General features: G+C 43.0%; 107 protein-coding genes, 9 tRNA genes, 1 rRNA gene and 1 riboswitch (1 of these 118 running past the window's edge). Of the genes, 17 read left to right on the top strand and 100 right to left on the bottom strand.

Annotated elements, in window-relative coordinates; genetic code table 11:
- The 22 genes from BUA79_RS03270 to ygiD form a co-directional block, all read right to left on the bottom strand.
- Nucleotides 1-522, bottom strand: the 5' end (the start) of a protein-coding gene (locus tag BUA79_RS03270) for a cation-translocating P-type ATPase (RefSeq protein ID WP_073992925.1). The gene continues 2,016 nt to the left of window position 1, outside the view; 522 of the gene's 2,538 nt are visible here — the first part of the coding sequence; its start codon is at nt 520-522; its stop codon lies beyond the left edge, outside the window.
- A gap of 102 nt (nt 523-624) precedes the next feature.
- A riboswitch (NiCo riboswitch) is annotated at nt 625-715 on the bottom strand.
- A gap of 34 nt (nt 716-749) precedes the next feature.
- Nucleotides 750-1,427 (bottom strand): lysophospholipid acyltransferase family protein, encoded by a 678-nt coding sequence (locus BUA79_RS03265; protein ID WP_073992924.1) that lies wholly within the window; start codon nt 1,425-1,427, stop codon nt 750-752.
- A complete protein-coding gene (locus BUA79_RS03260; protein ID WP_094757276.1) occupies nt 1,420-3,633 on the bottom strand; it encodes a glycosyltransferase in 2,214 nt (737 codons plus the stop codon). Before BUA79_RS03260 ends, BUA79_RS03265 begins: the two co-directional genes overlap by 8 nt.
- A 26-nt stretch (nt 3,634-3,659) precedes the next feature.
- Nucleotides 3,660-4,259, bottom strand: coding sequence for a TVP38/TMEM64 family protein (locus BUA79_RS03255; protein ID WP_073992923.1), 600 nt, complete (start codon nt 4,257-4,259; stop codon nt 3,660-3,662).
- A gap of 42 nt (nt 4,260-4,301) precedes the next feature.
- Nucleotides 4,302-5,783, bottom strand: a complete 1,482-nt coding sequence (locus BUA79_RS03250; RefSeq protein WP_073992922.1) for a metallophosphoesterase family protein — start codon at nt 5,781-5,783, stop codon at nt 4,302-4,304.
- A gap of 9 nt (nt 5,784-5,792) precedes the next feature.
- Nucleotides 5,793-6,284: a DUF2127 domain-containing protein gene (locus tag BUA79_RS03245; protein ID WP_073992921.1), complete on the bottom strand. Its 492-nt coding sequence runs from the start codon at nt 6,282-6,284 to the stop codon at nt 5,793-5,795.
- A 21-nt stretch (nt 6,285-6,305) separates the two neighbouring features.
- Nucleotides 6,306-7,706 (bottom strand): MFS transporter, encoded by a 1,401-nt coding sequence (locus BUA79_RS03240; RefSeq protein WP_178138522.1) that lies wholly within the window; start codon nt 7,704-7,706, stop codon nt 6,306-6,308.
- Nucleotides 7,707-7,728: 22 nt separating this feature from the next.
- The gene (locus BUA79_RS03235) at nt 7,729-8,841 is read right to left on the bottom strand and encodes an MGDG synthase family glycosyltransferase (RefSeq protein ID WP_073992920.1); all 1,113 of its coding nucleotides are present in this window, start codon (nt 8,839-8,841) and stop codon (nt 7,729-7,731) included.
- Between the two features lie 287 nt (nt 8,842-9,128).
- Complete coding sequence (locus tag BUA79_RS03230) at nt 9,129-10,493, bottom strand: sensor histidine kinase (protein WP_073992919.1); 1,365 nt, start codon at nt 10,491-10,493, stop codon at nt 9,129-9,131.
- A gap of 7 nt (nt 10,494-10,500) precedes the next feature.
- On the bottom strand, nt 10,501-11,181 hold the full coding sequence (locus BUA79_RS03225) for a response regulator transcription factor (protein WP_073992918.1): 681 nt from the start codon (nt 11,179-11,181) through the stop codon (nt 10,501-10,503).
- 126 nt (nt 11,182-11,307) lie between these two features.
- Nucleotides 11,308-12,003 carry a thrombospondin type 3 repeat-containing protein gene (locus tag BUA79_RS03220; protein ID WP_073992917.1) on the bottom strand — a complete coding sequence of 232 codons (696 nt, stop codon included), beginning with the start codon at nt 12,001-12,003 and terminating at the stop codon, nt 11,308-11,310.
- 29 nt (nt 12,004-12,032) lie between these two features.
- Nucleotides 12,033-12,998: an ABC transporter permease gene (locus tag BUA79_RS03215; protein ID WP_073992916.1), complete on the bottom strand. Its 966-nt coding sequence runs from the start codon at nt 12,996-12,998 to the stop codon at nt 12,033-12,035.
- Between the two features lie 6 nt (nt 12,999-13,004).
- Complete coding sequence (locus BUA79_RS03210; protein WP_073992915.1) at nt 13,005-13,826, bottom strand: COG1470 family protein; 822 nt, start codon at nt 13,824-13,826, stop codon at nt 13,005-13,007.
- Entirely contained in the window at nt 13,823-14,749 is a 927-nt protein-coding gene (locus BUA79_RS03205) for an ABC transporter permease (protein ID WP_073992914.1), read from the bottom strand. The genes BUA79_RS03210 and BUA79_RS03205 overlap by 4 nt, the downstream gene beginning before the upstream one ends.
- The gene (locus BUA79_RS03200) at nt 14,749-15,468 is read right to left on the bottom strand and encodes an ABC transporter ATP-binding protein (RefSeq protein WP_073992913.1); all 720 of its coding nucleotides are present in this window, start codon (nt 15,466-15,468) and stop codon (nt 14,749-14,751) included. The genes BUA79_RS03205 and BUA79_RS03200 overlap by 1 nt, the downstream gene beginning before the upstream one ends.
- Nucleotides 15,469-15,486: 18 nt before the next feature.
- Nucleotides 15,487-16,290, bottom strand: a complete 804-nt coding sequence (locus BUA79_RS03195) for a COG4705 family protein (RefSeq protein ID WP_073992912.1) — start codon at nt 16,288-16,290, stop codon at nt 15,487-15,489.
- Between the two features lie 248 nt (nt 16,291-16,538).
- Nucleotides 16,539-18,338, bottom strand: a complete 1,800-nt coding sequence (locus BUA79_RS03190) for a PIG-L family deacetylase (protein ID WP_073992911.1) — start codon at nt 18,336-18,338, stop codon at nt 16,539-16,541.
- Between the two features lie 39 nt (nt 18,339-18,377).
- Nucleotides 18,378-20,846 (bottom strand): YfhO family protein, encoded by a 2,469-nt coding sequence (locus tag BUA79_RS03185; protein WP_073992910.1) that lies wholly within the window; start codon nt 20,844-20,846, stop codon nt 18,378-18,380.
- Nucleotides 20,812-21,345, bottom strand: a complete 534-nt coding sequence (locus tag BUA79_RS03180) for a lipocalin family protein (RefSeq protein WP_073992909.1) — start codon at nt 21,343-21,345, stop codon at nt 20,812-20,814. The genes BUA79_RS03185 and BUA79_RS03180 overlap by 35 nt, the downstream gene beginning before the upstream one ends.
- 41 nt (nt 21,346-21,386) lie before the next feature.
- Nucleotides 21,387-22,277, bottom strand: a complete 891-nt coding sequence (locus BUA79_RS03175) for a cation diffusion facilitator family transporter (RefSeq protein WP_073992908.1) — start codon at nt 22,275-22,277, stop codon at nt 21,387-21,389.
- Between the two features lie 131 nt (nt 22,278-22,408).
- Nucleotides 22,409-22,834, bottom strand: a complete 426-nt coding sequence (locus BUA79_RS03170) for a hypothetical protein (RefSeq protein WP_094757273.1) — start codon at nt 22,832-22,834, stop codon at nt 22,409-22,411.
- Between the two features lie 123 nt (nt 22,835-22,957).
- The gene (gene ygiD / locus BUA79_RS03165; RefSeq protein ID WP_073992907.1) at nt 22,958-23,737 is read right to left on the bottom strand and encodes a 4,5-DOPA-extradiol-dioxygenase; all 780 of its coding nucleotides are present in this window, start codon (nt 23,735-23,737) and stop codon (nt 22,958-22,960) included.
- Nucleotides 23,738-23,844: 107 nt separating this feature from the next.
- On the opposite strand from ygiD, the gene BUA79_RS03160 reads away from it, so the two are divergent.
- The 4 genes from BUA79_RS03160 to BUA79_RS03145 all read left to right on the top strand — a co-directional run bounded on the left by BUA79_RS03160 (nt 23,845) and on the right by BUA79_RS03145 (nt 26,372).
- On the top strand, nt 23,845-24,288 hold the full coding sequence (locus BUA79_RS03160; RefSeq protein ID WP_073992906.1) for a MarR family winged helix-turn-helix transcriptional regulator: 444 nt from the start codon (nt 23,845-23,847) through the stop codon (nt 24,286-24,288).
- 4 nt (nt 24,289-24,292) lie between these two features.
- Nucleotides 24,293-25,216: a DsbA family oxidoreductase gene (locus BUA79_RS03155; protein WP_242941630.1), complete on the top strand. Its 924-nt coding sequence runs from the start codon at nt 24,293-24,295 to the stop codon at nt 25,214-25,216.
- 36 nt (nt 25,217-25,252) lie between these two features.
- Nucleotides 25,253-25,858, top strand: coding sequence for an FMN-dependent NADH-azoreductase (locus BUA79_RS03150; protein ID WP_073992905.1), 606 nt, complete (start codon nt 25,253-25,255; stop codon nt 25,856-25,858).
- 124 nt (nt 25,859-25,982) lie between these two features.
- Nucleotides 25,983-26,372 carry a hypothetical protein gene (locus tag BUA79_RS03145; protein ID WP_073992904.1) on the top strand — a complete coding sequence of 130 codons (390 nt, stop codon included), beginning with the start codon at nt 25,983-25,985 and terminating at the stop codon, nt 26,370-26,372.
- Between the two features lie 93 nt (nt 26,373-26,465).
- Here BUA79_RS03145 and BUA79_RS03140 read toward each other — a convergent pair whose 3' ends face one another.
- The 7 genes from BUA79_RS03140 to BUA79_RS03110 all read right to left on the bottom strand — a co-directional run bounded on the left by BUA79_RS03140 (nt 26,466) and on the right by BUA79_RS03110 (nt 33,246).
- Nucleotides 26,466-26,732 (bottom strand): DUF1905 domain-containing protein, encoded by a 267-nt coding sequence (locus BUA79_RS03140; protein WP_073992903.1) that lies wholly within the window; start codon nt 26,730-26,732, stop codon nt 26,466-26,468.
- 122 nt (nt 26,733-26,854) lie between these two features.
- Nucleotides 26,855-27,751, bottom strand: coding sequence for a methylenetetrahydrofolate reductase (locus BUA79_RS03135; RefSeq protein ID WP_073992902.1), 897 nt, complete (start codon nt 27,749-27,751; stop codon nt 26,855-26,857).
- A gap of 49 nt (nt 27,752-27,800) precedes the next feature.
- Nucleotides 27,801-28,415 carry a methylenetetrahydrofolate reductase C-terminal domain-containing protein gene (locus BUA79_RS03130; RefSeq protein ID WP_073992901.1) on the bottom strand — a complete coding sequence of 205 codons (615 nt, stop codon included), beginning with the start codon at nt 28,413-28,415 and terminating at the stop codon, nt 27,801-27,803.
- A 1-nt stretch (nt 28,416) separates the two neighbouring features.
- Nucleotides 28,417-30,387 carry an electron transport complex subunit RsxC gene (gene rsxC / locus BUA79_RS03125; RefSeq protein WP_242941629.1) on the bottom strand — a complete coding sequence of 657 codons (1,971 nt, stop codon included), beginning with the start codon at nt 30,385-30,387 and terminating at the stop codon, nt 28,417-28,419.
- Between the two features lie 189 nt (nt 30,388-30,576).
- Entirely contained in the window at nt 30,577-31,401 is an 825-nt protein-coding gene (locus BUA79_RS03120; RefSeq protein ID WP_073992899.1) for an MBL fold metallo-hydrolase, read from the bottom strand.
- Between the two features lie 34 nt (nt 31,402-31,435).
- Entirely contained in the window at nt 31,436-32,947 is a 1,512-nt protein-coding gene (locus BUA79_RS03115) for a 4Fe-4S dicluster domain-containing protein (protein ID WP_073992898.1), read from the bottom strand.
- Between the two features lie 26 nt (nt 32,948-32,973).
- On the bottom strand, nt 32,974-33,246 hold the full coding sequence (locus BUA79_RS03110; RefSeq protein ID WP_073992897.1) for an NAD(P)H-dependent oxidoreductase subunit E: 273 nt from the start codon (nt 33,244-33,246) through the stop codon (nt 32,974-32,976).
- Nucleotides 33,247-33,464: 218 nt separating this feature from the next.
- On the opposite strand from BUA79_RS03110, the gene BUA79_RS03105 reads away from it, so the two are divergent.
- Nucleotides 33,465-34,691: a PucR family transcriptional regulator gene (locus BUA79_RS03105; protein ID WP_073992896.1), complete on the top strand. Its 1,227-nt coding sequence runs from the start codon at nt 33,465-33,467 to the stop codon at nt 34,689-34,691.
- 46 nt (nt 34,692-34,737) lie between these two features.
- On the opposite strand, the gene BUA79_RS03100 is transcribed toward BUA79_RS03105, so the two are convergent.
- Complete coding sequence (locus BUA79_RS03100; protein ID WP_073992895.1) at nt 34,738-36,684, bottom strand: NAD(P)/FAD-dependent oxidoreductase; 1,947 nt, start codon at nt 36,682-36,684, stop codon at nt 34,738-34,740.
- Nucleotides 36,685-37,008: 324 nt separating this feature from the next.
- Between BUA79_RS03100 and mgtA the strand changes: the two genes are divergently transcribed.
- Complete coding sequence (mgtA, locus tag BUA79_RS03095; RefSeq protein WP_073992894.1) at nt 37,009-39,633, top strand: magnesium-translocating P-type ATPase; 2,625 nt, start codon at nt 37,009-37,011, stop codon at nt 39,631-39,633.
- A gap of 42 nt (nt 39,634-39,675) precedes the next feature.
- Here mgtA and BUA79_RS03090 read toward each other — a convergent pair whose 3' ends face one another.
- From BUA79_RS03090 to BUA79_RS03000, 19 genes are all read right to left on the bottom strand, one after another.
- The gene (locus BUA79_RS03090; RefSeq protein ID WP_330389173.1) at nt 39,676-40,947 is read right to left on the bottom strand and encodes an MFS transporter; all 1,272 of its coding nucleotides are present in this window, start codon (nt 40,945-40,947) and stop codon (nt 39,676-39,678) included.
- A gap of 27 nt (nt 40,948-40,974) precedes the next feature.
- On the bottom strand, nt 40,975-41,919 hold the full coding sequence (locus BUA79_RS03085) for a glycosyltransferase family 2 protein (RefSeq protein ID WP_073992892.1): 945 nt from the start codon (nt 41,917-41,919) through the stop codon (nt 40,975-40,977).
- Nucleotide 41,920: 1 nt separating this feature from the next.
- A complete protein-coding gene (locus BUA79_RS03080; protein WP_073992891.1) occupies nt 41,921-43,453 on the bottom strand; it encodes a glycosyltransferase family 39 protein in 1,533 nt (510 codons plus the stop codon).
- A 48-nt stretch (nt 43,454-43,501) separates the two neighbouring features.
- A complete protein-coding gene (locus BUA79_RS03075) occupies nt 43,502-44,182 on the bottom strand; it encodes a putative ABC transporter permease (RefSeq protein WP_073992890.1) in 681 nt (226 codons plus the stop codon).
- A gap of 212 nt (nt 44,183-44,394) precedes the next feature.
- Nucleotides 44,395-45,030 (bottom strand): DedA family protein, encoded by a 636-nt coding sequence (locus BUA79_RS03070; protein WP_073992889.1) that lies wholly within the window; start codon nt 45,028-45,030, stop codon nt 44,395-44,397.
- A 126-nt stretch (nt 45,031-45,156) separates the two neighbouring features.
- Nucleotides 45,157-45,522, bottom strand: a complete 366-nt coding sequence (locus tag BUA79_RS03065; protein ID WP_073992888.1) for a YkvA family protein — start codon at nt 45,520-45,522, stop codon at nt 45,157-45,159.
- A gap of 68 nt (nt 45,523-45,590) precedes the next feature.
- Complete coding sequence (locus tag BUA79_RS03060; RefSeq protein WP_073992887.1) at nt 45,591-46,229, bottom strand: DUF4389 domain-containing protein; 639 nt, start codon at nt 46,227-46,229, stop codon at nt 45,591-45,593.
- Between the two features lie 14 nt (nt 46,230-46,243).
- The gene (tkt, locus tag BUA79_RS03055; protein ID WP_073992886.1) at nt 46,244-48,232 is read right to left on the bottom strand and encodes a transketolase; all 1,989 of its coding nucleotides are present in this window, start codon (nt 48,230-48,232) and stop codon (nt 46,244-46,246) included.
- Between the two features lie 231 nt (nt 48,233-48,463).
- Entirely contained in the window at nt 48,464-50,845 is a 2,382-nt protein-coding gene (lon, locus tag BUA79_RS03050) for an endopeptidase La (protein WP_073992885.1), read from the bottom strand.
- A 116-nt stretch (nt 50,846-50,961) separates the two neighbouring features.
- On the bottom strand, nt 50,962-51,528 hold the full coding sequence (locus BUA79_RS03045; protein WP_073992884.1) for a TetR/AcrR family transcriptional regulator: 567 nt from the start codon (nt 51,526-51,528) through the stop codon (nt 50,962-50,964).
- Nucleotides 51,529-51,641: 113 nt separating this feature from the next.
- Complete coding sequence (locus tag BUA79_RS03040) at nt 51,642-52,022, bottom strand: MerR family transcriptional regulator (RefSeq protein WP_073992968.1); 381 nt, start codon at nt 52,020-52,022, stop codon at nt 51,642-51,644.
- Between the two features lie 99 nt (nt 52,023-52,121).
- Nucleotides 52,122-52,736 carry a GNAT family N-acetyltransferase gene (locus BUA79_RS03035; RefSeq protein ID WP_330389166.1) on the bottom strand — a complete coding sequence of 205 codons (615 nt, stop codon included), beginning with the start codon at nt 52,734-52,736 and terminating at the stop codon, nt 52,122-52,124.
- 150 nt (nt 52,737-52,886) lie between these two features.
- Nucleotides 52,887-53,375 (bottom strand): DUF4825 domain-containing protein, encoded by a 489-nt coding sequence (locus BUA79_RS03030; RefSeq protein WP_073992883.1) that lies wholly within the window; start codon nt 53,373-53,375, stop codon nt 52,887-52,889.
- Between the two features lie 141 nt (nt 53,376-53,516).
- A complete protein-coding gene (locus BUA79_RS12960; protein ID WP_408633821.1) occupies nt 53,517-53,657 on the bottom strand; it encodes a diguanylate cyclase domain-containing protein in 141 nt (46 codons plus the stop codon).
- Nucleotides 53,658-53,742: 85 nt separating this feature from the next.
- Complete coding sequence (locus BUA79_RS03020) at nt 53,743-54,093, bottom strand: DUF2200 domain-containing protein (RefSeq protein WP_073992882.1); 351 nt, start codon at nt 54,091-54,093, stop codon at nt 53,743-53,745.
- Nucleotides 54,094-54,532: 439 nt separating this feature from the next.
- Nucleotides 54,533-55,048: an AAA family ATPase gene (locus tag BUA79_RS03015; protein ID WP_073992881.1), complete on the bottom strand. Its 516-nt coding sequence runs from the start codon at nt 55,046-55,048 to the stop codon at nt 54,533-54,535.
- Between the two features lie 193 nt (nt 55,049-55,241).
- Nucleotides 55,242-56,621: a 23S rRNA (uracil(1939)-C(5))-methyltransferase RlmD gene (gene rlmD / locus BUA79_RS03010; RefSeq protein WP_073992880.1), complete on the bottom strand. Its 1,380-nt coding sequence runs from the start codon at nt 56,619-56,621 to the stop codon at nt 55,242-55,244.
- Between the two features lie 2 nt (nt 56,622-56,623).
- Nucleotides 56,624-57,574: a 3'-5' exoribonuclease YhaM family protein gene (locus BUA79_RS03005; protein WP_073992879.1), complete on the bottom strand. Its 951-nt coding sequence runs from the start codon at nt 57,572-57,574 to the stop codon at nt 56,624-56,626.
- A gap of 24 nt (nt 57,575-57,598) precedes the next feature.
- Nucleotides 57,599-58,807, bottom strand: a complete 1,209-nt coding sequence (locus BUA79_RS03000; RefSeq protein ID WP_073992878.1) for a S1C family serine protease — start codon at nt 58,805-58,807, stop codon at nt 57,599-57,601.
- Nucleotides 58,808-58,908: 101 nt separating this feature from the next.
- Here BUA79_RS03000 and BUA79_RS02995 point away from each other — a divergent pair, with 101 nt between their 5' ends.
- The 3 genes from BUA79_RS02995 to BUA79_RS02985 are packed head-to-tail and all read left to right on the top strand — an operon-like array spanning nt 58,909 to nt 63,438.
- On the top strand, nt 58,909-61,284 hold the full coding sequence (locus BUA79_RS02995; protein ID WP_073992877.1) for an endonuclease MutS2: 2,376 nt from the start codon (nt 58,909-58,911) through the stop codon (nt 61,282-61,284).
- A 39-nt stretch (nt 61,285-61,323) separates the two neighbouring features.
- Nucleotides 61,324-62,004 (top strand): response regulator, encoded by a 681-nt coding sequence (locus BUA79_RS02990; RefSeq protein WP_073992966.1) that lies wholly within the window; start codon nt 61,324-61,326, stop codon nt 62,002-62,004.
- Nucleotides 62,005-62,025: 21 nt separating this feature from the next.
- The gene (locus tag BUA79_RS02985; protein ID WP_073992876.1) at nt 62,026-63,438 is read left to right on the top strand and encodes a HAMP domain-containing histidine kinase; all 1,413 of its coding nucleotides are present in this window, start codon (nt 62,026-62,028) and stop codon (nt 63,436-63,438) included.
- A gap of 4 nt (nt 63,439-63,442) precedes the next feature.
- On the opposite strand, the gene BUA79_RS02980 is transcribed toward BUA79_RS02985, so the two are convergent.
- The 10 genes from BUA79_RS02980 to BUA79_RS02935 all read right to left on the bottom strand — a co-directional run bounded on the left by BUA79_RS02980 (nt 63,443) and on the right by BUA79_RS02935 (nt 72,414).
- The gene (locus BUA79_RS02980) at nt 63,443-63,937 is read right to left on the bottom strand and encodes a tRNA (cytidine(34)-2'-O)-methyltransferase (protein ID WP_073992875.1); all 495 of its coding nucleotides are present in this window, start codon (nt 63,935-63,937) and stop codon (nt 63,443-63,445) included.
- Nucleotides 63,934-65,106 (bottom strand): aminotransferase class I/II-fold pyridoxal phosphate-dependent enzyme, encoded by a 1,173-nt coding sequence (locus BUA79_RS02975; RefSeq protein WP_073992874.1) that lies wholly within the window; start codon nt 65,104-65,106, stop codon nt 63,934-63,936. The genes BUA79_RS02980 and BUA79_RS02975 overlap by 4 nt, the downstream gene beginning before the upstream one ends.
- Nucleotides 65,103-65,585 carry an Lrp/AsnC family transcriptional regulator gene (locus tag BUA79_RS02970; RefSeq protein ID WP_073992873.1) on the bottom strand — a complete coding sequence of 161 codons (483 nt, stop codon included), beginning with the start codon at nt 65,583-65,585 and terminating at the stop codon, nt 65,103-65,105. The genes BUA79_RS02975 and BUA79_RS02970 overlap by 4 nt, the downstream gene beginning before the upstream one ends.
- A 20-nt stretch (nt 65,586-65,605) precedes the next feature.
- On the bottom strand, nt 65,606-66,592 hold the full coding sequence (locus BUA79_RS02965) for an AIR synthase-related protein (RefSeq protein WP_073992872.1): 987 nt from the start codon (nt 66,590-66,592) through the stop codon (nt 65,606-65,608).
- Between the two features lie 27 nt (nt 66,593-66,619).
- A complete protein-coding gene (locus BUA79_RS02960; protein WP_073992871.1) occupies nt 66,620-68,110 on the bottom strand; it encodes a VanW family protein in 1,491 nt (496 codons plus the stop codon).
- A 210-nt stretch (nt 68,111-68,320) separates the two neighbouring features.
- A complete protein-coding gene (locus tag BUA79_RS02955; protein WP_094757271.1) occupies nt 68,321-69,031 on the bottom strand; it encodes a 3'-5' exonuclease in 711 nt (236 codons plus the stop codon).
- Nucleotides 69,021-69,671 (bottom strand): endonuclease III, encoded by a 651-nt coding sequence (gene nth, locus BUA79_RS02950; RefSeq protein ID WP_073992870.1) that lies wholly within the window; start codon nt 69,669-69,671, stop codon nt 69,021-69,023. The genes BUA79_RS02955 and nth overlap by 11 nt, the downstream gene beginning before the upstream one ends.
- Before the next feature lie 16 nt (nt 69,672-69,687).
- The gene (locus BUA79_RS02945; protein ID WP_073992869.1) at nt 69,688-71,415 is read right to left on the bottom strand and encodes a B12-binding domain-containing radical SAM protein; all 1,728 of its coding nucleotides are present in this window, start codon (nt 71,413-71,415) and stop codon (nt 69,688-69,690) included.
- Nucleotides 71,416-71,445: 30 nt separating this feature from the next.
- Nucleotides 71,446-71,518 (bottom strand) — tRNA-Phe (locus tag BUA79_RS02940).
- A 110-nt stretch (nt 71,519-71,628) separates the two neighbouring features.
- Nucleotides 71,629-72,414, bottom strand: coding sequence for a DAPG hydrolase family protein (locus BUA79_RS02935; RefSeq protein ID WP_073992868.1), 786 nt, complete (start codon nt 72,412-72,414; stop codon nt 71,629-71,631).
- A 148-nt stretch (nt 72,415-72,562) separates the two neighbouring features.
- Between BUA79_RS02935 and BUA79_RS02930 the strand changes: the two genes are divergently transcribed.
- Nucleotides 72,563-73,447, top strand: coding sequence for a LysR family transcriptional regulator (locus BUA79_RS02930; protein WP_073992867.1), 885 nt, complete (start codon nt 72,563-72,565; stop codon nt 73,445-73,447).
- 37 nt (nt 73,448-73,484) lie between these two features.
- On the opposite strand, the gene ftsH is transcribed toward BUA79_RS02930, so the two are convergent.
- The 9 genes from ftsH to spoVG all read right to left on the bottom strand — a co-directional run bounded on the left by ftsH (nt 73,485) and on the right by spoVG (nt 82,989).
- Entirely contained in the window at nt 73,485-75,281 is a 1,797-nt protein-coding gene (ftsH, locus tag BUA79_RS02925; protein WP_073992964.1) for an ATP-dependent zinc metalloprotease FtsH, read from the bottom strand.
- Nucleotides 75,282-75,319: 38 nt separating this feature from the next.
- Nucleotides 75,320-75,841: a hypoxanthine phosphoribosyltransferase gene (gene hpt / locus BUA79_RS02920; protein WP_073992866.1), complete on the bottom strand. Its 522-nt coding sequence runs from the start codon at nt 75,839-75,841 to the stop codon at nt 75,320-75,322.
- Entirely contained in the window at nt 75,831-77,240 is a 1,410-nt protein-coding gene (tilS, locus tag BUA79_RS02915; protein ID WP_073992865.1) for a tRNA lysidine(34) synthetase TilS, read from the bottom strand. The genes hpt and tilS overlap by 11 nt, the downstream gene beginning before the upstream one ends.
- A 59-nt stretch (nt 77,241-77,299) precedes the next feature.
- Nucleotides 77,300-77,599 (bottom strand): FtsB family cell division protein, encoded by a 300-nt coding sequence (locus BUA79_RS02910; RefSeq protein ID WP_073992864.1) that lies wholly within the window; start codon nt 77,597-77,599, stop codon nt 77,300-77,302.
- Nucleotides 77,600-77,684: 85 nt separating this feature from the next.
- Nucleotides 77,685-77,924 carry an RNA-binding S4 domain-containing protein gene (locus tag BUA79_RS02905; protein WP_073992863.1) on the bottom strand — a complete coding sequence of 80 codons (240 nt, stop codon included), beginning with the start codon at nt 77,922-77,924 and terminating at the stop codon, nt 77,685-77,687.
- 73 nt (nt 77,925-77,997) lie between these two features.
- Nucleotides 77,998-78,300, bottom strand: a complete 303-nt coding sequence (locus BUA79_RS02900; protein ID WP_073992862.1) for an HU family DNA-binding protein — start codon at nt 78,298-78,300, stop codon at nt 77,998-78,000.
- A 219-nt stretch (nt 78,301-78,519) separates the two neighbouring features.
- Complete coding sequence (gene mfd, locus BUA79_RS02895) at nt 78,520-82,041, bottom strand: transcription-repair coupling factor (RefSeq protein ID WP_073992861.1); 3,522 nt, start codon at nt 82,039-82,041, stop codon at nt 78,520-78,522.
- Between the two features lie 19 nt (nt 82,042-82,060).
- Nucleotides 82,061-82,633, bottom strand: coding sequence for an aminoacyl-tRNA hydrolase (pth, locus tag BUA79_RS02890; protein WP_073992860.1), 573 nt, complete (start codon nt 82,631-82,633; stop codon nt 82,061-82,063).
- Nucleotides 82,634-82,701: 68 nt separating this feature from the next.
- A complete protein-coding gene (gene spoVG, locus BUA79_RS02885; protein WP_073992859.1) occupies nt 82,702-82,989 on the bottom strand; it encodes a septation regulator SpoVG in 288 nt (95 codons plus the stop codon).
- A gap of 245 nt (nt 82,990-83,234) precedes the next feature.
- Between spoVG and BUA79_RS02880 the strand changes: the two genes are divergently transcribed.
- From BUA79_RS02880 to BUA79_RS02860, 5 genes are all read left to right on the top strand, one after another.
- Nucleotides 83,235-84,503, top strand: coding sequence for an amidohydrolase (locus BUA79_RS02880; RefSeq protein ID WP_073992858.1), 1,269 nt, complete (start codon nt 83,235-83,237; stop codon nt 84,501-84,503).
- Nucleotides 84,504-84,591: 88 nt separating this feature from the next.
- Nucleotides 84,592-85,974 carry a UDP-N-acetylmuramate--L-alanine ligase gene (murC, locus tag BUA79_RS02875; protein ID WP_073992857.1) on the top strand — a complete coding sequence of 461 codons (1,383 nt, stop codon included), beginning with the start codon at nt 84,592-84,594 and terminating at the stop codon, nt 85,972-85,974.
- Nucleotides 85,975-86,104: 130 nt separating this feature from the next.
- On the top strand, nt 86,105-87,139 hold the full coding sequence (locus BUA79_RS02870; protein ID WP_073992856.1) for a DnaD domain protein: 1,035 nt from the start codon (nt 86,105-86,107) through the stop codon (nt 87,137-87,139).
- A gap of 12 nt (nt 87,140-87,151) precedes the next feature.
- Entirely contained in the window at nt 87,152-88,144 is a 993-nt protein-coding gene (locus BUA79_RS02865; protein WP_073992855.1) for an ATP-binding protein, read from the top strand.
- Nucleotides 88,145-88,146: 2 nt separating this feature from the next.
- Nucleotides 88,147-89,334: a ribose-phosphate pyrophosphokinase gene (locus BUA79_RS02860; protein WP_073992854.1), complete on the top strand. Its 1,188-nt coding sequence runs from the start codon at nt 88,147-88,149 to the stop codon at nt 89,332-89,334.
- Nucleotides 89,335-89,374: 40 nt separating this feature from the next.
- On the opposite strand, the gene asnS is transcribed toward BUA79_RS02860, so the two are convergent.
- On the bottom strand, nt 89,375-90,766 hold the full coding sequence (gene asnS, locus BUA79_RS02855) for an asparagine--tRNA ligase (RefSeq protein WP_073992853.1): 1,392 nt from the start codon (nt 90,764-90,766) through the stop codon (nt 89,375-89,377).
- A 139-nt stretch (nt 90,767-90,905) separates the two neighbouring features.
- Between asnS and BUA79_RS02850 the strand changes: the two genes are divergently transcribed.
- Nucleotides 90,906-92,021, top strand: a complete 1,116-nt coding sequence (locus tag BUA79_RS02850; protein ID WP_073992852.1) for an aminopeptidase — start codon at nt 90,906-90,908, stop codon at nt 92,019-92,021.
- 49 nt (nt 92,022-92,070) lie between these two features.
- On the opposite strand, the gene BUA79_RS02845 is transcribed toward BUA79_RS02850, so the two are convergent.
- The 20 genes from BUA79_RS02845 to BUA79_RS02750 form a co-directional block, all read right to left on the bottom strand.
- Nucleotides 92,071-92,802 (bottom strand): amino acid ABC transporter ATP-binding protein, encoded by a 732-nt coding sequence (locus tag BUA79_RS02845; RefSeq protein ID WP_073992963.1) that lies wholly within the window; start codon nt 92,800-92,802, stop codon nt 92,071-92,073.
- Between the two features lie 14 nt (nt 92,803-92,816).
- Nucleotides 92,817-93,482 carry an amino acid ABC transporter permease gene (locus BUA79_RS02840; RefSeq protein WP_073992851.1) on the bottom strand — a complete coding sequence of 222 codons (666 nt, stop codon included), beginning with the start codon at nt 93,480-93,482 and terminating at the stop codon, nt 92,817-92,819.
- A gap of 12 nt (nt 93,483-93,494) precedes the next feature.
- Nucleotides 93,495-94,211 carry a transporter substrate-binding domain-containing protein gene (locus BUA79_RS02835; protein WP_408633820.1) on the bottom strand — a complete coding sequence of 239 codons (717 nt, stop codon included), beginning with the start codon at nt 94,209-94,211 and terminating at the stop codon, nt 93,495-93,497.
- Nucleotides 94,212-94,321: 110 nt separating this feature from the next.
- On the bottom strand, nt 94,322-95,074 hold the full coding sequence (xth, locus tag BUA79_RS02830; protein ID WP_073992849.1) for an exodeoxyribonuclease III: 753 nt from the start codon (nt 95,072-95,074) through the stop codon (nt 94,322-94,324).
- 13 nt (nt 95,075-95,087) lie between these two features.
- Nucleotides 95,088-97,523, bottom strand: a complete 2,436-nt coding sequence (locus BUA79_RS02825; RefSeq protein WP_073992848.1) for a hypothetical protein — start codon at nt 97,521-97,523, stop codon at nt 95,088-95,090.
- A 106-nt stretch (nt 97,524-97,629) separates the two neighbouring features.
- The gene (locus tag BUA79_RS02820) at nt 97,630-98,310 is read right to left on the bottom strand and encodes a V-type ATP synthase subunit D (protein WP_073992847.1); all 681 of its coding nucleotides are present in this window, start codon (nt 98,308-98,310) and stop codon (nt 97,630-97,632) included.
- A gap of 53 nt (nt 98,311-98,363) precedes the next feature.
- Nucleotides 98,364-99,734 carry a V-type ATP synthase subunit B gene (locus BUA79_RS02815; protein WP_073992846.1) on the bottom strand — a complete coding sequence of 457 codons (1,371 nt, stop codon included), beginning with the start codon at nt 99,732-99,734 and terminating at the stop codon, nt 98,364-98,366.
- Nucleotides 99,734-101,503, bottom strand: coding sequence for a V-type ATP synthase subunit A (locus tag BUA79_RS02810; RefSeq protein WP_073992845.1), 1,770 nt, complete (start codon nt 101,501-101,503; stop codon nt 99,734-99,736). The genes BUA79_RS02815 and BUA79_RS02810 overlap by 1 nt, the downstream gene beginning before the upstream one ends.
- Before the next feature lie 18 nt (nt 101,504-101,521).
- Nucleotides 101,522-101,845, bottom strand: coding sequence for a V-type ATP synthase subunit F (locus tag BUA79_RS02805; protein WP_073992844.1), 324 nt, complete (start codon nt 101,843-101,845; stop codon nt 101,522-101,524).
- A complete protein-coding gene (locus BUA79_RS02800) occupies nt 101,838-102,812 on the bottom strand; it encodes a V-type ATPase subunit (RefSeq protein ID WP_073992843.1) in 975 nt (324 codons plus the stop codon). Before BUA79_RS02800 ends, BUA79_RS02805 begins: the two co-directional genes overlap by 8 nt.
- Before the next feature lie 25 nt (nt 102,813-102,837).
- Nucleotides 102,838-103,434: a V-type ATP synthase subunit E gene (locus BUA79_RS02795; RefSeq protein ID WP_073992842.1), complete on the bottom strand. Its 597-nt coding sequence runs from the start codon at nt 103,432-103,434 to the stop codon at nt 102,838-102,840.
- A 24-nt stretch (nt 103,435-103,458) separates the two neighbouring features.
- Entirely contained in the window at nt 103,459-103,956 is a 498-nt protein-coding gene (locus BUA79_RS02790) for a V-type ATP synthase subunit K (protein ID WP_073992841.1), read from the bottom strand.
- A gap of 4 nt (nt 103,957-103,960) precedes the next feature.
- A complete protein-coding gene (locus tag BUA79_RS02785) occupies nt 103,961-105,961 on the bottom strand; it encodes a V-type ATP synthase subunit I (RefSeq protein WP_073992840.1) in 2,001 nt (666 codons plus the stop codon).
- 31 nt (nt 105,962-105,992) lie between these two features.
- Nucleotides 105,993-106,301 (bottom strand): hypothetical protein, encoded by a 309-nt coding sequence (locus BUA79_RS02780; protein WP_073992839.1) that lies wholly within the window; start codon nt 106,299-106,301, stop codon nt 105,993-105,995.
- Nucleotides 106,302-106,535: 234 nt separating this feature from the next.
- Nucleotides 106,536-107,021 (bottom strand): deoxycytidylate deaminase, encoded by a 486-nt coding sequence (locus tag BUA79_RS02775; protein WP_073992838.1) that lies wholly within the window; start codon nt 107,019-107,021, stop codon nt 106,536-106,538.
- Between the two features lie 14 nt (nt 107,022-107,035).
- Nucleotides 107,036-107,470 (bottom strand): ribose 5-phosphate isomerase B, encoded by a 435-nt coding sequence (rpiB, locus tag BUA79_RS02770; RefSeq protein WP_073992837.1) that lies wholly within the window; start codon nt 107,468-107,470, stop codon nt 107,036-107,038.
- The gene (locus BUA79_RS02765) at nt 107,467-107,925 is read right to left on the bottom strand and encodes an arsenate reductase/protein-tyrosine-phosphatase family protein (protein ID WP_073992836.1); all 459 of its coding nucleotides are present in this window, start codon (nt 107,923-107,925) and stop codon (nt 107,467-107,469) included. The genes rpiB and BUA79_RS02765 overlap by 4 nt, the downstream gene beginning before the upstream one ends.
- Nucleotides 107,919-109,001 (bottom strand): L-threonylcarbamoyladenylate synthase, encoded by a 1,083-nt coding sequence (locus tag BUA79_RS02760; protein WP_073992835.1) that lies wholly within the window; start codon nt 108,999-109,001, stop codon nt 107,919-107,921. Before BUA79_RS02760 ends, BUA79_RS02765 begins: the two co-directional genes overlap by 7 nt.
- A gap of 28 nt (nt 109,002-109,029) precedes the next feature.
- A complete protein-coding gene (locus BUA79_RS02755; protein WP_094757270.1) occupies nt 109,030-110,730 on the bottom strand; it encodes a glycosyl hydrolase family 18 protein in 1,701 nt (566 codons plus the stop codon).
- 157 nt (nt 110,731-110,887) lie between these two features.
- Nucleotides 110,888-111,115: a hypothetical protein gene (locus BUA79_RS02750; protein WP_073992834.1), complete on the bottom strand. Its 228-nt coding sequence runs from the start codon at nt 111,113-111,115 to the stop codon at nt 110,888-110,890.
- Between the two features lie 476 nt (nt 111,116-111,591).
- Here BUA79_RS02750 and BUA79_RS02745 point away from each other — a divergent pair, with 476 nt between their 5' ends.
- Entirely contained in the window at nt 111,592-112,407 is an 816-nt protein-coding gene (locus tag BUA79_RS02745) for an adaptor protein MecA (protein WP_073992833.1), read from the top strand.
- 50 nt (nt 112,408-112,457) lie between these two features.
- On the opposite strand, the gene BUA79_RS02740 is transcribed toward BUA79_RS02745, so the two are convergent.
- From BUA79_RS02740 to BUA79_RS02685, 11 genes are all read right to left on the bottom strand, one after another.
- On the bottom strand, nt 112,458-112,664 hold the full coding sequence (locus BUA79_RS02740) for a DUF1858 domain-containing protein (protein WP_073992832.1): 207 nt from the start codon (nt 112,662-112,664) through the stop codon (nt 112,458-112,460).
- A 644-nt stretch (nt 112,665-113,308) separates the two neighbouring features.
- Entirely contained in the window at nt 113,309-114,004 is a 696-nt protein-coding gene (locus tag BUA79_RS02730; RefSeq protein ID WP_178138521.1) for a hypothetical protein, read from the bottom strand.
- Between the two features lie 265 nt (nt 114,005-114,269).
- Nucleotides 114,270-114,343: transfer RNA gene (locus BUA79_RS02725), tRNA-Arg, on the bottom strand.
- A 16-nt stretch (nt 114,344-114,359) separates the two neighbouring features.
- Nucleotides 114,360-114,445 (bottom strand) — tRNA-Leu (locus BUA79_RS02720).
- A gap of 24 nt (nt 114,446-114,469) precedes the next feature.
- Nucleotides 114,470-114,542 (bottom strand) — tRNA-Val (locus BUA79_RS02715).
- Nucleotides 114,543-114,566: 24 nt separating this feature from the next.
- Nucleotides 114,567-114,640, bottom strand: a tRNA-Asp gene (locus tag BUA79_RS02710).
- Between the two features lie 37 nt (nt 114,641-114,677).
- Nucleotides 114,678-114,751, bottom strand: a tRNA-Ile gene (locus BUA79_RS02705).
- Nucleotides 114,752-114,756: 5 nt separating this feature from the next.
- Nucleotides 114,757-114,829, bottom strand: a tRNA-Thr gene (locus BUA79_RS02700).
- 62 nt (nt 114,830-114,891) lie between these two features.
- A tRNA-Glu gene (locus BUA79_RS02695) sits at nt 114,892-114,963 on the bottom strand.
- Between the two features lie 4 nt (nt 114,964-114,967).
- Nucleotides 114,968-115,039, bottom strand: a tRNA-Asn gene (locus BUA79_RS02690).
- A 69-nt stretch (nt 115,040-115,108) separates the two neighbouring features.
- Nucleotides 115,109-115,343: ribosomal RNA gene (locus tag BUA79_RS02685) — 23S ribosomal RNA — on the bottom strand; the annotation flags it as partial.

Here is a 115,343-nt window from a genome sequence, read left to right as displayed (position 1 = left end):
AGCTGCTTCATCAGTATTTTTGTCCCGGGTAACCTTCCAGACTCCCTGTGACTCCCCCGTAAGCGACGATTCATCCACGCATAATGTGCTGGCTCTTAAAACAAATCCGTCGGCAGGAATTTTGACTCCCTCCGCAATGTACATAATATCTCCAGGGACCAGGTCTGAACTGTCGATTGTCTTTTCCTCTCCATCACGAAGGACTCTGATTCGGGGAGCCGACAAATCCCTCAGTGCCTTTAATGTCCGGTCCGTTTTCCATTCCTGGATTGTTTCAATGCCGATAATCCCTACAACGAATACGAACATAATGGCTCCGTCTCTGGGTTCCCCTAAGATGAAATAGATTGCAGCCGCGATGATCAGCAGTAAGAACATCGGCTCGGATACAACTTTAAGGATTTTATGGAGGATATTCTCTTTCTTTTCTGTTGCCAGCTCATTCTTGCCATACTGTTGCTGAAGACTGGCCGCCTCTGAAGTTGTCAGTCCCTTCAGTCCACTTGTCTGTTGTTCTGTCATACTGGTTTTCTCCCATTCCATTCACTTTTAATGATTTCACTATGGCATTGCATTATCCATCTATGTCCAAAAAATAGGTATAAAAAAACCCGTGGAACATATTACTGTCCCACAGGTTTTATGCACCTGCTGCCTTGTCGGCCCAGCCCCACGAACTTATACAAAAGTTCATCGCCTGCTCAGTTTGTACTGTAGATTTATATGCAGTGCAACTAGATGCGTAAATGTTACCATTTCGATTGCTGTTTTGTCAAGTAAATCAGATCTTGAACAGTCTCCCTTTTGGTTTCCATAATTATTCTGATGTTTTTTTTCAGCGTTGAAAATTTTTCTTTCCGGTCTTCCCTGGTAACTTCAATTGGTTCGTTAAGATGAATTGTTATTTCATTGAACGGCAAGGGAATCTTAAAATCATCCCACCTTTTCTTCAGCTCAATTTTTCTTCTCACATCTATTGTTATGGGGAGCAGCTTTCTTTTTGTCAGAGCCGCCGTGGCAATTGCAAAGTCTTTCGGCACATGATATGGGCCAAGCGGCCCGTCAGCCGATATGGCAATGTTAGAAACATCTCCTTCTGCGATAGTTTTTCCAATTTTGAATATATATTGTCCTCCATCGGATGCATCGGGCACCTTTATCGTCTTGTAGCCAAAATAGCTGCATATGTCTGAGATGTAGTCTCCTCTTCTATCTTTTGTTGTAATAATGTACATGTCGGATCCTCTCAGTGCGGGGTAAAGGCAGTAACTGTCGCCATGCCAAAATAGAGCTACCACCCTTTCCTCTGAATTTTTTTTGAAAATGTCTTTATTCCCACATATCCTTACATTACTTGTATTATATACGAATTCAATATACTTTTTCATAACCGTAACCGCGGTTTTTTCAAATATATCATTAAACATTTTCGTTCTCCCTGGTCTCATTTTCATGTACACTTATCAGTTTTTTATAAAACATAGAAACATTCTCTGCCATTTTGTCCAGCGTAAATTCCTTTGAGTATTTGAATGCATTCATGCTCATTTTTTCAAGAATTTCTCTATTTTCGATCAGGTACATTACCTTTTCTGCCCATTCCGTTATATCAGGGGATGTCTTATAGCCATTGAACCCATTTCTGACCATATCATCCGTTCCGCTTGACCGTACACAGACAACGGGACATTTTCCTGACATTGCTTCCAGAAGCACCATTCCCTGGGTTTCAGACTGGGAACTGAAGACGAATAAATCCGATGCCAGATAATATCGCGGTATTTCATTCTGATTGACCGTTCCAATCAAAAGAACGTAATCCTTTAACGAATATTCATCTATAAGACTCTGTAAATCTCCACGATCCGGCCCGTCTCCGATAATAATGCACTTAAACTTTAAGGGAGTGTTTTCTTTTATATATTTCAATCCGTTTATAAGAAACCTGATATTCTTTTCAGAGGACAGCCTTGATACAGAACATAGAAGCATTTCACCATTTGGCGCATATGTTTTTTTTATGCTTTTTATTGTGCATTCGTCTATGTTTTCATAATATTCAGAATCCACACCCGTCGGCATCACAAGTTTCTCCCTGCTTACACCAATATTTTCCAGGTATTCTTTGGCCGATTCGGTAGGTGCTATGATGCCATCACATTTTTGGGCAAATTTTTTGATCATGCCATGTGAAAGTATATTTTTAAATGTCAATTTAAAAATAGGCATGTTCTGCGCATACATCTCCAGACGCGTATGGTATGTCAGAATTACTGGAATATTTTTTTTGATTCCTAATTTCAGGCCTTTTTTACCCATCCAAAATGGATGGTGGACATGAATGACATCAAAATCATATTTGTCGAATTCTTTACTGATTTGTTTCGAATAAATATTCGCAATTGCAAAGCTGAATTTGTCCGTTTTTTTATAGCGAAGAAGCTTACAGCGAACAACATCATCGTTGCTGTCATCTGCACCGGGGTAATAGGGGGCAAATATAACCACCCTGTTTCCTTTTTTACGCAATGCTGTGGCAAGTCTGTTGACAGAGACAGGCACACCTCCGACAAAAGGCAGATAGTTATTTGTAAACATAGCAATGTTTAATTTTCTGTTCAAATCAATGCTTTTATGAGTACGGTTGAAATCCCTGTAGTAATTCACGTCTTTTGAAACTTTTCTGTACATAATCAAAAAGATAAGCCAGACTGCAAAAATCCCCAGCGATAAATTCACAAATTGTGCATAGAAAACAGAATGAATATAAATCCAAATACCCTCTATCATTTTTATGAAGGGATTTTTGGAAACAGTGAGAATATCAACAGGTTTTACGACTGCTCCACCCGGTGTGACATCCACCTTCAGATAATGATAATCACCTGTTGCCGAAGCATTCAGCATCAGTCCGCCGGCTCCGCCACTGGAATAATACGTTACACCCTTCTCGATATTTTCCTCGAATGCATTTCCATTCGTAAACACACCAGTCACTTTATGCTCTGAAAATTTATCGACAAGAAATGTTCTAAAGTCTTTATTTTTTATTGCATCCTGTTTCAAAGGAGATTTGTCCATAATCACGAAAATATGACTGTAATCATCTGCTTTTATCAATTCATCAGATAGCCAGGATTCCTGCAGATCAAACGCGGTCGTCCCGGTTGTATCAATGAAAATAAAATAACTGCCTCCATAAACAAAGGAAAAGTAATAGGGTCCGAAATGTTTATAAAACAGCCTTGCTCCTCCATCCGATATTTCGGAATTCCCTATACCGATGACGGATGGCACGTTAAGTCCTTTTAAGGCAGTATTCAATATCCTGTATTTATCTTCGGAACCGTCAAGCACCGCATCACCGGTCGAAATATTAAAGGCAATATCCTTGTGCGAATTGATATTTTGTATGATTTCATTTTGAAATACATCTATTGAATTCTCAATCGATCCCTCTACTGCAAAAGAAAATACACCTGCCTCTTCACCGCTGTTTATCATTTTAATATTTTCATAATTTCTGTTTTTAAAATCCGATTCATGAAATGACAGATATACTTTATAGGATATGATGATGATAAGAATTACCGATGCACTGTATATCAGATTTTTCAACATATTTCTGCTCAATGTCCATACCTCTTCCACATTTTCATTTATTTAAACAACGAAAAGATATAATGGGCAGCCGTGGTGAGTCCCAGGCTATATACGGCTATTGACATCGGCTTTCCAAGTACAATTATTGAAATAAATTTTTTGAGGTGCATTTCCGTCAGGCCTGCAATATAGCATAACAGATCATCCGGGGCTCCGGGAAAGAAAATAGCCAGAGCAAACATTCTGTCAAACTTCTTTCCCCTCCCGGCCCAGCTTATATATTTGTCATAGGCTTTCCCACCAGCCATGCCTTTCACGAATTTCTGCCCAAATCTCTTTGAAAGCATAAACGCAAAAACGGAGCCGATGCAGATACCGATATAACTATATAAAAATCCCAACCACGGTCCGAAAGCAATAATACCGGCAATACCTCCGATTGATGTGGGCAACGGGGGGACAACAACTGAAATAATCTGGATTATTACAAACACTAAGGCTGACCACACACCAAAACCGACGATAAATTTGTGGAAATTTTCAGCCGAAGAAAACATTCCCGTCCGAAAACCGTAAAACACAAAGATACCGACTGCTGCCAAGCCTATATATGAACTGAATTTCATAAAATTATATTTCGGTTTTTTCGTCTCCATCTTTTCTCACATCCTTTTTTATTCAGCTTTCATTGCAATCTGTTATTTTTTATTTCCAAACAGCTCCTTAAACCGTTTCACTGCATATTTTCCGATATCAAGCAGCCATCTTCCCAGGGTGTTAAATGGTTTTCTTTTCCACAGATAGATTTTAACGATCAATAAAAGCAGGATTATAACAGTGCCTGCAATTATCAGAACAACAGCAGCCGGATTCTCTTCGTACATCGCATTTGCAAACAGCTGTACTGTTGCCACATACCTCGCAAGATAGGTGTTCGCCGGTGAAGGAAGCTCCACGATTGTCGCAGCCTTGGAATCACCAAGATTTTCGATAATATAATGGTAATAGCTGTTTTCCGTTAAAAGCTCTGCCCCTGCACCTCCAGTTATAAGATAACGCACGCCGTCCCTGGTGTACTCCATATAGCTGTGGATATGTGACAGATACACCGTATCCACGTGATAGGTGCTCATCAGGTTTTCAAACTTAGCCGCCTCCACCGGATCCTGAAACCCGTGATTCATGCTTTTGCTTATACTGTAGTTATTTAATTTCTGCTCCAGCCAGCTCGCATTATTTTTAATCTCATTTACGTAATTTGGAATTTCATTTTTTGTCACGCCGCTTCGCGGATCCTTTGGCGGTATATGACTGATAACAAAAATACGTTTACCCTGTGCCCTTTTCAAATCGTTTTCCAGCCAGGTATATTGTTTGTCTGATATCGCCTGTTTTTGGGCCCATCCCGGTGATGAATCCAAAAACACAAAATGACTGTCTGCGAAATCAAAAGAATAATAGGCAGGACCATACAACATGGTATAGGTGTTACGCCCATTTCCTCGGATGTCGTGGTTGCCCAGAGTCGTGCAAAGCGTTGTGGAGAGGTTTCCCACCGTTTTATTGAACAATCGGTACTGGTTTGCTTTCCCGCTGAATACAAGATCGCCATTATCGATAACAAATACAGGCTCTAATGCATTTGACTGCTGAATAATCTGTGCAAATATGTCATATCCATCCCGGTTATCCCCAAGTATCAGATATTTATGTTTTCCCGCCGGCTCTACCGGTTCGATGTCGATACTCTCACCGGCATGCAATGCTACACTTAGCTGCAAGGTATTGACCGTCACCTTTGCAGTCGGCAGATTGTTCGCAATGATGCTGCCTGCATAATAATCAGGGTTTATGTTTTCAAGTCTCAATGAGATATTTTGCGCTGTCTTTCCCTTGATTTTCAAAGACGGCAAAGGTGACAGCGCCCTAATGACAAGGCTTTCTGATCCATTTTTTTCCTTTTGGATTCCTTTGATAAAACCGCCATAAACGGTGACTTCTGCATTTCCCATTTGATAGGTTGATGAAGAATCGTCCGGATTAAATTGAAGCGGGATGCTTGCAAAGTCGTTGTTTATTTTATACGAACTCACAGTATTGTATATAAAGGAACCTATCCCGGCCGCAAGGCATACGCATAAGGTAATTATAGCTATGTTGATGATTTTTTTCATTTTCATAGTCACACCTCACTTTTTTTCTTTTCCTGCTTTCAACCGTATGTATTCTAAAATTATCAAAACAATTATCGCCACATCGATAATGATGATTGGAACCATAATTGGTGACTGGGTATGTACATAGCTGTATATTTCGTAAGCAATAAAAAGTCCGAATACGGCCACCGCCGGAAGGTATGCCCACGTTTTTTTCTTCCACAGAAACCATATTACTATCAGCTTGGTTATTCCATGCAGCAGCATGTATATGGCAACGGAATGCTGTGAGTTGATTGAAAGGTTTTGTCCTAACCTTACGAGGTAATTCATTATAAAATCATTTGGATCTTCTCTTAATTCAGGAATGGCGACAAGCCGTATAAGCCTGTTGAGCCAATCATGATTCAGAACAATCATCATTAAACCGCCGACAAATTCAATCAGCGCATTTATAGCTTTGATGGCCAATCCTGCATAGAAGCCGATATCCAGACCATTTATCTTTTCAGGCGATCTATTCACAATCTCCGCCACCCTTCATTATTAAGATCTACCCCTTCGTCGCAGCGTAAACCTGACCCTTTTTATATCAATCACATTGAACCTGGCCATTTTTAGATAGCACAGCGCTGCCGGGACGAAAATTACCTGGAATAAGACTAATGTAATTATATAATTATTTGGTTCATTTGTAAAACCGGACACATATGCCAGAACAATGCCTACCCCTGCGTTTCCAATTGTCCTCCCAATACCGCCTATGAGATTAGCCAGGCTGAAAACCGTGGCTCTGTGTTCCGGAAGGTTTACTTCCGTTATGAGCGCCATCCAATTAGGGGTATTGGCCGACTGGGCTGCCGCTGCGACAAAGGATAGTACGAACATCAGCATAAGCCACGGATTCAGGATTATTTCCTTCAAAAGCTGCAACAATACCATGATTTGATTGCCATTATCAGGCAGTGATAAATTCTTCATCGGAATCATAAACATCGCTATATATGCAGGTGCGGCCAGAAAAACAGCGATTGCAGCCAGATATGCTCTTCCCTTATACGTTCTGCGCTGGAAAACATCGCCCAGATGTCCGAAATACGAAGATGTAAGGCCTCCAAGCTGGAACATGGCAAAAAGATATCCTGAGGCAATAACAGCGGTTTGGACACTGAATCCGGCATGCTCTATTTTAGATATATATAATGTAGGAAGCCAGATCAGAGTACCCGTTGCAATGTTCATGAAAAAACCCTGAAAAAGGAGCCAGATATTACTAGGCTTTGAAATGATTCCATTCAGCTGTTTAATTTCAATTTTGTAGTTATAATTAAGTCCTTTTTCCTTGAGTTCTTTCAATTCAGGTTCCGATTCACCCATATCCGGTTCTCTTACAAACAAATATAAGGGTAAAAGAAGAAAACCGATCACACCTACGATTTCAAAAGGAATTCTCCAGCTTGTCGAAGAAGCTATCAACGATGCCATCAATGCTCCTGCAATCCCGCCAAAACCCTGCGACATGCCCCAAAGACTTAAAAGCATTCCTCTGTACCTGTTAGGTATATAATCGGTTAATATGCTGTATCCTATGGACGCTATACACCCCAAGCCTACCCCGGTAAATATCTGTAAAACAAGAAGCTGTGCATAGTTTCTGGAAAACGATGTCAGAAAGACCGATACTGCCCAAATGACCGTACCAATTATTATATATTTTTTACGGTTTCCTTTCCCAGCCAGATATCCCCAGTAGACAGACGATACACAGGTAACCAGTATATTGGCTGCTGATACATATCCTAAAGCCGAAACATGCACATCGAAATCTTTTGCAATCAGTGAAAACAACGGCGGAAAAAGTCCGATAACAATATTGTCGAAGGCTGCCAAGCCTATAAACACACTTATGGTGTATATTATTCTAATTTTTTTTCTATTGAATGCCATTACACCTCCATAGTTTTTCCCTTTATATTTCCAACCCCAGAATAAACTCAACTATGTTCTTGGCTGTATCAGGATTAGAATACTGTCTTTGAGATTTTTTTATTAGATTCAATTTCCTGGCATTATCAGAAAGCAAATCACTGATCACTTTTTGCAGATTTCCCTCATCTTTGCAAACCACTCCAAGATCATTTTTCAAAGCATAATCTGGATTTCCTTCCTCCTGTCCAGGTAACGCACCTACAATTACAAGTGGGACGTTGCAGGATACTGCCTCCATCATGACATTAGGACTTCCTCTTGTAATGGCAATATCTGAATCCATCATTAGGTCTTGAATATGATTGATAAACCCATATATCTCAACCCTTTTCCCATATTTCCCCAGCAAAGCACTCTCCAGTCTCCTTCTTGCTGCAATATTCTTACCAGCGACAATCTTTACTGTACAATTAAAATTATCTAGGAGAATCGAAGCTATTCTGCTCATATTTCCAGAGCCTTCACCCCCGCTCATGACCAGGCATTTCAAAGGTCTGTCCGATTTATATTCCTTTTCTTCCTGTGATCCCGCCTCATCCTTATAAAACCTCGATCGCACCGGGAATCCCAAAACCTTTATCTTTTCCTCTTCCACATTTAATCGCATGCATACTTCTTTGGCTTCAAAGGTAGGGCAAATAACATAATCCGCTCTGGGATCAGCCCATAATGGTGTTATATTTACCAAATCCGCCAGGAGGGTGATGAACGGAATCTTGAGGTTGTTGTGTTCCAGCACATTCAGTACAGAACCATTGAAATTCGGATGAACCGTTAGAATCATGTCGGGTTTTACCTTCTCCAGCACCTCTAACAGATTTTCCTTTATGATTATTTCTATGGCATCGTTAATTAATGAAGGCTGCGCCAGAGTTATTTTCCAGATTATTTTCCATAGATCTTTGGCGTTTCTGGTAATTGGCCCATATGATTTTGCCACTTGGAGCAAAGGCTTCCCTCCGAATGAAAACCCATCAAAAATATGAACTTTCAAATCTTCATATTGTGCAAATTCTTCACACAATGCCTCCGTTATGCTTTTATGTCCATGTCCGGTATGGTCTGAGGAAATAATCAATAAATTTTTTATCATGTTATGACTCCTATAAATTTATTTTTTCTATGATTCGTTTATCCTAAATTTTGCGCTAATATAAATATGAGATGGCCTTACCACAAACATCTGCATTACCTGGATAATGCACATGGTGTTATTATACCAATATTTCTCGTCTTTTTGTTAAGCAAATACAAAAAAAAGAGAGTAATCTCCAAATCAGCCTTTCGTAAATATTATTTAATGATTATAATCGTCTTAAATGAGATTTTAATGAGAACGAGACTGCAATAAAAGGACCATGGGAATCATCTGATAAAATGTTATGCTTCTATCGGCAGCTCAACCATCATTTTCGTCCCTTTTCCAATCTCACTTTCTGCCTCAATTCTTCCATTATGTATATCCACTATCCATTTCACAAGCGACAAACCAAGTCCTGAACCTCCAATTGACCTTGACCTGGCTTTGTCCACCCTGTAAAAGCGGTCGAAAACCTGAGCGAGGTCTTCTTCCGGTATTCCGATGCCTTCGTCGGATATCTCAATAACAACCTTTTTATCTAATGCCCAGTATTCTATTTCGATTTTTGTATCCTGAGGCGAATACTTTATGCTATTGTCCATGATCGCCCTGAGCATCTGTTTGATCAGCCTTCGGTCCCCTTCCATTTGAAGTTGCGGATAGGCGCTGCAAAAGATATGATGTTTTTCATCTACGAGAGTGCTCTCCTTAACAAGCTCTTTTATCAGATCATTCACCCAGAATTTTGTTTTTTCCACTTTATAAATTTCATTGTCGCCTTTTGACAGAAAAAGCAGCATGTCCAGAAGACCGGTCATATTTGCCAGTTCAACCTTTATGGACGAGATACTTTCATTTAGTACTTCTCTATCCCCCTTGCCCCAGCGGTCGAGGACATCAATATAGCCTTTGATAACCGCCAACGGCGTAGCTAATTCATGAGAGGCATCCAATGTAAATCGATTCTGTTTTTCGTAGGAATGCTGGATTCTGCCAATGAGGTCATTAAAAGTATCCGAAAGCCTTTTCAGCTCATCATCCGGCCCATCTATATGGATTCTGGCAGAAAGGTCGCTGGCACTGATCTTTTTCGCCTGGTTTGTAATCTTGTCAATAGGGCTTAACGCTCTTCTGCTGATGATGTAGCCGACTATTATTGCCAACAGCAATACTACGACATCCATTATGAGCATGATTACGGCAAGTACACGGAGAAAATCCTCTTCATTGTCCATATCCTTTACGATTTGAACAGTGATTGTCTCGCCACCGTCCAAGATAAGGATATTATTCAGATACATGATTTTATTATTTCCTGATTCGCCTTTCAGGGTTCTGCCAATCGTGGATGTATCTACAGCAGGCAAATTATAAAGCTCGCCCGTGTTATAGAGGCTCCTGTCGTTGTATATAAGATTAATATCTGTGTTTTCGGCAATCTGTGAGAGATTTTTCAAATCAATATTGGGGATGTCATTTAATGTTTTTACATCGGTCGCTATAGCCTGATCGACTCGCCAAAGCTGTTGGGCCGAGGTCTGGTTTATATAGTAATTAATACTGAACAGGGTTGCGAAATTCACCAATGCGAGTGCCGTAAAAAAAAGCACTGCATAAGTAAGCGTCAATCTATGCGATATTTTAGTCGGCCTGAATTTAAACATATTTTCTCTACTCCTTAAGTGAATAACCCACACCCCGGACTGTGTGAATAAATTTTGTCTCGTAAGGATAGTCGATTTTATTCCTCAGATATCTGATATAGACATCCAGGACATTGCTGTCCCCTACAAAATCATAGCCCCAGACATGTTCAAGAATCTGATCCCTGGTTAGTACAAGACCTTTATTCCGAAGCAAATACTCGAGCAGATCATACTCGGTTTTAGTAAGTTCAATGCAATCCCCCTGTTTTATAACCTCTCTGGTCAAAAGATTTATGCTCAAATCAGCCAGCTCCAATATTTTCTGTTCTCCAGTTTTGGCCTTGCTTCTCCTGAGACCTACCCTGATTCTCGCCAGCAGCTCTTCCATTTCAAATGGCTTGGTGACGTAATCATCGGCCCCAAGATCCAACCCAATCACTTTATCTGTGATGTCTCTTCTTGCTGTCATCATGATAATCGGTATGTCCGAGCCTTTGCGTACCTTTCTGCATACTTCCATGCCGCTGATTTCAGGAAGCATTAAATCAAGCAAAATGATTCCATACTGACCGGTCTGAAACTTTTCAAGTCCTTCCTTCCCGTCAAAGGCTATGTCATAGGTGTATCCTTCATGCATAAATTCAAGTTCCAATATTCTTGTAATCGCCTTATCATCTTCAATTATCAGAATGTCTTTGTTCTTCAACAATTACCACCTCACTGGCAAAGGAATCAGAACAATAAATGCCCTAATTCCAACCTTTGGATTTCGTTTATGTATGCTGCATATATATAATCTACTATACACTTTTTAACAACTTTTTCAAAGCTTTTAATCTGCCACTTCGGCAGTACCTTTTGCTTTTTCAATCTGGAACGTCATCGGCTGGAAATCTTTTGCGTGGAGCTGGATATCAAAGGTCAATCCATTTTTAGAATTTCCGTAAAGTCCGTTCATGTTCATGTAATAATGTCCTGCTTCTGAAACCTTATTGTCAAAGTGGATAGTCTTCGTTTCTCCTGCATTCAGGGTTAATCCATTCAGTACCTGGTAATAGGACTCCAGTGTTTTATCAACCTTATCGGTCATCGTATAATAGATATCAAAATTGTTTAAATCCGTGTTTCCGTTGTTTGTCATCGTAATTTCCAGATGATCCGCCGTTGCATTGTCTTCTACCTTGGCATCTGTAACTGTCACTTCCAGCGGTGCGGTGCTTGTCTCTTTCATTAAGTTTTCCGTTTTTAATGGTTCCTTATCCTGCTTGTCGTTGACTCCGTCACCGTCTGAATCGGAAGTGTATGGATTGGTTCCATATGTTTTCTCCACTGAATCCGGCATGCCATCCCCGTCGGTGTCCGTTGAACTTTTCGTGTTTGTGCCTGAAGTGACTGCCGGTAAAGTGGCAGCCGTACTGGAGCTGTTTCCTGATGAGCATCCGGCAAGCGCAAATGCCGAGAGTGAAAGGATAAACGCAACCGTAAAGGTTGTCTTCCATGTTTTGCCCGTATTGATTTTTTTATTCATTTTTATTTCCTCCAAATTACTTATTGTTTTCAGTTTGATTGATATATATTTTCACGCCTTAAAAAAGCGATATAGGTAAGCAGCCAAATGGCAACGCTCGGTGCAAGCAGCCCCAGCAGATTGATCCATTTCAAGCCAACAACCTCCCAGGGTGTATTGGTTTCAAAACCTGGCTTCACGTTTAAAAGTGCATAGCTTATTCTTTCATAATGTTTGGTTGGCGACATCTCTTCCACCCCGTCTCTGAGCGTTTCATAGAATTTGAATTTCTGAAGCACCTGATGCTCCTGATCTCTGGACATTCCCATCGTGCTGAAGAAGCCTCCCGGTATTTGATTGTCCATGTCCATAGTATCGCCTATCTGGGGTAAAACAAAGGACAGTACAAGCCATACGATTACGGTTATAAGGAGCGCCCGGCTTCCTTTCGTGGAGACCGTCGCGATCCCCATGCTTAATACGGTAAAAAAGGTCATATACAGGAAAGACATTCCAAAAAACAACAACATCCTCGCCACTTCACTGGCCGTAAGAGCGGCGCCTCCGATGGCTATAAGCGATACAAAAGTAATGATTCCTGTTAAAACTGTGATTCCAGCCAATATGGAAAGGTTTCCCAGAAGTTTCCCGTTGAGAAAGGTATCCCTGAACACACCCCTTGATAAAATCAACCGCAATGTTCCATTTTTATGCTCCTTCGAGATGGAGGTGTTGCCCAGCACAATGGCCAGCAGTGCACCAATCATTCCGATATAATTAACAAACCCTTTTGAGGCGGAAATCGGATTCAGATTCGGCATGGGCGGCAGCTGGGCCTTCCCAAGTGACTGCAGAAAGCTTATAGAATTGTTGTAATTGTCCATTGCGGCCTTTACCTGGCAGGATCCAAGCACGATTGAAACGCCTGTCAGAACCAGAAGCATAGCGAGAATGCTGAGAAACAATTTATTTCTGAAAGCATCTCGCATTTCTTTCTTCGCAATTTCGATAATCATTTCTCACTACCTCCTTCCATGCCTTTTGAATTGAAAAACAGTAAATGCTGCAATCAGGACCAGAATTCCAATCGCCCAGTAGGCAATATTTGAACTGGTTTTCACGGTTGCCGGAATGCTGACCTGGATGCTGCTTGTTTCATCGCTCGCTGCAGTGAAACTGGCCGTAAAATTCCCGGCTGCCTGTGAGCTTGGTACATCGATTTTCATCGTAGCAGTACCTGTTTCTCCAGGCTTTAAATTCATTGTGGTTTCAGCACCCTGGCTGACAACCCATTTATATGGCAGCTCCGGTTTAATCTTAATGTTGTTCAGATCCTTTGATCCGTTATTCGTTACTGAAAAGGTGAATTCACCAGACTTTCCACTCAAAATATCAATTTTATCCAGCATGCTTTTAACAGAAAGTGCATAATCTTTGTTAATCATTATGGAAAGATTAATCACATTTTCTTTCCCATCATCCCGGACAGCTTTCACAGACAGCTTGTCTTCAATGACCGACACATTCCCATTCAGGGTTATGTTCACATCGACCTGGCTGCTCGTACCGGCTGGAACCGTCACGTTTTTTATTGCAGCTCCATTCGAAGAAAAATACAATTCATAACTGTTTGCAGAACCTTCTGTGGTCAGTTTATAGACATGTGGGGCTGCATCGTCATTTCGTATGAAAAGTGCTACCGCTTTGCTTTCTCCAAGTGTCAGATTGCAGCCGGTTAAAAACTCCGTTCCGCTCGCATCTGCTGCAAACACTGTCGAAACGGAGGACACAAGCATAAGTGCCAGCACACTCAAAACCAGCATTGCATTTCTTATCCTGTTCATATCACTTCCTCCTTTTGGGCAGCTTTGTAGGAGAGAAGCAGCACCGCCAATCCAGGTATCAATATTTCTACGATGGCCCCTATCTGCTTAAGAAGCAACGCCCCGATACCGATGTCCGATGTTTCAGGAATCACTTGAAGAAGATCCTTGCCAATATTCTGGAACTGTACGGCTGGCGAAAACAGTTCTATCATTTTTGAAACGGACGTGTCAGATGGAACCTGTGTTACTGTCTGAGAAGCAGCATTTAAAGCATAGGCGAAGTTCCTCTGACTCTCCGCAAGCTGAGGCAGAACGAACGAAATTGCGAGCCATATGATCATCATCAGCATGAACCCGAAAGCGCTGTCATTTGTCTTAATTGAAACATACATTGTTGCTGTATAAAAAACCATCATATAGACAGATGCGAGCAAAAAGAAACCCAGCAATCTTATGATCTCATCTGCACCTGGAGTCATACCTGACACAAAAGTAAACAGCACAAGGTTAAAAATCAGGATGATACCAAGAAGAACGCCAATAACCATCCCCCCGCCCAGAAGTTTTCCTGTCACGATCTGATCCCTGTATACCGGTCGTGCTGCAATTAATTTCAAAGTGCCGTTGTTGCGCTCTCCGCTGAAGGATTCGAAACCGAGAAAAATCGCCACAACCGCTCCAATCATACTTACATAGCTTACGATGTTGCCTAACACGGACAGCGGATAAATCGCTGGCGGGGACGGCAGGGTTGCTGCGCCCTGGCCTTTTAACAGCTGCACAATATCCTGGTATGCCTGCAATTCTTCATTTTTCGTGCTGGATCCTATATAGACTGAGATAACAGACAGCAAGATGAACAGTCCTGTGACAATCAGGAATATATTATCCCGAAATGCGGTTTTCACTTCCTTTCGGGCCAGTGTCATGATACCATTCATCATTTTCCCCCCTCAATTTTAAAGTATATCTCTTCAAGAGATTTTTCTTCCGGGAACTCCTTTTCGATATTTTTGATGGAATCGGCCAGGAGAAGCCTCCCCTTGCTTATAATGCCGATATCCGTACACAGCTTTGTCACTTCTGACAAAAGGTGTGTATTCATGAAAATCGTCGTTCCCCGTTCCTGATTCAGCATAAGCAGTATATCCCTCAATTCTTTTGTTCCCTGAGGATCAAGGCCGGACGTCGGCTCATCCAGAAACAGGATTTTAGGGCTGTGTAAAATTGCCTGTGCTATGCCGATTCTTTGTCTCATGCCCTTGGAATATGTTTTTACTTTGCGGTTTTTCCAATCGGTAAAATCAAGCAGCTTTAAGGTATCTTCAATCCTTGCATCCACGTTCTCCACTCCGGAAAGCCTGCCAAAAAACCTCAGATTCTCCACCGCGGTAAGGTCTCCATACAATGTCACGTTTTCAGGAAGATATCCTATCAGATTTCTTACCTTCAGATTGTCTTTTACCACATCGTAACCGCCAATGGCTGCTTTCCCCGAGGTGGGTAGGATTAATGTTGTCAGCATCGATATTGTGGTTGTTTTTCCTGCTCCGTTATGACCAAGAAATCCAAATACCGAACCTTCCTTTACCTCTAAATTCAGGTTTTCGACCGCTGAAAAATCCCCGTATTTTTTTCCTAAATTTTCTGTCTTCAGCATTACCGTTCCCCCTTAAATTCATTCTACGACTATCGATGAATCTTTCTTGGTTTTCGTCAAATAGACGACAACGCTCAAAATTGTAAGAAGAAAAATAGCCGTCGTTCCTACTGTTCCAAGCCCCAGACCCCCAGCCTTATGTGGCTGCGATAGCAAATCACCGAGAGAGGCGCCTAACGGACGTGTCAGAATATATGCAATCCAAAAAGCAAGCACGGTGTCCAGTTTCAAAAAATAACGCGAAAGTGCTACAATCCCAATCAGTGCTGCAAATATTAGAGCGGATACTCCATATCCCAAGGCAAGCCCTTCTGCGATAAGATCTCCGGCAGCAGTACCTAATGCAAATGTGAACAAAATGGTTATCCAGTAGAATGCTTCTCTTTTTGCCGTTAAAATCGAGTGGATCGACAGGGTTTTTTCATTTGCATACCATATGAAAAATGTGGCTGCTAAGGCGACGGCAAAAAAGACTGTTGTTGTTTCAAGCGGAACTCCAAGATTATCCACCAGATTATCTGTAACCAGCGTGCCCACGATACTGATAAGCACGACTACCAGCCAATAGAGGCCGGGAACATATTTCTTTGATCTGAACTGAAAAAACAATGAAAAAGCCAATAGGCAGGCCATAATCACACTTGTGACTGCAAGTCCAAGGTTTAGGTTTTCACTTAAAAAATCGGCGGCCGTTTCACCCACCGTTGTTGCCAGTATCTTAATTATCCAAAAGAAAATGGTTATTTCAGGCACTTTATTCAACAATTGGCGTACTACGGGTGTATCAATACTGTCTTGCATATTCCTGTTTCTCTCTTTCATCTTGAATCTCCCTTTCGCAATCTATATTAGTTGTCCTGCGGTTTTTGGTACTGCAGTTTATATTGACAAGTCTAAATAGGCAATCTAATAGAGTTATGAACTCAATCTGAGAAATTTCTTATTTGCCAGTTTTCATTGTGTTTTCTTTTGAATCTTTTTCATAAAAAAAACGGTCAAGAGCCTCCTCTCAACCGTTACCTTTTAATAAGTTCTTTGTTCCCGTCTCAATCCCAAAGCATGACTTGTATTTAATGGTCAGCTTGTCGCTGTACACTTCGCCATTTCTCCTGAACAAAATCTATGAACATTTCATATTTCATTAGCCCTTTGATTTTTAATAATTCTAACCTTGTCGGTACGACAAATTCGACTTGATCGAAAATTTCAGGATTATTAATTAATTCAACTCTTACTTTATATTTTCCTGCCCTAATATTGTCAGAAATTTCCAACGTATTCCCATCTATAGTAATTCCTTGACCGTTATTGCCAATTACAGAAAACTTGTATACACCTGACGAATCACCATGTTCAATCGCTGGATATGAATATACGCGTAACTGAATTTTTTTCTCATTCGTCAAAATATACTTATATATAAATGTTTGCGCTGTATTATCAAGCATGATTTTTATGAAAGAAGGGGTAGTTGCTCTGCTGTTTTCAAATACCTCAAGCTCACATAACCCTGGTTGGCTGCCTTCATATTCATTTATTTTGAACTGAACATATTCTATATCTTTCTTGGTTGGAAAGTCTATCCTGGTAGGCTCTCCATTTTTCTTAAGCGGACCAGTATCTATTTGGCTTCCATCGCTAAAAACCAATTGACCTTTTAGTATATTATCTTCCGGGCCAAAATTATCATATAACACCACTGATGAAATATCTTCTGGCCTATCAAATATTACTTTTGCTGATTTTTCCGTATCACTTTTTTCAGGAAGCCAGATGCAATGGTCAAACTCGGCATTTCTCTCCGTAATGTCCGAGCAATCGATCAGCTTAAAATCATTTAAGTACTTGGATTCACCTGACGATGTAATAATCTTTGAATTATACGTGATGCTTTTTGTATCTCTTTCCCAAAAGACCTGATCCGAATTAATAATTTTACCTGCTTTTGCCTTTGCATTTTGGGACTTATGTTTTGTAAGTGCTTCAAATATCAAGTTGCTTCTTTTTGTATAGCTGAGCATTTCGTTTGGTACAGGAAATCTTACTCTATTCTCCCACTCATAGCTTGGTATGTCCAATCTGTAAATCGAGTTCAATACCTTGGCTTTATCTGGCAAAACAGTAGATTCCATATTAATATTATAAAAATCGTCTTTTGCTTTCCATGACGTATTATATGCAAATCCCTTATAAACCAGGGGTGTGTATTGTTCATTTTCTTTTAATATTTCACACATGACTTCCTCAAAAAACAGAGAGGCCGCCCTATGGTCTGGATGCGAATCAAAATCTACTGATATCAATATGTCCGGATGGGTTCTCAGTATTGCATCCTTCAAATTTTTCTTATAATTATTACGGGTATATAAAGAATGGCTGCCATAAAAATCAAAACTGAAATCATTATATGACGCCGTTCCATAAGTTGCATTTTTCCCGATATATGACGTGATTACTTCATTTTCAGGAGCGTTATATATATGCTTATAAATAGTATCCCAAGTGTCACCGTAACCTAAAAAAATCACATTTTCTTCTTTTACACCCAGTGTTTTCAACGAGCTGACCGCCTCGTTTATTCTCACTTCGCTTAAACCATGTTTATCGCCGTTTGTAGTATATAGTACCACGACTTCATTCCCTGCATCAATCAGCGTCCTGATCAATGCGCCTGTCACCATAATTTCGTCATCCTCATGAGGAACTATAACCATTGCCCTTTTTTCTTTCAAAAATTGTAATCCGTAAATGCTATTTGAAAAATCGTTTCCATAACTGCAGTCATCCAGGAAAAGATATGGAATTGATACTGCTATACACAAAATAAATATAAACAGTTTTTCGATACGTCTATTTTTGTGTTTTTTCATGATTCCCCTTCCAGGTTCTAAAGAGCAAATATGATATAGTTAAAGCTTCCTGCTATTAATTCTGTATTTTCGGTCAGAAATACAGCTTAATGCAAACATGATAAAACCGATTACAGACACTGCCATCCCTGCCCTTTTATACGGGGAATTATATCTAATTTCGATATGATGCTCACCCTTATCAATTGGAAATCCAATAAAGGCAGTATTCACTTTTTCATAATTTTGTTTTTTACCGTCCACGATGACATCAAATCCTTTATCAAATGGTATTGTAATTGCAAAATACCCATTTTCCCTTACTTTAATATCCCCAGTTATTTGATTTTCCCCTGTGTTCTTCATATCGACAAGAAAAGGATCCTTTTTTTTGATTGCCTCTCCAACAGCCGCCGCTGATAAAACGTATGCTTCCAAGTCAGATATTTCATATTTGCCCGGGGAAAATTCAACGGTCAGACGATCCGACTTTTTGTTTGATGAAAGAATGTAAACAAACTCACGGTTGCCATTTGGGTACGCAGCCAACCTGCTTGACAGTTTATTTTTTAGTCCATTAATAGTAACAGAGGTATCGACATCCTCTTGATTTTCTTTGTCTGACACCTTGAATTTGACAACCAGAACAGTATCCCTAAGGTTTATATCCAAAGGTATTTCAATGGATGCACCCTGCTTTGCCTTAATATTAAAATGCCCTTCTTCATTTTGTATCAGTACATTTTTTTGATTCTCTATTAACGGCATATTTTCCTTTAAATCAATCCTCTTAAAATCAAAACCGGATGGACTCATTTCTGCATTCACAGCTTTAATTTCTTTGCTTACGATAATATTCTCAAACACTGCTCCCATACCTTGAGGAAAAGATATTTGGTCGAAATTCTTCTGGCTTATTGTCCTGCTTGTTGCAAAGCCAAGCGGCATGGTATTCTGATTTTCATACAATTTATACTCTCCCTTTTGATCAATCAACTTGTACCCTGCTGTGGCGTTCCCTTTTGCGATTACATATTTTACATTCATAAAATTCTGAAAGAAGATATTTTTTGACGAAACACTTATAACCCGATTTCTAGCTACGAACGGGTTATTCATAACATCATAAAAAAATACGTTGTAATCCTTATTATAAGTTGAGGAGTAGATAGAGGTCTGATTATAATGTGCCCCATATACGTAATTGCTGGTAACATTACCATCTGCAATTTCATTTATTCTAAAAAAAGAACTGTCATTTTTTAAAACTTTCTGAATCAGCGAAAGTTTCTCCGGGTTGTTATAATTCATGTATTCATCAACCTTTACCAGTTCATCCTTTGCATTCACAAGTAAGCAATTTAGTGTCGCATAGGAAATGACCAGTAAAAGCAATCCGACAACAAGTATTCCTTTCCTGCAAAACTTTTTTATTTCGAACCTGTTGACTGTCTTTTCGACCTTCCTCAAAAATACTGCCGTTACAAGAATATAAAGGGGCAATAAAGGAATCAGCGCCTTTTCACGAATATAAATGGTTCCGTTAAGCAGATACAAAAAAAGAGGGGATATCAAAAATAAGGTTAAAATAAGTGCTATAATCTTCTCATTTCTTTTCTTGCCAAGCAATGCCGATATCAACGCAATAAGGGAGATGGCAGTCAATCCCAGTGAATATTCCCCCTGCATTAATGCTTTGAAAGGTAATGTTGGAATAATTAACGACAGCCACGAAACGGAACCTCCACCCCTCCCGTTCACGACTACATAAAGTGTGGGCAGCCAAAGCACTCCTGCCATAAAAACCGCGATAGCAATTCCTTTAATAAAAGGAATCAGCCCTTTCGATAATTCCCGCAGACTGGAATCTGGCCTGCTCTTTAAATTTACAAAAGCAGCATAAATCAATAGAGTCAAAATACATCCCACACTAAAAAAGTAGCTTGTCATGATACAGCAGAACGCACCCAAAATAAACATCCCTTTTTTATGAATTCTGCGGTACTGATCCACACCAAAAAGTCCCAAAAATAAAAACGGGAAGTAGTCCACGAACATTATCTGCCGATGTGACTGAAAAATGAGCGGTCCTGCACAAATAAAGCAGATTGCAGCCGTAAATGCTATTTTACGAGGTATTTCATTAGCTGTCAGCCATTTGTAGCATAAGCAGCCGCTTGAAATAACAATGATAATACTCGTTGCCGAAATATAGGCTGTCATAGATACCCATGGAAGTAAATAAGAGAAAAGGACAATTGGACTCAACAGTCCATAGTAGGAGAAATTGTAAATATTTTGCCCGCCACCCAGATTCATTGCAAAATCCGGGAAAAGATTCCCCGTTTCATAGAATTTCTGTCGAAAGTAATCTGGTATAACGCTATGCTGAGAAATCCAGTCTACCCTGGATCCATACAAAAACCCATCTTTTTTAATTATAAGGATTAGTATTGCCGCAAAAATAATCAGCAGTAAATACGCTATTGTATCCTTACCGTTTTTGGTGCTCGGCATTGGTTTTTTCACAAGGTTGCCTCCGAATGTCACTTTGATTTACTTTAATAATTTTTGAAGTATCAAATCCCTTGGAAGCTGCAAATGAAATCAAATCGTTATATAATTCTTCGCTGATCCTGGGTTCCCGGCTCAGAATCCACAGGTAATTCTTTGAACTGCTTGTAACTATGGCAAAACTGTAGTCTTCATTGAGTTTGATAATATTATACTCACTTTTAAACGGTCTGAAGAAACTCACAAGCAATTTCCCCGTACAGTTTTTATCAGGTATCCAGGCGGTCGCCTTCGCAGCTTTTTTTTCGCCGTTTTTCATCCCAGCGTTTACAACCTCGATATTTCCATCCGTTTTAAGATTGTACGTAGCTGTTACATTATCAAGTCCTTTTTCAAATGAATGGGGCAGTCTGGCAATCTCATACCACGTCCCCAGATAACGTTCAAGATTCACATTGCATATTGCAGGGATCTCACTCGTACTGTGTTTTGATCTTCTTCTGAATATTCCCATTTATGCCATCCTCTCTGACCACGGTAACTGGAGGAAAACAATTATTGTTCTTCCTCTTTATATGGATCAATATGAACGTTTACCCTGGTATTATTGAATTTTTCACCAATCTCTTTTTTGAAGCACCCGACAATATCATGGGACTCTCCCACTGTAAGCCTGGAATCAAGGACAATATGAAAATCTATATGTCTTTTGTTCCCTGACTTTCTCGTTTTGAGTTTATGATAATCCATAACCTGGTTGCCCTGATCGGCAATAACCTTCTGAATAATGCTTTCTATTTCCTGTTCCTCTTCATCTGTCAGCCTGACATCGATCAGATATTCGACACCTCTATAGCATAGCTCCCACGCCTCCCTGATAATCAGGAGGGCTACCAGTATGGCTACAATTGAATCCAGAATGTGAAAGCCCGTCACTTTAATAAGCAGTATGCCGACACCTACGCCCAGCGATGTGTATACGTCTGTTTTCAGGTGAAGAGAGTCCGCTTCAAGCGCCATGGAATCTTCTTCTTTTGCAACCTTGTGCAATTGTCTCGAGACGAAAAAATTAACGATTGCGGCAACGACCATTACCCCGATGGCTACATATGCCTGCTCGATCTCTACCGGTTTGGATATCTTTTTTATCGCTTCAAAGATAATCATACCGGAAGCTACAAAAATCAAAAGCCCCTCCGCTACACCTGAGAGATTTTCAATTTTTCCATGTCCATAAGGATGCTCTTTATCGGCAGGCTTTGAAGAACTCCTGACAGAAAAGAATGCCACAATCGATGCCACAAGATCCATTGCCGAATGGATCGCCTCCGAAATAATGCTGACAGAACCGCTCAAAATTCCTGCCACTATTTTAAAGATTATTAATATTGTATTTGAACCTACTGACAGCAGAGCGAACCTACTTTTTTTATCCAATTTTACCATGATAATTTTTCTCCCGGTATAAAGTATTTGCTTGTGTTTTATACAATATACATCGTTTTTAATGACATCACAAGCACAACATGGCATAAAAAAGCACCTATATTAACAGATGCTGATTTCTGACTGACCGGCTATTTATTTTTTGTAAGTTCTTCGAGTTTAATCAGCATTTCGGTCTGGTTTTTAAGTTCCCGCATCTGCTCATCCTGTAAAGTGGCAAGATACGTTAATGTCTTATGGTCTGAATCGGCTTTCGCTTCATTTTGAGATTGGATAACGTTCTGACCAACCATAATTATCGGCAGAAGCACCAGCTGAAGAACCGTTTGCGCGATATATGTCACCCAAATCATTACACTGTTGGATTTAATAACCGGTGGCAGCATAAAAAGATCAAGTATGAAGAACACATATGCGCACCACATGGTACCAACACCATTGGTAATCCTGACCGCAAGCCAGTAATTAAACTTGTATATACCCTTAAACTCTTTATTTATGAGTTCTTCAGGGTGTGTGACATTAGGATGTGTTTTTTCGTCGTTCACTGAATTCATGCAAGCAATCACTCCTCTACATTTTATAGTTTGAATAATCATACCATATCTGTAACTTTCCTGAAATCGAAGAATGTTACCACCTCCCATTTTTATATGGGTGCAGAATTATTTCATATGCTTTCACTCAAACAAATAGCATGTCATGGACATTGACCCCATCGTACATGTGTCATTGAAAATGGAAATCTGGTCATCTTCCCTTGACGCCCCCAACACATAAAGCAGAGGATAAAAATGTTCCGGAGTATAAAATGCCAACTCAGAAGATTTTCCGGCTGACTTATAATCTATTACATCCCGGTATTGCCTTTGTATTATCTTTTGTTTGATATACTCATCAAAATCTTCCGCCCACAGATAACCGTCCTCCATGTTCCAATTTATTTCCGAAAGATTGTGGACCACATTTCCGCTGCCCAAAATCAGAACGCCTCTTTCCCGCAGAGCGCTTATTTCCTGCCCTATTTGGAAATGCATCTCGGCACTGGAATTCCTGTCTATGCTAAGCTGATACACAGGAATGTCCGCCTCAGGGTACATCCTCCTAAGAACGGACCATGTACCGTGATCATAGCCCCAGCTGTTGTCAATCCGCACATCCTTCTTGATCAAATCCCTTGTTATGTGTGAGAGTTCGGGCGATCCCTTGGCTTTGTATTCAACCCTGTATAGTTCATCTGGAAACCCAAACATATCATACACCATTTTGGGGTGAGTCTCATCCATTATTCTGCTTCCATCTGTATACCAATGGGCTGAAACCGAAAGAATTGCCTCCGGTTTTGGGATTCTTCCAGCTATCTTCTGCCAGTTCCTTGTATATACATTATCTTCTACTGCATTCATGGGTGATCCATGTCCAATAAATAATGCCGGCATTTTTTTTCCAGTATTTGCCATATTCATGCCTCCTTTAAATAGTTGAGCAACTAATTTGATTATACAACTATTTCCAGCGCCAATCAATTCCATTGACATATATCACTAGTTAGTAATATACTAAAAATATGAAGAAAAATGAAATATCCTACGGTGCATTAAATGACTCGAATCTAAAGGTGTTTATCTGTTTAAGCAGAGCTACACAGGCGCTTCACAAAAGAGCTGGCAAAATATTTGGCGAAGGAGGTCTGACTACTTCACAATTTGCTGTTCTGGAAGTCTTATACCATAAGGGCGAGCTTACAATCAACGAGATAATTGAGAAAATACTCTCCTCTTCCGGAAACGTGACCGTTGTGATCAATAATCTTGAAAAAGATGCATTGATAGTAAGGCGCATCAATCCTGCAGACAAAAGATCCTGGATGATTTCCATCACGGAAAAGGGGAAACAGCAAATTGAAGAGATCTTCCCTAGCCATCTTAAGGATTTAGGAATAAGTTTTCAGAACCTGACAGAAGAAGAAAAATTAACATTAATTAGTATTGCCAGAAAAATTGAGGTATAATTATATGGAAAGAAGAGATGAAATGAAAAGCAATAAAAAAATTGACATAATCGAATTCACAGATCCTGTCTGTACCTGGTGCTGGGGCAGTGAACCATTTTTACGTAAGCTGGAAACCTGGTATGGAGACCAGCTGGAAGTTAAATATGTGATGGGAGGTCTGGTAAAGGATATAAGAGACTTCTATGACAGCTACAATGACATCGGGAGAGACCCTGAACGGTCAAACAAACAGATCGTAAAACATTGGGTTGAAGCTTCCGAGAGGCATGGAATGCCGGTTGAAAGCGAAGGATTTCATTTGTTTTCGAACGAATATCCATCCACCTATCCTCAGAACATCGCTTACAAAGCAGCCCAGATGGAAAACCAGGTGCTGGCTGACAAGTTTTTAAGGCGGATGCGGGAAGCTTCCTCCGCAGAAGCAAAGCAAACAAGCAGGCCGGAGGTGCAGATCGAATTAGCCTCCGAGGTGGGCTTGGATATATCGAAATTTTTAGAGAGATTATCTGATGGTTCCGCAGAGGCAGCATTCCAGGAAGATTTAAAGATAACTCAGAAATATGGTGTCCGGGGTTTTCCAACCTTTTTAGTAAGGTATGGTGATAAAGAGATTCTGCTGCACAGCTATCAAAGCTTTGAATCCTTTCAGGCTGTAATCAATTCCCTGACTGCGGGATCGGTTACCGGTTCCAGGCCTGAAAAGACTGAAGAAAATGTATTGGGTTTCATATCTAAATATGAGAGAGTGGCACCAATTGAATTGCAAATGTGCTTTGATATGACAACGAGGGAATATACTGAAATGATTGATAAACTTTTGAAAAAGAATCAATGCAGGACAATTCGCGCCGGAAACGGAGTTTTTATAGAGGCGGTTACCAGCCCGCTGTCCTGCGATACCATTTCTGGAGTATGCAGCTTATAGGAATATAAAACCAAGCAAGAAAAGGAGAAAAACACTATGAGTAAAGTATTGTACATTAAAGCAAACGCCAAAGAAAAGGGCCAGTCAAGGACCTTCAAGATTTCAGACAGCTTCATCGAGGAGTACAAAAAACTAAATCCCGACGATGAAATTATCACATTGGATTTGTACAAAGAAGGAGTTACCCTGCTTCCAGTCGGACAGCTTCAGGAACTGCACATTCCCGCTCCAGGATTTGGCAGAGACCATCCAATCCTGAAATATGCATATCAGTTTTTAGAGGCAGACAAATATGTAATCGCAGAACCATTATGGAACCTGAGCATTCCGGCTATCCTCAAAGCTTATATCGATTATATTTCCGTTACCGGAATCACCTTTAAGTATACGGCGACAGGTTCAGTGGGATTATGCACAGGCAAAAAAGCCGTTAACATTTCTGGCAGAGGAGGCGATTATTCAGCAGGTCCCGCCGCAACCTTTGAAATGGGTGACAGATATCTACGGACAATACTTGGCTTCCTGGGAATTATTGATTTCACAACTATCGCAGCAGATGGTTTAGACGTCATTGGAAATGATGTTGATGCTATCGTTGGAGCGGCTATAGAGAAAGCGAAGGAATTTGCAAAAACGTTTTAAGACTTTTTTTCTGAATGCTGTTCTGCCTGCATTCGGTCATGATGTGTGGAATTCCTTTTGCACGAATGTATGCCTGAATATATAATTGAAATGAATCAGAATATTGTGAAAAGGTGGTGGCGTAATGGACTTTATAACGGAATCAGCTGACATTTTTGAGAACATACTTACTTTTGATGACTATCTTCAGGATCCAGCCAAGCAAGACTTCGCGATAGGCTTAATTACAGAAGGCATAAATTTTGTAGCTGTGAAGAAAGAACAGGGATATAGTTTTTACCCAAGCAGATTTATAGGTTATAAAAACAACAGCTATGATGCCCATACAAAATACAATCGTGAGGCAAGGGATACGGGCCCGGCTATAAGCCAGATATTAAAACACAATCCCAATCCCTCACAAGATTTGGAAACAGAATACATGAATTTTTGCAAAGAGTTAGGATTCACTGCAAAGAGCAAGGGAGCCGGCGGGGTTGAACGAAAATTTTGGATTACCCGCATCGAAACATGACACTTTAGGATTTACCAATCCAAAAGGACCGGAGACTTTTAAACAGAAAAGTCTCCGGCTCTTTTTCCACCAAATATTCACCTGACATGTTCCTCACCTCTCCCGAATTGTCACCTTGACCACATCTCCTGGATGCTTTCCGATTTTCGCCCTGATTTCCTTTCTGATTCCGATAATGTGGCAAGGCGTTTTCATTTTCACAAGACTGCCGGTGTATGGTTCCCCATCGAAAGTAGCCCTTACGGGCACTCTGCCCTTTCCAAACTCTGCCTTCACGTCAAAAGGGATCTCTATGTAGGCGCCATCCATATCCGGCACTTTTTTGATTTCAGCTTCAAACTCATAAACCCTATCATTCATCTGGAATTCACCTCTCCTTACTCATAATTCATATTATATTCATATATCGAAATAAAAACAATGCCCGGTTAAAGCAATGCGCTCTACCCGGGCAGTATCTATCTGGTATGTTCAATTTCTGATTATTTTGATACAGGTGCAATTCCAGCCAAATCAAGAATGTCCGGAACCTTGCTTTCCCAGCCTAATGCCATGATGTGTACGCCCTGGCAATAGTCCTTGCATTCTCTAATGATCCGGGCGGAGATTTCAACTCCGGTGATGCCTGCTTTCGTTTTCTCTTTGTCCTGCTGCAATTCCGCAATCATTTCATCGGGAACATGAACGCCTGCTACGTTTGCATTCATATATCTGCACATGCCTACATTTTTCGGGATGATGATGCCCAATTGAACCGGCACGCCAAACTGTTTTGCTTTTTCCATGAACTGGATGAATTTTTCCGGCTCATATACACCCTGGGTCTGGAAATATTCAGCTCCGGCTTTCACCTTCTGCTCCATTTTCGCCAGCTGTATATCCACAGAGTCGCTGCATGGAGACACGACTGCACCTTTGGCGAACTTGGGAGGTTCTCCATCGAGAGGATTGCCTGCCAGATCGAAGCCTTCTTCCAATCTTTTCACCGTGTGGAGCAAAGATACAGAGTCCAGGTCGAAAACTGGTTTCGCCTGCGGATTATCCCCAAAAGTGGTGTAATCTCCTGTCAACAACAACAGATTATCGATGCCAAGCAGGGCAGCACTCAAGATATCGGACTGCAGGGCAATACGGTTTCTGTCCCGGCAGGTTATCTGAAAGATTGAGTTATGTCCCTGATCCTTCAATACTTTACAGGTAGCCAATGAGCCAAGTCGCATTACGGAGGACTGATTGTCCGTCACGTTCACCGCATGAACCCGGTCCTTTAAATATGTATTCGCTTCTTCAATCAAATGTTCTATATGAAACCCTTTTGGTGGTCCCACTTCTGCCGTTACTACAAATTCGCCACGTTGAAACAATTCGGTTATTCTCATTTATTATCACTCCTACTCATCATATTCTTAAATAAACACCAGCAGATGTCTATTCTGCATCAGGATTTCCGTATTTACGCACTTTGGGGGCATATTTCAGGGTATCCAGTTTATCCAGTTTCTCCAGTTTTCTGTAGATACGTTCCCATCCGCATTCCATGTTCTTGTCGACTTCACACATGCCATTTTTGGCACCCCCGCATTGGCCGTTGACCAGACTTTTCGAGCATGCAGTAATCGGACAGATTCCTCCAGTGTAATTCAGATAGCATTCCCCACACTGTGCGCAATCCACATTCAGCGCAGTCACACCCTGAAATCCAGGTAATGGATAGGTATCGCAGCCGGCGCATACTCTTTTCTCTGTGAATTGATCCGCAACGGTCTGAACACCCACACCACAGGAAAATACCAGTATGGTGTCTGCCGCATTAAGATCGGCCATATACTTCTCCAGCTGCAGCTTCAGATTATCCGGATTGCAGATGTAATCCCTTGTCATGATCCGGGTCACTTCTTTACTGTCCGAAAGTTCCTTCTGCAGTTCATCCGCCTGGTGTTCCGGAAAATAAATCTCCTTACATCCATGGCAATTAATGACCACAGTTTTTCCCTTAGCCAGCGATTCGATTATTTCTTTTGGTTTTAGTTGGGTAATCAGCATATTATTTACCCTCCCTTATGGCAGTTTTTCCAATTTTGATTCTCTCAACAATTGGGATTTTTGAGGAACAAATATATTCGCAGCATCCACATTCAATACAATCCATCACGTTCTGTGTTTTCATGCCTTCCCAGTCTTCTGACAGCGCATATTTTGTGTAGTACAATGGGCGAAGCTCCATCGGGCAGACGTCAACACAACGTCCGCACTTGATGCATTCCACCGCTTCTTTGCAAATAGTTTCGACAGCGACGATTCCGTTAGAGCACTTCAATGCCGGGACATTCAGATTTTCTATTTTGATTCCCATCATTGGACCGCCTATTTTAATGGTAACGTCATCACCTTCCACACCGCCGCAATAGTTGATGATTTCTTTGACTGATGTACCATTTTTTACGATATAGTTGCCAGGATTGATCATTCGCTCACCGCTGACGCTTACAGCACGTTCAATGAGCGGCATGCCTTTTTGAATGGCATCAGAAACGGCTTTGGCTGTACTCACGTTGGCTACGACAGCTCCGACATCCATCGGAAGTCCTCCTCGTGGCACCTCTCGACCCATTACACGTTTGATCAGCATCTTTTCTGCACCCTGTGGGTATTTCGTTTTCGCAGTAACGATCTCGATGTTTGGCATATCTGCCGTTTTTTCCTGCAGCAATTCGACTGCATCCGGTTTGTTGTCTTCTATGGCTATCACGCCTTTTTCCGCTCCCGACGCTTTCATCATAGCTTTCAAGCCATAAATCACTTCATCTGCATACTCTAGCAGAACCCTGTGGTCCGCCGTTAAAACCGGCTCGCATTCGCAGCCGTTGAGTAAAACCAAATCAATAGGTTTAGGTGCTTTGAGTTTGACGGCAGTAGGAAACCCTGCGCCACCCATTCCGACAATACCCTTGTCCCGTACAATTTCGATGATTTCATCCGGAGTAAGACTTTCAAGCTCTCCAGCCGGCTTTACGGACTCGTGGAGCGTGTTCATTCCGTCTGACTGGATGATGATGGACAACGTTTCCGTTCCATTAACCGTATGCGGCCGCATTTCTATGGCTACGACGGTACCGCTGACGCTGGCGTGAATCGGACTGCTCACAAAGCCTTGGGCTTCGGCAATTTTCTGACCCATCTTTACATGCTGTCCGATTTCTACGATGGGCTGAGCCGGTGCACCAGTATGCTGCGCCATCGGAACGACTAATGTAAGCGGATCCGGAAAACGCACTAATGCCAGATGGTCACTTAATTCCTTGTGTTCGACCGGATGTATTCCACCATAATATCCTTCGTACCGATTTTCACGGACCGATTTCACGTATTCGCTGACGAACTTGAAATTCACCTTGGAATAATCACGGATTTCCACAGGCTGGTTCAACAGTTCATCAAGTCTTCCCTGTTTTTCCAGTCTTTCATAGATGAGCTGCCATCCGCAATCCATCTCTTTGTCCACTTCACATTTTCCGTTTTTGGCACCTCCGCATTGTCCGTTCAACAAGCTCTTTGAACAGTCCACGATAGGGCAGATTCCTCCGGTCATGTTCAGATAGCACTGACCGCATGCTCCGCATAACGTGGTTGTCAATGCCATTCCGTGATGTCCATCCACGGCAATGGTGTCGCTTGCAGCATAAACCGGAATTTCCGCCAACCCTGTAATCGTCTGAATTCCCAGACCGCATGAACTAACAAACACATTTTTGGTTCCTTCTGGAAGAAGCCCTTGAAAACTTTTTGTTGTCAACGGTTCGTTGCACAGAAAATCAATCTTTGCACGGCCGACGACGTTTTTGCCCTGTTCCCTGGCAATGTCTTCAAACAGACCACAGTCCGGCTCATCAAAACTGACGAGTTCCTTAAAGCACTTGTTGCAGGCCACAACAAACAAGTCATCCTTGTCTGCCAGAACCGCATCCAGCTCTTCCCTTCTCTTTAACTTAAATTTCGTGTAATCCTCCAATTGCATGCCTCCTTAAACTTAGACTAACCAAATACCTATACACTCAAATCATACTATACTTGTACTAATTTTAATACTAAAACTATTATGAATTTTATCACAATATTATGTCATTTTCCAGTATTGTTTAATAATTATCTATCATCCAATGCATCCTGCTTCTTATTCTCCACTTTCAACCTTCCGTCCGTCGCTTTATATTATTAGGCGGCTGCCCGTTGAAAGATAATTCACACTCTCTCCCATCATTGATTTTAAACGTTCATATGCCGGGATTCCCGTGCAGTGGCAGGTGTAGAACATGGCGCCGGTACTTAACAGATATGATCCAATTTCTGCCATCGCGTCAGAATTCTCATATTGTTCCGCGCCCCGGTTATAAAGATGAAACCCGCCGATAACATGACTTGGCTTCCCGTTTTTATCTGCACGGAAGTGCTCCAGTATATTTACAATCCCGGCATGAGCACATCCAGCAACCAGAACCGTATTTCCATTTTCTTTGATTACAAGGTTCTGTTCGTGAGAAAAATCATCCAGTTTATACGATTCGCCCTCCCTCATAAATAAATCCTGATTGCCTGGCGGTTTCAGCCTGTTGCCCTTTACGCCCGAAAACAGCTCCAGCTCCTCATCGATGACAATCTGCCCTTCCCCAAAAACAAAACGATCATCTGACATCAGGGTTTTGTCCAGACCAATGTATTTCTTTTCACCATTGGATCGATTTGCATAGTAGTCGCCAAACGCCTTTTTGCCGAAATAGATTTTTGCACTGCTATTCATTTCCAGGAAAGTCCTGAGTCCCCCGCCATGATCATAATGTCCATGAGAAATAACCGCCAAATCCACCTTTGATAAATCAATCTGCATTTTTTCTGCATTTTCAGCGAACAGCCCACTGGCTCCTGTATCAAATAAGATCTTATGATGATCAGTCTCTATATATACGCTTAATCCATGCTCGCTGCCTAAAGATTCAGCTGTTGAGGTGTTTTCCACCAGCATTCTTATTATCATATCTCCACCAACTCCCCGCTTCGTTAATCACACATCAGATTCCTTTGTTGCGTAATTCTTCATTAATAATAACATTATCAAAGGGAGTTTTATATTCTGACTGATTTTCAAAATCCATTACTGCCTTTTTAACTCTGTTCAGGGATGCGATTGTTCCCGGTCCAGCAATGCAGCCACCAGGGCAGGCCATGCCTTCGAGCAAATAGCCGTTCTTTTTACCGGCTTTTGCCATTTTCATAAGCTTTACACATTCCTCCAGAGTCGATGCACCTTCCACATTGATTTCTCTTAAAGGATCCATAATCATAGCCGTCCTTTTTACTGCATCAGCCACTCCGCCTGCTATTGCATATCCCCGCCCCAGCGTAGAAGCATCCTGTATTTCTCTGGATACCTCAATTTCCGATAATTCTATTCCTTTGGCAACAATCATGCCCATAAGTTCTTCAAAGGTAATCACAAAATGAACATAATCCTTAACATCTTCTCTCAATGCCTCTAATTTCTTTGAAATACATGGCCCTATAAATGTTATCTTTGCATGTGGATCTTTTTTCATAATATGCTTTGCAGTCTCGACCATCGGAGAAGCAGAGTCCGATATATACTCGTACTGGTCGGGAAATAACTTTTCAACCATTAATGTCCAGGAATTGCAGCAGCTTGTTCCCATATAGGGAATTTCACCAGGTACTTTTTTGAGGAATTCTTTTGCTTCATGAAGAGTTGTGATGTCTGCACCCAGACTGACTTCTATCACGTCCTCAAATCCCAGCTGTTTTATTCCTTCAAATATTTGAACCGGAGATGCCAAAGGTCCAAACTGCCCCAAAAATGAAGGGGCTATTATGGCGTACATGTGAACATTGGTCTTCAGTGATTTGATCAGCTGATATATCTGAGATTTATCTGCAATTGCTCCATATGGACAAAGAGTTACGCAGCTGCCGCATGATACGCACCTGTCTCTGTTTATCTGGGCCCTCCCTAAATAATCACTGTCTATTGCGTTAACGCCACAGGCAGCGGCGCATGGCCTTTCATATTTTACAATTGCACTGAATGGGCAGGTTTCTTTGCATCTGCCGCATTTAATACATTTTTCATAATCGATAACCGCCCTGTTCTTTCCCATAGAAATCGCATTTGTTGGACATACATTCGTACATGGATGGGCCAGGCACTTTCTGCAATTGTCCGTCACATAAAAAGCTTTCGTCGGGCATGCCTCACATGCATGAGTGATGACATTTACCAATGGCTCAATAAATTGCGTTTTATCCACATCCACTTCAGAAATCCCATCCGTAATGCGGTGGTATTCTGTTGGCTTTCTTGCGTCCAGGCCCATTGTCAACCTCAGGCGTTCTTCCACTATTGCTCTTTCTCTGAATATGCTGTCTCTATACCTGCCAACCTCACCAGGCAAAAGATCAAACGATGATTTCTCTAATTCACTCAAATCAGAACCGTCATATGCCATCTTTGCAATTGTTGCAAAAACTTCTCTTCTGATATTAATCAGATTAACATAGCTTTCTTTCATTGAAATATTTCCTCCGAGGTTTCCGATTACTGGGTTCTCATTTTATTGATGATTTTTTCCATTACAGTCTGGCCGGTAGCATTGAATATCGGCTCGTCATCAATTACTACTACGGGAGCAATCTTTTTATTCGTTTTTTTGCAGAATCCTAAGCACTTGACCACCTCAATATCCAGCCCTTCCATATCGAATTCGTCCATATCCTCATTCACGATGTCCTTCAATCCCTCTATCTGATCCAAAATCCCCATTGCTCCCAGCAATGTGCAATTTGAACCTACGCAAACCTTCACCTTCATGTTGTTCCTCCCATTTTCATTTTCCTGTGTCGCTTATACCGAGCACCTCTTAGCACATTATATCTCTGTTCATTAACATTTACAATAAAAGCAAAATATCGGATATTTCGTCTGAGAGCATTGATACGTTTTACGCATTAGACATTCTGGATTAATTTGATATAGTGTATTTATTAGAGCTGTTAAATATTATACAAATCGTGAAGGAGCCTGTCATCTTGGATAAACAAAAACATGATTTGCTTGAGATTTATGAAGAGTTTCATGCGAATATGGACAAACCTGGTTTTCGTCCGCTTATTCGATGTGCAAGTAAAATATTTGATGCTCCTGTTTTGTTTACAGATAATCAGTACCGGCTTATTTCTTTATTCCCAGCTAAAAAAATTGGTGATTTCGTCTATGACACACTGCTGAAAACCGGCTGCCTGCCCGATGAAACCATCAAAGCTTTCCATGAAGAGTATCTTAAAAAACCTGGCACAAGGTATCAGCCATTTTTTGAAAAAGATGGTCTTGTCAAAAACTTTCCGAGAATTTTTGCAGAAGTATACAATGATGCGACCGTTATTGGCCATATCGCTGTTTTTCTTGAGGAAAAGGATTTTAAGCCATGGCACCTGGAGGCAGCGTCAATCCTGACCAGTACTCTGAGGATTAAAATAAACCTGACGAGTCAGGTTCCCTTAGTTCATTCCTACAGTTTGCAAAGTTTATTAAATAGAAATACAACAAAACAGGAAAAAGCTCGTGCCATTGTTCAACTGTCCAAAATAAACAAGGAACCTGCGTTGCTTCTGGTAGCACCTCTCGACCAGATAAAATCACAGCATGCCTTCGCTTCTGTTGCGATAAATTATTGTTTGCATAATTTCCCTAGCTCCCTGCCAATAATATATAACGACGACCTGGTGATCCTGCTTACAAACGAAAACGAACAGACCCTTCTGACAGCCGTTGCTGAAAAAATTTCAGAATACCTGATGCAATATAAAATTCTTTGTGGCGCCGTCAATCCTGTGACCGATATATATTCTCTTCCCGATTATTATCTTCAGGCAAGGCTGACTGCTATCTTCCGTTACAGAGACGAGGTCACAAACAACAATTTGCATACACCTTTATACTATTATCACGAAATTGCTCCGTCTCCCTTGTTTTTGTATCTGAGCCAGCATGAAGAATATGCGTGTTTCATTCACCCGGCTCTTGAGAAAATCAAGAAATACGATTCAGAAAACAACACCGAATTTTACATGACTTTGGAATGTTTCTGCAAGAATTTGTTTCAGAAAAATGAATCCTCGGAACATCTGCATATTCACAGGAACACACTCAATTATCGACTGAACAGAATTGAAGTACTGTTCGGATTAGACCTTAATGATTACAAAACATTATTGTCCCTCTTAATAAGCTTAGAAATGATAACATATCAAAAATAAGATGGAGCTCCTGAAAAAATGGAGCTCCATCTTAAATACCGGTTCTTTAAATGGACATACCTACTCTGGCACCTTCATATATTGCTTCCAAAGCGCTTCTTGCCTGTTTTGCATCGCCGATAACATACACTTCTTTTGCAAGTTTTTCTACATTGTCAAATTGTGCCTCTGGCTTGGATCCCACAGCAAAAATGATGTTGTCGAAGCCTTCTAATGCGATTTGCTTGCCATCTTGTTCTGCAAATACTGTTTTACCCTCAATCTTTAAGACCGTAGTATTTTTATATACCTCAACGCCTTCATTCTTAAAGCGTTTAAGAAGATCGTCGCGAACGGTCATATATAAATCCATGGCAATATCTTCTTTCATTTCAACCACGGCAACTCGCGCGCAATAGTCTTTACAGAATTCAGCCGTTTCAACCCCAACCATTCCGCCGCCAATCACCAAAGCGCTGTTTCCAAGTATTTTATTTCCAACAAGTACATCATTGGCCATAAACACATTCTCTGCATCATTTCCAGGGATATTCAATTTGAATGGTTTTGCTCCCGTGGCAACAATGAGCACATCTGGTTTTTCGGATTGTATGAATTCTGCATCAACGGTTTTATTATAAACCATATTTACGCCGTTCTTTTCACACATATGTTTGTAAAATTTGATTGGTCTGGTCAATTCCTGTTTGTACGGAGGATAGGAGGCAATTAAGAACTGACCGCCCACTTTATTCTGTCCATTCTTTTCATACAAGGTCACATCATGTCCGCGTTCCGCCGCTATCCATGCAGCTTCCATGCCGGCAACACCTGCACCGATTACTATTACTTTTTTAGGAGTTTCGGTCGGATCATACTGGACATCTTTACGGTTGTTGCTCATTGGATTGAATATACAGGAAACCCCCCAGTCGCCCTCCTGCAAAGAGTCATGGTCATTAAAGGACATACATCTTTGAGTGCATCCCACGCAAGGTACGATATCAGCAAGATCCCCACCCGCCATTTTGTTTGCGAATTCCGGATCAGCAATGGATTGACGTCCCAAACAGACAAAATCCGTGTCACCGCGTTCAATGGATTGTTCTATGACAAAAGGATCGGAAAATCTACCTGCAAGCATAACCGGAACATGGACAGATTCCTTTATCCTTCTGCAAATTCTCCAGTTCCAGCCCTGTGGCCAGGCTGTTGGAGGAACAATTACATCCCATGCGGCGTATGTACCAGCAGAAATATTCAATGCATCTGCACCATATGACTCCAATAATCTGGCAAATACAACTGCCTCTTCTTCCTCGAGACCGCCTGCTCTTCCCTCAATGGAATCCATTCTCACGATAATGGCAAAATCTTCACCACACTCTTTGCGGATTCCTTCAATTATTAATTTGTGAAAATATGATCTCTCTGAAACTCCACCGCCAAATTCATCAATTCTTTTATTTGTGCGTGGACTCATAAATTGAAGTCCCATATAACCATGAGCGCTATGGAATTCAATTCCGTCAAAGCCTGCTTTTTTACATCGAACGGAAGATTGTATGTAAGAATCAATCAGCTCATATACTTGTTCCGTAGTATACTCATTAACCGGTTCTCTATAAACAACTGAAGGGATGGAGGATGGTGCGGTTGGTGTCTGCCCGATCATTGCAGAAGAAGTTTCCCGTCCTGCGTGATGGAGCTGAACGATCGCTTTCGCTCCTCCAATGTGAATCGCATTTGCTAATTTTGTCAACCCTGGCAAGTACTCGTCTGAATATAATTTGGGTTCGCCCGGCATGCCCGGTGCCCGTTCATCAACCGCAGCAATTTCGGTAATAACAATTCCAAATCCGCCTTTGGCTCTGGCGCCGTAGTAATCACAGGCCATTTTTTTGATTGTTCCATCTTCCTCACACATTGCAGAATCCATAGCCGGCACTACCAATCTGTTCTTCACAAGCATTTTACCAATGTAAAGAGGTTTGAATGTTGATTCAAAATTCATCACTTATCACTCCATTCTAATATTTTTAGCACATTTATCCACTTTATTCAGAGGATTTTCTAATTGCTTACTTAAATTATAACTATTCGTGCTGGTTTTGTCCATATTCATTTTGACAAACAATTAACGAGCCTTAGTGCATTTTACCAAATATGTGTCGCTTCCATATAGATAATCAGTCATATTTTTCTGGTATTCACCACTTTCTTTCGATAAATTTATTTAATAAAGAATGGCTGTATGATATATTATTATTAGAAAATCCAATCCGTAAAACCATTGATTGCTCATGAATTATATGTACATCACAGGGGGGTGGAATTAATGTCCAAAAAAAGCACCGGTTCAAGCCATTCCAACAACCAAAGCAGTGAATCAGCCAGAACCTTTTCTGCAGAGCTGTTGGAAATGGCCAACTTGGAGACCGAATCCGTCTTGGGACACCTTGAAACCAGACTTGCAGGGCTAAGCACTTCCGACGCTGATTTGCGTCTGAAGCGGTATGGAGTCAACGAATTTGCCAAAGAAAAACGGCTATCTGTTTTGATGCATCTAGTGAACAATTTAAAGAATCCTCTGGTCATTTTGCTGGCCGCTCTTGCGCTTCTCTCTTATCTCACCGGAGATCTGCGTGCAACACTTGTCATCTCCGTAATGATCGTGTTGGGAATCATACTTCGCTTTTTTCAGGAACTTCGTGCCGATAATGCGGCGGCAGCACTCAAAGCAATGGTCAGCAATAAGGCAACGGTTGTACGCGATGGAAAAGAAGAAGAAATACCACTTAAGCTTTTGGTGCCCGGAGATATAATAAGTATAGCTGCAGGGGATATGATACCGGCAGATGTACGCATTCTATCTGCGAAAGATCTGTTTCTCAACCAGTCGGCGCTCACCGGAGAAGCAATGCCTGTTGAAAAAAGTTCCGATATTGCCGGCGACGAACTTGATAATCCTCTTGAAATTCCCAACCTCTGCTTTTTAGGATCGAACGTGGTGAGCGGAACGGGCATTGCTGCAGTTATACATACAGGAGGGAAAACATATTTTGGTGCACTTTCTGCCAGTATTGTCGAGAAGCGGGAACTGACAAGTTTCGATAAAGGGATTAACGGAATCACCTGGATGATGATCCGCTTTATTGCGGTCATGGTTCCTATTGTATTCCTTGTAAATGGATTCAGTAAACACAACTGGATGGAGGCCTTCCTTTTCGCCATGGCCGTGGCAGTAGGGCTGACTCCGGAAATGCTGCCTATGATCGTATCGGTCAACCTTTCCAAGGGTGCCATGATGATGTCCCGCAAGAAGGTCATCGTAAAGCGCCTGAATTCCATTCAAAATTTGGGAGCCATGGATGTGCTGTGCACCGATAAGACCGGCACCCTTACAGAGGGAGAGATTGTACTGGAGAAGCATCTCGATGTGCACGGAGAAACAAGCGCAAAGGTGCTGCATTACGGATACCTGAACAGCTACCACCATACCGGGTTGAGGAATATTACCGATGAAGCGATTCTGAAACATGGGGATCTGGAAGAAACTCTTCAGGCAAACGTAAAATACCACAAAATTGATGAGATACCTTTTGATTTCACCCGCAAACGCATGTCTGTCATTGTGGAAGATGAAACCGGCATGAATACACTCATTTGCAAAGGTGCTGTTGAGCAAATCATGTCGTGCTGCAGCCGTGTGGAAATTGATGGCAATATTCTCCCTATGCTGCCTGAATACAAAGATAGTGCGACGGAAACCGTGAGCGGACTCAATGCGCAAGGCTTCCGTGCAATTGCCCTTTCATACAAGGAAATGCCGGGTGCGCCTGATGAGCCTGTCTATGAGATTGGGGACGAGTCAGAGCTTATACTTCTGGGCTTTTTAACCTTTTTTGATCCACCTAAAAAATCGGCACCAGAAGCATTGAAGCAGTTAGAAACTCTGAGTGTGGATGTAAAAATCCTGACAGGGGACAATGAGGTTGTAAGCACTTATATTTGCAAAGAGGTCGGTCTTTCCTCCGGCGGTATTCTTCTCGGTCCTCAAATAGAGGCCATGAGCGAGGATGAACTTGCAAAAGCGGTAAACAATACGAGCATATTTGCCAGGCTGTCACCTAATCAAAAAGAGCTTATTATTCATGCCCTGCAAAAAAACGGTCATGTGGTAGGGTTTATGGGTGACGGAATCAACGATGCTCCTGCGCTGAAAGCTTCTGACGTCAGTGTTTCGGTAGACAGTGCCGTGGATATCGCCAAAGAATCGTCAGATATCATTCTTTTAGACAACAATCTGCTTGTTTTGGCTCAGGGCGTAATGGAAGGGCGCCGTGTATTCGGAAATATTATAAAATATATAAAGATGGCGGCCAGCTCCAACTTTGGAAATATGTTCAGTGTAGTGGGGGCTAGTGCATTTCTCCCATTCCTGCCAATGCTTCCTATTCAGGTCCTAACCAACAATTTATTGTACGACTTTTCACAAACAACAATCCCGTCGGACGAGGTTGATTCAGACTGGCTCAAGAAACCCCGCCAATGGAAAATCAGAGGGATCGAGAAGTTCATATTAATTATAGGACCGATAAGTTCGATATTTGACTATCTGACATTCTTCATCATGCTTAATATTTTTAACTGCTGGAATAATCCGGCTTTGTTCCATACTGGCTGGTTTGTGGAGTCGATTTTTACGCAGACCATGATAATCCATGTTATCCGGACCAACAAAATTCCGTTTATCCAAAGCCGGGCAAGCTGGCCGCTTATTATTTCCTCCGTTGCCATTGTTTCCGCTGCTGTTTTTCTTACAATTTCACCTTTAGCAAAAACTCTTGGTTTCGTACCACTGCCCTCTTTTTACTGGTTTCTGCTTGCTGTCATGATGGTATGCTATGTAGTTCTCACACAGCTGGTCAAAACATGGTTTATCCGGAAATTTGGTGATTGATTGAAGTATTGCTTCCATTATGATTGGATGTGCTGCAGCTCCCTATCTTCGTACGGATTTCTTCATCTTCTTTAAATATACCGGAATCATCAGCAAAATTATCACTGATCCACAAGCTGCAAAGCCTATCCTGGGATTGAAATGGTCAGCAAACCACCCGGCATATAAATTGCCAAAGGGTGTCGAACCAGCAAAAACAAGAGTATAGATGCTCATCACTCTCCCACGGTATTCATTGCTTGAATTAATCTGTAAGGTTGAATTGACGCTTGATAGAAATGCAATCAGGAAAAAACCAGTAATTCCAATCAGCACTCCCGTCACAAAGAACAAATGAGTATATCCAGTAATTATAAGCAATGCTCCCACCACCACAGGCGCTGCACTGACCAGTAGCTTGTTGGGGCCTGTTTTGCTCGATATGGCTATATACATGGCCCCCAAAAATGAGCCCACCCCCATAAACGACATCAACAGCCCAAAACCCATCTCTCCTGAATTCAATATTTCAGCCGAAAACACCGGAATAAGAACATTGAAATTCGGAGCAAAAGTTCCTACTATGGCTAAAACAAGCACAGCATAAGAGAGCGTTTTGTTTTTTAAAATATATCTTACACCGCCTTTTATTTGTTCTGCTATGTTCACCTTTGCCTTATATGCGTTTTGTATGTAATTTGGCTTAATAAAAAAAAGACTTATGATGACTGCCGCAAAGGAAATGGAGTTGACGAGGAAACAAGTTCCAATCCCCCAAAAACTCATGACCAGCCCAGCAACTGCCGGTCCAATAATCCTTGCCAAATTGAATGTCATTGAATTGAGTGCAATTGCATTCATTAAATCTTCCCTGCCAACAAGTTCGATAACAAACGACTGCCGCGCGGGCATGTCCAGGGTATTCACTATACCAAGTGCTGTTGCTAAAATGAGGAGATGCCAATACTTTATCTGACCACTCCATACCAGAAGCACAAGAATGAGCGTAATAATCAACGAAGCCAATTGCGTTAAAAAGATAATGTTTTTCTTGGGAAATCTATCAACAATAACGCCTGCAAACAATGCAAAAATAAGCATAGGTGTAAATTGCAGCGCACCTATCAGACTAAGCAACAGCGGCGATTTCGTCAATGTATACGCAAGCCATGGCTGGGCTATGTTCTGCATCCATGTTCCTATCAACGAGATGAACATGCCTATAATGTAATATCTGAAATTCTTATGTCTCATCGAGATAAACGGGTTGTTAAAACTTTTCTTTATTGAAGACAATACATTCATAAAATCACTTCTTTCAATTTGCTGACTCATAATCACAAGCTTAGATTTTCTGCTGATCTAGAATAATGTTTTTTCAATTATATAGCGGGGTCTGTTTTTTGTTTCCAGGTACACCTTGCCAATATATTCTCCAACAACACCAATCGCAAGCAACTGCAGCCCTCCAATTGCCCAAATGGATATTGCCAGACTTGTCCAACCGCTTACCGTCTGTCCTGAGAAGTGCCTTATCAGGATGTATATAAGAATACATATACTGATCACAAAAAACAAAGCTCCAAGCGATATAATCATTTTGATCGGCTTGATGCTAAGGGAGGTGATACCTTCCAGAGCAAATGCTACCATCTTTTTCAGGGGATATTTGCTTTCTCCTGCAAATCTTTCTTTCCTGCCGTACGTTACTGAACCTGTTTTAAACCCCAGCATGGGAATTATTCCGCGTAGGAACACATTCACTTCCTTATATTCTTCCAATGCCTCGAGTGATTTTTTTCCCATCAGTCTATAGTCCGCATGATTGAAAACCAATTCACATCCAAACAGACTCATCATTTTATAAAATCCTTCTGCCGTAAAACGTTTAAAATGGGAGTCTTTTTTTCTGGAATTTCTGACTCCATAAACCACCTCGCAGCCATTCTTAAATTCTTGTACGAATTGATCGAGTACTTCAATATCGTCCTGTAAATCAGCATCCAAAGAAATCACCATATCAGCAAATTCTTTAACTGTTTTCAAACCCGCCATCAGCGCATTTTGATGTCCGACATTTCTGGAGATCTTAATTCCCACAATCATTGGCGTTTTTCTATGTAATTCCTCAATAATTTTCCAAGTGTGATCTTTTGATCCATCATTTACAAAACATATTTTGCTATCTTCTGATATAAAGTCTTCCGCTATCATTTTTTCCATTTTTGAGACCAATCGTTTTGCTGTCTCAGGTAAAACGGCTTCCTCGTTATAGCACGGTATTACCAAACACAATATATCATTCATTTTACGTACGCCTCCCGGTCATTACACTCAAGATAAATTTTCCAAACCTTCGATTCTCCATTTTTTTCGAAATAAAAAGCCACCCCTGCATTGATGCCAGCAAAATCAATGGCAAATATTGTACCAGATATCTCGGTCTTGTTTCCCAGATCAGCAAAAAAGAAAAAAGCCCCAAAATACCCAATTTAATAAACCAGTTAAAGCCTTTGTCTTTTCTTTTAAAGCCACAGATTCCGGAATAAAAAAGTGACAGCAATAAACAAATATGGATCCCATTACTATACATATGTACATATATATGATTTTTGCCATTATAATCTGTAAACGTATGCATCCAGGTCCCTTCCTGCTGATTCATTTCCAGATAATAATCCATATCGTATTCTCCGTTGGACCAGGTATATACGGATTTTACCGCCAGATGTTTTAACATCCCAAAGAAACCATAGGCCTTCACGCGTTCCTTGATCACTTCTATATTTGCATCCATTTTTTCTTCTTTTGTTGCAAAAGAGGTTGTGAATATTTTTTCTGATTCCTGATATTTTCCAACTCCCTGCAATCCCATCATTATCCAGTGTGTCACCGGGAAATTCTGGGTGTTGTAATCAGCAGTGTCAAATATACCCATTTTTGTTACCATTTTATTTGCAGTTCCAACGCCCGCCGCAATTACCACAATGATTATGCATATATATACAATCGCTTTTTGAAAATGTTTGCTATAAAAAATATGTATTGCCAATGCAACGAATAAAATAATCACTGTAGCTTTTATCATATAGCCTGTGGCAAAAAGAATTCCTAGAATCAATGTGATTACCAGCGATTTCACAGACAGTAATCTGTCTTCCTGGAGTAATATGTGATAGAGATATAAAATTGCGGCTACTATCGGCAACACCAATGTATCAGTATAAAAAAACGGTACATACGTGTAGAACGGCGTAAACGCAAAGCAGAATATGGCTAGCATCATTGCAATTCTTTTATTCCATATTCTCTTGCTTAAGAGAACTGTCAGAATAACAGCACTGTCTATACATAAAATATTCCATCCAGAAAGACTCATAAGGTAGGATTTGCCAAACCCCAAAAGATTCATCAGATATAGATATCCCGTTTCCAATATCAAAAACATTTGATTGTTTGTATATTTCAAAAAATAATGGTTCCATCTTGGGGCTGTATGCAACGAATCCCGATTTATCATATCCAAAGCCTGCCGAAGTATTACCAGCCTGTCATTGCTCGGTTCCATTCTTAATATCCACGCTACAAACACCTGTATGATTATCATGCAAAGCATCATAAAGATAAGTATGATGATAAAAACTTTGTCCGAACATCTGATTTTCGCATTTTTAATCACTATAAATCCCGCAATTGCCAGGAAAAACATCACAAGTCCCATCACCAAACTAAGAGGCTGCGTGACCATATAAAACCCAAAAGTTCCGATACATACGATTCCAAAGAATATGAAATATATTACATAGGATATATTGATAAAAAGTTTGCCCTCTTTTATCATTTTATTTTACTCACTTTCCTGCCCCAGCTTATTTACTTGATCAGACTGTCATTTTATGAATTTAACGCTGGTAAAGATTTCCTTTAATTTTTCATCTGGGTAATGCTCATCTAAATATTTTTCAATTTTATTCTCGGCTGGGATACCTGATTCTCTTTCTTCCATCCTGTTTATGGCAAATTCGGATAAAGTCAGATCAAAAATCATGAACAAAAAAAACAGCCACAAAAGCGTTTTAATTAATTTTTTATTTATCCTGCTCAGGACTTTGCAGAAAAACGGGTAAGCATTTTTAATATAAAGCATCCCAAATATACCCCATGCCGCAGAAATCAGCAGGCAGACCCGTCCCTCAAAATTAAAGGCGTGACTGCTGTAATCCCAGGACGCATATCCTGCTATTTTTTCCAAATAAATCGAAGCCACATATTCAAAAATCGTCCCTATTGCCATGCTGGCCAAAAAGACGATATACCATTTTCTATCCCTGATTTTATACAGGCAAACCAGAAATACTATGACCCCAAATCCATAAATCTGGCTAAACGGTCCGTAGATGACGCCCTGTCGATTGATAAAATGCCCAAGGAGATAGAAATATACGATGGTTTCCAAGCAAAATCCAAAAAAGCTCCCCAATAAAAAATTCCATACTATTGTATAGAAAGTAATTTTAGAAATATCCATTCTTCCCTTATTAACTCCATTGATATCCGTCTTGTTTATCATCGTTGCCACCTCAACTTCATCAGATATTTGGAAAATCAGTATATGAATAATTTCTCTAAATTCAGTTCTTATTTTATTATCCCATAAAAAATATATTTTACAATAATTATTAACTTAAAGCCGCCACCTCCAGATTTACCCTTAAGGCGACGGCCAATAATTTTGTGATTTATTTCTCTTCACGTTCTCGCCACTTTGCTAAAGCAGCCTGATCAATATTCATCCTTTACCGGCTTACTTCCTCCGGAACGTTTCTTCAGGAACAGGGCTGCTGCAATAATAAAGGCCAGGCCAATCACCACAACGGTTATTTTCGTATACTCTCCTGCACCTGATACTATTTTCTCCCATGAACTGCCTGCCAGAGCACCAAAATTAACAAGGAGCGTATTCCATACCAGGGATCCAATGATGGTCATTACCGAGAAAAACCACAGGTTCATTTTTGCCATGCCAGCTGGAAGAGAGATAAGACACCGTACAACCGGTATGCATCTGCAGATTAGTACAGTCCCTCTTCCTTTGCTGTTGAACCAGTCACAGGATTTCATGACATCCTCTTTTTTCAAATGAAGGACGCGTCCGATCTTTCCCTCCATGATTTTTCCTAATCTTTCTGCTGACAGAAATCTCCCAATCCCATATAATACGACGGAACCCAACCAGGAACCAATCGTAGCAGTAATTATGACTCCCAATATTGTAAGGTTCGAATAGGTCGTCATAAATCCGCCAAATGTCAGCGTGACTTCTGACGGGATTACCGGGAAAACATTTTCTAACGCTGAAATAAACGCAATTCCAAGGTAACCGAACTGGTTCATGATATGTATAATAAATTCCTGCATTTATAATCTCCTTTTTTGTATGTGATAAGCATTTGTCGCTTTTTTCTCTTATCATATACCCTATCATAAACCACAAATATAAATTTGCATATAATGATATATAAATTTTTTCTAAACTTTTTGGATTTAAATGAGAATATTGAAAACAACTGCAGCCACCAAAATCCAGAATAATATAATTGGTATTGCATAGTACCACTTTATTGGCTTTCCATCTTTCCACATTTCTTCTGCTTCGGCTTTGCATTCCTCCATTATTTCATTGGGGATGAATTTTATAGCCAATGATGCTAATAACGGAAGAATGACAATATCATCCAAATAGCCCAACACAGGTATGAAATCCGGAATCAGATCAATTGGTGACAATGCATATCCCACCGTAATCCCTGCAAAAATCTTTGCAGCAAGCGGCGTATCTTTTCTCTTCATCGCAATGAAAAGGGCTGGAATATAAATTTTTAAAGCCTTTGCTTTCTCCTTTAGATTCACGCCCCAACCCCTGTCTTTTGTTTAAAAATTTTATCGTTTAAGGAAGCATTATCAAAAAATCAAGACAATTATTCAAACTGGAAAGGCGGATATTGATCCGTAACCAAAAGAGCCGCATATGCCGAAACCCTCAAAGACCAGCGGATGACGCCCACTATAAAATCAAATAAACTCCTGGGATATCTGCCGGTAAATATGATTGCGAACCAGGCAATAACAACACAGATACCTGCGGCAATCCATAAGAAAAACAAAATAAAATAGTGTGGTATGGCCAGAAACCATTTAACCAAGGGAAGCCCCCTGTTCAAATCATTTTTTGCATCCGGATAGGGTACCGAAATATGAACAGATTGCTCTTCATCTGTTGAAGGATAAACATCTGTTAAAAGACAAATATATGAACATACACGTATGCTGAACTTCGTCAGCTCCAGATTGAAATCAAACCACCATTTGGGATATTTCTGCCTAAACAAGATCATTAACAACGTTGGCAGGGCTAGAACTCCGCCTGCTGAAAACGTGTAATGCCACGCTTCTTGGCCCGCATTGCTATCCCCGCCATTGCCTCCCACAACCAATCCTAATATTATCGCAATAGGTATGACCGTAAAGAGTCGAAAGAAACTGGTCATTCTGTCAAGTTGCCGCTCCGGATACTCGATTGACAGCTTAACCGGGTATGTGGCTGTATTTTCTTCCATGCCTGTTACCTCCTTCATTTTTTTAACATTTCCCTGGACAGCTTGAGAATATTTTCAACGGTGAAACCCATTTTTTCCATTACTATCTGTCCGGGGGCCGACGAACCAAACCTTTCGACCCCTAAAACTACTCCCTCGGAACCGACAAATTCCAACCATCCCATTGGGTGGGCCGCTTCCACTGCCAGACGATTCTTAATGCCGGGAGGCAAAACATCATCCTTGTAATTTTTTTCTTGTTTCCGGAAAAGCTCCCAGCTCATCATGCTTACCACTCGTACAGAAACGCCTTTTTTTCTCAACTCGACACTAGCTTCCATAACCAGGGATAACTCAGAACCGCTGGCCAGAAGAATGATGTCTGGATTTCCTCTATCCTCCCTGCTTACTATATACCCACCCCGGGCGGCTTCCTTCCCCGTCCCTCTCAGCTGGGGCAGCTTCTGGCGGGAAAGGACCAGAACCGTCGGCCCTGCTGCATTTGTGACAGCTACGAGCCAGGCAGCCGCAGTTTCCTTGCCGTCTGCCGGTCTCAGAACTCTCAAGCCAGGGACGGAGCGCAGATTAGCCAATTGCTCAACAGGTTGATGGGTAGGACCGTCCTCGCCCAGGGCAATACTGTCATGCGTGTATACCAAAACAACAGGAAGACCCATCAGCGATGCCATCCTGACTGCAGGTTTCATGTAATCATAAAAAGCCAAAAAGGTTGAACCAAATGGACGCAGGCCTCCATGTAAAGCTATCCCTGAAAGAATAGCGCCCATGGCATGTTCCCTGATGCCAAAATAAATATTGCTGCCAGCAGGATTATCGTGCTGGAAATCCCCCCGGTTTTCAAGGTATGTTTTCGTAGAGGCATTAAGATCGGCTGAGCCGCCCATCATGTTAGGAAGGTAATGCGATAACACCTGCATTATCTGGCCTGAAGCATCCCTGGTAGCCATCGGCTTATCAAACTTCCATAATTCAGGCTCGTTTTCCAGACCCATAGGCACACTTCCGGTCATCCATTCCTGCCAGCGTGCCGCCAGCTCCGGATATTCTTTTTGAAAACTGCCCATTAATTGCTGCCAGGCTTGTCGGGCAATAGCATTTTTCTTCCCAATCTCCTCAAAATGCTTTTTCACCTCATCCGGAACAAAAAACAGCTGTTCCTGCGGCCATCCCAGATTTTTTTTGGTCCGGGCGGTTTCTTCCGCACCCAGGGGTGCCCCGTGCACTTCAGACGAACCCGCTTTGCCCGGTGAACCGAACCCGATTACAGTCCGTACCATTATTAATGTCGGCCGTTCTTTCTCCTGTCTCGCTTCTTCGATTGCCCGGGTTATTTTTTCTACATCATTTCCTTCCGGCACCCTGATGACCTGCCAGCCGTATGCTTCAAACCGCATGCCCACATTTTCGGTAAAGGTAATCTCTGTTTTCCCGTCGATGGTTATCTGGTTGTCATCATAAAGGCAAATGAGTTTTCCTAACCGCAAGTGGCCTGCCAGAGAGGCTGCTTCAGAGGTTATCCCCTCCATCATGCACCCGTCTCCGGTATAAACATACGTATTATGGTCCACTATGGAATATCCGGGGCGGTTGAACTCCGCCGCCAGTTTTTTTTCTGCAATTGCCATACCCACCGCATTGGCAAAGCCTTGTCCCAGCGGACCTGTGGTGGTTTCTACCCCGGGAGTATGTCCATATTCCGGATGTCCGGGTGTTTTACTGCCCCACTGCCGAAATTTTTTAATATCCTCTAAAGAAACATCATAACCGCTTAAATGGAGCAAAGCATAAAGAAGCATGGAACCGTGCCCAGCTGAAAGTACAAAACGATCTCTATCCGGCCATTTTTGATCTTGAGGGTCATGTTTCAGAAAACGGGACCATAAGGTATAAGCCATTGCCGCGCCGCCCATGGGCAGCCCCGGATGACCCGATTGGGCTGCTTCGACAGCGTCTACCGCTAAAAAACGAATGGTGTTTATTGACATTTCATCCAAAGTCTTCATACGCAATACTCCTTATTTTCACTTTTGTGAGGGGAATGCTTTTTCTTTTTATTGTCTCATTTTCATTATACTCGCCAATCCATACGCAGACAAGTTCGGAAACTTCTGGAATATCCGGGCGATGTAAACGTCACAAAAAAGCAGGTGATTATGATGACGTCGAAATATGACGTACATAATCACCTGCATGGAGTGTGAATCTAAATCACTGCTGGTTGTTTATTGATCTTATTAATTGGCTACCTTGGTAAAAAACTCGGGTCCTGTCAGGACTTGCTCAATCTTAGGCAAGGCTATTCCCAACGCCTCTTTCAGTACATCCTCGATGGTTTCCACTGCAATAATTTGGATTTTGTTTTTCACTTCCTCCGGAACATCTTTTAGATCGGCAACATTATCTTTTGGAATCAAGACTTTCCTGATTCCAGCGCGTTCTGCAGCAATCAATTTTTCTTTCAATCCACCGATTGGCAGAACAACACCCCTGAGCGTGATTTCCCCTGTCATGGCAAGCTTCGCATCCACCATGATCCCGGTAATCAAAGAGGCGAATGCCGTAAATAGTGCGATTCCCGCTGACGGACCGTCCTTGGATACCGCTCCGGACGGTACATGTACATGCATGTCTTTATCTTTAAACTGAATGGCATTCATCGGCAGCCTGGATTTCAGAAGGCTTAAAGCAATTCTCGCCGATTCCTTCATAACATCTCCTAACTGACCTGTTAAAATGATGTGGTCACTTCCAGGCATTTCTGTCACTTCAATAAACAGAATCTCGCCTCCCACCGGCGTCCATGCTAATCCGGTGACAACTCCAGGTGAATTGATCTCCTGGGCCACATCATGCCTTGATATTTTTCTTCCAAGGATCCCCTCCAAGTCATCCGCATCGACAACATAAGGCTTTTCTATGGTTCCGAGTACGATTTTTTCGACAACGCTCCTTGCGATGGCGGCCAACTGTTTCTTCAGTCCCCTGACTCCGGCTTCCATAGTGTAGTCTGAAATGATTTTCTTTAAGGTTTCATCGCTAATTTGAACATCCGCATCTGTTAAACCATGTTCTTCTAAGGCATCCTTAATCAAGTGATTTTTGCCAATGTGAAACTTTTCATTCGTTGTATAGCTGGAAATCTGGATGACTTCCATTCTATCCAGTAACGGTGCCGGAATGCTTTCTATTGAATTCGCAGTGGCTATAAAGAAAACATCAGACAAGTCATATGGCAGGTCTAAATAATGGTCTGTAAAGCTGTTGTTTTGTTCTGGATCAAGCACTTCTAACAAGGCACTGGCCGGATCACCGCTATAACCTCCGGTCATCAATTTATCCACCTCATCTAAAAACATAACCGGATTGCTTTCCCCCGCCTTTTTGATGCTTTGAATAATCCGCCCCGGCATAGCTCCGACATAAGTCCTGCGATGCCCTCTAATCTCAGCTTCATCCCTGATTCCGCCCAGACTTAGTCTGATATACTTTCTATCCAGCGCTTCTGCAATGCTCTTACCCAGGCTTGTCTTTCCGGTCCCGGGAGGTCCTACAAAGAGCAGAATGGAACCTTTTTTGTCTTTTTTCAGCTGCATGACTGCTAAATGCTGTATGATTCGATCCTTGACCTTGTCCAATCCATAGTGCTGTTCATCTAAAATTTGTCTTGCTTTCGCTAAATCAATCGGTTTGACCTCCGCCTTTTTCCAGGGCAGCTGTACCAATAGTTCTAAATAATTCCGAATGACATTATATTCGGGGCCATTAGGTCCTTGCGTCTGCAATTTCTCCAATTCGTCAAGCGCAGCACTTTTTATATCACCCGGCATCTGTGCCTCTTCGATTTTACTCAGATAGTCTTTATCCTTTTTTGGCCCTTCTCCAGTCCCCTCGTTCAATTCTTCTTGAATGACTTTTAATTGTTCTCTGAGTACAGACTCCCTGTAATGTTTGTTTGCTTTTTCAGAAAATTTTTCTGCCATCTGAATCTGCAGTTCAATGGATTCTTTTTGCTTCAGCACATAATCCATAAAACGCAGGCTTCTCTCCTTCAAGGACTGTGTTTCAAGTAATTCATACTTGTCCTCGTTTGATATCGGCATAAATGGAGACATATACACAATAAATGAGTTCAAATCCTTAAACTCATCAATGACCTTGCTGTGTTGCTCTCCGCCTGAAAATTTTTCACTTATTTCATGCATGACTTTTTTCAGGTACCCCAGCATATCTTCCTGACTCTTTTCATTCATATCTATATCATCTGGGTAGCTGTCATATTCAGCAAGTATAAAATCATTTGTGATGATTTCGAGTGCTTTTGTTTCAATTCTATCCAAAACTTTGATTTTAAGATGATAGCCCTTTTCCGTTTTTTCCACTTCTTCGACCTGAAAGGTTACGCCGATCCGATAAAAATCTTCTTCTTTCAATGTTTTTTGACTGAAGTTTTGTTTCAATGGCAATGCAATGTTTACAGTACCGTCCTTTTCTAAATACCTGAGCTGCTCCTCACTTAGCCTGGCTACTCTAAGCACTGACATTACTCCTGGCAATAATACTGTATTAGAGATGGGAATAACCATTCCTTCTCTATTGTTTTCATTAAAATTCCGCATTGTATCCATCCTTTCTGAATATTCATAAGTGAATATTCGTTTAATTAAAAGTTAAATAATAACGGGATCCCTTTGCAGTGATTTCACAAAATCGTCCCGTTTAAAGGTTTTCCTCTTTATATAAGCAAGGCATCCTGTATGATTTGAATCATTTCCTGGAGCAGAACCGCTCTTTCTGACTCGCTTTTGTGATTATTCACTGCGATTGCTTTTACCGGATAAAATATTATAGCAAGCAAATTATCATTGCTGTAATCCCTGATTACCTGGTTGTTTTTCATCTCAGCAATCAGATTATTGATGTTGTTGATGCCTTTAATTTCTACGCGGCAGCTGCCGGCCAGCGAGGGACAGGTCGAAAACTGTTCCACAAAACTGAAAATTTCTTTGTGTTCCCGTATATAGTTGTAGTAGCTTTTGACAAGTACTTCAATCAGCTGTCGTCCTCTCATTTCTTGATTTACCCGATTCAGGAGATACTCAAAAATTTCTTCGGAATACTCGCTGTAAATATCCTGAAGCATGACCTCTTTGTTTTCAAAATAGATATAAACCGTTGCCGGAGAAACCCCAGCCACTTTTGCGATTTTTGAGATTGAAGTACCATGAAATCCTTCCTGAAGTATGAGCTTAATGACAGCCTCTTTTATGCTTTTCTCTTTTTCATCATCTTTTTTTCTCATTTCACCACCTCTATACATTTTCAATAATAAACGACCGTTCATTTATTGTCAATAGGATTTTTTTACCTTCGTCTGGGATTCAATAATTTGCAGGACAGAGATGTGCAAGCTTGCTATTTTCCGAAATGCTCTTCTTCAAATTTAAGCATTCGTTCCTCATATCCATCCAGTTTCCAGTCAAGCTTGGCCAATACGTCATTCATCTCATTGATACGTGCCACGATCTGCTCCCGCTGCTCAAGGAGCAGTTTTTTCCGTTCCTGAATCGTTTTCGCTCCCTCATGAAACATCCTGACGTATTCAATCAGTGCTTCGACTGAAATTCCGGCAGCACGCATGCATTTTATATATTCGACCCAGCGACAATCCTCTTCAGAATAATCCCTTATTCCACCTGACGTACGGCGCACATTCGGAAGTAATCCTATACGTTCATAATACCGCAGGGTATCAGCCGTCAACCCATATTTTTTTGCTACTTCAGCGATGGTCATCATATTTTCACCTCCCTGACTCATTTCATTAATACTCTTTTCTATTCCAGCCTATACCCTGCAGTTAACTCCAGGTCAAGAGATATTCGCAAAACGATATTAAAATCTGCTTATGTACTCATCTCTGAGCAAACTGTGCATGCAGGCATCAACAATACCATGATTGTTGAAGTCCGCCTGTCGCATTGTTCCTTCGTATTTCAGACCACACTTTTTCATGACTCTTCCTGAGGCGGGATTGTCCGGATCATGCTGCGATTCTATGCGATTAACTTTAATCTCATCAAAGAAGAACGGAATTACCGTCCCAAAAGCCTCGCTTGTAATTCCCTGTTGCCACCATTTGCTGCCAATGCAATATCCAATATGTACTATGTCAAGCCTTTCGTTTTTATCAACTACGCTGATTGTACCGATAGGTTCTCCGATGCTCTTCAGTACGATAGCCCACTGATAGAAATCCAGACTTTCATATCCGTAAATCCAGTCATCCAGTACTCGTTTTGTTACAGAAATGTCCTTGTGAGCCGGCCAGCGCAGGAACTTGGTAACAGCATCATCCGAAGTCCAGTTTTTATATGCCAAGTCTGCATCCTCTTTGATAAACGGACGAAGGATAAGCCTCTCCGTTTCAATATTTTTTGTACCTTTATGGTCCATGGCGTTTTCTCCAAATGTATTTGTCTCTATTATTTGACTTTTCTCGACTTCCATACTACCGTCTCCACGTGCGTCATAACAACCGTTTTACTTAGCAAAAGATATTTGAAATACACCCCACTCATGGACAAGTTTACCCCCACATTATGCTCGTAAAACGCTCCCTCATCCCTAAATCATGCTATGTCCATCTCTGGTTTAATATCAGTCTGCAGAGTTTAATATTCCATTAAATTCTTTCACTTTTTCGCTTGAACCTCCATAATTTTTGATATTCCCTTTAACCAGCTCATTTGCTTGTTCTATTGTCAAGTGGTACTTATAGCCATTGTAAATAACATCAACCTCATTAAGATTTTCAATCAAGGCCAATGCAAAGTAAGCATAATCTATTCTATCCATATTTTCGAATTTTGTTTCATCTCTTGCATTTTTCAATTTTGAATAATCCACCGTCAATCCATAAGGCTCTTTATCCGTTTTCATCGCTATTGTATATTCCCCCATTTCACCAACACCAATAATGTCAAGCAATGCAATCACCTTAGAGTTATCACCTATATATTGAACTCTAGCATTATAATATTCTTGAAATTTTTCGTTTACCTGGCCTTCTTGAGAATTTGAACAAGCAGTCATTGCCATAATACTAATTACTATTAAGGTTAAAATCAGACTTAGCTTTTTATGCATTTTTCCTCCTCTTATTCCTGTATCCTGCGTATATCGCCATTAAGTTACTGATGGAATGTTATAAAGAACAAATTCATGAAAAGCTGACCCGAATACGGCCGACAACTACCGTAGCTATGAATACTGGAATATTTCCTTGATTTACAAAGAGGACAACCGAAAGTTCTGTGCAAAACTTGTCAGTAACTTCCCAAAATAGTTTAGGCATTCATCACCGGCGGCGTGACCATAACTATCGTTGAATTCCTTGAAGTACTGTGCCTGACTCTTTTTAACAAACATCCTGACCACCCAATCCATTTCACAATTTACCCCTTTAAACGGTCATGTAAACAACTGAGGGAACCAATTTCAAGGGAATGTACCTTTAACTCCTCAAAACCTTATCAAGTGGCTTTCCTTTTGCCAATTCGTCCACTAGTTTGTCAAGCCGTCTGATATGCTGCATGAGCGGGTCTTTGATTTCCTCGACGCGGTGTCCACAAATTACGCCTGTAATTTTTGCAGCGTTTGCATTCATCTGCGGGGCTTCGTCAAAGAAAGTTTTATAATCAATATTTTTCGCAATTTGTGCTTGTAAGCCAGAGTGATCATAACCCGTCAGCCAGCAAATCACAGCATCAACCTCGGACTGGGTGCGCCCTTTGCGTTCCACCTTTTGGATGAGCAACGGATAGACCCTCGAAAACGCCATATTGAATACGCGTTCATTTGCCATATTGTGTCACATCCTTTCGTTTTTCGCCAAATAATCTTTACTTATTCGATTTGTTGCAATCCTGATACTTTTCTACAAAAACATATCTGCATCGTGCCATTTGGTCTTCAACTCTGCCATACGAACGTCTCCTTTATCCCCACGGAGAATTGACGATGAAAATTCACATAATAAGTTTATTTTATTGATTCATATAGAGACTCAATCTCCTCCTGATTCTGGATAAAAATATCAACAAGCGCTGGATCAAAGTGACTTGATCCATCACCGGCGGCGTGACCATAACTATCGTTGAATTCCATCCTCAGTCCTGAAGCCCTGCTCTGAAGGCCTGAACCTCATATATTTCAGCTCGCTCTTACAAATTCTAATTTATATGTTTGATTATAAATAATACTTTAGTCGCAATAATCTAATTCGTCTTAACTATAAATTAAAATTATGATGACCATAATAAAAAGCTATCATTTTTTATTATTTTATCAACTGTTTCTTCCACATTCAATAAAGTTGTATCAAGATAATATTTTTCATTATAATCCTGCATTATAAACTCATTTAATAATATAATAGAGCGTTCGCCCATCTGATAGTCCAAGGGACGCATCTTATCACGTTTTATTAAAGTTTCTTCATTAGTTATCATAATACACAACTTTATCTTTGTATCTTTAACTTTGTTTTTTATGTATTCTATGTCTAAAGGCGTACAGATATAATTAAATACCACATCATATCCTCTATTTAAAAAATTCATAATTAAATCTACACAATTTTCCCAAAATACTTCTAAATGATTGCCCTCAAGCCACGGTTTTACATATCCTCCACATACCAAGTGGTATATATCGTCTCCTTCAATTAGTGCTGATTTTTCCATTTTTTCTGCTAAAGCTTTAGAAATCGTTGATTTACCTACACCTGCTGGGCCAGTAATGATATATAAACAACTCATTTATTTTCCTCCATTGGTACAATGTAAGCAAATGGCAGCAAATCTCCTACTGCTATCATTTCAGGACACGCACCATGAAATGAAATCCTCTCTTGAACAGTATCTTATTTTACTCCAAAAAATACCCTCGATATTTTCCCATGAACATATATCGAGGGCTAAGGTCGAGTGGACAGCTGTCGCTTGGTCAGTTCTAATCTGCTCTCGTCGTCCCTTCGGTCCTGGACAGCAGAACAACTGACTCAACGTGCACCGTCCCCGGGAAATTGTCTACGGGCTGTACTTCCCGTACTTCATATCCCTGGGCTGTCATATATTTAAGATCCCTTGCCAGGGTGGCTGGATTGCAGCTGACATACACCATCCTGGACGGGCCAACTTCCACGATTGCTTTCAGAAGCTTCTCGTCGCAGCCCTTCCGGGGAGGATCCACTACCACCACATCCGGAATTCTACCTTCTTCTTTACACATCTGAGGAAATACTTCCTCGGATTTTCCCAGGATGAACTCCACATTTTCTATCTGATTTGCTGACGCATTTTTTTTGGCATCTTCAATTGCCTGCGGTATGATTTCGACTCCGTATACCTTTGCGGCCTTTCCCGCCAGAAAAAGGGATATGGTTCCAATTCCGCAGTAGAGGTCCCATACCGTCTCTCTGCCGGTCAGTCCCGCATATTCAAGGGCTTTTTTGTATATTTCCAGGGTCTGGACCGGGTTGACCTGGTAAAAGGATAAGGGCGATATCTCGAAACGCAGGTCTCCTATGTAATCCGTAATGGTTTCTTTTCCATACAGGTGGATTATCCTGCTGCCCATGATGACATTCGTCTTATCACGGTTTATGCTCAGGGAGATTCCCGCCATCCCCTCCACTTTCTCCAGCCTCCCAATCAAATCCTCGCTGAAGGGAAGGGACGAGCCGTTTATCACGAGGCACACCATGATTTCACCGGTCGAAAACGCGTTTCGGATTAAGATATGCCGGACCAGGCCTCCGTGGGATATTTCATCGTAGGCACCTATTCCATTATCCCTCATGAAGTCCTTGATAATCTGTATGATTTTGGCATTGATTCGGGGGGCTATGGCACAATCGGCCGTATCGATAATGGAATGGGTCCTGCCCGCATAAAATCCGGTCACAATTTCTCCCCGGCTGTTTTGTCCCACGGGGAACTGGGTCTTGTTGCGGTACCGAAAAGGATTTTCCATCCCGATAATAGGATGAAGCGTGTATCCGGACAGCCCTCCCAGACGCCTTAAGTTATTGTCCACAAGATTTTGCTTGTATTGCAGCTGCCTTTCATAAGAAAGAGACTGCAGCTGGCAGCCTCCGCACTGTTCCGAAACATCGCACTGCGCCTCCACACGGTAGGGGGAGGGTGTCAGGATTCTTTCCACTCTGGCGAAGCCGTAGTTTTTATTGGCTTTTAAGACTTTTGCCTCAATCCGGTCACCGTCCAGGGCTCCTTTGACAAAGAAAGTATATCCGTCCAGTTTTCCGATTCCTTCGCCCTCTACCCCCATATCCTCTATTGTCAGTTCAATTATTTCATTTTTTTTGTACATGATTATTTTCCCGTTCTCCTGATGTTGGATTCAAGCCAGCGGTTGTATCCCAGCCAGTCGTCGGAGCCTTCGGAGGCAGGAGAGTTCAGAATCTCTGCCATCGTCTGGAGCTTTGCATCCGTATTGTCTGCAAAATTCAGGGCTATGGCTTCAATGATGGCTGGTTTTTTGGGGGAGCCGTATTCAAATTCCCCATGATGGGAAAGTATGCAGTGCTTCAGTTCATTTTCCAGCTTGCCCGGAAATCCCTCTATTCCTCTTGTCACCCTTCCGATAAGCTCCACACCGATAACGATATGGCCAAGCAGCTGTCCTTCATCGGTGTAATCATTGAACGGGAAGGAAGAAAGTTCCTTTGTCTTTCCGATATCATGAAGTATAGCGGCCGTTATGAGCAGGTCCCTGTTGAGCAGAGGGTACTGTTCACAATAGCAGCTGCACAGCTTCGTGACGGAAAGGGTATGTTCCAGAAGCCCTCCCATAAAGCCATGGTGTACGCTTTTGGCTGCAGAATGCTTTTTGAATATTTTTATAAATGGATCGCTTTCCATGAAGAACTTTCCAAGGAGGCTGCTTAAATGGGGGTTTTTGACGCTGGTGATGTACCCGGTGAGTTCCATGTACATCTCTTCGATGTCCCTGCTGGTTGTAGGCAGGTAGTCGTCCTCCACATATTCTCCTTCACTTGCCCGGTCCACGTGAGTAACGCTGAGCTGCAGGATTCCGTTAAATTTCTTTACGTCTCCCTTTATATGGATAAATTCCATCGCTTCATATTCCTTGATTCCGGGTGAATCCGGCGCCCAGATTTTGGCGTCGATTGTACCTGTCTTATCCTGCAGTATGATAGATTCATACTGACCCCCATTTTTGTTTGTGGCACTGAGCTTCGATTTGCACAAATATATACCCTGTACCCTGTCTCCGTCCCTGAATTCTCCAATATATTTCATTATAAAGTCCTCTTTCTGATAATCTTATCGTTTGCCTAATATTACTGTATATCTGTATTCTTCATATCCATCCCGGACTTTTCGCATTATGGCCACTTCTATTTCATCACCGGGACGTTTTTCTCCCAGTATGTCTTCATAGTTTTGGAAGGTAGATACAGACTTGCCATCCATTCTGACAATGATGTCCCCCCCGGCGATTCCGACTTCAAATGCCGGTGAATTAATCCCGGTGGATTTTACATATATGCCTTGAGGCATTTCTCTGCTGGCCAGATTCCGGATTTCATCCGTTATCTCCTGGCCATTCACACCGAGAAAGACCATCTCTTCCTGTTCGGCGAGGTGATCCATTATTTCCCGTATATCCGAAATATACAGGCCGGCGAGCACCCCTCCCGGATCCTGCTTCTTAGCCACTGGCGAAATCATCCCTATTACTCTGCCCTCCGCGTTGATGATAAACCCGTTTTCCCGGCCGACAGCAGCTGCATCCGTCAGAAGGACTCCGTACGAGTCATCCGTCGTGTGAACGCTGCCGCTCGTAGATGTCAGCAGACAGAGAGTCATATAGACGTTCTCACCGCAAGGATTGCCTACAATGATTGCCGGTGTTCCGGGTTCTGAAGCAGTTGCTTCTCCAATGGGCGCCTCTGTCATCCGCTTTCTAGTGTCACTTTTAAGCTCGTCTGAATCCAATGTCAGAAAGGATATTCCAGAATTTGTGTCATTACCCAGAATTCTGGCCCGGACAACATCGCCATTCTGAAACTTGACCACAATCGTGTCTGCATGCTGTATGGTATCATAATCCGTAAGGATTCTGATTTCTTTCCCAATGCTGACAATAATCCCTGAAGTAACCCCTTCCCCTTCCATGTAGGAATCAATCCAGTCCTCATCACTGACGACGGCGCGGACTGTCACCATGTAGCTTCCGGATTCTTCCCCTATCTCTTTCAACTTCGCATATTGGTCAGTTCCAAGGTTTTTTCCCTGGCTTCCGTCCAGAATCACCTTTAAAGGCTCCCCGGTTTCGTTTTCGGATAAGGTCGACTCGTCAATCGGCCTGTCCCAAAAAAATTGGCCTATCGCCAGAACGGTTCCCGAACCCAAAATAATAAGAGCCATAATTACGAGCAAAGCCTTCTTCATTTTCTGCTTCTTTCGCTTTTTCTTATCAACTATGGTCTCTTTAACATAATTAAATTTATTCTCTTCATAATTATTCATTTTTCAATCCGTCCGCATAATGCAAATAGAAATATTGATGTTTGTCTTATTATAAGTTAAAATAATTTATAAATCAACAAAATGAATTATTAAGGAGAAAGATGAACAAAAAAGTACTATCTACCCTTGAATATAATAAAGTAACGTCCAGACTGGCCGACTTTGCCTCATCCGAATTGGGCAAGCAGCTTTGCCTCGACATGGAACCCCTGGATGACATCGGAACCATTGAGCTTCTGCAGACGCAAACCTCGGATGCACTTTCCTTGATTTGGAAAAAGGGAAGTATCTCCTTCAGAGGCATCCACGATATCACCCCCTCCCTGAAAAGGCTGGGGGTAGGGTCTCCCCTGAACGGCAGGGAGCTTCTCCAGATAAGCTCCCTGCTGAATGTTGCCCTGAAGGTTAAGACATACACCCGCAAGGAGGAAGAAGACATCCCTGACAGCTCCCTGGATGAAATGTTCCGTTCTATAGAGCCCCTGTCCAACCTGAACAACGACATCAAACGCTGTATCGTGTCAGAGGAGGAAGTGGCCGACGATGCGTCACCGGAGCTTAGGACCATCCGCCGGAAGATACGTCAGGCAAATGAGCAGATTCACACCAAACTGAATTCCATGGTGAATTCCACTTCCACAAGGACCTATCTTCAGGATAACGTGGTGACCATGCGGAATGGCCGGTACTGTATACCGGTCCGTCAGGAATACAGGAGTCAGGTTCCCGGTATGATCCACGATCAGTCCTCCAGCGGTTCTACTCTTTTCATTGAACCCATGGCCGTTGTGAAGCTAAACAATGATTTGAAAGAGCTCTTTGCAAAAGAACAGGAAGAAATTGATGCCGTGCTGGCCTCCCTGAGCAACCAGACAGCCGTGTTCTCCGAAGAGCTTGCTTCGGACTTGTCAATTCTGACGGCGCTGGATTTTATTTTTGCCCGGGCTGCCTTTTCAAAGAGCATCAAAGGCAGCCGTCCTTCTTTCAATACGGAGGGAGACGTTTATCTTAAGGATGCACGCCATCCTCTGCTTGATCCCGACCGGGTCGTGCCTATTGATATCTGGCTTGGACGGGACTTTACCATGCTTATCGTGACCGGACCAAATACCGGAGGTAAAACCGTTTCCCTGAAAACGGTTGGGCTTCTGACGCTCATGGGGCAGTCCGGCCTCCATATACCCGCCTTCGATGGTTCCCGTCTGGCTGTATTCAAGGAGGTTTATGCGGATATCGGAGATGAGCAAAGCATTGAACAGAATCTGAGCACATTCTCCTCCCACATGGTCAACACCGTCCGCATACTGGAGCATGCAGATAAGGATTCCCTTGTCCTGTTTGATGAATTGGGAGCCGGAACGGACCCGACGGAAGGGGCCGCCCTGGCCATTGCCATTCTGCATTTCCTGCATAACATGCAGGTTCGCACCATGGTGACTACCCATTACAGTGAGCTCAAGGTTTACGCACTCTCCACGTCCGGCGTGGAAAATGCATGCTGTGAATTCGATGTGGAAACGCTGCAGCCCACCTACCGGCTTCTGATCGGCGTTCCTGGAAAGAGCAACGCCTTTGCAATTTCCCAAAAACTGGGATTGCCGCCATTCATCATAGATGATGCCCGAAACCGAATCGATCAGAACGATATTGCTTTTGAGGATCTTCTGACGGATCTGGAAAACAGCCGGATTACCATCGAAAACGAAAGAATGCAGATCAACGCCTACCGGCAGGAAGCGGAACTACTGAAGAAACAGCTGGAGCAAAAATCCCAGATACTGGAAGAAAAACGCAGGAAAATCCTGAACCAGGCTAACGAGGAAGCTTATCGTGTTCTGCAGGAAGCCAGGGAATTTGCTGATACCTCCATAAAGAACATCCGGAAACTGGCTGCATCTGCCGATACAAAAGAGCTCGACGCTGAACGATCGGCTCTTCGTCAAAAGACGTCCGAAGCCGGCGGCAAACTGGCCATAGGGAACAAGCCAAAACCAAGCAGAAAATACTCCGCAAAGGACTTCAAGCCCGGGGACATGGTCAAAGTATTGAGCCTTGGCCTGACGGGCACGGTCACCACGGTTCCAAACGCACGGGGCAACCTATATGTACAAATGGGCATCCTCCGTTCCCAGGTAAACATCAGCGATCTGGAGCCTGTCGACGAACCAGTCATTTCCGCACCAAATATGCAGATGTCAAGCAGCGGCAAGATTAAAATGTCTAAATCCGAATCGGTTGCGACAGAGATAAAACTGATCGGCATGACCGTGGATGAAGCCATTCCAAACCTCGACAAATACCTGGATGACGCTTACCTTGCCCATCTTCCTTCTGTCCGGGTTGTGCACGGAAGAGGCACCGGTGCCTTACGAAATGCCGTGCACAAGCATTTGAAGAAACTCAATTACGTTAAGTCCTTCCGTCTCGGATCCTTCGGGGAAGGCGACAGCGGGGTAACCATCGTGGAATTCAAATAACAGACGGAGGCATAAAAACTAGTGAAAAAGCAAAAGATAATGATTGTGGATGATGATGCCAGCATTGCTGAGCTGATTTCCCTGTATCTGACCAAAGAATGCTTTGAGACGAAAAAAGTGGCGGACGGTAATGTCGCCCTGAAAGCTTTTGAAACCTTTAAGCCGGATCTGATCCTGTTAGACCTGATGCTTCCCGGAATAGACGGATATGAGGTCTGCAGGGAAATCAGGCGAAACTCCTCAATCCCCATTATCATGCTGTCTGCCAAGACAGAAACCTTTGACAAGGTCCTCGGACTCGAGTTGGGGGCAGATGACTATATCATCAAGCCTTTCGATGCGAAAGAGCTTGTTGCAAGGGTTAAGGCTGTCCTACGGCGAAGCAAAGTGTCTGCAGACCCGGGTCCGCTGCAGCGGCATGACGAATCCGTCCGTCTCCCGGACCTGATTATCAATCTGGGGAATTATTCCGTGACATATATGGGCGGGAATGTGGACATGACCCCCAAGGAAATCGAGCTCCTGTATTTCCTCGCTTCCTCTCCCAATCAGGTATTTACACGGGAACAGCTTCTTGACCACATCTGGGGGTATGAATACATTGGGGACACCCGTACCGTAGATGTACACATCAAACGAATCCGGGAAAAGATAAAGGATCATGACAAATGGGCTCTCATGACAGTATGGGGCATAGGGTACAAATTCATTACCAAATAATTTTCTGAAAGAAGGCAGTACATGAACAGAACCTTATATTCAAATATCCTGCTGGCATACATCCTATTCGCAGTATGCGCCTTTTTGGTCCTCTTCCGCTTTACCTCTGACCGTTTTTATTTACACCTGGTAAAAAATGAAGCGGAAATTATGTATGATAACGCCTATCTCATATCAAGCCAATACGATCTCTACGATATCCAGTCCGGCCCAGAAGATAAAAGGCTGTCAGCTTTCCTCAGCACCATGTCCGGAACCCTGGATGCCCGTATAAGAATCCTGGACGAGTCAGGCACTGTTCTTGTGGACTCGAAAGAGGCCTCCCCTTCGGGCACCATAGTCTCCTTTGACACGTCCTATTTCGAAGGAAATTATTACCGGATCGGGACCTTTTTTGACACCTTCAAAGAAGATGTCCTGAGTGTTTACCTTCCCATAACCGGCAATTATACCACGACAGGCTACATTGTACTTAATGCTTCTCTGGACTCGGTAGTGCCAGAGCAGGAGTACATTCTGGGGCAGATTTATATTTCATTCCTGATTATTCTTCTGTTATCTCTGGTATTTCTTGTGATTTTTTATCTGATGGTATATAAGCCGATCAGGAAGATCTGTGGCGCCTTAAGTGAATATGCAAAGGGCAACCTGAGCTATCCTCCCCCAGAGATCAAGGCAGATAATGAGTTGGGGATGATTTCCGTATCTCTGGGGCTGGTAGCTTCAGAGCTGAAAACGCTCAAGGTAGAACAGAACAAATTCATCGCAAACGTTTCCCATGATTTCCGTTCCCCGCTCACCTCCATAAAAGGATATATCGAGGCCATGAAAGATGGCACCATTCCTCCGGAAATGCAGGAAAAATATCTGGATACGGTGCTCTTTGAGACTCAAAGACTGACCAAGCTGACGGAAAGCATCCTGTCCCTGAACACCGGTGAAAAAGCGGGAAGCCGTCTCCGTTATCAGGTTTTTGATATTAATACCATTGTCAAGCACACTGTAGAAGCCTTGGAAGGCATTTGCCAGAAAAAGAAAATAACGGTCCACCTCACCTTTGAGGAGCGCAGCTATATGGTTTGGGCTGATATGGAAAAAATCCAGCAGGTCGTTTATAACCTGGTGGATAACGCAGTTAAATTCAGCAATGCCAAATCAAAAATCAATATAAGCGTATATGATAAGGGTGAAAAAGTATTCGTATCCGTAAAGGATAACGGAGTCGGCATTCCAAAAGAAAATCTGAACAAAATATGGGAGCGCTTCTTTAAGACAGATCAATCCAGGGGACGCGACAAGACCGGAACCGGCCTGGGGCTTGCCATTACCAAGGAGATTATCCAGGAACACAATGAGAATATCAATGTCATCAGTACGAAAAATGTAGGAAGCGAATTCATCTTCACCCTGCAGAAATCAAAGAAAAAAGCCTGACGAATTATTTCCAGTCATAATTCGTCAGGCTTCCCTTCATCTGCATTCCGGGAAAATTATTTTGTCTCAGAGCTTCGTACAGGACAATCGCTACTGAATTGGACAGGTTCAAAGAGCGGATAGTCGGCATCATCGGAATGCGGATAGCCCGGTCGGGATGCTGCGCCAGTATCTCTTCCGGAATCCCCGCACTTTCCTTTCCGAACATGATATAACTGTCCGGGCTGTAATGCACCTGGGAATAATCATTGGGTGCCTTCGTGGAGCCCAGGTATATGTCCAGTCCTGGATTCTTTTCCATAAAATCCCGGTAACTATCGTACACATGCAGATCCAATGCATCCCAGTAATCAAGACCGGAACGCTTTATCATCTTTTCATCCAGGCGGAACCCCAGAGGTTCTATCAGATGAAGCCTGGCACCCGCTGCAACGCAGGTTCTTCCTATATTCCCCGTGTTCATTGGAATCTCCGGCTCCAACAGTACTATGTTCATCATTTCTTTTCTTCGTCCATTCTCTTGATGAATTTATCCAGACGGCCGAGAGCCTCTTTCAGGGCTTCCAGCGAATATGCGTAGGATATTCTCAGGAAACCTTCCCCGCAGTCGCCAAACGCGGTGCCTGGTACTACCGCGACCTTTTCCTCCTGTAAAAGTCTCGTGGCAAATTCATCGCTTGTCATTCCGAAACGCTTAATATTAGGGAACATATAAAAGGCTCCGAAAGGCTCAAAGCACTGGAGGTTCATTTTTTTGAATTCATTGATAAGGAAACGCCTTCTCTGGTTATAGCTTTCCCTCATCTCCTGTACGTCGTCATCACCATTTTTGAGGGCCTCCACAGCTGCATACTGGCTGGTGGTCGGTGCGCACATAATTGCAAACTGGTGGATCTTCAGCATCTGTTCAATAATCAGTTCTGGACCGGCCGCGTATCCCAGTCTCCATCCGGTCATAGCATAGGCCTTCGAAAAACCGTTGATTACAATGGTTCTTTCCTTCATTCCCGGAATAGATGCTATGGAAACATGGTGGGTTCCATAGGTCAGTTCTGCATAAATCTCATCCGACAGAACAAAGATATCCTTTTCGATACATATTTTCGCAATATCCTCCAGCTCTTCCTTTTCCATGATTGCGCCGGTAGGGTTGTTTGGGAAAGGAAGAATCAGCAGTTTTGTTTTTGGAGTGATGTTATCCAGCAGCTGCTGCTTTGTCAGTTTGAAATTATCCTTTTCCTGCAGTTCAATCGGAACCGGTTTGCCAAGAACAAGCTGTACACAGGGAAGATAGGACACATAAGACGGCTGCGGTATCAGCACTTCATCTCCCGGATCGATCATGGCACGGACTGCCAGATCAATCGCTTCGCTTCCTCCTACGGTAACGATGACCTCCTTATTGTAATCATAAGAAAGACCGAAACGTCTATCCAGATAACGGCTTATCTCCACTTTAAGCTCCTTCAGACCCGCATTGGAGGTGTAGAAGGTGCGCCCCTTTTCCAGGGAATAGATGCCTTCCTCCCTGATATGCCAGGGAGTATCAAAATCCGGTTCGCCTACCCCCAGGGATATAGCGTCCTTCATTTCACTTACAATATCAAAAAATTTTCTGATACCCGACGGTTGAATCCCAACCACAGTATTTGACAATGGATTTCTCAAAACGTAAACAGCATCCTTTCATCTTTTTTGGGATCCGAAATAACCGTCCCATGGTCTTTGTATTTTTTCAGGACAAAGTGTGTTGCACAGCTTTGTATCGCATCCATAGGTGCCAGTTTGTCGGAAACAAAGCTTGCCACCTCTTTCATTGTCCTTCCTTCCACTATAACCGTAAAATCAAAACCGCCGGACATGAGGTACACAGAATCCACTTCATTGTAATTATATATCCTTTCCGCAAGCTTATCAAAGCCAAGACCTCTCTGTGGTGTGACTTTCACCTCTATGAGGGCTATAACCTTTTCTTCCTCCATATTGTCCCAATTTATCAGGGTATGGTAACCGCATATTATGTTTTCTTTCTCCATTTCCCGGATTTCATTTATGACCGTTTCTTCCGATTCTCCCAGAAGAACTGCCAGCTCCTTGAAATCAATTCTGCTGTTTTTCTCAATAATTGATAATATTTTTTCTCTCATGGCGAATGTTTTCTCCTTTGCTATATGAGTTTTTCAATTTCATCATTCAGTGGCGGCATCAGATATCTTTCTTCTCCGTCGTTAACAATTACACGGTCATTGCCTGGGGTCAATCTGCCGATGACACTGGCAGGTATATCCTCTTTCTCAAGCTCATGGACCAGGGCTTCCCCGTCATCTGCAATCATCAGCAGGGAACCTTCCGATAGAAGCTGATAGGGGTTCAGACCAAACAGTTCGCAGACCTCTATGGTCTCCTGCCTGATGTTTATCTTTTTCAATTCTACCCGTATTCCTGTCTTTGCGGCGGTTCCTAAATCCCAAAGGGCCCCAAAAACCCCAAATTCTCTTACGTTCTGCATGGCTGTAACCCCATGCCTTCCCGCGGCTGCAGCCTCGCGGGCTACGGAAAATTCAGTCTTGTACCGGTTGATATCCATTATGAACCGCTGCGAAAATCTTGCCTCCAGGGCTGCCTTCTTCATCTGTCCAATCAGCCAGGTTCCTTCCATTCCAGCATGCTTGCTCATGACTATATCCTGACCCGGTCTGCAGTCAGAAAGGCTTAGAAGTCTCCCTTCCTGTGCCTTTCCCAGACCCGTCAGATTAATGACCGGTCTCACCACATTGTCTGTTACTTCTCCGTTGACGCTTAAAATCGGCATCCCCTGTCTCGCGCACTCATCATCAAAGCTGTGGATTGCGGATTTCAGCTCACCCTCCGTATAGCCCGGAGGGTAAAGGAGGTTAATGATAACCCCGAGGGGTTCGGCCCCTCGGGATCGTATTTCGTTCACTACAGATATGATTCCAATCGATTCTGCATCCGCACCGATATTCCGGCTTGAGAATCCGGCCGTAACCAATGTATTCCCATCGCCGGAAATACGCATGGCGCTGCTGGTTCCCGGCAGGGTAACCCCTTGGAGGACTTCAGGCTTTTTAAAATGGATCCCCTTGATTATCGAGCGCTTATAAACCGTCTCGGAAATTTTTCCCTGCTTCATGTGATTCCTTTCGAACTGCCTCTGCCGTTATATCTCCGGTGTCGTTGTTTCCGGTGTTGTTGTTTCCGGAGGCGGTGCCGGTGTTGTCGTTTCCGGTGCCGGTGTCGTTGCTTCCGGCGCTGGCGCCGCTGCCCCGGTTCCTACCGTTACCAGTGCCGGAGAAGCGCTATATGAGCTCTTATTTACCTGCTCCACACTCTGCTGCACTCCGTTCAGATATACATATTTCCAGAGTTTTGCCACATATCCGGTGTGTCCGCTTGCGGTAACTGCCCTATAGCCCACAGGTTTTGAAGGATCTTCTGTAATAGCTTCTCCGTATGGAGTAACGCTGATGGTTTCGCTGATGAATTGTATTGTTCTGGCCGGATCCCTTGTTTCATACCCATACAGGTTGAAAGTAAGGCTTCCACTGGCCGAGAATATCGCTTCAATGTAGATTGGAGTATCCGTATTGTTTCTGAATTTCAAATCTTTCCAGGTTCCCGCGATGGCTGCATCGGCCGCCAGAGGAACATAGCCTACTGACATCGAATGGTTGGATCTCTCCACCACTTCCAGCTCAGCTCTAAGCACTGCATTATATAGCGTAGTGGATACCTGACAGACGCCTCCGCCAATACTGTCCACCACCCTGCCATTTTCATAGGAGCCTGCCGGATAGTATCCGTTACCCGTGGTGAATGGACTCATGGCCGCATTGGCTGAAAACGTTTCTCCCGGATATACCACGGTTGCATTGATCAGTCTCGCGGCATTTTTAATATTCTGATTTCGGGCCCACGCCGAAACGCTGAAGCTCGTCGTATAGGACCCGAGCATGTCCCCTACCCTTTCACAAGCCTCCAGGGAAGCCGTTGCAGCATCCGCATTTACAACCAGCACCAAACCTGTGTTTTCATTGTATTGCTTTTCCGTCAAAAATTTTCTTGTTAGTTCTGCCGATGCAGCCTGGTCAAGAGTAACTCCCGTTGCTGCATTTCCCACAACACGGAAGCCTGATCCTTCTTTTACGATGCCCGGATTCATGTGGGCTACGTTGTACTGGGTTCCGTAAGAAGCCATCATTGCAGCCAACGTCCCTTCATCCACAGCAAATTGGGCTTCAAAAACCTTTCCGGTTTTCTCCAGATCCTTCTTATCCTTAAATCTTTTTATTATGTTGCCGGTATTTCCCGTCGCGAGGACTTCAGCCACTACTTCTGGATTTGACCAGACATATCCCAGGCTCTGTAGTGTCGCCGTCGTCTCATTTTCTCCGATTTTGACCGCAACAGTCTTTCCCAGCACACCATTTACATACGTATCTACAGCTGTCTGTAACTCTTCCTTCGAAAGTCCTCCCAGATCCATGCCATCCATTGATACGCCTTTGTTTACCACGGTGGGAGCCACCACACCGCCCAGGTCCTGTGTCACCGATGTTTCTTCCGAAGCGGTTTCTGTCGCAAGCACCGGAATGGACATAAGCAGAACCATACAGAACAGCAAAACAATCCGACTAAATCTTTTTCTCATCAAAAAATCCTTCCCTTCAAGATCAATATAATGCCGGCAAAACGGCTGTCAATACCATCGCAAGTACAATAAGTATGATGATTATGCCTGATATTGCTTTTTTTGTTTTTTTATTATTAAAATTCAACATTGTTTCCCTCTCGTACTTTTAATCAACTAATATCAGAGTAGATTATAACACAATCAATATCAAAATCCCATCGTTTACATCTATTTCATTCTGCCATAATTCAGAATTATTTTGTCGATAATTCTGGAAGCCTCGTTTTTACTGAGCTTATCTACTTCATACTCCTCCAACAGATTATGATGATTAATCAGGGCTCCCAAAAATGCTTTTTGCTTAGGAGTGATGGGACAGATTTTGGCACCTTTATAGCTGAGCTTTTCCACCTCAAATATTTGAGGATTTTCACCACCATACCTTTCCAGCAGGCATCTGTACAAGAGACTTGCCGCATTGGCATCATTGCATGCCCGGTGGTGCTGATCATCCTTGATATCGAAGACTTTGCAGAGGTAATCAAGGTTTCTTTTTTCAAAATCTGGCAGAAGCTTCCTGGCAATCTTCAAGGTGTCCAGTCCGGAAGCCTCGAAATCCATACTGAGATTCAGGAAGTTCTGTTTAAGAAAACTATAGTCAAACCGGATATTGTGCCCCAGCAGAACCATGTCCCCACAAAAATCAGCCAGTTCTCCCATAACTTCCCCCACGGCCGGGGCTTCCAGCACCATTTCGTCCGTAATGCCTGTTATCTGAGTGATCCTCCAGGGAATATCCATTCCCGGATTTATCAGGGTGGTGAACGTCTGCACCACTTCAAACCCAACTACCTTTATGGCTCCAATTTCAATCAGTTTATCCGAAACCGGATTCAGACCGGTGGTTTCCACATCAACTGCCACATAATCACATATCATCTTTCCGTCCTGTTACCTTCCTTCCTTCTCTGCAGTATCCTGCAAGAAAGCATTCCCCGCATTTGGGTTTTCTAGCAGTACAAATGGTCCTTCCGTGGGCAATGATCTGGGTATTGTAGCTTATCCAATGATCTTTTGGCAGAACCTTCATCAGCTCGAATTCTATCTTTTCCGGATCCTCCTGGTCAGTAAATCCGAGTTTCTTCGATATCCGCTTTACGTGGGTGTCTACAACAATGCTTGGCTCACCGTAAATATTTCCACGGATAACATTTGCCGTCTTCCTGCCGACCCCGGGAAGGGATGTAAGTTCTTCCATGGTCCGGGGAACTTCTCCTTCGAATTTCTCCAGCAGCATATTCGTGCTGGCAAGAATGTTTTTCGCCTTGTTTCTGTAAAACCCGGTTGAGAATATATCCTGCTCCAGCTCACTTATGTCTGCAGCGGCCAGCTTTTCAAGGGTATCATATTTTTTAAAGAGCTCCTTTGTTACCTGATTGACTCTGTCGTCGGTACATTGGGCGCTGAGTATGGTGGCCGTCAGCAGCTGCCAAGCATTCTCATGGGAAAGATAGCATCTGTATTCCGCCCCATAATAATCATCCAACAGTTGAAGAATTTCCCTGATATATTTCGCCATGTTTCTGCTCCTCTTCCTACAGGTTCACTACATACAGCTTTGCCTGATTGGTCATTTCGTCTTTGTTCCGATAATCAAAGAGTATGCCCGTCACCGATCCATCGTCGCTTCCCGTCTCCACAAATCTGAAGATATCCCGTTCAAATACCTCTATATGCGTCATTCTGGCAATCTGCTTCGAATCAAATTCTTCATATCCTCTGAGATATTGCGAAACTTTATCCGTATCCCGGTAAAAATTCTTTATATCCTCTTTAAAGCGGTCCTGGTTTTTTGCAAACCCGGGTCTGCTCTTCAGATTTTCTCTCAAATACAGATCCAGAGTCAGCAGTTCCCTGTAAATTTCTTCCTTATTCGCATCAATTGCAGACCGCAGGAGACATTCATAATAGTCACCCCTGGAATGCTTCATATAGCGGTTCATTTCCTTCAGGGCGACAGCAAGCATCCTATACATCTCAAAAGGGCTTTCAAAGCTCCTCTCCAGACACCTGAGCGTGTTCACGAACTGGCCGCTGTTATAATAGATTTCCAGCGCCTCTTCCACTCCTTTGAGAGCATCCAGTTCATCATAGGTCAGCCATTTCGTCTGCATGACCTCATAAGGAGGGGCAGACTGGGAAATGAGGCCGTATTCCGACGCTTTGTCGTGCATTTTTGAACCTCTCAGCACCTTCAGGAATCCCAGCTGCAGCATATCCGGTCTGAGGCTGTACACTTCGTCAAAAGACCTGCCGAAGCTGTCAAAGGATTCGAAAGGCAGGCCCGCAATCAGGTCGAGATGCTGATGTATATTTTTAAAGGATCGGATTCGAACGGTTGCCTCTTTGACTTTATCCAGATCCATCCTCCTGTCGATTTCCCCCAGCGTCGCTTGATTGGCCGTCTGCACTCCTGTTTCAAGCTGGATCAGGCCCTTGCGCATCCTTGAAAGAAGGTGCAGCTGTTCCTCATCCAGTAAATCCGCTGAAATTTCAAAATGAAAATTGGTTATCCCATTGTCATTTTCCAAAAGGAATGTCCAGACCGCGTCTGCATGCCTCTTGTCCGCATTGAATGTCCTGTCCACGAATTTGACCTGTCTGACCCGGCTGGACAGAAAGAACTCCAAATCCTTTTTTACCTTCTCAACACTTCTGAACCGCAGCTTCTTCTCTATGGACGAAAGACAATAGCTGCAGGAAAACGGGCAGCCCCTGCTGCTTTCATAATATATTATCCTGTGTTCAAAATCCGAAAGATCCCCATAAGCAAACTCCAGGCCGTCCATGTTCAGTACATCCCTGAAACCCGTATCCACGATTGAGGAACCCTCCCTTAGGACGATTCCATTCACGTCCTTCAGGCTTTTTCCTTTTCCGTCATAAAACCTGAGGAGTTCATAAAAAGTGTGCTCCCCTTCACCCAGCATGATTCCATCCAGCTCCTGATTTTCCTCCAGAAGTTTTTTTGCATTATAAAAAGCTTCCGGACCCCCAAGCCAAATCCTGGTTACCGGAAGAATCTTTCTGATATCCCTGACAACCCGCATGGTCTGCTCGATGTTCCAAATATAGCAGGAAAATGCAAGAACATCCGGACCCGACACATAGAGCTGTCTGACGATGTCTTCGTTTTTCTGGTTTATCGTATATTCTTCTATGCTTATGTCATTTTTATATTCTGCCGCATTTGCTTTCAGGCTGTAAACAGCCAGACACGAGTGAATATATTTTGCATTCAGGGCTGCAAGAACAACTTTCATGGCCACCTCCCGAAATTTGGTAACAAAAAATGCCCAGAACCGGAATCGAACCAGTGACACGAGGATTTTCAGTCCTCTGCTCTACCGACTGAGCTATCTGGGCAGTCATGATGACAAACCGATTGTAAAATATTTTTCTACCTTTGTCAACCAATTTAAGGCCTTCCATTTAAAATGAGACAGCCCCGGAAGGCTGTCCGCATACATCGTTTTTTAGAAGTTATCCTTTTCCTCGGCATAGATTTCCGGAAGAAAATTCGCAAGATTCGTGTATTCCTTTATATTGTGCTGGAACAGTTTTCTGGTGACAATTTCGGGAATTGCTTGTCCTTCCGGAACCACTTTAATGAATTCACCGTCCTTTGCCGTGTATCCGATCCAGAAACGGGATTCAAACATCACACCGCCTTCCACCGGATACCATTTATGCACCATGATGGCAGGAGTTCCGATGCCATAACCGCATACGAGGGAAGCACACTTTTCAGTGCCAAGTATACTTTCATCAAATCCCATGTCTTTAGGGCGTTTGAAGCAAAGCAAAAGCGGCTCCGGACCGGACCCGATGTCCTCCAGTATCTGATGGTTCACTCCCCAGGTTTTCTGGCTGTTCGGCACATTCGGGTCTACAACATATTCCACCTTATCTGCTTTTGCGAAGTAATGATCTTCATTATCCCATATTTTATATCGCAGATCAGAGCCAACGCTATGCCATGGAAACCACCAGTCCAGCATCTCACCGGTAACTCCCTGCATAAATGTCTTATTCGCCACAAGTCCTGTTCCATTTTCCATTACACAGAATCCAACCTCAAATCCGGGCGCTTCTCCAGACAGGTATTTATTCCTGTCTTCTAATTTTACTCCGTTTCGGGGATCATTCTGAGGACCCTCCCCGATTTTTACTTTTTCAGCCGGTGCCTCTGCCATTTCGCGGTTGAAATATTTGTAATATGGCAATGCCTTTTCTTCCCTGGTTACAGCTACTTTTTTCATTGAATCGTCTCCTTTATATTTCTTTCTGTAATTTTAACACGAAGGACCTCAAAGTAAAAATATCTATATGGCATTATTTAATAACATATCTGTATATATAATTGTATTTAATTAAATATTTGTTATAATAAAACAAAGGAGGTCACCCATGACAACACACCAGATAAAATATTTCATATCCGCCGCAAAGCATCTGAGCTTTACAAAATGCGCACAGGAGCACTATACTTCGCAGCCGAATATCAGCCGTCAGATTTCCCTGCTGGAGAAGGAACTCGGGTTTAATCTTTTCAACCACAACAAAAAGAATCTGCAGCTTACACCCTCTGGTGCCATTATGTTGACGCACCTTATCGAATCCATCGAGAACATAGAAAAGGGAGTCGCCACAGCCGTCAATGCCTCACAGGGGAAAACCGGGAATCTGATAATCGGTTGTCTGGATCCTTTTAATATGGAACTTTTTGTTCCGGACTATATTGTACCTTTCCAGCAGAAATTTCCCGGAATCAGCCTGTCCCTGATTACCGGCTCCTTCCAGGAATTAAGACAGGGCCTGAAAGATGGAAAAATGGATGTCATTTTTACGCTGGATTTCGAAATGAAGAACATACAAAACGTGATTTCCCACAAAATCTCCGATGTTCTTCCCCTGATACTTATGAGCACATCCCATCCCCTTGCCGCAAAATCGGATCTCAGGATGGAAGATTTTCGGGATGAAACCTTTATTGTTCCTTCCGTAACTGATTCTCCCGGCCGTCTGGAGGATGTGAACCGCTTCTTATCCAATTTTGGTTTCAGCTGCAGCAAAGTGATTTACAGTCCCAATATAGCCTCGCAGCTAATTTACGTCCGTTCCGGTCTCGGGGTTGCCCTCGTGGACACCGGGATTACCCGGATGGAACTTTCCTACTACAAGTACTTCCTGCCTGCGCCCCAGCCCGAGACCATCACCGCAATAGCCGCCTGGAGAAATGATAATCTGAATCCGGGAGTTAACCTGTTTACACAGCAGTTTTCACAAAAATAAAACAAGCGCATGTCAGCCTGACATACGCTCGTCTCTTTTATTCAAACAATGCTTCGAACTCTTCCCGTCCGATCTTCTCTTTTACGATAAGAAGCTCGGCACATTTATGAAGGATCGTTTTGTATTCCTCCAGGATGTCCTTTGCCTTTATATAGCATTCGTCTACAATCCTTTTCACTTCCATGTCGATAATGGATGCCGTCTGATCCGCATATCCCCTGGCATGCGCCAGATCTTTGCCGATAAAGACTTCATCCGTGTCGTCATCATAGCATATCATTCCGACTTTCTCGGACATTCCATATCTCATTACCATGGCCTTCGCTATTCCGGTAGCCTGCTTTATGTCCTGGGATGCGCCCGTCGTAATATCGTCGCACACCATCTCCTCAGCGATTCTGCCTCCCAGGCTAACCATAATGGTATGGAGCATTTTCCCTTTTGTGCTGAACATATCATCATTTTCAGGCAGCGGCATCGTATAACCGGCCGCTCCCACTCCTGTAGGAATCACAGAAATTGTATGTACGGGACCTACGTCTGGAAGTACCTGGAACAAGACGGCATGACCGGCTTCATGATACGCCGTGATTTTCTTTTCTTTATCTGAAATTACCCGGCTTTTCTTTTCTGTGCCTATGCCGACTTTGATGAACGCCTGCTCGATATCTCCCTGCGTTATGAAGCTGTTTTTCTTCTTTGCCGCCTGAATAGCCGCCTCATTCATAAGGTTTTCCAGGTCGGCTCCTGTGAATCCAGCCGTCGTACGAGCCACTGTATCCAAATTGACATCATCCCCGAGAGGCTTGTTTTTGGAATGAACCTGCAGGATGGCTTCCCTACCCCTGACGTCCGGTCTTCCCACGGCAACCTTACGGTCAAAACGACCCGGCCGCAAGATAGCCGGATCCAGAATATCCACCCTGTTTGTGGCCGCCATTACTATGATTCCCTCGTTTACACCGAAACCATCCATTTCCACCAGCAACTGGTTAAGAGTCTGTTCTCTTTCATCATGTCCGCCGCCCATGCCCGTTCCTCTTCTTCTGGCAACAGCATCGATTTCATCAATAAACACGATACAAGGAGCATTTTTCTTTGCCTCCTCAAACAGATCCCTGACCCTGGACGCACCAACGCCCACAAACATTTCCACAAAATCCGAACCGGATATGCTGAAAAACGGAACACCAGCTTCTCCTGCCACCGCTCTGGCCAAAAGGGTTTTTCCCGTTCCCGGAGGACCTACAAGCAGTACTCCTTTGGGGATTCTTGCTCCCAGTTCGGTGTACTTCTTTGGAAATTTCAGAAAATCAACAATTTCTTCCAATTCCCCTTTTTCCTCATCAAGGCCGGCTACGTTTTTAAAGGAAACTTTTTTAGAAAGATCCGTGCTTTTCTTGGCTCTGCTTTTTCCGAAATTCATCATCTTATTGCCGCCGGAGCCAGCCTGGTTGCTCATGACAGAAAAAATCACAAAAACAAGGATGAGTCCTATCACAATAGGGACAATGGTCGTCATGATGAAGCTTGGTTTTTCCACATCCCGAATTACATAATTATCGTAATTGTTCTCCAGGAGATATCCGACAATTCTTCCTGTATCCTCAATGTAAATCTGTTTGTTATTCCCATCTTTTAGGGTCGCGATAACGCTTCCTGTGGGAACCTGTTCATTCTGCGTAATGACCACATCGGTTACTTTGCCAGCCTGAAGATCCTTGAGGAACTGTGTTTCTGTGTAATCCGTTCCGGTACTTTTGTTGCTTGTCATAAAATACAGGGTTGTAATCATTATCAATGCAATTACGACATAAAATCCCATGCCCTTCATCTGTTTATTCAAACTTCCGTCCTCCTGTTTCGCTCATTTTACTCTTCCACCACTCCAATGAATGGGAGGTTTCTGTATCTCTGTCCGTAATCAAGTCCAAATCCAACTACAAACTTATCCGGTATATCAAATCCGATGTAATCCACCCGGACCTCCGTTACCCTTCTGTCCGGTTTATTTAACAGGGTACAGAGCGCCAGGCTTTTCGGCTTTCTATCCTGCAGCATCCCCATCAGATAACTTAATGTCCTGCCGGAATCTACTATATCCTCTACAACCAGGACTTCCCTTCCTTCCACCGGTTCGTCCAGATCCTTCACAATCCTTACAATTCCGCTGCTTTCCGTTTCTCCTCCATAACTGGAAACGGACATAAAATCGATTGTAACCGGAACAGTGATCCTCTTGGCCAGTTCGCACATGAAGAAGGCCCCGCCCTTCAGCACGCAGATCATATGAAGATCCTTTCCTTCATAATCCTTTGATATCTCTGCTCCCAGTTCTCTGATTTTCCGATTCACATCTTCTTCCGATATCATCACACTGATTTTATCTTTCATCATGCCCTCCAATATAGCTTACTTCCAAAATATTCCGGGTATTCTCCGACAACTTATAATATTCACTGATCCGCTCCTGCCCTATTATCCATAATATGTGGTTTTCCTCTGCAAGAAGAAGTGTCTCATCCCTGTATTCCCTTGGGATTTTGCAATCAATGAAATAGGTTTTAAGTTTTTTCTTTTTACAGCCTGGGCTTATGGTAATATAGTCGCCCTGCCGGCGGGTCCGAATAGTTAAATTGCCTTTTATTCTATCATAATCGAAATGTTTCGTATAGTGGTTTCCCCCAAGTTCATCATTATTTATCCCCTCGTCCAGAAGCCGCAATGTGACAGTTCCTCCGTCAAACGTGTAGCTTCCGTTTTTTTCGATTTCAAGGGGTTCCAGGGATGCCGCTGCTTGCACTCGATCCTCTTTATAAACGGTTATACCATCGTAAGTTCTCTTAACCTCCACACCGTACGGGAGGGAAATTTTCTTACCTACGTTTTTGTCAAGAAGTTCCAGCACATCCTCTATGTGCGTTCTGGTTATGTCTTTAAGACTTTCCGCCATTTCTTGTATCGCTTTGCGGATAATCCTCTTCCTGATTACCTTTTCAAGCCTTTGAAAGGCTGCACCATCTATGAACAGCATGCCTTCTTTCTCTTTTACCGTTTCGGCATACGAATTATTCGTGATTTTGCCAAGATACTCCTCTGTTTCGGCAATTTCCGCGCAGGCATCCGTTATATGGCTGACTGCCCTGGTATTTATTTCTCCGGTAATGACCGGAAAAAGCTTCAGCCTGATTTTGTTCCGCATATAATCCGTCTCCAGGTTCGTGCTGTCCGTTCTATAGGGCAGCCCTTCAGTCTCCAGATATTCTTCAATTTCTTTTCGCTCCAGGAACAGTATTGGCCTGATTATATGATTCCGGCAGGGCCTTATTCCCGACAGCCCTTTTATCCCGGTTCCCCGAAAAAGGTTGAACAGCATGGTTTCTGCACTGTCGTTTTTGTTATGGGCCACAGCTATTTTATCGGCGCCGGTTTCCAGTCGGACCTGCTCTAAAAGCTGATATCTCAGCTTTCTTCCGGCCTCCTCAACCGACAGCTTCTCCCGGGCGGCCGTTGCAGGGGCATCCACGCAAAACAGCCGAAAGGGTATCTGTCTTTCCCTGCACAGTCCTTCCACATACCTGCTGTCCTCCACGGCTTCTTCCCCTCGGATGCCATGATTTACATGCACAACAGTGAGCTTCAGGTTCATAGCCCGGCTGAGCTTATGCAGGACGGACAGAAGGCATACAGAATCCGCTCCGCCCGAAATTCCCAGGACAACGCCTTCTCCATTTTGAATCAGCCTGTTTTTAAGCAGATATTCCTTTACCCTTCCCGTCATGACTTCTCCCATTCCAAATATATGTAAAAAACAAGAAAAGCACTTCAATACGAAATCGAAATGCCCGCCTTTTATTTTTCAGTTGGTTTAAATATGATTTCATCCGGATACAGATACCCCAGACCATATGCCTTTTCTTCGATGTATTTCTTTGTTTGGACATAAATACGTTCTTTTTCGAGGTCATCTTTCCTGAGTGTCTCATCCTCAAGAAGTCCCTGCAATTCGGCTTTCTGCTCATTCATTTCCACATTCCGGTTGTGGAGATACACCATTTTAGTGGTGAGTACTGTCCCCATGAGCAGCACCACGATTGCGATGGAAAATATTCCCAGCCTGTTCCGGCTTCTTTTCTTTCCATATTTTCTCATTTTCAACCCTCCGATAAAACCAAGTATCCCTTGTCTTTCATTTTAATTGACCGGCTGGCTTTTTTCAATACCTTCTGAGCTATTTTCACAAATACCGGAACATTTCTTTTGCTTCATCCTTCTTCACAGTCTCCTGAACACTGAGAATCTCAGCCTTGACCTCTCTTGTCCCGAATTTTATGACAATGACATCGCCAACCTTAACCTCTGCGGACGCCTTTGCCTGCCGGTCATTAATGAAAACCCGTCCTGCATCGCAGGCTTCATTTGCGACCGTCCTACGTTTGATCAGTCTGGAAACCTTTAAATATTTGTCCAGTCTCATATATCGGTCCTCCCGTTCACTTTACAAAACACCCTGCTTTTATGATAAAAGCAGGGTGTCTTTTAAACTTTTCTTATTTCTTTTTTTTAGTTGTTGTTGTGGTTACATTAACCGTATCTTTTAATGCTTTTCCAGCTTTGAATTTTGGAGCCTTTGATGCAGGTATCTTCATAGGTTCTCCGCTTTTCGGATTTCTTCCTTCTCTGGCAGCTCTCTTCGTAACTTCGAATGTTCCGAATCCAACTAACTGAACTTTTTCACCCTTTTTAAGTTCTTCTGCCACGACGTCTGTGAAAGCCTTTAACGCTTTTTCTGAATCCTTCTTTGATAACTCTGTCTTTACGGCAATTGCCGCAACCAATTCTGCTTTGTTCATGGATAAAACCCTCCTCTGCTCTTGTACACTAATATGGACATTAATGACTTCCGCCTGCGATAAAAGCGGGGCACTTACAGATAAGCAGCTGCGCAAAAATTACGTATCAGCGCAAAACTGCAACCTTCAAGTATATTTATATCTGTTTACGCAGGGTTTGTCAAGGAATTTTGCCAATTTTCCTTGATTTTTCAATGGTTTCAGGGCGTTTTTCCGACATTATTCCATAATGCTGCCAATATCGTCCAGAACCCCCCATATTATCGTCTTCATTTCCTTCATATCGCGCAGCGGTTCCTTCAAAAAATATGTGAAATAAGGGTTCTTTTCAACCGTAATGGTAAGGCGTTTTTTATGCTTCTGAATAATCTCCGGAATCTTGTTCACGTCCACTTTCGCACTCTCGAACATGATGAATTTTATCCATTTTTCCGTATTGGTTATCTCTGTAACATAGTTCCTGTGTGCTTTAGCCTTAATCAAAGCAACCAGGAGCAGATTTGCCACCGGTTTCGGAATATCCCCGAATCTGTCAACAAGCTCATCCTGCATATCCTCGTATTCTCCATCCGATGTAATCTGGGCAATTCGCTTGTATACATCCAGCTTCTGGCTTTCGTTTTTGATATATCGGGGAGGAATAAATGCATCGACATCCAGGTCAATGGTGGTCTCATATTCTTCCCCAGTCCTTATTCCCTTCATTTCCTGCACGGCCTCATTCAGCATTTTACAGTAAAGGTCATAGCCGACCGCCTCCATGTGTCCATGCTGGCTTGACCCCAGTATATTGCCAGCTCCCCGGAGTTCTAAGTCCCTCAGCGAAATCTTGATCCCGGACCCCAGATCGGTGAATTCCCGGATAGCTTTTAGTCTTTTTTCGGCTACTTCTTTCAGAACTTTATTTCTCCGGTACATCAGGAACGCATATCCCGTCCTGTTGGAGCGGCCGACCCTTCCCCTAAGCTGATATAGCTGGGAAAGCCCAAAATTATCAGAATCATGTATAATAATCGTGTTTACATTGGAGATATCCAGGCCTGTTTCGATGATGGTAGTGGTTACGAGTACATCCACCTCGCCGTTGATGAATTCATACATCACGCCTTCCAGCTCTCTTTCATGCATCTGCCCATGGGCGAAACGTACCCTGCATCCGGGAACCAGCCTGGAAATCTTATCGGTCACCTCATCAATGTCGCTGATTCGGTTATATACGTAGTAAACCTGCCCTTTTCTGGACACCTCACGGTTTATAACCTCCCGTACGATTTCTTCATCGTATTCCATCACGTAGGTCTGAATCGGCACCCTCTCTACCGGAGGCTCTTCCAGTACACTCATATCCCGGATACCAATCAGGCTCATATGAAGAGTTCTGGGGATCGGGGTGGCGGAAAGAGTGAGCACATCCACGTTTTCCTTCAGTTTTTTCAGCTTTTCCTTATGGACTACCCCGAACCTCTGCTCCTCGTCGATGATCAGAAGCCCCAGGTTCTTAAATTTAACATCTGCCGAAAGCAGTCTGTGGGTCCCAACCACTATGTCCGACATGCCGCTTTCAAGACCCTTGATGCCTTTTTTCTGATTGGTTGCCGTTTTAAATCTGGACAAAAGCTGGACCGTGATCGGGTAGTCCTTCATTCTGTCCGTAATCGTATTATAATGCTGAAGGGCCAGGATGGTAGTAGGAACAAGAATGGCTACCTGTTTTCCGTCCTGTACCGCCTTGAATGCTGCCCGTATGGCCACTTCGGTCTTTCCATATCCCACATCCCCGCAGATGAGCCTGTCCATGATTTTTTTGCTTTCCATATCCCTTTTTATGTCTTCAACGGCATTCAGCTGGTCTTCCGTCTCAGAATAGGGAAACATCTCCTCGAATTCCTTCTGCCATACCGTATCCGGTGAATACTGGAACCCTTCCCGGTCCTTTCGTATTGCGTAGAGCCTCACCAGGTCTTTGGCAATTTCCCTTACTGCTCCCCGCACTCTGGTTTTGGTCTTTGTCCACTCCACAGAACCCAGCCGGTTCAGCTTTGGCTTTCTCTCGGCGGATGCATCTGCATATTTCTGGATCATATCCAGCTTACTAGCCAGAATGTAAAGGATTCCGCTGTTTGCATATTCTATTTTTATGTAATCCTTGGTCACATTATCGGTTACGATTTTTTCAATTCCCCGGTATATTCCAAGACCATGGTTTTCATGAACCACATAATCTCCTGTTCCAAGCTCGGAGAAATTGGTTATCTTCTCCCCGGAATAGGTCGATTTTTTCTTTTTTCTTTTTTTCTTTTCTCCAAAGATATCTTTTTCAGTGATGATAACCAGCTTGATATCCGGGTATTCAAAGCCTTTATGCAGATTCCCCTGCATAACCATGATTTCCCCTCCGGTGATTACCCTTTCCTCATCTTCCGTATGAAAGGCATTCAGGTCATATTCCCTGAGATTTTCGGCCAGTCTGGCTGCTCGGGTCCTGGATGCGGATAGCAGAATAACCCTGTACTTTTGGGATGTATATTTTTTTAACTCTTTGGTCAGGAGGGGGAAATTCCCCTGATAAGAATTGATGTTTTTGGCAGATATCATTCTGCTTTCAGACACCTCATAATCCTTTGGGGCCTGTCCGAGTCCTGTGAACAGGACACATTTAAATCTTTTTACCCTGTCCAGAGTTTCCTGTGGGGAATAAAGTATATCCGTCTGCCCGGGAAGAACATATCCTTTTTCCAGACGATGCATCATGCTCTCGTTAAATTCAAACATGACGGCCCTTGCCTTTTCCTGCACCCGATCCGGCTCATCAATAAAACAGATGGTTTTCTTCGGATCCAAATAGTCCAGCAGAGAAACCTGGGTCTGGAAAAAGTAGCCGATATAGCTGTCCAATGCCACATTTCCCTGGGATATCAGCGCCTGTTCACAAAATTCTTCCGTAATGGTTTTTATCCTGTGGGCTTCCTCCGTCCTCATCCCGCTTCGGAACGAAGCTTCCAAAGCCTCGGCATCTTCGCGTACCTTGCGTATGCCTTCTTCCATTTGTTCTTGTGTAAGAATATATTCAGAAGCCGGATAGACCGTGACCTCTTTCAGATTCTCAACGGATCTCTGGCTTTCCACGTCAAAATATTTTATGGAATCGATTTCTTCGTCCCATAAATCGATACGTACGGGAGACTCCTCCGTTGAAGGAAAGATATCAATGATGCTGCCCCGGATTGCAAAAAATCCTGGTGACTCCACCTGGACAGCTCTCTCATATCCAAGTTTCCTGAGGGTTTTTGCAAGCTCTTCCAGATTCAGCCGCTGACCGGATTTAAAATGCAGGATATTATCCCTTGCAGCTTCTATCGGAAGAATTTTATTCATAAGACCGTCCGCCGTAGTTATAATGACGGCCTGACGCCCTTCGACAATTGCCTTGATTGCATCGAGCCTCTGTTTGACTATATAATTCCCATGCACATCCGCATTGTAAAACATCAGGTCTTTTGCCGGATATATGTACACTTCCTGGTCATACAGCTTGTAGTTTTCATATATTTCCTTGGTTTTCTGCTCACTAAAAGTAATGATGACTTTTGTGTTAAAGCCATCACCGATACTGTACATAAAATGCTCCATCTGAGACTCAATACATCCGGAAACCTGAACAGGTCCCGTATACTGTCCCAGCTGGCTTTTTACCGCCTTGAATTCTTCAAGTTCATACAGCGGAGCAACCAATGCTTTCAAATCCTTCACATCCTTATGATTACTTTTTTAATCCATTAAAATCATTCATCGCTTTTTCTATTCCTGCGGCAACAATGGTCTCCACCGCCCTGACTGCTTCCCCGGCGCTTTCCTCCATCATTATTTTTTCCTGTGGCGAAAAGTGGCTCAGGACAAAATCCGCCAGGTCCGCATGTGATTTATTGCTTCCAACGCCAACCCGGACCCTGGCAAAATTCTGGGTTCCGAGATGGGCTATAATGCTCTTGATTCCATTATGTCCCCCCGCACTCCCCTTTGTTCTGATTCTTAACGCACCGGGTTCCAGATTTATATCATCATATATAATTATCAGTTCTTTTTCAACATCAATTTTATAGTAATCCACCAGTGCCCTCACGGACTCTCCGCTCAGGTTCATGAATGTCATTGGTTTGGCCAATACTACCTTTTCCCCTTCAATGGCTCCCTTCCCGCAAAGAGCCTTATGTTTTCCGGTGTCTATGCTTATTCTATGGACATCCGCCAGCCTGTCAATTATTTCAAAACCGATATTGTGTCTTGTTCCTCTATATTTCGTGGTTGGATTTCCCAATCCTACAATAATATGCATATTAAATGTCCTCTTTTCCTCAAAAAGGGGCCTGGATATAAATATCCACGCCCCCGGTTAAACTCTATTTATTCTTCAAACTCTTCGAGTACCTCTTCTTCCTCAAGAACGTGCTGATACTTCTCCAGTATTATCTCCTGGATACGTTCCCTGGTCTCCGAATTGATCGGATGGGCAATGTCACGGTATTCACCATCTGCTGCTTTACGACTGGGCATCGCAATAAAGAGACCTTTTTCTCCCTCAATCACTTTAATGTCATGAACAACAAACTCCGCATCAAATGTTATGGAGACGACTGCTTTCATCTTCCCCTCTTTCGTTACCTTCCTTACTCTTACGTCTGTAATCTGCATTGTTATGTTCCCTCCTTGTTTGTGAATACTACACAATGGATGCACCTATATAGTAATTTTAAAACAACCACTTAATAAAGAAAATAACAGATAACTTTGATATATTATAACATATCCCCTTTGTTTAGTGAATAGATTTTATAAATATTTATGGTCTTTGACCCTTACTGGTGCTATAATTTTATTGATGTTTCAGTCTGATTTAAAGTTACCCGCGGCCGTCTGACAAAAGGAGGATCAATCAAATGATTATACGCTTTTACAATGCCCAGATTCTGGACTGCTCCGATACTTTTCATATCCGTTCAGGCGACCTTTATGTCACGGATGACCGGATCAGTTATATCGGTCCGCATAGGCCCGATGGACCGAAATGTGACCGGGAAATCAACCTGAACGGCAACCTGATTATTCCCGGATTCAAGAATGCACATACCCATTCTCCCATGACGTTCCTCCGCTCCTTTGCCGATGACCGCCCCCTGGATGAATGGCTGAATAAAAGCGTCTTTCCAATGGAAGCAAAGCTGACTCCCGATAAAACATATATCTTCAGCATCATTGCCCTGATGGAATATCTTACAAGCGGAATTACAGCCAATTTTGACATGTATTTTCACGTTCCTGCGGTCGCTGCTGCCTCGGCGGACTGCGGCTTCAGGACTGTAATCTGCGGCTGCCTCAACAATTTCCAGGAATCCCTGGAAATCATGGAGGAGCATTACAAAAACTTCAACCAGCCCGACAGCCTGCTTTCATATAAGCTTGGTTTTCATGCAGAGTACACCACCAGCCGGAATCTCCTGGAGGGGATCGCGGACATGGCGGCTCGGCATGAAGCACCCGTGTTCACCCACAATTCCGAGACCCTGGCGGAAGTAGAGGGCTGTATGTCCCGATATAACAAAACCCCCACTGCACTCTTCGAGGAGCTTGGCATCCATAATTTTGGCGGTGGCGGTTTTCACTGCGTACATCTGAGTGAAGAAGACACCCGAATTTTCAAGGACCGGGGACTTTTCGTGGTAACCAATCCCGCATCCAACCTTAAACTGGCCAGTGGGATTGCACCTGTAGAAAGATATCTGCGCCAGGGAATTCCAGTAGCGATTGGAACAGACGGTCCTGCCAGCAACAACTGCCTGGATATGTTCAGGGAAATGTACCTGGTAACAGCCCTTCAAAAGCAGCTGATGCACGACGCTTCCGCGTGTCCGGCAGAATCTGTCCTGGACATGGCCGTAACTCAGGGAGCCCTTGCCATGGGACTTTTTGACTGCGATAAGCTGGCCGTGGGGAAAAAAGCAGACCTGGCCGTCATCGACCTGAACCAGCCGAATATGCGCCCGATCAACGATACCGTTAAAAACCTTGTGTATAGCGGTTCAAAACAAAATGTCAGGCTGACCATGGTGAATGGAAAGATCCTCTATGAGGACGGTTTGTTCTACATAAACCAGGATGTAGAAGAGATATATTCCAAAGCGGCCGCTTTTCTGCATTCGATGAAATAACGATTGATTTTCGTGTTATATTGTATATAATAGTTTGGAATCATTAAAACACATATCAAAATAAATAAATCAGGGAATGGAAAATATTATGTATAAAATAGACTTTTCAAATAAAATCCACGTGTATTTTATAGGTATCGGCGGAATCAGCATGAGTGCCCTTGCTGAGATCCTGCTGACCAAAGGCTTCACCGTATCCGGATCCGATTCCAGGGAATCAGATCTCACCAAAAGATTGGAACGCCTGGGAATCACCGTCCACATCGGACAAAGTGCTGAAAATCTGGATAACGACATCGACCTGGTCATTTACACTGCAGCCATCAAAGAAGATAATCCAGAGCTCGCCGGGGCCCACTCTTTTGGGATCCCTTCCATTCCACGGGCAGAACTGGTGGGACAAATCATGAAGAACTACGAGGTTGCTGTTGGTGTTGCCGGAACACACGGGAAAACCACTACCACTTCCATGATTTCCCATATCCTGATAGACAACGATTCCGATCCTACGGTGCTGGTCGGCGGAATGCTAAAAAAAATCGAAGGAAATCTCCGAATCGGAAAATCAGGCAATTTTGTCACAGAAGCCTGTGAATATACCAACAGCTTTCTGTCTTTTTCTCCGACTGTCGCCGTAATCTTAAATATACATGCTGACCATATGGATTTCTTTAAGGACATCCAGGACATTCGTCAAAGTTTCCGTAACTTTGCCTCCCTGCTGCCACTGGATGGAACCCTCATCATCAGCAGTGACATAGAAGACTTCGACTACATAACGCAGGGAACAGACGCCCGAATCGTCACATTTGGAACCGGCCTCCACAACAGTGATTATGGCGCAGCAAACGTTGCCTACGACGAGTTTGCCAACGGCCATTATGACCTCATGGAAAATGGAAGCTTTGCAGGCAGAATTTCTCTGAAGGTACCCGGATTCCATAACATTCAAGATTCACTGGCCGCTGTCGCCACCGCCCGTACCATGGGTGTACCAATAGATTTGATTATCCAATCTCTTGCTGCCTATGAAGGTTGCGACAGAAGATTTCAATTCAAGGGAAGCATTAAAGGCATCACCGTTGTGGATGACTATGCCCACCATCCGGATGAGATAAGGGCAACCTTAAACACAGCCAGGAAGTATCCTCACAAGACCCTGTGGTGTGTCTTCCAACCACATACATATACCAGAACCAGTGTGTTCCTTAAGGATTTCGCCAGTGCCCTTACCCTTGCCGATAAGGTTGTCCTGACGGATATCTATGCGGCCCGGGAGAAAAACACCTTGAATATTTCTTCCAAGGATCTTTTGGATGAGCTCGTAAAACTTGGAAAGGAAGCTTATCATTTCCAATCCTTTGATGACATTGAAAATTTTTTATTAGAAAATTGTATTAACGGTGACTTGTTGATAACTATGGGTGCTGGAGACGTTGTGTTAATTGGGGAAAGGCTGCTCGGACAGTAGTTATCCACACAATCCACACACCCGGGAAACCTTGTAAAGTCGATATCTCAAGCTTCAGTCGTGTTAACAAAAACAAGTTGCTGTGCTATAATGAACGAAATAAACTATTTGCCGATTGGAATGAACTATAATGAATATGCTGAATCTTGAATGTAAAAACCTGGCCGGCTTTACCGCTGTGCCGAATATCTTTATCGACCGCTATATGCCCCATGCAAATGGTGACTTTGTCAAAATATATCTTTATCTCTTAAAATGTGTTTCCTCCGGAAGCAGGGATTTATCGGTGTGCAAAATGGCCGATGTTTTCAATTACACTGAAAAGGACATTCTGAGAGCTCTGACCTTCTGGGAAGGCAAAGGGCTGATGACCCTGACCTATGATTCGCAGAAACACCTCGGCGGTATCCGTTTCGAGGAAGTCCCTTCCTTTTCGGAAGAAGACAGCGAACAACCAGCCGAGTCCCCGCAGCCGCAAATGGAACCCATCGTAGAAGACAAGAAAAAACCGGTATATTCACGTGATGATCTGGAAAGCTTTCTGGCCAAGGAAGATATTTCACAGCTTATGTACATCATCCAGAAATATCTGGGCAAAACCTTGAGCCCGGCGGATACAAACACCATTTTATACTTTTATGATGTTCTTTCTTTTCCCCATGACCTTATCGAATACCTTTTTGAATACTGCGTTTCCAAAAACCACAAAAGCATGCGATATATTGAAAAAGTGGCCCTGGATTGGGCTTCCCATAATATATGTACGGTTGCTGAGGCAAAGGAGGCTGCCAGCCTTTACAGCAACAGCATCTTCTCCGTATTAAAAGCCTTTGGTATTTCAGGCCGAAATCCAGGCAATGAAGAAAAAGCCTTTATCGTAAAATGGACCAATTCCTATGGATTCGACATTGACATTATTATTGAAGCCTGCAACCGGACCATCCGTTCCATCCATCAGCCAAGCTTTGAATATGCGGACTCCATACTGACCAAGTGGAAGGAAAGAGGAATCCACCACCTGACGGAGGTGCAGTCACTGGACGAGGAGCATAACAGCAAAAAGCCGGCTGTGTCTGTACAGAAGGCAAAGAACAATTTCAACAGCTTCTCCCAACGCACGTACAATTATGCAGAACTGGAAAAACAGCTTTTAAATAACAATTAGGAGGAAACACCATTGTCTTTGAGCAAAGTCCAGTATGATCAGATATTCAGAACTTATGACCAAAAGAGGCTGAATAAGCAACGTGAACTTGACTTAAGAAAAAAGGAAGTATATACTAGGATACCGAGGCTCGTAGAAATTGACAATCAGGTTGCTGCCCTTTCGGTTGCGTATGCTAAGCAGCTCCTTAACGGAAATGCCGAAGATGCATCCTCTTATAAGACGGCTATCTCCAGTCTTGGCAAAGAAAAAGCAGAACTTATAAAATCTGCAGGCTATTCCAAAGACTATCTGGAGACAGATTATTACTGCCGCGACTGCAAGGATACCGGTTATATCGACAGCAAAAAGTGTCACTGCTTTACGCAGGAAATCATCAACATTCTATATGATCAGTCAAATATAAAGGAAATATTGAAAGAGGAAAATTTCGACAAATTTTCCTTCAAATATTATTCGGATACGGAAGCAAACAGAATCACTGGGACAACTCCTCTGAAGAATATTCAGAAAGTCGTCTCCATCTGTAAAAACTTCATCAAAAACTTCGGAACGGTATATGACAATCTGTTTTTTTATGGAGAAGCGGGAACCGGCAAGACATTTCTTTGCAGCTGCATTGCCAAGGAGCTGATCGAGCGGTCCTATTCCGTCATTTATTTATCTGCAATCAAATTATTCGAACTCCTTTCCGATGCAACATTCAGACGGGGGAATGATACGGATAATGCAGAATACATTATGAAGCATATTTTGACCTGTGATTTATTAATTATCGATGACCTGGGTACCGAACTCGTTAATTCCTTCACCAGTTCGGGATTATTTAACTGTATCAATGAGCGGTACCTGAGTAAGCGTCCGACTATCATGTCAACAAATCTTTCAATCGAGGACTTGCAAAAGACCTATTCTGAAAGAACTTTTTCAAGAATAACCAGCAATTATACGATGCTTAAAATATTTGGCGATGATATTCGCGTAAAGAAAAAATTGGAGGGCTGAATATGGAGAAACAAATTGAAGAGCACATAGCGGAGATGATACCCGTCGGGCCGCTGGGAATAATCCCCATGTCCGGGAGCAGAAGTATTGGCGAGAAGGTAGATTGGTACATTTCTTCATGGCGTAAGAACAGGGAAAGCAATTATACGCATTCCATTAACTATAACGGCTATCTTAAAGACAGCTACATCGTTAGTACAGATGTTCCACGTTTCGGTTCTGGGGAAGCCAAAGGCATCATCAGGGAATCCGTGCGAGGCGATGATCTTTATATCATCGTGGATGTTACCAACTATAGCCTGACCTACAAGCTTTGTGGCGCGGTAAACCATATGTCTCCCGATGACCACTACCAGGATCTGAAGCGTATTATCGCGGCAGTCGGTGGAAAAGCAAAAAAGATCACTGTCATCATGCCTTTTTTATACGAAAGCAGACAGCATAAACGTACTGCAAGGGAATCGCTTGACTGTGCGCTTGCCCTTCAGGAACTTACATCTATGGGTGTAGAGAATATTCTTACATTTGACGCTCATGACCCAAGAGTACAGAACGCCGTACCTCTCAAGGGCTTCGAAACCATCCAGCCAACCTATCAGTTTTTGAAAGAACTGATGAACGCAGAGAATGATCTGGACATTGCACCGGAACATATGATGGTAATCAGCCCTGACGAGGGAGCCATGGGAAGGGCCGTATATTTTGCCAATGTCCTTGGTCTCGATATCGGTATGTTCTACAAACGAAGGGATTATGCCAGAATCGTTAATGGTACCAACCCCATTGTTGCCCATGAATTTTTAGGAGCCTCCGTGGAGGGAAAAGATGTTCTTATCATCGACGATATGATTTCCTCCGGCGGAAGTATGATCGACACCGCAACGGAACTGAAAAGAAGAAAAGCCAGAAGGGTTTTCGTCATTTCAACGTTCGGACTGTTTACCAACGGACTTGCGGTCTTCGATAAGGCTCATAAAGACGGAATCATAGACAGGGTCCTTACCACTAACCTGATATATCAGACTCCTGAACTGCTCTCCAAACCATACTATCTGAGTGTCGATATGAGCAAGTACATTGCCCTGATGATTGATACCCTCAACCATGATTCTTCCATTAGTTATCTTCTGGATCCAATCCAGAAAATCAACAAGCTGGTCGATGAATATAAGAGAAAACACAGAAAATAGCAAAAAGCTGCAGGTCTTCCTGCAGCTTTTTGCTATTCATTTATAGTTCGCAATTGTTTACGGTTCTGGGAAATGGGATTACATCACGTATGTTGGACATGCCGGTAAGATACATAATCATTCTTTCGAATCCAAGTCCAAATCCGGCATGCCTGGCGGAGCCGTATTTGCGCAAATCCAGATAAAATCCGTAGTCTTCCCGATTCAGTTTCAATTCTTCCATTCTGGCAAGAAGCCTATCCAGGTTGTCTTCCCTCTGACTCCCACCCATTATTTCCCCGATTCCCGGTACCAGGCAGTCCATGGCCGCCACGGTTTTATTGTCCGGATTCATCTTCATATAAAACGCCTTGATTTCCTTAGGGTAGTCTGTCACAAATACTGGGCGTTTAAATATATTTTCGGTGAGGTATCTTTCATGCTCTGTCTGAAGATCACATCCCCAGCATACTTTATATGTAAACATATCATTATTTTTTTCCAGCAATTCAACCGCCTGTGTATAGGTTACATGGGCAAAATCCGATTCCAATACACCATTGAGCCTTTCTATGAGCCCTTTATCCACAAAGCTGTTGAAAAAGTTCATCTCTTCGGGCGCATTCTCCATCACATACCGGATGACATACTTCAGCATGCTTTCTGCCAGCATCATATCATCCTTAAGATCCGCAAATGCCATCTCCGGTTCGATCATCCAGAATTCAGCCGCATGGCGGGTGGTATTGGAATTCTCCGCCCGGAATGTCGGCCCGAAGGTATAGATGTTTCTGAATGCCATGGCAAATGCCTCACCATTCAGCTGGCCGGAAACAGTAAGGTTCGTTTCTTTCCCGAAGAAATCCTGACGGTAGTCGACTCTTCCATCTTCGTCCAACGGTGCATTTTTCGCATCCAGTGTCGTTACCCGGAACATTTCCCCGGCACCTTCACAGTCACTTCCGGTAATCAATGGCGTATGCACGTATACAAAATCTCTCTCCATGAAAAACTTATGAATTGCATAGGCGCACAGAGAACGGACCCTGAATACAGCCTGGAAAGTATTCGTTCTGGGTCTTAAATGAGAGATTGTCCTTAAATATTCCAGTGTATGTCTCTTTTTCTGAAGCGGATAATCCGGTGCAGATTCTCCCTCCACATCAATCTGTACTGCCTGGACTTCAAACGGCTGTTTCATGCCCGGCGTTCCGACCAGCTGGCCCCTGACCAGGATAGATGCCCCGATGTTCAACCGTGAAATTTCCTGGAAATTTCCCAAACTGTCGCTATATACGATCTGCAGAGTCTCAAAGAATGAACCGTCATTCAGAACTACAAAACCAAAGGTCTTAGAATCCCGTACGGATCTGACCCATCCACCTACGGTGATTTCTTTTCCAATATACTTTTCTTTGTCACGAAATATTGATTTAATCGTAATCAGATCCATATTTGTACCTCTTTCCCTGTTTTTTAGGTATGATAATTATTATACCTAAAATATTCTTTTTTTACAACTTAGACAACCTTTACATTTCTCCCATTATATCCTACAATTATCAGATAAAACCGCAAAGGAGATACCATATATGGATGCCAATATTCTGAAATTAGCCAAAATTCTGGTAAATTATTCTATCGCCTGCAAAGAAGGCGAAAAGGTGCTGATTCAATATACAGGGAATTCCACAAGTGACCTGGCGAGGCAGCTAGTACGGGAAGTATATGCCGCGGGAGGCATTCCCTTTACCAAATTCGTGGATCCCCGGATTGAAAGAGAGCTTCTGCTTAACTGTTCTGAAGGGCAGTTAAATATTATGGCTGAAACCGACGCCCAGCTTATGTCCCGGATGGACGCATACATCGGGGTAAGGGGTTCCGATAACATTTCCGAATTATCGGATGTCCCTGCCACTCGAATGGCCCTGTATGAGAAGCTATATTCAACTCCAGTCCACGGGAAAATACGTGTCCCTAACACCAAATGGGTCGTCCTCCGCTACCCGAATGCATCTATGGCCCAGCTGGCCAATACCAGCCTGGAAAGTTTCGAGGAATATTACTTCAAGGTCTGTAATCTGGACTATTCCAAAATGGCGAAAGCTATGGTTCCGCTGACGGAGCTTTTGAACCGGACTGATCAGGTCCGCATTACGGGCAGAGGTACCGACTTATCCTTCTCCATTAAGGGAATTCCGGCAGTTCCGTGTGCAGGTGAAATGAACATTCCGGACGGAGAAGTTTATACAGCTCCTGTCCGAAACTCGGCAAATGGAATTATCACCTACAACACGCCTTCCGTTTTCCAGGGTTTTGTTTACGAAAATGTAACACTGACTTTTGAAAACGGCAAAATCGTTAATGCAACCGCAAACGATACAGAACGAATCACAAAAGTGTTTGATACCGATGAAGGTGCCCGATATGTGGGTGAGTTTGCCATTGGGGTAAATCCCTATATTCTGACGCCCATGAAGGATACTCTTTTTGATGAGAAAATCATGGGTTCCATACACTTCACTCCTGGAAGCTGCTATAACGATGCTTCCAATGGCAATAATTCAAACATTCATTGGGACCTTGTCCTGATCCAGACACCAGAATACGGTGGTGGCGAGATTTATTTTGACAACGTACTGATCCGGAAAGACGGCCGCTTTGTCCATCCCGAACTTTTGTGCCTCAATCCCGAAGAACTGAAATAAAAGAATCCGGCAATGCACTCAGATATGTCTGGGCAGCTGCCGGATTTTTCTATAGTATCTTATTCAGGAATTCAATAGTACGCTGATTTTTCGGATTGGTGAATATTTCCGACGGAGGTCCCTGTTCTACAACGACACCGCCATCCATAAAGATTACCCGGTCGGCAACATCTCTGGCAAATCCCATTTCATGAGTAACCACAATCATGGTCATTCCCATTTTCGCCAGTTCTTTCATTACTGCAAGAACTTCTCCGACCATTTCCGGGTCTAATGCGGATGTGGGTTCATCAAAGAGCATGATATCCGGCTCCATGGCCAAAGCTCTGGCAATGGCAACCCTCTGCTGCTGTCCGCCCGAAAGCTGTCTGGGCATCACTTCCGCCTTTTCAGAAAGGCCAACCCTTTCCAGGAGCTCCAAGGCTTTCTTTTCGGCTTCTTCTTTTGTTTTTATTTTCAATTCAACCGGTGCCATCATGATATTTTTCATCACGTTCAGATGTGGAAACAGATTGAACTGCTGGAAAACCATGCCAATATGTCTTCTTATTTTGTTGATATCGGCATTCTTGCCGGTGATAGGTTCTCCGTTCACGAGAATCTCTCCTGCCGTGGGTTCTTCCAAACGATTTATACATCGTAAAAAGGTGGATTTCCCTGATCCGCTCGGTCCGATGACACACACCACCTCGCCCTTGGAAATCTTTAAATCAATTCCTTTTAAAACCTCAAGATGATCAAAATATTTATGCAGATTCTTTACTTCTATTTTGGGATTCATATCCTTTTCTATCATCAGATATTTATCCTCCTCTCAACTCTTCTGGCTACCATGGTAAGGATTGTAATAACCACCAGATAAAATACCGCTGTCCAGGTATAAGATGCGAAGGCCTCCATTGTACGTCCCACATATATCTTGGCCTCATACATGATATCTGCCAGTCCAATTACGGAGATAATGGATGAGTCCTTCAGTGTTATTATAAACTGGTTGACCAGAGAAGGCAGACAGATCCGGAAAGCCTGAGGCAAAATAACTTTACGCATTGCCCTCCCATTTGAGAGGCCCAGACTTCTTGCCGCCTCCATCTGTCCTGTATTGACAGCTGCTATGGCTCCTCTGAAAATTTCTGACATGTAAGCTCCCGCATTCAAGGTCAGCGTAATAACACCGGCTGTGAACGAAGAAAACCTCACATCAAACCCGGCCAGCTGAAGAAGCTGAGGCAAGGCAAAATAAATATAGAACACCTGAACCATCAGGGGCGTTCCCCTGATGATCCAGATATATGCTTTTGAAATCCAGCGAAGAGGTGCTACCTTGGATATTCCCATCAGACTCGAGCACAAGCCAAGTACCAGTGCCATCAGAAGCGACAAAACCGTTACTTCAACAGTAATCAAAAGTCCGTCAAGCAGCATCGGATAGACTTCGCTAAAAACTTTTCCTAAATTCATGATATATCCTCATTATTCGGCAGAAATATATTTATCTATAATTTCCTGGTATTTTCCGCTCTCTTTGATATTTTCAAGACCTGCATCGAACTTTTCAAGAAGCTCCGCGTTTTTGCCTTTCAATACCGCAAATCCGTAGGAAGATCCTTTCTCCATTTCCGTGACCATTTTCAGGCCGTTACCCTGAGTGATTCCATAACCCATGACAGGATAATCTTCAAAACATGCAACTGTGTTGCCTGTCTTCACATCTTCATACATAAATGGGGATTCATCGAAATAGACAAGCTCAAATCCGTATGTGTCTTTGATGGATTCTGCGAATGATGCGCCTTCTGTTCCTGTTTTAACGGCAACCTTCTGTCCTCTGAGATCCTCATAGGACTTTATGGTATCATTGGAAGCACTTACTGCCATCACGACACCTGAGTCATAATATGCTGCAGAAAAATCATATTTCAGCTTGCGATCATCTGTGATGCTCATGCCGGCAATGACTCCGTCCGCCTGGTTTGACTCCAGAGCCGCCACTGCTGCATTAAATCCGAGGGGCTGCAGTTCATACTTGAATCCCTGATCCTCGGCAATTGCTGCCAACAGTTCAATATCAACGCCTACATAATCCCCATCCTTATTCTGGAACTCAAAAGGCGCAAAGGTCGTATCTGTTGCGATTTGGTATACTTTTTCATCTGAATTGCTGCCGGAACAGCCCGCCAAAACACTCATTGCAAGAATCAGGGCAGTACCTAATGTTAATAACTTTTTCATTTATTTTCCTCCCTTATTTAAATATCCATCTAATTATATATCATTTTATGCTTTTTAAAAAGAATTATTTATATCATCTCAAGTACTACAGGACAATGATCCGATCCCAGGATTTCCGTACATATGTCCGCATGCTTCAGCCGGTCCTTCAGACTGTTTGAGACACAGAAATAATCGATACGCCAGCCGGCATTCTTTTCCCTGGCCTTGAACCGGTAGGACCACCAGGAGTAAACGCCTTCCTTCTCCGGGTAAAAGTAACGGAACGTGTCTATAAATCCTGCCTGGATGAGTTCAGTGAATTTTCCTCTTTCCTCATCGGTGAAGCCCGCATTTTTTCGGTTTGTCTTGGGATTTTTCAAATCAATTTCCTGATGGGCGACATTCAGGTCCCCACAGAAAATAACCGGTTTCTTATCCTGAAGCTTCTTCAGATACTCCCTGAAATCATCCTCCCATTTCATCCGATAATCCAGCCTCATCAACTCAGGCTGGGAGTTTGGAGTGTAACAGGTGACAAAATAGTAGTCTTCATATTCCAGGGTAATCAGTCTTCCCTCATCGTCATGATCCGGCATTTCCATCCCGTACTTCACAGAAATCGGCAGCCATTTTGTAAATATTGCTGTTCCCGAATAGCCTTTCCTCTTGGCATAATTCCAATATTGATGGTAACCGTCAAGATTCAGATCAATCTGGCCTTCCTGCAGTTTTGTTTCCTGTATGCTGAAAATATCTGCATCCACAGTGTGGAAGAATTCTTCAAATCCTTTCTGGACGCATGCCCTGATACCATTTACATTCCATGACACAAATTTCATGTCGGATCCCCCCCTATTGCTTAATTAAGGTATAGTCATTTCCCGATGCTGCAAAGTACGCATCCGCTCCTGCAATCGGCATTTCTGATGTCGCTCCTGATTCCACCTGGATTATCCTGACGTTATAAGCATCGTATCCGCTGATAATGTAGACCCCTTCGCCCGTTCTGGCAGTAATGATATGACCGGTGCTTACAAAGTAAAGCATCTGATTCAGGGTGCATCCTTTCAGACTCAGAATCCCCTTTCCCGAATTGTCATTCAGGGCTTCCAGGACATTCTGCGTATTGATATTGGAAACATCTGCTGATTTTTTAGCAATCCCCCGTATCCAGAAATACTGCTGCCCGGAGCTTGTCACAACTCCCAGTTGGGCATCGGCTGCGTTGACCGCATTGGAGGGATTCGTGTATACGCCTTTCAATTCCCCTTTTCCATAAACAATATACCTGTCGGATATATTTACCAAGTCTTCCAGTTTCAGACCCGCCGGATTACGAAAAGCAAATTCTCCCGCTGCGGCCACATTCACATCTCCTGCCTTTATAACGGCAGTTTTAAAACTCATCACCAGTTCATTTTTTCGTACGGAATCGGCCAAGACAGAAACCTCCGTCTTTTTTTCTTCCGCACGAGTGGTATCATAAATCGCATAATCAGAAGATGGAGTGAATGCATCCCCCGTTTTTACTGCTCGGCCAAGACTGATTCGGTTGTATTCATTTTCCGACCAGGTATAATAAGTGCCGTCATCCTTCTTGGTAAGTGTCTCATTGCCGCTGGCATCTACCACCTTCAGCTCGTTCAGGTAAAGAGTACCTGCTCCATTTGTCTGGGGAACGAAATCACCCATGGAGCCTATCCCATAGACAAACCCCTCGCCCAAAAACCCAAGCGCTCGTATGTAGGAATTTTCCGGGGCATACACGGTCTGTGTCTGGGCTGTCTCCAGGTCCAGAACCTGAATCTCTTTTGAGTTATTCACAGAACCGTCTGCATGCCAGGCAATCTTGCTGCCGTCATAGCTGACAGCATAATTTCCTTCCGTCAACCCAATGGCAACCTGTACGTATTCCTCCCCCGTCAGATCTATAGAATAGAGGGAGTCATTGAGCAGTATGTACAGCAGATTATTTCCATTCAGATACGTGAGCTTTCCCATAAGATTTTTTATCATCTGATAGGGCCTGTCCGAGGCAATAAAGGTCTTTTCTTCAATGGTATTGCTTTCCGCATAATAGTTATAGACGGCAATCCCTGTCAGTCCCTCATGAGGGCCCCTGTTCATATACCCATATACCATGAAGCAGATATTTCCTGAGTCTTCCACGCGGATTATTTTAATGTCATACTGGTCGAAATTCTCACGAATACTGCTCTGGTCTTCTCCCCGGAAGGAAAAGACTGGAATTATCGTATTCGTATCGGTGTTCATACTCCAAAGCGTTCCGCTGTTTACAAATCCCACATATACCCCCCCGTCATCGGAGGTATATTCCGTTATAAGGTCACTGTTAATCCCAAGATTTATTTCTTTTTTACTTACGTTTACTGAAGAAGGATAAAAAATCTCATCCGCGCGCCTTTCATAATCAAGAAGATAGGCCTTATCATTCCCGATGTTAACCCTGAAATATTCCACCACACTGTAGTATTGGTCTCCCGAGCGGACCACGTACTTCAGCTGAAAGCAGCCGATACTCCCAAACATTTCTTTTATTGAAAGCACAGGCTCTGTAACCTGTTCCGGGGCCATGCTGCCCCAGGAAACCTGATGATAATTGGAGTGCATCGTTACAAGACCGAAATTTGAATTGTCATTTTCCTGTGTATCCGGTTCCAGGTAATTTATTAGTTCTTCGGACCTCGCCTTGTCCAGTGTCAAATCGCTGAACTGGTGTACAAAATTAATCTGTCTGCTGACATAGGAATCATCTTCGTTCAATATCCTTGTATAATAGTTCACCGCTGCTTGGCTGTCCGTTACCACGTTAATGACAAGCATATATTCCGTATTATGCGCCACCATTTCGTCCACCGAAATAGTCGCCTTGATCGTTTCTTCTGCTTCATTCCAGTCTTTTATTTTATTGCTCTGAACAAGATTGCTTCCGTCCAGGCTTACAATCTCGTAACTGATTTCTTTCACCTGGGATCCGTAGGTGTCGATTTCCATATTTATCTCATAGGAATCGGTCAGTGGTGTAATGGTATCCCTCATTGCCGTTTCATCCATGGTTTCCGTGTTGCCATGAATTTCATTTAAGCGGGCACCTTCATAGGTCATGTAAACAACCGGAAGAGAGGCATCCCCCATTTTAGACGTGTTGACGGTTGTTTCGTCCTTATTAAATATGAAGTACAGCCCGATTACGGCCAGAAAAACGATGAGCAGTATAATGATTTTAATGGAAAATCCGCTGAATACGTTGCGAAATTTTTTTTTCATAGCCATCCCCTTGCGTCTTTTGTTTTGGGCATAAAAATAATCATGGCAATGGATACATTGCCATGATTATATTGTAATTGCTTTGCTAAAAAATCACAACCACTAATTATGAGCTGACTGCCTCGTTCATCATACGTTCTTTGTAATGATGAGCCTCTTCAAGCATCATGTCTTTAACTTTCATCAGACGGATCTGGGAGCTTCTTTCATTTTCATCCAGTTTCATGACGATATATTTTATCTTCGTCTGCATGTCCGGAATCATTACATGTTCCAAAGCATTTACCCTTCGTCTTGTCTTCTCGATTTCAGAGGCCATCAGCTGGCAGGATTTTTCAATCTCCGCAAGCCTGAGCATTTCCGGTAGAACATCAGCCAGTGATTTAACAGCAGTGTCCAAATCGCTTGAAGTAAATGCATATCCGTAGCAGTAGATGTCATTAGCATCAGGAGTTCTTGTCTGATATTCAAAGGTCGGAATTTCAACGCTCATGACGTTTTTGACACCTGACTTCAGCGAGACTTCCTGTCTGGGAGCCATCAGGGCAACATTCATTGCCTCATCTTCCATACCGGCTCTTGCCAGAACGAAATTCTTGTTCGCATCCTGAATACCTTTTTCGACTTTCGCCCTTAATTCTTTCGTTTCCCTGATCAGCTCAAGAAACTGTCTCATCAGCTCATCTCGCTTGTCTTTCAGCAGCTTGTGACCACGCACTGCCGTTTTCAGCTTTTTCTTAAGCTTTGTCAACTCCATACGCGTGGGATTAACGTGAGTACTAGCCAAGAACGACACCTCCTTTCCTTCCCGCTTCGCTCTTGCAGAGTCTAAGGGCTTTCTTATTTACCATAATACTCATCTAAGAATTCATCCTTAATTCTCTTCAGTTCTGTTCTAGGCAGTATGGAAAGCAGTTTCCATCCAAGGTCGAGGGTATCCTCAATTTCTCTGTTGGCTGCATATCCCTGTGATACATATTCGCTTTCAAAACGGTCTGCAAATTCTGCATACAGCTTGTCCATATCAGTCAGAGCTGCTTCACCAAGTACAACCATGAGCTCTTTGGCTTCCTTACCTCTGGCATAGCATGCAAAAAGCTGATTCATGGTGTTCGCGTGATCGGCTCTTGTTTTTCCTTTACCGATACCCTTGTCTTTCAGACGGGAAAGAGAAGGAAGAACGTCTACAGGAGGTGTAACACCCTGTCTGTACAGCTCACGGCTCAGGATAATCTGCCCTTCCGTAATGTAGCCGGTAAGGTCAGGGATTGGATGGGTTTTGTCATCCTCAGGCATGGTAAGGATTGGTATCATGGTGATACTTCCTTTTTTACCTTTCAGACGTCCTGCGCGCTCATATAAGGTTGCAAGGTCAGTGTACATGTATCCTGGATATCCACGTCTTCCTGGAACTTCCTTACGGGCCGCAGATACTTCACGGAGGGAATCCGCGTAGTTTGTGATATCCGTCATGATTACAAGTACGTGCATATCTTTTTCAAATGCAAGATATTCTGCAGCTGTCAGTGCCATACGCGGTGTAGAAATACGCTCTACGGCAGGGTCATTTGCAAGGTTGACGAACATAACGGTTCTGTCAATGGCGCCCGACTCACGGAAGCTGTTTGTGAAGAAGTTTGCTTCTTCAAATGTAATACCCATGGCTGCAAAAACAACGGCGAAAGTATCATCTTTTCCTCTTACTTTAGCCTGTCTTGCAATCTGGGCTGCCAGCTGTGCATGTGGAAGACCACTGGCTGAGAAGATAGGAAGTTTCTGACCACGAACCAGTGTGTTCAGTCCGTCAATACTTGAAATCCCTGTCTGGATAAACTCCTGCGGGTAGTTTCTTGCAGCTGGATTCATAGGAAGTCCATTGATATCAAGACGCTTTTCCGGTAAAATTTCCGGACCATTGTCGATTGGACGTCCAAGTCCGTCAAAAACACGGCTTAACATGTCATCAGAAACACCCAGTTCCATGCTTCTACCAAGGAAGCGAACCTTCGTGTCTGAAGGATTGATACCTGCGGAGGTATCAAACAACTGAACCAGGGCGTTGCTTCCATCGATTTCAAGCACTTTACAACGGCGTTTTTCTCCGCTTCCAAGCTCTATTTCTCCCAGTTCGTTGTAGGTTACTCCTTCAACGCCCTGGACAAGCATAAGAGGACCGGCGATTTCCTGAATTGATCTATATTCCTTAGGCATTAGTCCTCCTCCTTCCGTAACAGCTGAGCAATTTCAGCATTGATTGTTTCTATGATACTCTCATATTCCGCAGCTGTCTTGTCAAGCTCCAGGTATTTGAAACGTCCGATACGTTCTCTGACCGGAAGACCTACCAGTCCTTCAATATTTGCGCCTTCTTTTAACCCTTCATTACACAGATCAAAATAAGCAAGAACCAGACCCATCATTTTAAACTGTTTCTCAAGTTCTGTATATGTATCCACCTCATGGAATGCATCCTGATGCAGGAAATCTTCACGAATGGAACGTGCTGCTTCGAGTTTCAGTCTGTCTGGAGCACTTAGTGCATCCATACCTACCAGTTTAACGATTTCATCAAGTTCGGCCTCATCGCTGAGGAGCCTCATGATTTTTGCCCTTTCGCCCATCCAGTCTCCGCCAACGGCACCGTTGAACCAAGCACCCATGTCATCTGTATACAGAGAGTAGCTGGTCAGCCAGTTGATTGCCGGGAAGTGACGTCTGTATGCCAGGCTGGCATCCAATCCCCAGAATGCTTTTACAATACGTAAGGTAGCCTGAGATACAGGTTCGGAAATATCTCCACCTGGAGGTGAAACCGCTCCGATAACGGACAGGAATCCTTCACGAGGATCTAAACCTTTCGATATAACTCTTCCAGCTCTCTCATAGAACTGGGCCAGACGGCTTCCCAGGTATGCAGGATAGCCTTCTTCACCAGGCATTTCTTCCAAACGGCCTGACATCTCCCTGAGGGCCTCGGCCCAACGGGAAGTGGAATCCGCCATGAGGGCTACGGAATATCCCATGTCCCTGAAATACTCGGCAATTGTAATACCAACATAAATGGATGCCTCACGGGCAGCAACAGGCATATCGGATGTGTTTGCAATCAGAACGGTTCTCTCCATGAGGGAATTGCCGGTCTTGGGATCCACGAGTTCAGGGAACTCGGTAAGAACGTCTGTCATCTCGTTTCCACGCTCTCCGCAACCGATGTATACAACGATATCTGCCTCGGCCCATTTTGCCAGCTGATGCTGGATAACGGTCTTACCGCTTCCGAAAGGTCCTGGAACCGCGGCCACACCGCCTTTTGCGATTGGGAAGAGAGCATCTATAACCCGCTGTCCGGTGACAAGAGGCTTGTCCGGTGATAATTTTTCTTTATATGGTCTGCCCACACGGACGGGCCATTTCTGGAGCATTTTAATTTTGACTATGGATCCGTCTTTCTGCTCAACCGTTGCAACGGTTTCCTCCACGGTGAACTCACCGGAATTGATGGTTTTGATCACTCCGCTGACGCCGTTGGGTACCATGATTTTCTGCTGTACGATAGGAGTTTCCTGAACTGTACCGATAATGTCACAACCTTCAACCTGTGCGCCTTCGGCAATCGAAGGTACAAATGTCCATTTCTTTTCCCTGTTCAAAGAGGGAACTTCAACACCTCTTGTTAAATTGTTGCCTGTCAATCTCATGATTTCTTCGAGCGGTCTCTGAATTCCATCATAGATACTTCCCATAAGGCCTGGTCCCAGCTCAACGCTGAGCGCATATCCCATGGATTCTACGGGTTCGCCAGGTCCAAGACCTGAAGTTTCCTCATAAACCTGGATGGAAGCCTGATCGCCGTGGATTTCAATGATTTCCCCGATTAGACGCTGATTACTTACACGCACCACGTCAAACATGTTTGCATCGCGCATGCCTTCAGCGATTACCAATGGACCGGCAACTTTTTTAATTGTCCCTATACTCATTGCTTTTCACCTGCTTCTTTAATTTTCGTTGTTGAATATGATATCCGAACCTACGGCCTGTTCGACCATTTTTTTCAGGGCTTTCACGCCTCTTCCTGTATTTCCGGAAACGCCCGGAATAGGAATGATTGCAGGAAGCCTGAGCGTCCGATACTTATCGATTTCCGTCATTAATAAGTTCTGTAATGACTCGGTAACATAAATAACTGCGTATTCGCTATCTGCCAGCCTCTTCAAGGTAGCTGCGCCAGTTTCCTGGTCATCAACCGGATACGTGTCAAGACCCAGTGCAGCAAATCCGTAAATACTGTCACGGTCACCTAATACTGCTATCTTATACATACATATCCCTCAACCTTTCTCTTATTTTATCTTCGGGAAGACTGTTGAGTTTCCCCGACAGAATGATTCGGACAGATTTAATTTCATTCTCCTTGGCAATAACGTATGCCAATAACGGTGAAATTGTAAACGCATTGTACTTCTGTGGACGAACCTGGTTGATCAGACGATTATCACACCATCTGTCGAAGGCGGACGGGGATTCCTTTATAGCCTCGATTGCATCCGAGTATACTGTAGTTTCCAGATATTCGTATATGGCCTCTTCGCTATTCAAGGTGGCCTCTACGAGTCGTTTCCTGTTCAGTGTGGCACATTCGACAAAAGCTCTTTCCAGGAACTCATAGCTCTTCTGGGTTCTCTGGGCCCGGATGGCAATATTGATATTCGCGGCCGCACATTTCAGTTCGGCATAGTCTCGGATCAGTTCATTGTCTGTCTCAAATGCCCTGGCATGGATTGCTTCCAGCGCAGCCCTGTCTATGATTACATCGCAAAGCTGTCCGTCTCCGGTATGAAACATAACTTCGTATGCTTCCTCAGCACATTTCGCCAGGAAGGCCGGAAGTTTAATAAAATCATGCTCCCTTGCTGATTCCAGTATCAGCATCGGATCTACCGTCCCATTCTTAATGAAAATATTCGGTACATCCTTGCTGACATAAGCCTGCTTGATTGCGGCTTTCAGGTTGTGGAAGTCGTTGCTGTACAGAAATATATTAAATACATCCATATCCTCCTTGTCCACAAGCTCATGGATCAGCTTCCACGTTTCTTCCCGCTGCTCGGCCAACAGCTGTTCAGCTGTTTCATTGCCGGACGTTCCCCATCCTTTTTCATTCAGGAACCGGAGTGCGTCGTTATAGCTTTTTGAGGCCAACAGCTGGTCTAAATCCTGCTTATCAAATAAAGTCAGCTCTTTAGAACGAATACGTGCGACCGCATATGTAAATAGCTTATCGTCCATAATTCCCTACCTTTCTGAGCTGTATTTATTCAAACAGCATGCCTCCTACTTTGTCCTGCAAGGTTTCCTTTGCAGCAGAAAAAAGTGATTCAAAAGAACAGTTTTCTTCCACTTCGCCGTAAGCAAGCACAAAGCCTCCGTCGATTCTTCTTGTTTCCTTTGATACGGTTAATTCAGCACCTGCTTTTTCTTTCAGTGCTTCTGCCAGCTTTGCTTCAAAGTCTGCTGGCACTCTTCTTAAATCAGATTCCGAAAACAGCAGATAACCTTTCTGGTTCAATGAATATTTTTTCACCATCTTTACAATGGTATCGAAATATTTATCTTCAGGCAGTTCAAGCAGGAATGCCTTGGCATCCTCTATTACTTTCTCAATCGCCTGCTGCTTTGTCTCCAGGATTGCTTTTTTCTCCCGGAGAGCTGCGGCTGATTCGCCCTGTTTGATAAGGTTTTCATACTTGGTTTTAGACTGCTCTTCCAGGACTTTTACCTGTTTTGCTCCCTCTTCCCGGGATTCATCAAGCAGCTGCTGTACTTCTTTTTTGGCCTTTTCAAGAACTGCTCCGGCCTCAGAATCTGCATTGCTTTTTATATGTTCCAATATTTTTTCAAGTCCAGTCATAGACCAATTTCTCCTAACTGTTTGTTATATGTTCATTCCACCAATGGCAGAAACCATCAGGATAGATACCAGCAGTGCCAGAATCGCATATGTCTCAACCATTGCAGGGAAAATCATGGCTTTACCGAACTGTTCCGGTCTTTTTGCAACAAGACCAATCGCTGCTGCTGCCGCCTTGCCCTGGGAAACAGCTGAACGCCATCCAGCAAACGCCATAGGCAGACATGCAAAGAGATATAAAAAGCCTTTTGCTACGGATATATCAGAGCTTCCGCCCAGAATACCAATCTGTGACAATGCGATAAATCCGATGAGCAGACCGTAGATACCCTGTGTACCTGGTAACAGCTGCAGTACAAGTACCTTACCGAATTTGCTTGGATCCTCTGTTACAACCCCTGCTGCTGCCTGTCCTGCGATACCAACTCCCTGTGCGGAACCAATTCCTGCAAAAAATACTGCCAATGCCGCACCAAGTGCCGCCAATGTAACTCCGAAATTACTAGCCAAAAAATCAATCATCGTTTTAATTCTCCTTTATTTTATAATATTTTGTCTTTGCAATATAAGGTTCAAATTTTCTTCCGCCGCCTTCATAGAACTTTCCAAAGAGCTCAACATACGCAAGACGGTTTGAATGAACGTACGCTCCAAGAGCATTTATTCCGATATTCAGTGCATTTCCACCAATAAATATTACAATGAAAATAATCACACCAAGCGGGGTAGGGCCAAACATGGCTCCGATTTTATTTACTACGGAGCATATAACGCCTGTTGCAAGTCCTAATGCAAGGAGCCTCGAGTAGGAAAGCATATCGCTTAAGTAGCCAGTGATATTATAAAGGGCATAGAGTCCTTTTAAAATTCTCTTGACTGGGCTCTTCGATTCTCTTCCATTTGTCAGAATAATCCCGATTGCAGCAACAGCTGCCAGAATCATTCCTACCTTTCCGACAGATGCAGGTAAAATCCAGCTGAGTCCGGTCATGCCGATAATCATCTGGGATGAAAGGCCCATCAGCAGACATCCAACCAGAATCATATACCAGAGGATGACATCGTATAATGCTGACTTAATATCTTTACGTTTGATGCACTGATAAAGGTTTGCTCCAAGACCTACAAAAATATGGATAATACCAAGTGCCAATGAAAGTACCAGTACCGTCATCGGATTTTTAACCGGGTCAAGCCACAACGGCGGAATAGCCACCGTCTTTCCAAAGAAGGTCGTCGATATTACCGATATCGCATCGCCAAAATAACTTCCATATATCACACCCCAGAGAATTGTTCCAAAGCCGCAGTACATGAACATCTGCATATTTTTCTTCATAGGGCCTTCTATTGTATGTTTAAATTTGTGAAGGATAAATCCGCATCCGAGTACCAAGGCTACCCCGTACATAGTTTCTGAAAGCATGGCTCCAAAGAAAAGGTAGTAAAAGACTGCCACAACCATCGATGGATCAATTTCCCGTCTTCCTGGAAGGCTGAAGGCTTCCACGACTCCTTCTAAAGGTGCCGCAAATCCTTTGTTCTGGAGTGCAATCGGTACGTCATCATCTTCTGTCGGTTCTTCTACAACGACTTCAGCCGAATAATTTTTCATATAGTCTGTAACAAAGTTCACTGCTTTTTGAGGAATAAACCCAGAGATAAAAAAGACATTCTTCGACTGCAGCATCTGGCTGGCCGCGTTGTATCTTCCTGCTCCGATAGACTGGCTGTCTGCAAACAACTTAATGTCTTCACGCTTCTTTGCCAATCCCTTTATTTTCTCAATATCGGCGCTGATTAAGCTTTCGTATTCCTTGATTTGTTCCTCAAACTGCTGAATTTGCTTGATCGGGGCAATGTCACCCGAGACAACTGGATAGGCAAATCCATTTGACTTCAATTTATCGGATACCAAATCCGCTTTGCCCTTTTCACATATTGCCATGATGCAGGTCTGCTCTCTCGATGCATTGATGATGTCAACATTCACCGGCGTATATTCGGCGAGCTGCTCATATACCATCTCAAGGGTCCATGTGTTGGGCAGCGTCCCTATGAATGCCGTTGTATATGCTGTTCCCTGAAAAGAAAGTGGTACGTCGAGCGAACTCCACGGAATAAGCGTCTCTGTCTGAAGCTTGAATTTCAATATCTCGGCTTTGCTCTCAGCGATTTCCTTTTCCAAAGAGATAATTTCCGCAACAACTTCAGATATTTCCGTCTCTTTTTCCGAGAATGCATCATATTCATTTAATGTAATCTGTTTTCTGCCCTCGAACATGCTTAATAGTGATTTTTTTTCGGAATCATATGCTTCCAGTGTTTCAAGAGCTGAGTCGGCTTTCACGCTGTTCTTTGAAAACACTGCTTCTGAAGAGGAAAAATCCATTTTCTGAAACACCTCATCCTGTTGCAGTAAATCGTTGAACTCAATGACGCCATGCCTCTGAATAAAGCCTGTTATGCTTTTTTTGTCTTCCTGTAATCCGCATATTGTGATTCGCTGCATTTGCAGCACTGCCATAGCACCAACACCTCCTTAATGTACCTTTCCGTTAAACTATCTGTTCCACCACAATCCTGATAGCTTCCGCACGATTTTGCTGTACTTTCTCCTGAATCTTGGAGCTTTCCGCCTGTGCACTGCTGACTGCTTTTTCCAGAACTGATTCGTTTATCTTTTCGGCCTCAGCCAGGCTCTTCTGCTGCCTTTGCAGTACTTCCTGAACCATATCTGCCTTAATACGTTCAGCCTGCTTTCTGGCATCTTTAAGCAGATTATCCGCCTCAGTCTGTGCTGCTCTGACTGATTCTCCTGCTTGCAGCTCGGTCTGGCGAATAGTCTGAATCATTTCCTGTGCCATTCATTTCACCTCCGCTAAAAAAGTTCATAAAAATCCAAATACCTTTACACTTTACCACTTGCATGTATAAATTTCAATACAAATAGCGGTTATATTTTTAACTTGCATAGATGTCCCCAAACCTTCATCTATCCCATATTCGAATAACGAAAAGCACTGCTGGAACGCTCAATTAATAGGAAAAGACGCATCCGCTTTCCAGCGTGATGCGTCTTTTCCTATTAATATCTTCTATCACAGTTTCATGTTTATTTCCCTGCCGGTCCGGTTGTACTGGTAATATCTTACCCCGGCTGCATCCAGCATTCGTTTGGATGCCATTACTTCTTCCGTCTCCGCATATTTATCACAATCATAAACAATCGTAGCTATGCCTGCCTGTATAACTGCCTTGGCACATTCATTACAGGGGAAAAGTGTGACATACAGTTTCGTGCCTGCCAGGCTTCCGCCAGTGTAATTAAGAATCGCATTCAGCTCGCTGTGGGTTGAATAGAGATATTTGTTATTATCACAGCAATCGCCTTTTGTCCACGGAAAAACATCGTCCGAGCACCCGTTTGGAAATCCGTTATACCCCATGGAAAGTATTTTGTTTGCCGGGCTGACAATACAGGCCCCTACCTGCGTGCTGGGATCCTTGGACCGCATGGCTGACAGCATCGCAACCCCCATAAAATACTCATCCCAGGTAATATAATCTAACCTTTTTTCGCTCATAATCTACCTCACTGCTACCTTTCCAGCTCGATCTGCTCAATCCGGCGGATGTGTCTTTCTTCTCCGGAAAATTCTGTGTTCAGGAATGTCTCCAATATTTTCAGGGCAAGACCGGGGCCAACCACTCTCCCGCCTAATGCCAGGATATTGGCATCATTATGAAGTCTCGTTGCCTCCGCGCAGAAACAGTCCGTACATACCGCCGCCCTGATTCCCTTGTACCTATTGGCCGTCATGGAAATTCCAAGGCCTGTTCCGCATATCAATATCCCTTTATCAGACTCTCCGTCAAGAATGCTCTCGCATACCGCTTTCGCGTACACAGGGTAATCACAGGGGCTGCAGTCGTAGCAGCCATAGTCCTTAAATTCCAGACCCTTTTCCTCAAGATACTTCATGATTTCCTGCTTCAGTTCAAACCCTCCATGGTCACTTCCGATTGCTATCATTTGTTTTCTTCCCCTTTCAACTTATCTTTAACTTTTAGCACAAGCCGTTCCAACACTCTATATGATTCGGAATATTCAGCAAGATCACCGCCGTAAGGAGTCTTCATATCGCCGATCTCTCCGACAAATTCCCTGATGGTATATACATTCGCGGCATCCTTATATTCCTCATATAATTTAAGCTTTTGCAGCCCGTCCATAACCAGGACCAGCGTCTCTTCCGAAAAATCTTCCGGCATCAGCAGCTTTGACTGATATCCCCGAAGATTCAAGCCTTTCATTTCAGCGATAGTCAGCACTTTTTGATTCACGGGTTCCGGAAACAGCACGATGATTCCTCTGGACTCGATCTTCATGTCTTGCATGTCTGGTTCATTTTTCAAAATTGCTGCAGCAAGAGGTGTCAAGCTGGTATTATCCGTTCCAACAAAGATAATTCTTTTAAACCTCACCATGTCTGTTCCTCAATCTCCCCGTCATTGTCCAGCTGAATTATATGGTTCGATGATGCCTTCTTTAAGCGGTTCATGATTGCCTGACCCAGGTTGTCTCCCTCGATTGCCTCACAATATATGGTTTCCACATCTGTATTGTCAAATTCACGCAGAACACTATAAAGATTCCTGGCAATTGTTTCCCTGTCAGAGCGGCTTCCAATAGTAATTACCGTTCCATAATGATATCCCCGCTCCATTTCAGTTGTGGCAATTATTCCTACCTTTTTTCCCTGGGATTCCTCATCTTTTGCGAGTTCGTTGATTTTCTCTGACACGTGGCCTGCATCTCCCTTAACAAGGATAAGCTCCGCTTTTGGCGCATAATGGCGGTACTTCATGCCCGGTGCCCTGGGTCTGAAGTCATCTGACGCACCTTTTGCCTGTTCGTCAGTCTCCACTTTCCCAATCACCGTTTCCATCATTTCACGGGTCACATATCCGGGTCTCAGTATTACCGGTACATTCCCTGTCATGTCGACAATGGTTGATTCCAGACCAATGCCCACGTCCCCGCCGTCAATAACCATATCAATTCTTCCGTTCAGGTCCTCCAGCACATGACTGGCCTTTGTAGGACTTGGCTTTCCAGATGTATTCGCACTCGGAGCGGCAATACAGATTCCCGAATCCCGGATAAGGGCAATTGCCACGGGGTGCGAAGGCATCCTTACCGCAACGGTCTCAAGCCCGCCGGTTGTGCTGTACGGGACCCTGTCTGTTTTTTTAAAGATAAGGGTAAGAGGTCCCGGCCAGAACTTTTCCATCAAAATTCTTGCGTCTTCATTCACTTCCCCGACAAGGAATTCAAGGGAATTCATTTCTGCTATATGTATTATCAGCGGATTATCGGACGGACGGCCTTTTGCCTCATATATCTTCCGGGAAGCCTCTCCATTGAGAGCATCTGCCCCCAGACCGTATACTGTTTCTGTAGGGAATGCAACCAGCCCGCCATTTCTTAGGATTTCGGATGCCTGCTTGATTTTATTCATGTCTATATTTTTCGGATCCACTGCAATTAATTTTGTATTCATACGCTACCTAACCTGCCGATTATTCGGATTAATTAATATACTTTATGACTACATCCCATATCTCGGGTGTCTCCATCCCAAGTTTCCAAAATGCTGCTCCTGCAAGATTGTTATCCATCATGGACTTGAGTTTGAGCTCTATTGATTTCTCGTCTTCAATCCATATCCGGTAGGTTGCCCCTTCACTTTCATATTCACAGTAATTCAGCCCCATATCATCCAGCCATGTGGCTGTCAGACCGTTATTTGCGACAATACTGTCTATTGTCTTCATATCATAACTGTTAGAAGTCACTTCATCTCCGGATTCTTTCCATACTCTCGTATAAAAGGGAATGCCCAGGATGATTTTTGAAGAATCCATCATAGCGAGAGAATCCGTAATCGCCTTGTTCACAAATCCGATGGATGCCACCGGTCCGGCTTCCGCAGAAGATCCCGCATACTCGTCATACGCCATTATTACTACATAATCTGCAATCTGCCCCTGCTGTCCAATATCATAATACTCCGTCCAAGGGGAGGGCACATAATTATCAATGGATAAAATTATATTGTTGTTCCGGCATTTAATCGATAATTCTCTTAGAAACTGAAGATAATCCCTTCCATTTTCAAGCGCAACTTTTTCAAAGTCCACGTTGATTCCATCCAGGTCATATTCAATTGCATAGGATATTATTTTATTGACCAGCTTTTCACGTTTTGAAGTATACGGAAGAACTTGGGATACATAATTTCCAGCCGTGTCTGCATCGGAAAAATCTGCAATGAGAGCCCAGACTTCATATCCCAGCTGATGCGCCCGGTCTACATAGCTCTTCTGTGCAAGGGATGAAATATTGCCATCCCCATCTGAGAGCGCAAACCAGGTTGGTGAAACAACATTGATTCCCTTTGTTCCCGCTGTCATATCCGTAAGATACCCGTTTGCTGTTGTGTTGTTAACCTGGTGCCATACCAGATTGACACGTCCCTCTTTTCGGATGCTGGAGTAGACAGGCTCTTCAAAATCACTGACTCGCTCCTGCGTCCTGACGTCAGATAGATATCGATTTTGAATATATCCTATATAACCGCCCTCTGCACATACCTTGGTCCAGTCATCCATCTGCTCAAGGATAATCAGCGTATCTCCTTTTTTGACGTCGGCAATAATGGGACTTTTTATTCCACCTTTAACACGTATCTGTTTGTTCTTCTTCACATCTGCAACCGTAATCTCGCCCCAGGTACTGGTAATGTTCACTCTGCCCGGATCCGAGAAAAGCGTGTATTCAATTCCACTGAATTTCTTGACAAATTCTGCCGCAACATAAACCTTGGAGCCTTCCGCCTTGACAATTGTATATTCCATGGAATTTTTGTTTTTATTCACATAATAATCTTTACTTCCCGTCGCCACTTTAATCACGTCAGTGGGCGTGGTAAAAATCAGTACATTCTCGTTTGCATCCCAGTAGAATTTATCGTTGATATTATTTTGTATAGTTGTGAGGTTAATATAGACATTTCCATCATATACTGCTGAGTTTTCTTCCACAAGTGCTTCATCGACGATTGCCGCAATTTCAGAGTCATTCACATTATCATCAAGTCCGAATACCTGAGTTAGATCCGCTCTTTCATTTGTCGGAGTATATTTTTTAATCAGCTGTACCGCAAAAAATGCCAGTACTATAATAACTACTATAATAACTACCATAAGAATAGGTTTTTTTCGTATCATTTTCAATCCTCCTATTCCGACAGTATATCATTTTTCCATTCTTACGTCATCTACTAATTCAGCAACAAACAGCCCACCCACCGGATGAATCCAACCTTTGGCTCAAATATTCCGTCCATGAAATATTCGTATCGGAATCATCTCAACCCAACCAGGTCTACTTTAAAGTAACTTTATCAAACCCGATTCTTAATATGTTGCCTTCATCATCGATATCATAGGCGCGCATATAGCTGCAATCTTCTTGTATACAGCAGGTGGCAATCTCCCACGGCGTTGCAACCCTGTATCCGATGAGCAATTCAATTCCCATTTCCAGGTACATTTTCATTTCAGCAATAATATTTGCAAAAAGTATTTCTTTATCGATATCATGGCGCTCCATTTTTTTCCTCCTTTCCAAGCAAAGTCCGCAGATATTTGAAAATACCAGAGCAACGCGTAAAACACACCGTGATATATGATTTACTTATCCCTGCTTCCATATATCCTGCTTTTTAATTTTTTAAGAGATTTGAGGCGATTAGGGGTTTTGTTAAATTGGAACAATTAAGGTTTTGATTGCAAAATATTGCGACAAAAAAGATAGGAATTTCAATAGAATTTCAGATGATTTTATTATCATTAATGTATTCTGTTCGTCATGTTGTCTGGTTTTTGTCTGTAGGATTCCTCCTTGCAATCCATTATGCCTCAAATCTCCTAGAATTATATTATAATAAATTCGAGAGTATATTTCAACTATTAAATATACTTTTTCTTTACATCGTATTGACTTTTAGTTTATACTATAGTATATATAGATAACTTATTATGTTGGGATAACTGTAATTACCATACATATAGAAAGAGGTGTTTTTTATGAAAATCGAAAAAATCAACGATAATCAGATAAAATGCACTTTAAATAAATCAGACTTGGCTTCACGGCAAATCAAGCTTAGTGAGCTGGCCTACGGAACGGACAAAGCCAAAAGCCTATTCAGAGATATGATGCAGCAGGCATCTTTCCAATTTGGATTTGAGGCTGAAGACATACCCCTTATGATAGAAGCAATTCCGGTATCAGCCGATTGTATTGTCCTCGTCATTACAAAAGTGGAAGACCCGGATGAACTGGATACAAGATTTTCCAAGTTCACCTACTCCACTGATCCCGAGGATATGCTGGCAAGTGATTCCGCTGATTCTAACGATTTATTTGGTGCAGACGAAATTTTAGATATATTTAAGAATTTTGCAGACGGCGATGACGATTTACGCGATATGGATGAATACAATATTCCAAGCGATTCCCCATCTCTACCCGTGCCGCCGGCTTCCGGTAAAGAAAAGAAAATTATCGAAAGCAAGCGAAATTCTGAACCCGCAGGACGAAATCACAGCATAATTAAATTGTATTCCTTTGATAACCTTGACACGATAATACAGTTATCCCACGTGTTACAGGATTTATATAATGGAGAAAACTCCTTGTATAAATCTGAAGAGAAAGGACTATATTTTCTTGTAGTAACCAAATCTGGACATTCTCCGGAAGAGTTCAATAAAGTATGCAATATACTTTCCGAATACGGGAATACGGAGCGTTCTTCTTATGCGAGCTGGGCCCACTTTGAAGAGTTCTGTGATGTCATAATATCTAACTCTGCTTTACAGAAATTAGCATTGTTGTAATTTAAATTTAAAACGAGGCACCGAAATAATCGGCGCCTCGTTTTTTCTATTTAGTTTTTGCTGTCTACATAAGAATTCATCTGATCCAGAAGAACATTGACATCCATACCATGAACAAATGCAGCTTCTTCAATCGTTTCGCCCTGTGCGGACGGACATCCCAGGCAGTGCATTCCCGAATTCATAAGAATTGGAGCAAGTCCTTCATCTATTCTCAGTATCTCTCCAATAGTCATATCTTTTGTGATTTTCGCCATTCTATTATACCTCCTTGACTGATTTACCGGCGCTTAAGCCGTGCATGTACTGAATATTATAGTATATGCATGACATATTTGCAAGCTGCATGGAGGACAGAACCGAAAAAAGCTCTGTAAATGAATTACAAAGCTTTTCTGATGTGCGTTAGAGGATTCGAACGAATATCGCGCACAAAAAATCCAGTAAAATCAACGGTTTGAAGACCCTCGTTTTTAAATTGGAACAGCACTGAACACTTAATGGAACAATAATCTATATCTGCAACAAAATAGAAACTTTTATTTAGTTCTGCAATACGAGCATTGATTTGAAAACAAAGACTTCCAATAATAACTTCTACCACATTTGGGGCACATATTATTCTGTGAGGTCAGCGGGAACACAATCAAACAATTAATGGCCAGCGCAATTGCCAACCCTAACATAGCGTACTTCTCTAAAATTATATATACAAAAAGTCCAACTAGTGATATTAACGTGACGATTCTCCAGGATACAATCGCTTTGTGGCCTTTCAAACCTGTTATACTATACAATAATATGGCAAAAACAATAGTGTCAAAACCCAATTCAATAAACATTGCCATCACCTTCCTACTCAAAACAAGACACCAATGGTCTGGTGACTTGTTTTGAAAAATTATCGACCGTCATATTCCCAATAAGTATATCCTATATAATTTGCATGGGAAGAATCAGAATAATATGATGTATGGCATGTCTCTCTTACAATTATAAAGGCACTATATGAACTTAACATATAATTATAGATTTCTCTGAAATATGTGTAAGTTGCGTTTCTTTCAAAGTATGTAGCTGCTATTGAACCAAGTGCAGCTGCAGCAGGCGCTCCAAATGTACCCGCTGCCGCTGCACTTAATGCTGCAATAATCGCTGTGATTGTATAGTTCTTTATATATGTGTTGCCATCTCTATAAGTCGTAACCCACTCACCTGTTGTACCATCTGACGTTAAGGTGGAAAGATTAATCTGTTTAGGTGCATATACATTTTGTACCGAAACTTTACCGTTTGACTCCGTACGTTCTAATACCAAGTCACCATTAAACTGAGTTGTTAGTTCTAATATCTCTTCCTGTAAATAATTCCCATCAGAATCTAAAATATAGATTATACTATCTACATTTTCAAATTCAGTATCAGCATCTTCGATTACCTTATACTCTTTACCGTCTTCTTTGTAGGTATAAACCAGATGCGCGTCCCCTGGTAATCCTTCAAGAAAAACAATATCTGAGCGTCCACCTATAGATTCCTTTACTGTAATTGATGAAATTTCGGAAGCTTTCACTATATTGGGATTAAAGATTGACATGAAACATGACAAGATAAGACATAATGATACTATACGTTTTGTAAATTTGAACACATCTTATCCTCCTTAAAACATTTTACACTTATTATGCCACATTGCTCAAATTACAAATACCATAGATTGGGAAAAAGCAAGTAAAATTGTCGTATAGCGGTTATGGTTGAAACAAGATATTTAAATGCTGTTCATTCTCCATCAAAACAGATTTCGAACAAAAAAATAGACGAAAACCCGTAATTCAAAGGTTTCCGCCTGATTCGACGAATGTGCGTTAGAGGATTCGAACCCCCGGCCTTCTGGTCCGTAGCCAGACGCTCTATCCAGCTGAGCTAAACGCACAAATATTAAATTTAAATGCCGGCGACCGGAATCGAACCGGTACGGGAGATTAGTCCCGCAGGATTTTAAGTCCTGTGCGTCTGCCAGTTCCGCCACGCCGGCATATAAAACTGGTTAAAAACCAAATGGGACCTACAGGGCTCGAACCTGTGACCCTCTGCTTGTAAGGCAGATGCTCTCCCAGCTGAGCTAAGATCCCAAATATCCTGAGCAAAACAAGAAACGACCCGAATGGGACTCGAACCCACGACCTCCGCCGTGACAGGGCGGCGCTCTAACCAACTGAGCCACCGGGCCAAAATTGAAAAAAACCTCGAATAGGTGAAAATTGGAATGGACCTTCAGGGACTCGAACCCGGGACCTACCGGTTATGAGCCGGTTGCTCTAACCAACTGAGCTAAAGGTCCAAATAAGCCGACAATCGGACTTGAACCGATAACCTGCTGATTACAAATCAGCTGCTCTGCCAATTGAGCCATGTCGGCGAAACCTGTAGTTTTGCAGTATCACAAAACCGTATTATGCTGTTATTGTCGCAAATAACAAATGACTCCAAGGGGATTCGAACCCCTGTTACCGCCGTGAAAGGGCGGTGTCTTAACCGCTTGACCATGGAGCCACAACTCCCCGAGCAGGGCTCGAACCTGCAACAACTCGGTTAACAGCCGAGTGCTCTACCATTGAGCTATCGAGGAATAGTACATATATATGCTGCACCTTCAAAACTGCACACAGAAGAAACTCAGACATCCGCCTATGACCTCTTGGTCAAGCCCTCGACCTATTAGTATCAGTCAGCTGAATACATTGCTGTACTTACACCCCTGACCTATCAACCTCGTCGTCTTCAAGGGGTCTTACTGGCTTGTGCCATGGGATATCTCATCTTGAGGGGGGCTTCACGCTTAGATGCCTTCAGCGTTTATCCCGTCCCGACTTGGCTACTCTGCCATGCCTTTGGCAAGACAGCAGATGCACCAGAGGTCAGTCCATCCCGGT

The sequence above is a fragment of the Parasporobacterium paucivorans DSM 15970 genome, assembly GCF_900141895.1.
In the GTDB taxonomy this organism is placed as follows: Bacteria; Bacillota; Clostridia; order Lachnospirales; family Lachnospiraceae; genus Parasporobacterium; species Parasporobacterium paucivorans.
This window is presented reverse-complemented; position numbering and strand designations above follow the sequence as displayed.

What these genes read in the sequence shown, in the direction of transcription:
- BUA79_RS03250 (WP_073992922.1), bottom strand. Translation starts at nt 5,783, where the DNA reads ATGAAAATGAAAAAAATCATCAACATAGCTATAATTACCTTATGCGTA.
- tkt (WP_073992886.1), bottom strand. Translation starts at nt 48,232, where the DNA reads ATGAAGACTTTGGATGAAATGTCAATAAACACCATTCGTTTTTTAGCG.
- BUA79_RS02800 (WP_073992843.1), bottom strand. Translation starts at nt 102,812, where the DNA reads ATGGACGATAAGCTATTTACATATGCGGTCGCACGTATTCGTTCTAAA.
- BUA79_RS03115 (WP_073992898.1), bottom strand. Translation starts at nt 32,947, where the DNA reads ATGAAAGAAAGCTATGTTAATCTGATTAATATCAGAAGAGAAGTTTTT.
- BUA79_RS03080 (WP_073992891.1), bottom strand. Translation starts at nt 43,453, where the DNA reads ATGATAAAAGAGGGCAAACTTTTTATCAATATATCCTATGTAATATAT.
- pth (WP_073992860.1), bottom strand. Translation starts at nt 82,633, where the DNA reads ATGCATATTATTGTAGGATTGGGAAATCCAACCACGAAATATAGAGGA.
- BUA79_RS02960 (WP_073992871.1), bottom strand. Translation starts at nt 68,110, where the DNA reads ATGAGAAAAAGATTTAGTCGGATTGTTTTGCTGTTCTGTATGGTTCTG.
- BUA79_RS03160 (WP_073992906.1), top strand. Translation starts at nt 23,845, where the DNA reads ATGAAGAAAAATGAAATATCCTACGGTGCATTAAATGACTCGAATCTA.
- BUA79_RS03265 (WP_073992924.1), bottom strand. Translation starts at nt 1,427, where the DNA reads ATGTTTAATGATATATTTGAAAAAACCGCGGTTACGGTTATGAAAAAG.
- BUA79_RS02905 (WP_073992863.1), bottom strand. Translation starts at nt 77,924, where the DNA reads ATGAGACTGGACAAATATTTAAAGGTTTCCAGACTGATCAAACGTAGG.
- BUA79_RS02765 (WP_073992836.1), bottom strand. Translation starts at nt 107,925, where the DNA reads ATGGTGAGGTTTAAAAGAATTATCTTTGTTGGAACGGATAATACCAGC.
- BUA79_RS03135 (WP_073992902.1), bottom strand. Translation starts at nt 27,751, where the DNA reads ATGAGAATAACCGAATTGTTTCAACGTGGCGAATTTGTAGTAACGGCA.
- BUA79_RS03040 (WP_073992968.1), bottom strand. Translation starts at nt 52,022, where the DNA reads ATGACCATCGCTGAAGTAGCAAAAAAATATGGGTTGACGGCTGATACC.
- murC (WP_073992857.1), top strand. Translation starts at nt 84,592, where the DNA reads ATGTATAAAATAGACTTTTCAAATAAAATCCACGTGTATTTTATAGGT.
- BUA79_RS03200 (WP_073992913.1), bottom strand. Translation starts at nt 15,468, where the DNA reads ATGCTGAAGACAGAAAATTTAGGAAAAAAATACGGGGATTTTTCAGCG.
- BUA79_RS03145 (WP_073992904.1), top strand. Translation starts at nt 25,983, where the DNA reads ATGGACTTTATAACGGAATCAGCTGACATTTTTGAGAACATACTTACT.
- BUA79_RS03110 (WP_073992897.1), bottom strand. Translation starts at nt 33,246, where the DNA reads ATGAAGGTGAAGGTTTGCGTAGGTTCAAATTGCACATTGCTGGGAGCA.
- BUA79_RS03035 (WP_330389166.1), bottom strand. Translation starts at nt 52,736, where the DNA reads ATGGAAGTCGAGAAAAGTCAAATAATAGAGACAAATACATTTGGAGAA.
- BUA79_RS03030 (WP_073992883.1), bottom strand. Translation starts at nt 53,375, where the DNA reads ATGCATAAAAAGCTAAGTCTGATTTTAACCTTAATAGTAATTAGTATT.
- nth (WP_073992870.1), bottom strand. Translation starts at nt 69,671, where the DNA reads ATGGCGAAATATATCAGGGAAATTCTTCAACTGTTGGATGATTATTAT.
- BUA79_RS03000 (WP_073992878.1), bottom strand. Translation starts at nt 58,807, where the DNA reads ATGAATAATTATGAAGAGAATAAATTTAATTATGTTAAAGAGACCATA.
- BUA79_RS02795 (WP_073992842.1), bottom strand. Translation starts at nt 103,434, where the DNA reads ATGACTGGACTTGAAAAAATATTGGAACATATAAAAAGCAATGCAGAT.
- BUA79_RS03155 (WP_242941630.1), top strand. Translation starts at nt 24,293, where the DNA reads ATGGAAAGAAGAGATGAAATGAAAAGCAATAAAAAAATTGACATAATC.
- BUA79_RS02825 (WP_073992848.1), bottom strand. Translation starts at nt 97,523, where the DNA reads ATGAAAAAAAAATTTCGCAACGTATTCAGCGGATTTTCCATTAAAATC.
- spoVG (WP_073992859.1), bottom strand. Translation starts at nt 82,989, where the DNA reads ATGCAGATTACAGACGTAAGAGTAAGGAAGGTAACGAAAGAGGGGAAG.
- BUA79_RS03190 (WP_073992911.1), bottom strand. Translation starts at nt 18,338, where the DNA reads ATGAAAAAACACAAAAATAGACGTATCGAAAAACTGTTTATATTTATT.
- BUA79_RS03210 (WP_073992915.1), bottom strand. Translation starts at nt 13,826, where the DNA reads ATGAACAGGATAAGAAATGCAATGCTGGTTTTGAGTGTGCTGGCACTT.
- BUA79_RS03195 (WP_073992912.1), bottom strand. Translation starts at nt 16,290, where the DNA reads ATGAAAGAGAGAAACAGGAATATGCAAGACAGTATTGATACACCCGTA.
- BUA79_RS02790 (WP_073992841.1), bottom strand. Translation starts at nt 103,956, where the DNA reads ATGATTGATTTTTTGGCTAGTAATTTCGGAGTTACATTGGCGGCACTT.
- BUA79_RS03180 (WP_073992909.1), bottom strand. Translation starts at nt 21,345, where the DNA reads ATGGGAATATTCAGAAGAAGATCAAAACACAGTACGAGTGAGATCCCT.
- BUA79_RS02995 (WP_073992877.1), top strand. Translation starts at nt 58,909, where the DNA reads ATGAACAAAAAAGTACTATCTACCCTTGAATATAATAAAGTAACGTCC.
- BUA79_RS03255 (WP_073992923.1), bottom strand. Translation starts at nt 4,259, where the DNA reads ATGGAGACGAAAAAACCGAAATATAATTTTATGAAATTCAGTTCATAT.
- BUA79_RS03150 (WP_073992905.1), top strand. Translation starts at nt 25,253, where the DNA reads ATGAGTAAAGTATTGTACATTAAAGCAAACGCCAAAGAAAAGGGCCAG.
- BUA79_RS02955 (WP_094757271.1), bottom strand. Translation starts at nt 69,031, where the DNA reads ATGATATGTGATTATGTGGCAGTTGATGTGGAAACCACCGGTCTGAAT.
- ygiD (WP_073992907.1), bottom strand. Translation starts at nt 23,737, where the DNA reads ATGGCAAATACTGGAAAAAAAATGCCGGCATTATTTATTGGACATGGA.
- BUA79_RS03070 (WP_073992889.1), bottom strand. Translation starts at nt 45,030, where the DNA reads ATGCAGGAATTTATTATACATATCATGAACCAGTTCGGTTACCTTGGA.
- BUA79_RS03100 (WP_073992895.1), bottom strand. Translation starts at nt 36,684, where the DNA reads ATGAATTTTGAATCAACATTCAAACCTCTTTACATTGGTAAAATGCTT.
- BUA79_RS02805 (WP_073992844.1), bottom strand. Translation starts at nt 101,845, where the DNA reads ATGTATAAGATAGCAGTATTAGGTGACCGTGACAGTATTTACGGATTT.
- BUA79_RS02745 (WP_073992833.1), top strand. Translation starts at nt 111,592, where the DNA reads ATGAAAATCGAAAAAATCAACGATAATCAGATAAAATGCACTTTAAAT.
- BUA79_RS03060 (WP_073992887.1), bottom strand. Translation starts at nt 46,229, where the DNA reads ATGGAAGAAAATACAGCCACATACCCGGTTAAGCTGTCAATCGAGTAT.
- BUA79_RS02910 (WP_073992864.1), bottom strand. Translation starts at nt 77,599, where the DNA reads ATGAGAAAATATGGAAAGAAAAGAAGCCGGAACAGGCTGGGAATATTT.
- BUA79_RS02730 (WP_178138521.1), bottom strand. Translation starts at nt 114,004, where the DNA reads ATGTCAATCTTTAATCCCAATATAGTGAAAGCTTCCGAAATTTCATCA.
- BUA79_RS02970 (WP_073992873.1), bottom strand. Translation starts at nt 65,585, where the DNA reads ATGAGAGAAAAAATATTATCAATTATTGAGAAAAACAGCAGAATTGAT.
- BUA79_RS03170 (WP_094757273.1), bottom strand. Translation starts at nt 22,834, where the DNA reads ATGAATTCAGTGAACGACGAAAAAACACATCCTAATGTCACACACCCT.
- BUA79_RS03130 (WP_073992901.1), bottom strand. Translation starts at nt 28,415, where the DNA reads ATGCTGATTACCCAACTAAAACCAAAAGAAATAATCGAATCGCTGGCT.
- BUA79_RS03215 (WP_073992916.1), bottom strand. Translation starts at nt 12,998, where the DNA reads ATGATTATCGAAATTGCGAAGAAAGAAATGCGAGATGCTTTCAGAAAT.
- BUA79_RS03175 (WP_073992908.1), bottom strand. Translation starts at nt 22,277, where the DNA reads ATGGTAAAATTGGATAAAAAAAGTAGGTTCGCTCTGCTGTCAGTAGGT.
- BUA79_RS02880 (WP_073992858.1), top strand. Translation starts at nt 83,235, where the DNA reads ATGATTATACGCTTTTACAATGCCCAGATTCTGGACTGCTCCGATACT.
- hpt (WP_073992866.1), bottom strand. Translation starts at nt 75,841, where the DNA reads ATGAAAGATAAAATCAGTGTGATGATATCGGAAGAAGATGTGAATCGG.
- BUA79_RS02965 (WP_073992872.1), bottom strand. Translation starts at nt 66,592, where the DNA reads ATGAAGCAGGGAAAAATTTCCGAGACGGTTTATAAGCGCTCGATAATC.
- ftsH (WP_073992964.1), bottom strand. Translation starts at nt 75,281, where the DNA reads ATGAAGGGCATGGGATTTTATGTCGTAATTGCATTGATAATGATTACA.
- BUA79_RS03020 (WP_073992882.1), bottom strand. Translation starts at nt 54,093, where the DNA reads ATGGCAAATGAACGCGTATTCAATATGGCGTTTTCGAGGGTCTATCCG.
- BUA79_RS02945 (WP_073992869.1), bottom strand. Translation starts at nt 71,415, where the DNA reads ATGAAAGTTGTTCTTGCAGCCCTGAATGCAAAATATATTCACTCGTGT.
- BUA79_RS03120 (WP_073992899.1), bottom strand. Translation starts at nt 31,401, where the DNA reads ATGATAATAAGAATGCTGGTGGAAAACACCTCAACAGCTGAATCTTTA.
- asnS (WP_073992853.1), bottom strand. Translation starts at nt 90,766, where the DNA reads ATGGATCTGATTACGATTAAATCAATATTTCGTGACAAAGAAAAGTAT.
- BUA79_RS02980 (WP_073992875.1), bottom strand. Translation starts at nt 63,937, where the DNA reads ATGATGAACATAGTACTGTTGGAGCCGGAGATTCCAATGAACACGGGG.
- BUA79_RS02760 (WP_073992835.1), bottom strand. Translation starts at nt 109,001, where the DNA reads ATGAATACAAAATTAATTGCAGTGGATCCGAAAAATATAGACATGAAT.
- BUA79_RS03090 (WP_330389173.1), bottom strand. Translation starts at nt 40,947, where the DNA reads ATGAGTCAGCAAATTGAAAGAAGTGATTTTATGAATGTATTGTCTTCA.
- BUA79_RS02810 (WP_073992845.1), bottom strand. Translation starts at nt 101,503, where the DNA reads ATGAGTATAGGGACAATTAAAAAAGTTGCCGGTCCATTGGTAATCGCT.
- BUA79_RS02845 (WP_073992963.1), bottom strand. Translation starts at nt 92,802, where the DNA reads ATGAATCCCAAAATAGAAGTAAAGAATCTGCATAAATATTTTGATCAT.
- BUA79_RS03005 (WP_073992879.1), bottom strand. Translation starts at nt 57,574, where the DNA reads ATGAAATATATTGGAGAATTCAGGGACGGAGACAGGGTACAGGGTATA.
- BUA79_RS03015 (WP_073992881.1), bottom strand. Translation starts at nt 55,048, where the DNA reads ATGAGTTGTTTATATATCATTACTGGCCCAGCAGGTGTAGGTAAATCA.
- BUA79_RS03045 (WP_073992884.1), bottom strand. Translation starts at nt 51,528, where the DNA reads ATGAGAAAAAAAGATGATGAAAAAGAGAAAAGCATAAAAGAGGCTGTC.
- BUA79_RS02930 (WP_073992867.1), top strand. Translation starts at nt 72,563, where the DNA reads ATGACAACACACCAGATAAAATATTTCATATCCGCCGCAAAGCATCTG.
- BUA79_RS02870 (WP_073992856.1), top strand. Translation starts at nt 86,105, where the DNA reads ATGAATATGCTGAATCTTGAATGTAAAAACCTGGCCGGCTTTACCGCT.
- BUA79_RS02775 (WP_073992838.1), bottom strand. Translation starts at nt 107,021, where the DNA reads ATGAGCGAAAAAAGGTTAGATTATATTACCTGGGATGAGTATTTTATG.
- BUA79_RS02840 (WP_073992851.1), bottom strand. Translation starts at nt 93,482, where the DNA reads ATGAATTTAGGAAAAGTTTTTAGCGAAGTCTATCCGATGCTGCTTGAC.
- BUA79_RS12960 (WP_408633821.1), bottom strand. Translation starts at nt 53,657, where the DNA reads ATGTTTGTTAAAAAGAGTCAGGCACAGTACTTCAAGGAATTCAACGAT.
- tilS (WP_073992865.1), bottom strand. Translation starts at nt 77,240, where the DNA reads ATGGGAGAAGTCATGACGGGAAGGGTAAAGGAATATCTGCTTAAAAAC.
- lon (WP_073992885.1), bottom strand. Translation starts at nt 50,845, where the DNA reads ATGCGGAATTTTAATGAAAACAATAGAGAAGGAATGGTTATTCCCATC.
- BUA79_RS03230 (WP_073992919.1), bottom strand. Translation starts at nt 10,493, where the DNA reads ATGTTTAAATTCAGGCCGACTAAAATATCGCATAGATTGACGCTTACT.
- BUA79_RS03220 (WP_073992917.1), bottom strand. Translation starts at nt 12,003, where the DNA reads ATGAATAAAAAAATCAATACGGGCAAAACATGGAAGACAACCTTTACG.
- BUA79_RS02755 (WP_094757270.1), bottom strand. Translation starts at nt 110,730, where the DNA reads ATGATACGAAAAAAACCTATTCTTATGGTAGTTATTATAGTAGTTATT.
- BUA79_RS03240 (WP_178138522.1), bottom strand. Translation starts at nt 7,706, where the DNA reads ATGGCATTCAATAGAAAAAAAATTAGAATAATATACACCATAAGTGTG.
- mgtA (WP_073992894.1), top strand. Translation starts at nt 37,009, where the DNA reads ATGTCCAAAAAAAGCACCGGTTCAAGCCATTCCAACAACCAAAGCAGT.
- BUA79_RS02740 (WP_073992832.1), bottom strand. Translation starts at nt 112,664, where the DNA reads ATGGCGAAAATCACAAAAGATATGACTATTGGAGAGATACTGAGAATA.
- BUA79_RS03205 (WP_073992914.1), bottom strand. Translation starts at nt 14,749, where the DNA reads ATGAATGGTATCATGACACTGGCCCGAAAGGAAGTGAAAACCGCATTT.
- BUA79_RS02750 (WP_073992834.1), bottom strand. Translation starts at nt 111,115, where the DNA reads ATGGAGCGCCATGATATCGATAAAGAAATACTTTTTGCAAATATTATT.
- BUA79_RS02850 (WP_073992852.1), top strand. Translation starts at nt 90,906, where the DNA reads ATGGATGCCAATATTCTGAAATTAGCCAAAATTCTGGTAAATTATTCT.
- BUA79_RS02990 (WP_073992966.1), top strand. Translation starts at nt 61,324, where the DNA reads ATGATTGTGGATGATGATGCCAGCATTGCTGAGCTGATTTCCCTGTAT.
- BUA79_RS02785 (WP_073992840.1), bottom strand. Translation starts at nt 105,961, where the DNA reads ATGGCAGTGCTGCAAATGCAGCGAATCACAATATGCGGATTACAGGAA.
- rpiB (WP_073992837.1), bottom strand. Translation starts at nt 107,470, where the DNA reads ATGATAGCAATCGGAAGTGACCATGGAGGGTTTGAACTGAAGCAGGAA.
- rlmD (WP_073992880.1), bottom strand. Translation starts at nt 56,621, where the DNA reads ATGTACAAAAAAAATGAAATAATTGAACTGACAATAGAGGATATGGGG.
- BUA79_RS03085 (WP_073992892.1), bottom strand. Translation starts at nt 41,919, where the DNA reads ATGAATGATATATTGTGTTTGGTAATACCGTGCTATAACGAGGAAGCC.
- BUA79_RS02900 (WP_073992862.1), bottom strand. Translation starts at nt 78,300, where the DNA reads ATGAACAAAGCAGAATTGGTTGCGGCAATTGCCGTAAAGACAGAGTTA.
- BUA79_RS03075 (WP_073992890.1), bottom strand. Translation starts at nt 44,182, where the DNA reads ATGATAAACAAGACGGATATCAATGGAGTTAATAAGGGAAGAATGGAT.
- BUA79_RS03140 (WP_073992903.1), bottom strand. Translation starts at nt 26,732, where the DNA reads ATGAATGATAGGGTTTATGAGTTTGAAGCTGAAATCAAAAAAGTGCCG.
- xth (WP_073992849.1), bottom strand. Translation starts at nt 95,074, where the DNA reads ATGAAATTTGTGTCATGGAATGTAAATGGTATCAGGGCATGCGTCCAG.
- BUA79_RS02860 (WP_073992854.1), top strand. Translation starts at nt 88,147, where the DNA reads ATGGAGAAACAAATTGAAGAGCACATAGCGGAGATGATACCCGTCGGG.
- BUA79_RS02815 (WP_073992846.1), bottom strand. Translation starts at nt 99,734, where the DNA reads ATGCCTAAGGAATATAGATCAATTCAGGAAATCGCCGGTCCTCTTATG.
- BUA79_RS02935 (WP_073992868.1), bottom strand. Translation starts at nt 72,414, where the DNA reads ATGAAAAAAGTAGCTGTAACCAGGGAAGAAAAGGCATTGCCATATTAC.
- BUA79_RS02985 (WP_073992876.1), top strand. Translation starts at nt 62,026, where the DNA reads ATGAACAGAACCTTATATTCAAATATCCTGCTGGCATACATCCTATTC.
- BUA79_RS02780 (WP_073992839.1), bottom strand. Translation starts at nt 106,301, where the DNA reads ATGGCACAGGAAATGATTCAGACTATTCGCCAGACCGAGCTGCAAGCA.
- BUA79_RS02835 (WP_408633820.1), bottom strand. Translation starts at nt 94,211, where the DNA reads ATGAGTGTTTTGGCGGGCTGTTCCGGCAGCAATTCAGATGAAAAAGTA.
- rsxC (WP_242941629.1), bottom strand. Translation starts at nt 30,387, where the DNA reads ATGCAATTGGAGGATTACACGAAATTTAAGTTAAAGAGAAGGGAAGAG.
- BUA79_RS03235 (WP_073992920.1), bottom strand. Translation starts at nt 8,841, where the DNA reads ATGATAAAAAATTTATTGATTATTTCCTCAGACCATACCGGACATGGA.